At 68.9% G+C, this 112,690-nt stretch carries 109 protein-coding genes, 1 tRNA gene and 1 pseudogene (1 of these 111 cut by a window edge); 68 read left to right on the top strand and 43 right to left on the bottom strand.

The genetic code is table 11. The features are described 5' to 3' along the window. The 3 genes from ACFW0G_RS17540 to ACFW0G_RS17530 all read right to left on the bottom strand — a co-directional run. Positions 1–214: the start of a winged helix-turn-helix transcriptional regulator gene (locus tag ACFW0G_RS17540; protein ID WP_378326339.1), read on the bottom strand. Its footprint begins 245 nt before the window's first position; 214 of the gene's 459 nt are visible here — the first part of the coding sequence; the start codon lies at positions 212–214; the stop codon falls past the left edge of the window. Positions 215–272: 58 nt separating this feature from the next. Further along, the gene (locus tag ACFW0G_RS17535; protein WP_378326338.1) at positions 273–485 is read right to left on the bottom strand and encodes a hypothetical protein; all 213 of its coding nucleotides are present in this window, start codon (positions 483–485) and stop codon (positions 273–275) included. 143 nt (positions 486–628) lie between these two features. Then, a tRNA-Gly gene (locus ACFW0G_RS17530) sits at positions 629–699 on the bottom strand. 131 nt (positions 700–830) lie between these two features. Here ACFW0G_RS17530 and ACFW0G_RS17525 point away from each other — a divergent pair. Both ACFW0G_RS17525 and dcd read left to right on the top strand, forming a co-directional pair. Next, positions 831–2,048 carry an oxygenase MpaB family protein gene (locus ACFW0G_RS17525; protein ID WP_378326337.1) on the top strand — a complete coding sequence of 406 codons (1,218 nt, stop codon included), beginning with the start codon at positions 831–833 and terminating at the stop codon, positions 2,046–2,048. Positions 2,049–2,070: 22 nt separating this feature from the next. After that, positions 2,071–2,652: a dCTP deaminase gene (gene dcd / locus ACFW0G_RS17520; RefSeq protein WP_378326336.1), complete on the top strand. Its 582-nt coding sequence runs from the start codon at positions 2,071–2,073 to the stop codon at positions 2,650–2,652. Here dcd and ACFW0G_RS17515 read toward each other — a convergent pair. After that, positions 2,649–3,842: an FAD-dependent oxidoreductase gene (locus ACFW0G_RS17515; RefSeq protein ID WP_378326335.1), complete on the bottom strand. Its 1,194-nt coding sequence runs from the start codon at positions 3,840–3,842 to the stop codon at positions 2,649–2,651. The genes dcd and ACFW0G_RS17515 overlap by 4 nt on opposite strands. A gap of 73 nt (positions 3,843–3,915) precedes the next feature. On the opposite strand from ACFW0G_RS17515, the gene ACFW0G_RS17510 reads away from it, so the two are divergent. The 6 genes from ACFW0G_RS17510 to ACFW0G_RS17485 all read left to right on the top strand — a co-directional run bounded on the left by ACFW0G_RS17510 (position 3,916) and on the right by ACFW0G_RS17485 (position 15,341). Beyond that, positions 3,916–4,386 carry a MarR family winged helix-turn-helix transcriptional regulator gene (locus ACFW0G_RS17510; protein WP_378326334.1) on the top strand — a complete coding sequence of 157 codons (471 nt, stop codon included), beginning with the start codon at positions 3,916–3,918 and terminating at the stop codon, positions 4,384–4,386. 162 nt (positions 4,387–4,548) lie between these two features. Further along, entirely contained in the window at positions 4,549–11,292 is a 6,744-nt protein-coding gene (locus ACFW0G_RS17505; protein WP_378326333.1) for a hypothetical protein, read from the top strand. Between the two features lie 218 nt (positions 11,293–11,510). Next, a complete protein-coding gene (locus ACFW0G_RS17500) occupies positions 11,511–12,677 on the top strand; it encodes a sensor histidine kinase (RefSeq protein ID WP_378326331.1) in 1,167 nt (388 codons plus the stop codon). After that, complete coding sequence (locus tag ACFW0G_RS17495; RefSeq protein ID WP_378326330.1) at positions 12,670–13,797, top strand: hypothetical protein; 1,128 nt, start codon at positions 12,670–12,672, stop codon at positions 13,795–13,797. Before ACFW0G_RS17500 ends, ACFW0G_RS17495 begins: the two co-directional genes overlap by 8 nt. Continuing rightward, entirely contained in the window at positions 13,773–14,429 is a 657-nt protein-coding gene (locus ACFW0G_RS17490) for a DNA-binding response regulator (RefSeq protein WP_378326329.1), read from the top strand. The genes ACFW0G_RS17495 and ACFW0G_RS17490 overlap by 25 nt, the downstream gene beginning before the upstream one ends. A 204-nt stretch (positions 14,430–14,633) precedes the next feature. After that, positions 14,634–15,341: a CAP domain-containing protein gene (locus tag ACFW0G_RS17485; protein ID WP_378326327.1), complete on the top strand. Its 708-nt coding sequence runs from the start codon at positions 14,634–14,636 to the stop codon at positions 15,339–15,341. Here the strand turns inward: ACFW0G_RS17485 and ACFW0G_RS17480 are convergent. From ACFW0G_RS17480 to ACFW0G_RS17465, 4 genes are all read right to left on the bottom strand, one after another. Further along, positions 15,323–16,336 (bottom strand): cation diffusion facilitator family transporter, encoded by a 1,014-nt coding sequence (locus tag ACFW0G_RS17480; RefSeq protein ID WP_378326326.1) that lies wholly within the window; start codon positions 16,334–16,336, stop codon positions 15,323–15,325. The two genes, ACFW0G_RS17485 and ACFW0G_RS17480, sit on opposite strands and share 19 nt — an antisense overlap. A gap of 28 nt (positions 16,337–16,364) precedes the next feature. After that, positions 16,365–17,075, bottom strand: coding sequence for a DUF742 domain-containing protein (locus ACFW0G_RS17475; RefSeq protein WP_378326325.1), 711 nt, complete (start codon positions 17,073–17,075; stop codon positions 16,365–16,367). Positions 17,076–17,249: 174 nt separating this feature from the next. Then, positions 17,250–18,212 carry a hypothetical protein gene (locus ACFW0G_RS17470; RefSeq protein WP_378326324.1) on the bottom strand — a complete coding sequence of 321 codons (963 nt, stop codon included), beginning with the start codon at positions 18,210–18,212 and terminating at the stop codon, positions 17,250–17,252. A gap of 88 nt (positions 18,213–18,300) precedes the next feature. Further along, complete coding sequence (locus ACFW0G_RS17465; RefSeq protein WP_378326323.1) at positions 18,301–20,517, bottom strand: (Fe-S)-binding protein; 2,217 nt, start codon at positions 20,515–20,517, stop codon at positions 18,301–18,303. 185 nt (positions 20,518–20,702) lie between these two features. Here ACFW0G_RS17465 and ACFW0G_RS17460 point away from each other — a divergent pair, with 185 nt between their 5' ends. Genes ACFW0G_RS17460 through ACFW0G_RS17450 form a run of 3 tightly spaced genes read left to right on the top strand, consistent with a single transcriptional unit; the run spans position 20,703 to position 22,052 of the window. Further along, positions 20,703–21,029 carry a DMT family transporter gene (locus ACFW0G_RS17460; RefSeq protein WP_378326321.1) on the top strand — a complete coding sequence of 109 codons (327 nt, stop codon included), beginning with the start codon at positions 20,703–20,705 and terminating at the stop codon, positions 21,027–21,029. Then, positions 21,026–21,586, top strand: coding sequence for a TetR/AcrR family transcriptional regulator (locus ACFW0G_RS17455; protein ID WP_378326320.1), 561 nt, complete (start codon positions 21,026–21,028; stop codon positions 21,584–21,586). Before ACFW0G_RS17460 ends, ACFW0G_RS17455 begins: the two co-directional genes overlap by 4 nt. Before the next feature lie 40 nt (positions 21,587–21,626). After that, positions 21,627–22,052: a GNAT family N-acetyltransferase gene (locus ACFW0G_RS17450; RefSeq protein WP_378326318.1), complete on the top strand. Its 426-nt coding sequence runs from the start codon at positions 21,627–21,629 to the stop codon at positions 22,050–22,052. Position 22,053: 1 nt separating this feature from the next. Here ACFW0G_RS17450 and ACFW0G_RS17445 read toward each other — a convergent pair whose 3' ends face one another. Continuing rightward, entirely contained in the window at positions 22,054–22,299 is a 246-nt protein-coding gene (locus ACFW0G_RS17445; protein WP_378326316.1) for a hypothetical protein, read from the bottom strand. A 146-nt stretch (positions 22,300–22,445) separates the two neighbouring features. Here ACFW0G_RS17445 and ACFW0G_RS17440 point away from each other — a divergent pair, with 146 nt between their 5' ends. From ACFW0G_RS17440 to ACFW0G_RS17420, 5 genes are all read left to right on the top strand, one after another. Continuing rightward, positions 22,446–22,838, top strand: coding sequence for a GntR family transcriptional regulator (locus ACFW0G_RS17440; protein WP_378326315.1), 393 nt, complete (start codon positions 22,446–22,448; stop codon positions 22,836–22,838). Next, a complete protein-coding gene (locus ACFW0G_RS17435) occupies positions 22,835–23,722 on the top strand; it encodes an ABC transporter ATP-binding protein (protein WP_378326314.1) in 888 nt (295 codons plus the stop codon). Before ACFW0G_RS17440 ends, ACFW0G_RS17435 begins: the two co-directional genes overlap by 4 nt. Continuing rightward, the gene (locus ACFW0G_RS17430; protein ID WP_378326312.1) at positions 23,719–24,708 is read left to right on the top strand and encodes a transporter; all 990 of its coding nucleotides are present in this window, start codon (positions 23,719–23,721) and stop codon (positions 24,706–24,708) included. Before ACFW0G_RS17435 ends, ACFW0G_RS17430 begins: the two co-directional genes overlap by 4 nt. A 16-nt stretch (positions 24,709–24,724) precedes the next feature. Continuing rightward, positions 24,725–25,888 carry an alpha/beta hydrolase family protein gene (locus tag ACFW0G_RS17425; protein ID WP_378326311.1) on the top strand — a complete coding sequence of 388 codons (1,164 nt, stop codon included), beginning with the start codon at positions 24,725–24,727 and terminating at the stop codon, positions 25,886–25,888. Between the two features lie 80 nt (positions 25,889–25,968). Next, positions 25,969–26,739 carry an SDR family oxidoreductase gene (locus ACFW0G_RS17420; RefSeq protein ID WP_378326309.1) on the top strand — a complete coding sequence of 257 codons (771 nt, stop codon included), beginning with the start codon at positions 25,969–25,971 and terminating at the stop codon, positions 26,737–26,739. Positions 26,740–26,828: 89 nt separating this feature from the next. On the opposite strand, the gene ACFW0G_RS17415 is transcribed toward ACFW0G_RS17420, so the two are convergent. After that, positions 26,829–28,205 (bottom strand): purine-cytosine permease family protein, encoded by a 1,377-nt coding sequence (locus tag ACFW0G_RS17415; protein ID WP_378326308.1) that lies wholly within the window; start codon positions 28,203–28,205, stop codon positions 26,829–26,831. Positions 28,206–28,601: 396 nt separating this feature from the next. Between ACFW0G_RS17415 and ACFW0G_RS17410 the strand changes: the two genes are divergently transcribed. Continuing rightward, positions 28,602–29,801: a nitrous oxide reductase family maturation protein NosD gene (locus tag ACFW0G_RS17410; RefSeq protein ID WP_378326307.1), complete on the top strand. Its 1,200-nt coding sequence runs from the start codon at positions 28,602–28,604 to the stop codon at positions 29,799–29,801. Between the two features lies 1 nt (position 29,802). Here ACFW0G_RS17410 and ACFW0G_RS17405 read toward each other — a convergent pair whose 3' ends face one another. Continuing rightward, entirely contained in the window at positions 29,803–30,342 is a 540-nt protein-coding gene (locus ACFW0G_RS17405) for a YbhB/YbcL family Raf kinase inhibitor-like protein (protein WP_378326306.1), read from the bottom strand. A 182-nt stretch (positions 30,343–30,524) separates the two neighbouring features. On the opposite strand from ACFW0G_RS17405, the gene ACFW0G_RS17400 reads away from it, so the two are divergent. From ACFW0G_RS17400 to ACFW0G_RS17370, 7 genes are all read left to right on the top strand, one after another. Beyond that, positions 30,525–31,292: a DUF4097 family beta strand repeat-containing protein gene (locus ACFW0G_RS17400; RefSeq protein WP_378326304.1), complete on the top strand. Its 768-nt coding sequence runs from the start codon at positions 30,525–30,527 to the stop codon at positions 31,290–31,292. Then, the gene (locus ACFW0G_RS17395; protein ID WP_378326303.1) at positions 31,289–31,516 is read left to right on the top strand and encodes a hypothetical protein; all 228 of its coding nucleotides are present in this window, start codon (positions 31,289–31,291) and stop codon (positions 31,514–31,516) included. The genes ACFW0G_RS17400 and ACFW0G_RS17395 overlap by 4 nt, the downstream gene beginning before the upstream one ends. Before the next feature lie 311 nt (positions 31,517–31,827). Further along, complete coding sequence (gene dnaK / locus ACFW0G_RS17390) at positions 31,828–33,711, top strand: molecular chaperone DnaK (RefSeq protein WP_378326302.1); 1,884 nt, start codon at positions 31,828–31,830, stop codon at positions 33,709–33,711. After that, positions 33,708–34,415: a nucleotide exchange factor GrpE gene (grpE, locus tag ACFW0G_RS17385; protein ID WP_378326301.1), complete on the top strand. Its 708-nt coding sequence runs from the start codon at positions 33,708–33,710 to the stop codon at positions 34,413–34,415. Before dnaK ends, grpE begins: the two co-directional genes overlap by 4 nt. Positions 34,416–34,445: 30 nt before the next feature. Continuing rightward, the gene (gene dnaJ / locus ACFW0G_RS17380; RefSeq protein WP_378326300.1) at positions 34,446–35,612 is read left to right on the top strand and encodes a molecular chaperone DnaJ; all 1,167 of its coding nucleotides are present in this window, start codon (positions 34,446–34,448) and stop codon (positions 35,610–35,612) included. A gap of 5 nt (positions 35,613–35,617) precedes the next feature. Further along, positions 35,618–36,046, top strand: a complete 429-nt coding sequence (locus ACFW0G_RS17375) for a heat shock protein transcriptional repressor HspR (protein WP_378326299.1) — start codon at positions 35,618–35,620, stop codon at positions 36,044–36,046. Positions 36,047–36,274: 228 nt separating this feature from the next. Further along, the gene (locus tag ACFW0G_RS17370; RefSeq protein ID WP_378326298.1) at positions 36,275–37,762 is read left to right on the top strand and encodes an MFS transporter; all 1,488 of its coding nucleotides are present in this window, start codon (positions 36,275–36,277) and stop codon (positions 37,760–37,762) included. Positions 37,763–38,076: 314 nt separating this feature from the next. On the opposite strand, the gene ACFW0G_RS17365 is transcribed toward ACFW0G_RS17370, so the two are convergent. The 5 genes from ACFW0G_RS17365 to ACFW0G_RS17345 all read right to left on the bottom strand — a co-directional run bounded on the left by ACFW0G_RS17365 (position 38,077) and on the right by ACFW0G_RS17345 (position 42,914). Then, positions 38,077–38,652, bottom strand: a complete 576-nt coding sequence (locus ACFW0G_RS17365; protein ID WP_378326297.1) for a DUF305 domain-containing protein — start codon at positions 38,650–38,652, stop codon at positions 38,077–38,079. Then, entirely contained in the window at positions 38,637–39,398 is a 762-nt protein-coding gene (locus ACFW0G_RS17360) for a lytic polysaccharide monooxygenase (protein ID WP_378326296.1), read from the bottom strand. Before ACFW0G_RS17360 ends, ACFW0G_RS17365 begins: the two co-directional genes overlap by 16 nt. Before the next feature lie 141 nt (positions 39,399–39,539). Continuing rightward, entirely contained in the window at positions 39,540–40,241 is a 702-nt protein-coding gene (locus ACFW0G_RS17355) for a dienelactone hydrolase family protein (RefSeq protein WP_378326295.1), read from the bottom strand. Between the two features lie 65 nt (positions 40,242–40,306). Beyond that, positions 40,307–41,410, bottom strand: coding sequence for a globin domain-containing protein (locus tag ACFW0G_RS17350; RefSeq protein WP_378326294.1), 1,104 nt, complete (start codon positions 41,408–41,410; stop codon positions 40,307–40,309). A 328-nt stretch (positions 41,411–41,738) separates the two neighbouring features. Further along, entirely contained in the window at positions 41,739–42,914 is a 1,176-nt protein-coding gene (locus ACFW0G_RS17345; RefSeq protein WP_378326292.1) for a globin domain-containing protein, read from the bottom strand. Positions 42,915–43,256: 342 nt separating this feature from the next. Here ACFW0G_RS17345 and ACFW0G_RS17340 point away from each other — a divergent pair, with 342 nt between their 5' ends. The 5 genes from ACFW0G_RS17340 (at position 43,257) to ACFW0G_RS17320 (ending at position 51,122) form a co-directional block, all read left to right on the top strand. Next, on the top strand, positions 43,257–43,763 hold the full coding sequence (locus tag ACFW0G_RS17340; RefSeq protein WP_378326291.1) for a MarR family winged helix-turn-helix transcriptional regulator: 507 nt from the start codon (positions 43,257–43,259) through the stop codon (positions 43,761–43,763). A gap of 32 nt (positions 43,764–43,795) precedes the next feature. Then, positions 43,796–45,883, top strand: a complete 2,088-nt coding sequence (locus ACFW0G_RS17335) for an MFS transporter (RefSeq protein WP_378326381.1) — start codon at positions 43,796–43,798, stop codon at positions 45,881–45,883. 115 nt (positions 45,884–45,998) lie between these two features. Then, complete coding sequence (locus ACFW0G_RS17330) at positions 45,999–47,186, top strand: MFS transporter (RefSeq protein WP_378326290.1); 1,188 nt, start codon at positions 45,999–46,001, stop codon at positions 47,184–47,186. A gap of 115 nt (positions 47,187–47,301) precedes the next feature. Further along, a complete protein-coding gene (gene clpB, locus ACFW0G_RS17325) occupies positions 47,302–49,896 on the top strand; it encodes an ATP-dependent chaperone ClpB (RefSeq protein WP_378326289.1) in 2,595 nt (864 codons plus the stop codon). 419 nt (positions 49,897–50,315) lie between these two features. After that, entirely contained in the window at positions 50,316–51,122 is an 807-nt protein-coding gene (locus tag ACFW0G_RS17320) for a hypothetical protein (RefSeq protein WP_378326288.1), read from the top strand. 40 nt (positions 51,123–51,162) lie between these two features. Here ACFW0G_RS17320 and ACFW0G_RS17315 read toward each other — a convergent pair whose 3' ends face one another. Beyond that, a complete protein-coding gene (locus ACFW0G_RS17315) occupies positions 51,163–52,344 on the bottom strand; it encodes a hypothetical protein (protein ID WP_378326287.1) in 1,182 nt (393 codons plus the stop codon). A gap of 68 nt (positions 52,345–52,412) precedes the next feature. Here ACFW0G_RS17315 and ACFW0G_RS17310 point away from each other — a divergent pair, with 68 nt between their 5' ends. The 4 genes from ACFW0G_RS17310 (at position 52,413) to pyrE (ending at position 57,269) form a co-directional block, all read left to right on the top strand. Next, positions 52,413–53,177 (top strand): SDR family NAD(P)-dependent oxidoreductase, encoded by a 765-nt coding sequence (locus ACFW0G_RS17310; RefSeq protein ID WP_378326286.1) that lies wholly within the window; start codon positions 52,413–52,415, stop codon positions 53,175–53,177. A 76-nt stretch (positions 53,178–53,253) separates the two neighbouring features. Next, the gene (locus ACFW0G_RS17305; protein WP_378326285.1) at positions 53,254–54,009 is read left to right on the top strand and encodes an ABC transporter ATP-binding protein; all 756 of its coding nucleotides are present in this window, start codon (positions 53,254–53,256) and stop codon (positions 54,007–54,009) included. Then, positions 54,009–56,666, top strand: coding sequence for an ABC transporter permease (locus ACFW0G_RS17300; RefSeq protein ID WP_378326284.1), 2,658 nt, complete (start codon positions 54,009–54,011; stop codon positions 56,664–56,666). The genes ACFW0G_RS17305 and ACFW0G_RS17300 overlap by 1 nt, the downstream gene beginning before the upstream one ends. A gap of 39 nt (positions 56,667–56,705) precedes the next feature. Continuing rightward, the gene (gene pyrE / locus ACFW0G_RS17295; protein ID WP_378326283.1) at positions 56,706–57,269 is read left to right on the top strand and encodes an orotate phosphoribosyltransferase; all 564 of its coding nucleotides are present in this window, start codon (positions 56,706–56,708) and stop codon (positions 57,267–57,269) included. Between the two features lie 96 nt (positions 57,270–57,365). Here the strand turns inward: pyrE and ACFW0G_RS17290 are convergent, their stop codons facing one another. Next, the gene (locus ACFW0G_RS17290) at positions 57,366–57,572 is read right to left on the bottom strand and encodes a CsbD family protein (protein WP_378326282.1); all 207 of its coding nucleotides are present in this window, start codon (positions 57,570–57,572) and stop codon (positions 57,366–57,368) included. Between the two features lie 164 nt (positions 57,573–57,736). Here ACFW0G_RS17290 and ACFW0G_RS17285 point away from each other — a divergent pair, with 164 nt between their 5' ends. The 12 genes from ACFW0G_RS17285 to ACFW0G_RS17230 all read left to right on the top strand — a co-directional run bounded on the left by ACFW0G_RS17285 (position 57,737) and on the right by ACFW0G_RS17230 (position 63,817). Continuing rightward, positions 57,737–58,303, top strand: a complete 567-nt coding sequence (locus ACFW0G_RS17285) for an RNA polymerase sigma factor (RefSeq protein ID WP_378326281.1) — start codon at positions 57,737–57,739, stop codon at positions 58,301–58,303. Then, positions 58,294–58,887 (top strand): Asp23/Gls24 family envelope stress response protein, encoded by a 594-nt coding sequence (locus ACFW0G_RS17280; protein WP_378326280.1) that lies wholly within the window; start codon positions 58,294–58,296, stop codon positions 58,885–58,887. The genes ACFW0G_RS17285 and ACFW0G_RS17280 overlap by 10 nt, the downstream gene beginning before the upstream one ends. Next, complete coding sequence (locus tag ACFW0G_RS17275; RefSeq protein WP_378326279.1) at positions 58,884–59,282, top strand: Asp23/Gls24 family envelope stress response protein; 399 nt, start codon at positions 58,884–58,886, stop codon at positions 59,280–59,282. Before ACFW0G_RS17280 ends, ACFW0G_RS17275 begins: the two co-directional genes overlap by 4 nt. Next, entirely contained in the window at positions 59,282–59,617 is a 336-nt protein-coding gene (locus tag ACFW0G_RS17270) for a hypothetical protein (protein WP_378326278.1), read from the top strand. The genes ACFW0G_RS17275 and ACFW0G_RS17270 overlap by 1 nt, the downstream gene beginning before the upstream one ends. 78 nt (positions 59,618–59,695) lie before the next feature. Next, positions 59,696–60,175, top strand: a complete 480-nt coding sequence (locus ACFW0G_RS17265) for an Asp23/Gls24 family envelope stress response protein (RefSeq protein ID WP_378326277.1) — start codon at positions 59,696–59,698, stop codon at positions 60,173–60,175. 81 nt (positions 60,176–60,256) lie between these two features. Next, entirely contained in the window at positions 60,257–60,439 is a 183-nt protein-coding gene (locus tag ACFW0G_RS17260; RefSeq protein ID WP_378326276.1) for a hypothetical protein, read from the top strand. 3 nt (positions 60,440–60,442) lie between these two features. After that, positions 60,443–60,781 carry an Asp23/Gls24 family envelope stress response protein gene (locus tag ACFW0G_RS17255; protein ID WP_378326275.1) on the top strand — a complete coding sequence of 113 codons (339 nt, stop codon included), beginning with the start codon at positions 60,443–60,445 and terminating at the stop codon, positions 60,779–60,781. Further along, a complete protein-coding gene (locus ACFW0G_RS17250; RefSeq protein ID WP_378326274.1) occupies positions 60,778–61,317 on the top strand; it encodes a DUF6286 domain-containing protein in 540 nt (179 codons plus the stop codon). Before ACFW0G_RS17255 ends, ACFW0G_RS17250 begins: the two co-directional genes overlap by 4 nt. Continuing rightward, positions 61,314–61,889, top strand: coding sequence for an alkaline shock response membrane anchor protein AmaP (gene amaP / locus ACFW0G_RS17245; RefSeq protein ID WP_378326273.1), 576 nt, complete (start codon positions 61,314–61,316; stop codon positions 61,887–61,889). The genes ACFW0G_RS17250 and amaP overlap by 4 nt, the downstream gene beginning before the upstream one ends. A 357-nt stretch (positions 61,890–62,246) precedes the next feature. After that, a complete protein-coding gene (locus tag ACFW0G_RS17240) occupies positions 62,247–62,636 on the top strand; it encodes a DUF2784 domain-containing protein (protein ID WP_378326272.1) in 390 nt (129 codons plus the stop codon). 25 nt (positions 62,637–62,661) lie between these two features. After that, positions 62,662–63,321 carry a TrmH family RNA methyltransferase gene (locus ACFW0G_RS17235; protein ID WP_378326271.1) on the top strand — a complete coding sequence of 220 codons (660 nt, stop codon included), beginning with the start codon at positions 62,662–62,664 and terminating at the stop codon, positions 63,319–63,321. 10 nt (positions 63,322–63,331) lie between these two features. After that, entirely contained in the window at positions 63,332–63,817 is a 486-nt protein-coding gene (locus tag ACFW0G_RS17230) for a nuclear transport factor 2 family protein (RefSeq protein ID WP_378326270.1), read from the top strand. Between the two features lie 133 nt (positions 63,818–63,950). On the opposite strand, the gene ACFW0G_RS17225 is transcribed toward ACFW0G_RS17230, so the two are convergent. Then, entirely contained in the window at positions 63,951–64,199 is a 249-nt protein-coding gene (locus tag ACFW0G_RS17225) for a hypothetical protein (RefSeq protein WP_378326269.1), read from the bottom strand. Positions 64,200–64,619: 420 nt separating this feature from the next. Here ACFW0G_RS17225 and ACFW0G_RS17220 point away from each other — a divergent pair, with 420 nt between their 5' ends. Beyond that, positions 64,620–64,871, top strand: a complete 252-nt coding sequence (locus ACFW0G_RS17220; RefSeq protein ID WP_378326268.1) for a hypothetical protein — start codon at positions 64,620–64,622, stop codon at positions 64,869–64,871. 11 nt (positions 64,872–64,882) lie between these two features. On the opposite strand, the gene ACFW0G_RS17215 is transcribed toward ACFW0G_RS17220, so the two are convergent. Continuing rightward, positions 64,883–67,024, bottom strand: a complete 2,142-nt coding sequence (locus ACFW0G_RS17215) for a molybdopterin-dependent oxidoreductase (protein WP_378326267.1) — start codon at positions 67,022–67,024, stop codon at positions 64,883–64,885. A 74-nt stretch (positions 67,025–67,098) separates the two neighbouring features. Between ACFW0G_RS17215 and ACFW0G_RS17210 the strand changes: the two genes are divergently transcribed. The 4 genes from ACFW0G_RS17210 to ACFW0G_RS17195 all read left to right on the top strand — a co-directional run bounded on the left by ACFW0G_RS17210 (position 67,099) and on the right by ACFW0G_RS17195 (position 69,751). Beyond that, the gene (locus ACFW0G_RS17210; protein ID WP_378326266.1) at positions 67,099–68,115 is read left to right on the top strand and encodes a glycoside hydrolase family 76 protein; all 1,017 of its coding nucleotides are present in this window, start codon (positions 67,099–67,101) and stop codon (positions 68,113–68,115) included. 72 nt (positions 68,116–68,187) lie between these two features. Further along, the gene (locus ACFW0G_RS17205) at positions 68,188–68,817 is read left to right on the top strand and encodes an SMI1/KNR4 family protein (protein WP_378326265.1); all 630 of its coding nucleotides are present in this window, start codon (positions 68,188–68,190) and stop codon (positions 68,815–68,817) included. Positions 68,818–68,876: 59 nt separating this feature from the next. Continuing rightward, positions 68,877–69,275, top strand: a complete 399-nt coding sequence (locus tag ACFW0G_RS17200) for a helix-turn-helix domain-containing protein (protein WP_378326264.1) — start codon at positions 68,877–68,879, stop codon at positions 69,273–69,275. Between the two features lie 62 nt (positions 69,276–69,337). After that, the gene (locus tag ACFW0G_RS17195) at positions 69,338–69,751 is read left to right on the top strand and encodes a VOC family protein (protein ID WP_378326263.1); all 414 of its coding nucleotides are present in this window, start codon (positions 69,338–69,340) and stop codon (positions 69,749–69,751) included. 1 nt (position 69,752) lies between these two features. Here the strand turns inward: ACFW0G_RS17195 and ACFW0G_RS17190 are convergent, their stop codons facing one another. The 4 genes from ACFW0G_RS17190 to ACFW0G_RS17175 form a co-directional block, all read right to left on the bottom strand. Further along, positions 69,753–70,280, bottom strand: a complete 528-nt coding sequence (locus tag ACFW0G_RS17190; protein ID WP_378326262.1) for a GNAT family N-acetyltransferase — start codon at positions 70,278–70,280, stop codon at positions 69,753–69,755. Then, a complete protein-coding gene (locus ACFW0G_RS17185; protein ID WP_378326261.1) occupies positions 70,277–71,149 on the bottom strand; it encodes an ADP-ribosylglycohydrolase family protein in 873 nt (290 codons plus the stop codon). The genes ACFW0G_RS17190 and ACFW0G_RS17185 overlap by 4 nt, the downstream gene beginning before the upstream one ends. A gap of 38 nt (positions 71,150–71,187) precedes the next feature. After that, positions 71,188–72,054 carry a LacI family DNA-binding transcriptional regulator gene (locus ACFW0G_RS17180; RefSeq protein WP_378326260.1) on the bottom strand — a complete coding sequence of 289 codons (867 nt, stop codon included), beginning with the start codon at positions 72,052–72,054 and terminating at the stop codon, positions 71,188–71,190. Positions 72,055–72,172: 118 nt separating this feature from the next. Beyond that, positions 72,173–73,207: a LacI family DNA-binding transcriptional regulator gene (locus tag ACFW0G_RS17175; RefSeq protein WP_378326259.1), complete on the bottom strand. Its 1,035-nt coding sequence runs from the start codon at positions 73,205–73,207 to the stop codon at positions 72,173–72,175. Between the two features lie 121 nt (positions 73,208–73,328). Here ACFW0G_RS17175 and ACFW0G_RS17170 point away from each other — a divergent pair, with 121 nt between their 5' ends. The 7 genes from ACFW0G_RS17170 (at position 73,329) to ACFW0G_RS17140 (ending at position 79,156) form a co-directional block, all read left to right on the top strand. Continuing rightward, entirely contained in the window at positions 73,329–74,342 is a 1,014-nt protein-coding gene (locus tag ACFW0G_RS17170) for a substrate-binding domain-containing protein (RefSeq protein WP_378326257.1), read from the top strand. Next, the gene (locus tag ACFW0G_RS17165; protein ID WP_378326256.1) at positions 74,339–75,328 is read left to right on the top strand and encodes an ABC transporter permease; all 990 of its coding nucleotides are present in this window, start codon (positions 74,339–74,341) and stop codon (positions 75,326–75,328) included. Before ACFW0G_RS17170 ends, ACFW0G_RS17165 begins: the two co-directional genes overlap by 4 nt. A gap of 76 nt (positions 75,329–75,404) precedes the next feature. Next, positions 75,405–76,217, top strand: coding sequence for an ATP-binding cassette domain-containing protein (locus tag ACFW0G_RS17160; protein ID WP_378326255.1), 813 nt, complete (start codon positions 75,405–75,407; stop codon positions 76,215–76,217). Further along, the gene (locus ACFW0G_RS17155; RefSeq protein ID WP_378326253.1) at positions 76,217–77,077 is read left to right on the top strand and encodes a PfkB family carbohydrate kinase; all 861 of its coding nucleotides are present in this window, start codon (positions 76,217–76,219) and stop codon (positions 77,075–77,077) included. Before ACFW0G_RS17160 ends, ACFW0G_RS17155 begins: the two co-directional genes overlap by 1 nt. Further along, positions 77,074–77,709, top strand: coding sequence for a nucleoside/nucleotide kinase family protein (locus ACFW0G_RS17150; protein ID WP_378326252.1), 636 nt, complete (start codon positions 77,074–77,076; stop codon positions 77,707–77,709). Before ACFW0G_RS17155 ends, ACFW0G_RS17150 begins: the two co-directional genes overlap by 4 nt. 39 nt (positions 77,710–77,748) lie before the next feature. Beyond that, positions 77,749–78,495 (top strand): SDR family oxidoreductase, encoded by a 747-nt coding sequence (locus ACFW0G_RS17145; protein ID WP_378326251.1) that lies wholly within the window; start codon positions 77,749–77,751, stop codon positions 78,493–78,495. Positions 78,496–78,742: 247 nt separating this feature from the next. After that, positions 78,743–79,156 (top strand): VOC family protein, encoded by a 414-nt coding sequence (locus ACFW0G_RS17140; protein ID WP_378326250.1) that lies wholly within the window; start codon positions 78,743–78,745, stop codon positions 79,154–79,156. A 19-nt stretch (positions 79,157–79,175) separates the two neighbouring features. Here the strand turns inward: ACFW0G_RS17140 and ACFW0G_RS17135 are convergent, their stop codons facing one another. The 4 genes and pseudogenes from ACFW0G_RS17135 to ACFW0G_RS17120 all read right to left on the bottom strand — a co-directional run bounded on the left by ACFW0G_RS17135 (position 79,176) and on the right by ACFW0G_RS17120 (position 83,939). Next, positions 79,176–79,856, bottom strand: coding sequence for a DedA family protein (locus tag ACFW0G_RS17135; protein ID WP_378326249.1), 681 nt, complete (start codon positions 79,854–79,856; stop codon positions 79,176–79,178). A 163-nt stretch (positions 79,857–80,019) separates the two neighbouring features. After that, positions 80,020–80,838, bottom strand: a pseudogene (locus tag ACFW0G_RS17130) (YceI family protein); the annotation flags it as partial. Beyond that, positions 80,835–83,417 (bottom strand): MFS transporter, encoded by a 2,583-nt coding sequence (locus ACFW0G_RS17125; protein ID WP_378326247.1) that lies wholly within the window; start codon positions 83,415–83,417, stop codon positions 80,835–80,837. The pseudogene ACFW0G_RS17130 and the gene ACFW0G_RS17125, both read right to left, overlap by 4 nt. 12 nt (positions 83,418–83,429) lie before the next feature. Continuing rightward, complete coding sequence (locus ACFW0G_RS17120) at positions 83,430–83,939, bottom strand: MarR family winged helix-turn-helix transcriptional regulator (RefSeq protein WP_378326246.1); 510 nt, start codon at positions 83,937–83,939, stop codon at positions 83,430–83,432. 259 nt (positions 83,940–84,198) lie between these two features. Between ACFW0G_RS17120 and ACFW0G_RS17115 the strand changes: the two genes are divergently transcribed. Then, entirely contained in the window at positions 84,199–84,630 is a 432-nt protein-coding gene (locus tag ACFW0G_RS17115) for a DUF6653 family protein (protein ID WP_378326245.1), read from the top strand. An 87-nt stretch (positions 84,631–84,717) separates the two neighbouring features. Beyond that, positions 84,718–85,137, top strand: coding sequence for a PPOX class F420-dependent oxidoreductase (locus ACFW0G_RS17110; protein WP_378326244.1), 420 nt, complete (start codon positions 84,718–84,720; stop codon positions 85,135–85,137). 370 nt (positions 85,138–85,507) lie between these two features. Here ACFW0G_RS17110 and ACFW0G_RS17105 read toward each other — a convergent pair whose 3' ends face one another. Beyond that, complete coding sequence (locus ACFW0G_RS17105; RefSeq protein ID WP_378326243.1) at positions 85,508–86,038, bottom strand: TetR/AcrR family transcriptional regulator; 531 nt, start codon at positions 86,036–86,038, stop codon at positions 85,508–85,510. An 88-nt stretch (positions 86,039–86,126) separates the two neighbouring features. Between ACFW0G_RS17105 and ACFW0G_RS17100 the strand changes: the two genes are divergently transcribed. Continuing rightward, a complete protein-coding gene (locus ACFW0G_RS17100) occupies positions 86,127–87,638 on the top strand; it encodes an MFS transporter (protein WP_378326242.1) in 1,512 nt (503 codons plus the stop codon). 4 nt (positions 87,639–87,642) lie between these two features. After that, positions 87,643–89,034, top strand: coding sequence for an FAD-binding oxidoreductase (locus ACFW0G_RS17095; protein WP_378326241.1), 1,392 nt, complete (start codon positions 87,643–87,645; stop codon positions 89,032–89,034). 210 nt (positions 89,035–89,244) lie between these two features. Here ACFW0G_RS17095 and ACFW0G_RS17090 read toward each other — a convergent pair whose 3' ends face one another. The 4 genes from ACFW0G_RS17090 to ACFW0G_RS17075 all read right to left on the bottom strand — a co-directional run bounded on the left by ACFW0G_RS17090 (position 89,245) and on the right by ACFW0G_RS17075 (position 92,309). Further along, a complete protein-coding gene (locus tag ACFW0G_RS17090) occupies positions 89,245–89,955 on the bottom strand; it encodes a DedA family protein (protein ID WP_378326240.1) in 711 nt (236 codons plus the stop codon). 64 nt (positions 89,956–90,019) lie between these two features. Next, on the bottom strand, positions 90,020–90,457 hold the full coding sequence (locus ACFW0G_RS17085; protein WP_378326239.1) for a hypothetical protein: 438 nt from the start codon (positions 90,455–90,457) through the stop codon (positions 90,020–90,022). Between the two features lie 32 nt (positions 90,458–90,489). After that, complete coding sequence (gene nagA / locus ACFW0G_RS17080) at positions 90,490–91,641, bottom strand: N-acetylglucosamine-6-phosphate deacetylase (protein WP_378326380.1); 1,152 nt, start codon at positions 91,639–91,641, stop codon at positions 90,490–90,492. Positions 91,642–91,733: 92 nt separating this feature from the next. Further along, the gene (locus ACFW0G_RS17075) at positions 91,734–92,309 is read right to left on the bottom strand and encodes a SigE family RNA polymerase sigma factor (protein ID WP_378326238.1); all 576 of its coding nucleotides are present in this window, start codon (positions 92,307–92,309) and stop codon (positions 91,734–91,736) included. Between the two features lie 226 nt (positions 92,310–92,535). On the opposite strand from ACFW0G_RS17075, the gene ACFW0G_RS17070 reads away from it, so the two are divergent. Beyond that, on the top strand, positions 92,536–92,820 hold the full coding sequence (locus ACFW0G_RS17070) for a YciI family protein (RefSeq protein WP_378326237.1): 285 nt from the start codon (positions 92,536–92,538) through the stop codon (positions 92,818–92,820). 22 nt (positions 92,821–92,842) lie between these two features. Here the strand turns inward: ACFW0G_RS17070 and ACFW0G_RS17065 are convergent, their stop codons facing one another. From ACFW0G_RS17065 to ACFW0G_RS17045, 5 genes are all read right to left on the bottom strand, one after another. Further along, on the bottom strand, positions 92,843–93,841 hold the full coding sequence (locus ACFW0G_RS17065) for a PDR/VanB family oxidoreductase (protein WP_378326236.1): 999 nt from the start codon (positions 93,839–93,841) through the stop codon (positions 92,843–92,845). Beyond that, positions 93,838–94,755, bottom strand: a complete 918-nt coding sequence (locus ACFW0G_RS17060) for a metal-dependent hydrolase (protein WP_378326235.1) — start codon at positions 94,753–94,755, stop codon at positions 93,838–93,840. Before ACFW0G_RS17060 ends, ACFW0G_RS17065 begins: the two co-directional genes overlap by 4 nt. Further along, a complete protein-coding gene (locus tag ACFW0G_RS17055; RefSeq protein WP_378326234.1) occupies positions 94,752–96,224 on the bottom strand; it encodes a flavin-containing monooxygenase in 1,473 nt (490 codons plus the stop codon). The genes ACFW0G_RS17060 and ACFW0G_RS17055 overlap by 4 nt, the downstream gene beginning before the upstream one ends. Positions 96,225–96,318: 94 nt before the next feature. Next, complete coding sequence (locus tag ACFW0G_RS17050) at positions 96,319–96,792, bottom strand: pyridoxamine 5'-phosphate oxidase family protein (protein ID WP_378326233.1); 474 nt, start codon at positions 96,790–96,792, stop codon at positions 96,319–96,321. A 71-nt stretch (positions 96,793–96,863) separates the two neighbouring features. Next, positions 96,864–97,778 carry an SDR family oxidoreductase gene (locus tag ACFW0G_RS17045; RefSeq protein ID WP_378326232.1) on the bottom strand — a complete coding sequence of 305 codons (915 nt, stop codon included), beginning with the start codon at positions 97,776–97,778 and terminating at the stop codon, positions 96,864–96,866. A gap of 116 nt (positions 97,779–97,894) precedes the next feature. Between ACFW0G_RS17045 and ACFW0G_RS17040 the strand changes: the two genes are divergently transcribed. The 4 genes from ACFW0G_RS17040 (at position 97,895) to fbaA (ending at position 103,097) form a co-directional block, all read left to right on the top strand. Then, positions 97,895–98,716 carry an LLM class F420-dependent oxidoreductase gene (locus ACFW0G_RS17040; protein ID WP_378326231.1) on the top strand — a complete coding sequence of 274 codons (822 nt, stop codon included), beginning with the start codon at positions 97,895–97,897 and terminating at the stop codon, positions 98,714–98,716. Between the two features lie 137 nt (positions 98,717–98,853). Next, positions 98,854–100,368 carry an AMP-binding protein gene (locus ACFW0G_RS17035; protein WP_378326229.1) on the top strand — a complete coding sequence of 505 codons (1,515 nt, stop codon included), beginning with the start codon at positions 98,854–98,856 and terminating at the stop codon, positions 100,366–100,368. Between the two features lie 113 nt (positions 100,369–100,481). Next, positions 100,482–101,960 carry a class I adenylate-forming enzyme family protein gene (locus ACFW0G_RS17030; RefSeq protein WP_378326228.1) on the top strand — a complete coding sequence of 493 codons (1,479 nt, stop codon included), beginning with the start codon at positions 100,482–100,484 and terminating at the stop codon, positions 101,958–101,960. A gap of 105 nt (positions 101,961–102,065) precedes the next feature. Beyond that, positions 102,066–103,097, top strand: coding sequence for a class II fructose-bisphosphate aldolase (gene fbaA, locus ACFW0G_RS17025; protein ID WP_378326227.1), 1,032 nt, complete (start codon positions 102,066–102,068; stop codon positions 103,095–103,097). A 73-nt stretch (positions 103,098–103,170) separates the two neighbouring features. On the opposite strand, the gene ACFW0G_RS17020 is transcribed toward fbaA, so the two are convergent. Beyond that, a complete protein-coding gene (locus tag ACFW0G_RS17020) occupies positions 103,171–104,349 on the bottom strand; it encodes a hypothetical protein (protein ID WP_378326225.1) in 1,179 nt (392 codons plus the stop codon). A 244-nt stretch (positions 104,350–104,593) separates the two neighbouring features. Between ACFW0G_RS17020 and ACFW0G_RS17015 the strand changes: the two genes are divergently transcribed. After that, a complete protein-coding gene (locus ACFW0G_RS17015) occupies positions 104,594–105,007 on the top strand; it encodes a DUF3151 domain-containing protein (protein WP_378326224.1) in 414 nt (137 codons plus the stop codon). A gap of 141 nt (positions 105,008–105,148) precedes the next feature. On the opposite strand, the gene ACFW0G_RS17010 is transcribed toward ACFW0G_RS17015, so the two are convergent. From ACFW0G_RS17010 to ACFW0G_RS16995, 4 genes are all read right to left on the bottom strand, one after another. Beyond that, positions 105,149–106,321, bottom strand: a complete 1,173-nt coding sequence (locus tag ACFW0G_RS17010; RefSeq protein ID WP_378326379.1) for a GGDEF domain-containing protein — start codon at positions 106,319–106,321, stop codon at positions 105,149–105,151. A gap of 322 nt (positions 106,322–106,643) precedes the next feature. After that, a complete protein-coding gene (locus tag ACFW0G_RS17005; RefSeq protein ID WP_378326223.1) occupies positions 106,644–107,906 on the bottom strand; it encodes an MFS transporter in 1,263 nt (420 codons plus the stop codon). Positions 107,907–108,126: 220 nt separating this feature from the next. Beyond that, on the bottom strand, positions 108,127–109,266 hold the full coding sequence (locus tag ACFW0G_RS17000; protein WP_378326222.1) for an LLM class flavin-dependent oxidoreductase: 1,140 nt from the start codon (positions 109,264–109,266) through the stop codon (positions 108,127–108,129). An 82-nt stretch (positions 109,267–109,348) separates the two neighbouring features. Further along, complete coding sequence (locus tag ACFW0G_RS16995) at positions 109,349–109,651, bottom strand: hypothetical protein (RefSeq protein ID WP_378326221.1); 303 nt, start codon at positions 109,649–109,651, stop codon at positions 109,349–109,351. 194 nt (positions 109,652–109,845) lie between these two features. Between ACFW0G_RS16995 and ACFW0G_RS16990 the strand changes: the two genes are divergently transcribed. Further along, entirely contained in the window at positions 109,846–111,744 is a 1,899-nt protein-coding gene (locus ACFW0G_RS16990; RefSeq protein WP_378326220.1) for an FAD/NAD(P)-binding protein, read from the top strand. Positions 111,745–112,690 lie beyond the last annotated feature (946 nt).

Raw genomic sequence — 112,690 nt, 5'->3', positions numbered from 1 at the left:
GGTACTTCCGCTTGTCCAGTAGTCCCAGTTCGGTGAGATCGCCCAGGCGTGCGGTGAGGATGTTCGCCGAGATCCCCAGTGCGCGCTTGAGTTCGCCGAACCTGCACACGCCGAAGAAGATCTCCCGCAGGATCTGGTAGTTCCAGCGTTCCGAAATCGCGGCGAGAAACGCTTGCCCGTGCTGGAAAGTGACGTGCCCGGTGCGCTCGGCCACGGCGGCTCCTTCTGGTATCGACTGACAACTAGTGTCAGGTTAGTACCAGGTGGTGGAATCAGTTCCTCCCGCGGCGCGCGTAGTAGGTGACCAGCCCGGCGATGCACACCACGGCCACGCCGCCCGCGATCACGCGGCTCGTGGAGTCCAGCCCCACGGCCGTGCCCGCCGCGTTGGCGGCCCCGCTGACCAGTAGCACCAGCCACAGCAACGCGGCGACCGCGCCGCCACCACGACGCCGAACCTGCCGGGAATCGTTGTGATCGCTCATGGTTTGAACCTATGAGCGGTGAGCGCGCGACCCCATCCCCTCGGCTACCGGAGCCGAGGTGGAGCCCACTCCACCGGAGTGCCGGGAAAACGAAAGCCCCAGGTCCACAGTGGACATCCACTGACCTGGGGCTTTCGTATGAGAGCGGATGACGGGAATCGAACCCGCGTATTCAGCTTGGGAAGCTGATGTTCTACCATTGAACTACATCCGCAGTGCGTCGCCAGCATACACAACGCCGCGCTCTCCTTGTCGAGACCCCTGCCTGTCGACCACGCCGACTCTTGACGGCACGGCCGACAAGTGACAACACTTGTTGTCGACATTGAGGCGAGGTGGTCCCGGATGGCTGACAAGCTCCCCGATCCCGAGTTGTTCCGCCAGGGCGGGTTCCGGATCGCCACCCGGCTCTTCATCGACGGTGACATCCGCGGTGACGAGCGGCAGGTCGCCCGGCTCCGGGAGTTCGCGCAGGTTCAGGACCCGTTGGCGGACAACGTCGTCGCGTGGATGGCGCGGCAGCCCAAGGGGGCGGGGCGCGCGCGGTTCGAGCAAGCGCTGCAAGGCGGGATCGAGGCGCTCGACAGTCCGGCCGAGGAGCTCGAGGCGTTCTTCCGGCAGGTCGAGGCGACGCCGTTCTGGGTGGACCAGGAACGTCTTCAGCGGGGCGCCAAGGCGATCACCAGGGCCGGGCTGCTCGGGCTGTTCCCGCTCGGTGACATGTCGTTGATGGGCGGGTATCTCGCGTCGCGGGCCACGAAATCGCTGGTCGGGACCGGGGAGATCCAGAACAAGGCGGCCAGGCGGCTGGTCGAGACCGCGACGTGGTGGCTCGACGTCACCACCCCGGGGGCGCTCGCGCCCGGCGAGCAGGGGTACGCGTCGGCGTTGCGGGTCCGGCTGGTGCACGCACACGTCCGCGCCGCGATGAACCGGCGGCCCGACTGGGACTACGAGGCGTGGGACCGGCCGGTCAACCAGGTCCAGACCGCGGGCACGCTCCTGCTGTTCTCCCTGGTCTACGTCTTCGGCGTGCAGTTGCTCGGGTTGCGTTACTCCGCCCGCGAGCGTGCCGACATCCTGCATCTGTGGCGCTACATCGGCTGGCTGATGGGCGTCGACGAGGAGCTGCTGCCGGCGGACGAAGAGGACGCCTGGCGTCTGCTGTGGCTCCTTGCCACCACCGAGTTCATCCCCGACGAGGACTCGAAACGCCTGGCGAAGGCGCTGACCGAGACGCACCGGGGGTTCGGCGAAGGGTTCGGCGCGCTGGGCAAGGTCGTTTCGCACCTGTCCGTCGCGGTGCACTCGTCGATCAGCAGGCTCGTGCTCGGCAAGGTCAACGCCGACTTCCTGGAACTGCCGAACGACCGGGTCGCGCAGGCCGCCGTGCTCGCGGTGGCCGGGGTCAACTTCGCCGCCGAGACGCTGCGCCGCTTCGTCCCGGGTGCGACGGCGCTGCAGGAGCGGATCGGCGAGGCAGGGCGCCGCGGTTACGCCCGGCGCCTCGGCAGGATCTTCGCCCCGGACACCACCTACGCACAGCACATGCGAGCCGCCTGACTCGCCCCGATAGGCTTCGTGCGTGCTGCTCAGTGACCGTGACCTCCGCAAACAGCTCGACGAAGGCCGTCTCGGCGTCGACCCCTTCGACCCGACCATGGTCCAGCCGTCCAGCATCGACGTCCGGCTCGACCGCTTCTTCCGGGTCTTCGACAACAGCAAGTACACCCACATCGACCCGCAGTTGCAGCAGGACGAGCTGACCTCGCTCGTCGAGAAGGAGGGCGAGGACCCCTTCGTGCTGCACCCCGGCGAGTTCGTGCTCGGCTCGACATTCGAGACCGTCACGCTCGCCGACGACCTCGCCGGCCGCCTCGAGGGCAAGTCCTCCCTCGGCCGTCTCGGCCTCCTGACGCACTCGACAGCGGGCTTCATCGACCCCGGCTTCTCCGGGCACATCACGCTTGAGCTGTCCAACGTCGCGAATCTGCCGATCACCCTGTGGCCCGGCATGAAGATCGGCCAGCTCTGCATCTTCCGGCTGTCCAGCGCGGCGGAAAACCCGTACGGCTCTTCCGCGGCCGGGTCCCGCTACCAGGGGCAGCGGGGTCCGACGCCGAGCCGCGCGTACAAGAACTTCCACCGAGTGGACACCTGGCGTTAAGCCGCGACCGGGGCCTCCCAGTCGATGTGGTGGTTCCACATGAACTCGTTCGGATCCCCGTCCGACGGCGGCTTCCGGAACGCCCGCTTGATGAACAGGTCGCGGATCACCCGGCCGACCGGGCCGACGGCCTTCGCGTCGCCGTTGCGCTTGCCCTGAGCCACCACGGCTTCGACACGCTCGCGACGCAGGCCCTCGTACGCGGCCAGCGCGCGTTCGACGTCCGGGACATCGCGAAGGCACTTCGCCAGCGTGACGGCGTCTTCGATCGCCATCGACGCGCCCTGGCCCGCCGCCGGTGACGTCGCGTGCGCGGCGTCGCCGATGATCACCATCCGGCCCTTCCGCCACACCGGCACGCTCGGGAAGTCGTAGGTGGCCCACGGCTGGTAGATCTCCCGCGTCGCGCGCACGATGCCGACGGCAGGCGTGCGATCCGCGGCGAACAGGCGCAGCAGCTCCGCGCGCCAGCGTTCACCGGTCATCCCGGCCAGCTCCGACTCGGTGGGCTCGGCCTTGCGCGGCACGTTCGCGAACCACCACACCTGGCCGTTCGGGTGCACGACGTGCGAAAAGAACGCGCGCTTCCCGAAGACCATGTTCATCACGCCGGGCTCGTCGTCCAGCGACAGCCCTTCGACGAGCCCGCCCGTGTTGAGCAGCGGCACGTACCGCGGCGACGGCGCACCGGGGTCGATGATCTCGCGCACCCGCGAACGCAGCCCGTCCGCACCGATCAGCAGGTCGCCTTCGGCATGCGTGCGGTCGGCGAACTCCGCGCGGACGCCGTCGGATCGCTGACTCGCCCCGATCAGCCGCTTGCCGTACTCGACCGGGATGCCCCGCCGTGCCGCTTCGTCGCGCAAGGCCACGTAGAGGTCCGAGCGCATTACGGTCTGGCTCACCGTGCCGTCCGGCAGCGCGCCGAACGGGAACTCGGTGAGCCGGGTGCCGTCGCCCAGCCCCATGGACATCCACGGCGTCGCGAAGCCGACTCCGCCGACCAGGTCCTTCAGGCCCAACGGCCGGAGCGCGTCCATGCCGTTCACGGCCAGGGTGAGGAACGCGCCGACTCCCTCCGCGCCCCGGTCGTAGGCCTCGTACAGCACCGGTTCGTGTCCGGTCTCGTGCAGCGCGATCGCGGTGATCGTGCCCGCGATGCCGCCCCCGATGATCAGCACCCGCGCCATGTCCTTCCCCTCATCGAATCTCTTAGGAACTAATTCGTTCTGTCGAACTAAACAGTGAGCTAAACTTGTCGTCGTGTCAAGTGAGCGAGCTGAGCTGGTGGAAGAACTCCTGGTCAGGTCCCGGGAGCTGTCCACGGAGACGGTCATGTTCCACACCGCGATCGCGGAGCTGAACGGGCTCTCCACGGTCGAGAGCAAGATCAGCGACTACCTCGCGCGGCTCGGCCCGATGACGCCGAAGGAGTTGGCCCGTTACTCCGGGCTCGCCCCCGCGTCGGTGACGGCGTTGGTCGACCGGCTGGAGAAGAAGGGCATGGTCTGCCGGAAGCCCCATCCGGACGACCGGCGCAAGGTGCTCATCGAGTTCGACATGGCGGGCGCCGAGGCCGCCGCGCCGCTGTGGGATCACCTGGTGACCTCGGTCCGGAAAGCGTGCGACCGCTACACCGCGGACGAGCTCCGGTTGCTCATCGAGTTCGTCGCTACCGCGGCGGCGATCACCCATGAGTCGACCGGAAAGATCACCGGTCCCCTGACGGGGTGAGATTCATGCTCATCGGTGTCGAAAAGAGGGCGTAATTCACCGGGACGTGCAACGCTCCGAGCGTTGTCCGCTCCTTTTCGGGGGGTTGCGCAGATGTCGTGGTCGGGAAGATCGATCCGGTTCCTCGTCGTGCTGGCGTTACTTTTCGGTAGCACGGCTTTGGTGACCGGGAACCCGGCTTCGGCGGCGGTGGTGAAGCCGTTCGCCATGAACTACAACAAGGCCGTCTACGGCGATTTCCTCTACGCGGGAAACGGCTCTCTGCGGTGCCCGGTTCCGGCGGACGGCGCGCCGACCACGGGGTTCGGCAACACGCCCGCGGCCTGTGCGGCGGGGGCGAACCGTGACAACACCACGGTCAACGACAACTACTTCATGCAGTGGTCCGATGTGGATTTCGACCCCGGGACTTTCGATTCGTCAAGGGCGAGCGTGACGATTCCCCCTGGCGCGAAAGTCGAGTTCGCCCGTTTGAACTGGGCGGGTAACACGGGCGTGTACAACACGTATCCCGGTGTTGTGTCGCCGACGAAAATGTGCCAGGACCGCAACTTCCAAACACCGGCGATCCTGCCGCCAGGAAGCCCGGACCGGCAGCCGGTGCGGTTGACCGTCGGGGGCGGGAGTTCGGCCGACATCAGCCCGGCTTCGTACACCGCCGACCCGCTGAACACGTTCAGCGGTGGTCAGTACTACTCCGCCTACGCCGACGTCACGAGTCGGTTCGCGAACGCGCCGACCGGTTCGCCGCTGGACCTGACGGTCGGCAACGTGTGGGCGCCCAAGGGTTTCGGCTGCATGGGCGGCTGGTCGATCGCGCTGGTGTACTCCTACCCCGAGCGGAACCCGGACTACGCGCCGAGCAAGCGTGAGGTCTTCATCTACGACGGTCACGTCCGGCAGAACAGCACCGACCCGACCACCAACGTCACCATCAGCGGATTCCGGGCCGCGGCCGCGGACGCGCACGTCGGTGTCACCGCTTATGAGGGCGACTGGGGCATCCCGCGCGACACCTTCCTGATCAACGACCAGCCCACCTTCGAGCCCGCGACCGGGGACGCCAGCAACTTCTTCATCTCCAACGCCGACGGCGCGAGCAATCCCGCGGTGAAGAACAACTACAGCGTCGACGCGAAGTCGTTCAACACCTCCGCGATTCCCGCGGGCGCGACCAGCGCGAAACTGGGTTTCAGCACCGGGGGCGACGCCTACCTCGCGCAGAACCTCGCCTTTTCCGTGCCACTGCCCGAACTGCAGATCACCAAGACCGCGTCACCGGAGGTCGTGCACGCCGGTGACCAGGTCACGTTCACGATCGTCGTGCGGAACCCGAGCGGTGCCGCGGCGAGCGGCGTCGCGGTCATCGACGACGCGTTCCCGGCGTGCTCGAAGAACATCGGCACCCTCGCGGGCGGAGCCACGACGAGATACACGTGCACCGCGACCGCACCCGGTGACGACTTCTCCAACACCGCCAGGGTGACCGGCAGAAGCGCGCTCGACGATCCACTCGAAGGCACGTCCACGGTGAACGTCGACGTCATCCACCCGGCGGTCAAGATCACGAAGAAAGCCGACAAACCGGCTTATCGAGCAGGCGACACCGTGACGTTCACCGTGGTGGTCTCGAACACCGGTGACGTCCCGCTGACCTCGGTGACCGTGGCCGACCCGAAGACGTCCTCATGTGCGCGGACTCTGCCGGGCTCGCTCGCGGCCGGCGCGTCGCAGACGTTCACGTGTACCGCGACGGCGCCGATCCCCGACGGGGTCAACACCGCGACCGTCACCGGCACCGACCCGCTGGGCAAGCAGGTGAACGCGAGCGCCGACGCGCCGGCACCGACCATCGCCCCGGCGATCGAGGTGACCAAGTCCGCGAACCCGGCCGTCATCCACGCGGGCGAGCAGGTGACCTGGACGATCACGGTCAAGAACACCGGCGACAGCCCGCTCGACCCGGTGAAGCTGACCGACGACACCACGACGTCCTGTTCCCGCACGTTCGGCGCGCTGGCGCCTGGCGCGTCGCAGACCTATACCTGTACGGCGAATCCGTCGAAGACCACGAAGAACACGGTGACCGCCACCGGTACCGACCGGTCGGGCCAGCCGGTCACCGCGACGGCGTCGGCCACCGTCACGGTGATCAACCCGGCGCTGACGATCCAGAAGGACGCCAGTCCCGCCGTCGTCCGCACGGGTGACCAGATCACGTTCACCATCACGGTGACCAACGCCGGTGACGTCCCGCTGTCGGACGTCGCGGTGACCGACGATCACACGCCGTCGTGTGCGCGGACGTTCGGGATGCTCGCGCCCGGCGCGTCGCAGAAATACACCTGCACCGCGCCCGCCCCGGCGGACGATTTCACCAACACCGCCACCGCGACCGGGAAGGACCAGACCGGCCGCGAACTGAAGGTGACCGACGACGCCAAGGTCGACGTCATTCACCCCGCTGTCGCGATCACGAAGACCGCGGCCCCTGCTCAGGTTCGTGAGGGTGACACGGTGACGTTCACGATCACGGTGACGAACACCGGCGACGTTCCGTTGACTGGTGTCACGGTCGCGGACGACAAGGTCGCAGGCTGCGCGAAGACAGTGGGAACGCTTGCGCCGCAAGGAAAGCAGACGTACTCGTGCACGGTGGTCGCGGGTGCGCAGGGCTTCACGAACACCGCGAAGGTGACCGGTACCGATCCGACGAACCGGCCGGTGGACGCCACCGCTGACGCGACGTTCACGGTGCTGCACCCGGGTCTGTCGATCGCCAAGGACGTCAAGGGCGGGCCGTTCCGCCAGGGCGACACGGTGACGTTCACGATCACGGTGACGAACACCGGCGACGCGCCGCTGACCGGCGTCACGGTGGCCGACGACCTCGCCCCGGCGTGCGCGAAGACGTTCGACCGGATCGAACCGGGTGCGAAGCAGACCTACGAGTGCACCATGAAGGCGCCCTCCGACGACGTGGTGAACGTGGCCAAGGCGACGGGCATGCCGCCGGTCGGGCCGCCGGTCACTTCGACCGACGACGCGAAGGTCGACGTCATCCACCCGGGTATCGCGATCACCAAGGACGCTGCGCCGAAGGTGGTTCGTGCGGGTGACACCGTGACGTTCACGATCACCGTGACGAACACCGGCGACAGCCAGCTGCGGGAGGTGTCGGTCGCCGACCAGATCGCCCCCAGCTGCGGTAAGAGCCTGGGAACCCTTGAGCCGCAAGCAAAGCAGACCTACACGTGCACGATGGTCGCCGGTAAGGACGATTTCACCAACACCGCCACGGCCAATGGCACTGACGTGACGAACCGGCCGGTGACGGCGACGGCGGAGGTGCCGGTGGACGTGATCCACCCGGCGATCGCCATCACGAAGACCGCGTCGCCTGCTCAGGTTCGTGAGGGTGACACGGTGACGTTCACGATCACGGTGACGAACACCGGCGACGTTCCGTTGACTGGTGTCACGGTCGCGGACGAGAAGGTCGCGGGCTGTGCGAAGACGGTGGGAACGCTTGCTCCACAAGGGAAGCAGACCTATACGTGCACGGTGGTCGCGGGTGCGCAGGGCTTCACCAACATCGCGAAGGCGACCGGTACCGACCCGACGAACCGGCCAGTGGACGCTACCGCCGACGCGACGTTCACGGTGCAGCGTCCCGCCGTCACGATCACCAAGGAGGTGAAGGGCGGGCCGTACCGCGAGGGCGACACCGTGTCGTTCCAGATCACCGTGAAGAACACCGGTGACGTCCCGCTGACCGGAGTCAAGGTCGCCGACCCGCTGGTGGCCGACTGCGCGCGGACCTTCGACGGCGCGCTCGCCCCCGGCGCCACCTGGGGCTTCGGCTGCACCGGGAAGGCACCGGCGGACGACTTCACCAACGTGGCGACGGTGACCGGCACACCGCCGGTCGGGCCACCGGTGACGGCGACCGGCGAGGCCAAGGTGGACGTCATCCACCCGGGCATCGCGATCACCAAGGACGCCACGCCGAAGGTGGTCCGCGCGGGTGACACGGTGACGTTCACGATCACGGTGACGAACACCGGCGACAGCCAGCTGCGAGACGTTTTCGTGGCCGACCAGATCGCGCCGGACTGCGCGAAGCGCTTCGGAACCCTTGCGTCCCAAGCGAAACAGACCTACACGTGCACACTGGTGGCCGGTGAGAACGACTTCACCAACACCGCCACCGCCAACGGCACCGACGGGACGAACCGGCCGGTGACAGCCACGGCGGACGCGGCGGTCGACGTCATTCACCCGGCGATCATGATCACCAAGAGCGCGGCACCGACGCAGGTTCGCGAAGGCGACACGGTGACGTTCACCATCGTCGTCAAGAACACCGGCGACGTCCCGCTCGCCGCTGTGTCCGTTGTGGACGATCGGACGCCGTCGTGTGCGCACAACGTCGCCTCGCTCGCGGCAGGCGCGGAAGAGAAGTACACGTGCAGTCTGGTCGCGGGCGCCGACGGGTTCACGAACACGGCGAAGGTGACTGGCACCGACCCGACGAAGCGGCCGGTCACGGCGACCGGTGACGCGACGTTCACCGTGCTGCACCCGGGTCTGTCGATCGCCAAGGACGTCAAGGGCGGCCCGTTCCGCGAGGGCGACACGGTGACGTTCACGATCGTCGTCACCAACACCGGCGACTCGCCGTTGACCGCGGTCAAGGTGACCGACGACCTGGCCCCGGCCTGCGCGAAGACGTTCGACCGGCTGGAGCCGGGTGCGAAGCAGACCTACGAATGCACCATGACCGCGCCCGCGGACGACGTGGTGAACGTGGCCAAGGTGACCGGCACGCCGCCGACGGGGCCGCCGATCACCTCGACCGACGACGCGAAGGTGGACGTCATCCACCCGGCCGTCACGATCACCAAGGAGGCTTCGCCGAAGGTCGTGCGCGCGGGCGACACCGTGACGTTCACGATCGTCGTCAAGAACACCGGGGACGCGCCGCTGACCAAGGTGTCCGTTGTGGACGATCTGGCGCCTTCGTGTGCCAAGACGTTCGACTCACTCGACGTCGGTGTGGTGCAGACCTACCAGTGTTCGATGATCGCGCCGGAGGACGACTTCTCCAACGTCGCGAAGGTGACCGGCACGCCGCCGGTCGGGCCGCCGGTGACCGCGACCGGTACGGCGACGGTGGACGTCGTGTACCCGGCCATCGCGATCATGAAGGACGCCGCGCCGTACCAGGTCCGTGAGGGCGACACGGTGACCTTCACCATCCTGGTCAAGAACATCGGGAACGCGCCGCTGACCGATGTGTCCGTTGTGGACGACAAGACTCCGTCCTGTGCCAGGAACTTCCCGTCGCTGGCGCCCGACGCCGAGCAGAAGTTCACCTGCACCACCGTCGCGGGGGCGCAGGGCTTCACGAACGTCGCCAAGGCGACCGGCACGGATCCGACCAAGCGGACCGTGACCGCGTCCGACGACGCGTCGTTCGTCGTGCAGCATCCCGGCGTGACGATCACCAAGACCGCGAAGGGCGGGCCGTTCCGCACGGGCGATTCGGTGCCGTTCGAGATCGTGGTGACCAACACCGGCGACGTCGAACTGCACAACGTGAAGGTCGGCGACAGCGTCGCGCCCGAATGCGCGCGTACCTTCGATTCCTTGCCGGTGAACGGAATCCAGCGGTATTCGTGCACGATGACCGCGCCGGCCGACGACGTCACCAACGTCGCGAAGGTGACCGGCACGCCGCCGATCGGATCACCGGTCTCGAGTGAGAGCAGTGCTCGCGTCGACGTCATCCATCCCGCGGTGAAGATCACCAAGGACGCCGAGCCGCGGCAGGTGCGGCCGGGTGAGCAGGTCACGTTCAGCCTGTCGGTGACCAACATCGGCGACGTGCCGCTGACCAAGGTGTCCGTTGTGGACGACAAGACCCCGTCGTGTTCGTTCACTGTGGACACTCTCGCGGTCGGCGCGACGGAGACCAGGACGTGTTCGATCTCCGCGCGCCAGGACGTCACGAACGTCGCGACCGTGACCGGGGACGATCCGACCGGGCGGCCGGTGACGGACTCGGCCAAGGCGTCGGTCGACGTCATCGGCCCCGGTCTCACGGTGACCAAGACCGGTCCGGCGAAACCCGTGCTGCCGGGCCAGAAGGTCACCTTCACGGTCGTCGTGAAGAACACCGGCGACGTCACCCTCACCGACGTCACGCTCGACGACAAGGTCGCACCCGGTTGCTCGAAGAACGTGGGGACGCTCAAGCCTGACGAGTCGGCCGCGCCGGTCACCTGCGAGGTGACCATGGGCGAAAACGACATCACCAACACGGTGCGCGCGATCGGTAAGGACCCGACGGGCAAACCGGTGGACTCGACCGCGGACGCCGTGGCGAAGGTGGCCAAGCCGGGCATCGACCTGGTGAAGAAGGCCGACACGTCGGTGCGCGCGGGCGGCACGGCGACGTTCACGCTGACCGTGACCAACACCGGCAACGTCGACCTTGTCGCGCTGGAACTGACCGACCCGACCTACCCGGCCTGCGACCGCTCCTTCGCACGGCTGGCCGTCGGGGAGCGCAAGGAATGGACCTGCACCGCGACCGCGCCGCAGTCCGGCGAGCTGACCAACCTCGCGACCGTGACCGGCAAACCGGACACCGAGCAGCCCGGTGACCCGGTCAAGGACACCGACAGCGTCACGATCAAGGTGATCACCACGCCGCCACCGAACCCGACCGTCCCGCCGAGTCCCGGCACCCCGGTCACGCCGCCGGGGCCGAACCCGCCGCCGTTGCCGAACACCGGCTACGACCCATGGCCCGCCGCCTTCACCGGCATGGGCCTGCTCGCGGGCGGCGTGCTCCTGCTGCTGCTTCGGCCCCTCCGGAACAGGCGCGGACGTTCCTGACCGCTTCGCCCGAGTCCGGCCAGGTGCCCTGAAAACCCCGGACTCGGCAACGCGGCGGCGCCACTTCGCGTTACCGATCCGACCGAAAGAAGGCGGAGACGGACTGCAGCCGATCGGCTTGTAGACACTCATTTCCGCCGTAGCTGCCGTCGGATTGGTAACGAATGGCACAGTATCTTCGTGACCGAGTGGCAGCGACGGACCGTGGAGCGTGCCGGATGACCCAGCCGCGGACGGACGGCCGAGGTTCGTCCTACGGCGCGGCCGAGCTGAGCGAACGCAACCTGAACCTGGCCATCGCGCGGTACGCCGTGTTCGTCCGCTCCGCCGTGGTCGCGGTGTGCGCACTGCTCGGCATCCTCGCGGCTCCGGCCGATCATCGAGCGCTGACCGCGGTGTTCGTCGGCGTCGCCGTCGCGTGGAGTGCCGCGTCCGCGTTCATGGCGCGGCGCGAGATCCCGGTGCTCGTCGTTGCCGTGATCGGGGCGGCGGCGGTGCTCGTCATCGGGCTCAGCCAGCTGTTGATCGGGCCGCAGCCGGTCAACAGCTGGGTGTTCGTCACGGTCTCCATCACCGCCGCGATGAGCCAGTTCGAATGGGGCACCAGGCCTGCCGTCGGTGTCTTCCTCGCCTTGCTCGGCGTCGGCGGTTACGTCGCGGGCATGACGTTGGCCGCGTCCGGGCGATTCGGGGACGCGCTGGGACCGGCGATCCGGATCCTCGTCGAGACCACCCTCGCCAGGATCGGCTACGTCGTGGTCCGGTCAAAGGCACGCACCGCGGGACGCATCATCGAACGGGCGGCGGCTCGTCGTCTCGACGCCTCGGTCGCGGCGGCCCGGCGCGCGAGCGAGCGTGAGTATCTGGCCACTCTGCACGACACGGCCAGCGCGACGTTGCTGATGGTCTCGGTGGGAGCGCATCAGGATCGTCCTGCCTGGCTGCCCGAACGCGCGGAACGGGACCTGGAGGCGCTCGCCACGGTGCCGAGCGCGGGAGCCAGCCGGATCGATCTGGCCGCGTTGCTGGGCACCGTCGGTGACCATCGGGCGGTGCGCGTCGAGACCGCCCTCGGCGACGAACTGGTGCTGCCCGCCGCTCCGGCGATCGGGATCCTGCACGGCGTCCGCGAGGCGGTGGGCAACGTCGAGCGGCACGCCGGAGTCGACAAGGCGACGTTACGCGCCGAGCGTGACGACCGCGGCCGGATCGTCGTCGAACTGCGGGACCGGGGCAGCGGATTCGACGCGGACGGCGTTTCGCCGCACCGGCGCGGAATTTCGGTGTCCATTGTGGAGCGAATGGCGAACACCGGCGGCCGGGCGACGGTCCGGTCCGTACCGGGCGCCGGTACCGCGGTGCGGTGGGTGTGGCCGGATGACTGACCTCGTCGCGCGCCCTGCCCAGCAGATCCAGGAACGGTTGCTCACCGGTGGCCGGATCGGGGCGCTCACCGTCGCGGTGACGGTGCAGTTCGTGCTGTGCCTCCCGCAGCTGCTCGCGAGCCGCGACCGGTTCCTGGCGCTGTGGCCGGAGGTCGTGGCGTTCGGGATGCTGACCGCGGTCGCCGCCGGAGCCGTGTGGTTCCTGGTCCGTGGCAAGGAGATGTCGCTCGTCTTCCGGTGGACGGGCGCGGGCGTTGTGCTGCTGGCGTCCGTACTGGCTTCCGCCGTGGTCCCGCCCGGCGAGTACCTGGGCCCGCCGCACTGGATCTTCGGCATCGTCGGCTGGTACGGCCTGGTGCTGCTGTTCGACCTCCCGGCGCCCGCGCTGGTCGGTTTCCTCGTCGCGCACCAGCTGCTGACCTTCGCCGAACTTGTCGTGGTCGGCCCGCCGGATCACCTGACGCTGGCGCCGATGGCGATCACCGCGGTCTCCGTCGGCGGCTTCCAGCTCGCGGTGGGACTGGCCGCGCAGGTGTTACGGCGCGCGGCGGCCGCGGCGGGTGACGCGGCCGCGGAGGAGGAGCGGATCCGCACGCAGGACCAGATCGCCGAGCACCTGCACCGGGATCACCACGCGCGGTACACCACCTTGCTCAGCACGACGATCCCGCTGCTCGCCGGGCTCGCCCACGGTTCGCTGGATCCGGCGGACGAGGACGTCCGGCGTCGATGCGCCATCGAAGCCGCCCGAATGCGGCGGCTGTTCGCGGAGAGCGACGAGGTGTCCGACAGACTGGTGCACGAACTACTGGCGTGCGTCGACGTGGCCGAACGCAACGGTGTACTGGTGCAGTTCGCCGTCCGCGGCGAGCCCCGGCGGTTACCGAGGGAAGTGCGCCGGGAGCTGCTCGACCCGGTCGCGGCCGCGCTCGCGTCGGCGGTCTCGAGCGCGCGGACGACCGTGACGAGGACGCGGGACCGCGTGCGGGTGAGCGTCGTCAGCGACGCTCCGCGGCCGCCGCAGGCCGGTCGCGAGCCTCGGCACGTCGAGGTCAACACCGTGTTCGACGAGGCCAGGCTGTGGGTGGAGGCGATATGGCGACCGACGTCATCACGGTGACCGTGATCGACGATCACCCGGCCATCCTCGCCGGCGTCGAGCATTGGTACGCCACCGCAGACCCGCCGATCCGCGTGGTCGCCACCGGGAACTCGGTGAAGGCCGCGTGGATCCCGCCGGGCGACTCGGCCGGCGTCGTCGTGTTCGACCTGCAGTTGTCCAGCCACGGGTCGCCGTCCTATGGCGAGCTGCGCCGGCTCGTCGACAGTGGACGGCAGGTCATCGTCTACACCATGCGGGATGACGAGCAGGCCGCGCTGACCTGCCTCGACATCGGGGCGTTCACGTTCCTCACCAAGGCGGAGGGCAAGGAACACCTCGTCGCGGCGACCGTCGCGGCCGCCCAGGACCTGCCCTACACGCCGCCCGCGCTGGCGGGTGCCTTCGGCACGAACAGCCGATCGGACCGGCCGCGGCTGTCGGACCGTGAGGAGTCCGTGCTGGTGGAGTGGTTCCAGAGCGAGTCGAAGGAGCTCGTCGCCGAGAAGCTCGGCATCACCGTCCGGACCGTCAACACCTACCTGGACCGGGTGCGCATCAAGTACGCCAACGTCGGCAGGCAGGCCAGGACCAAGGCCGCGCTGGTCGCCCGCGCGATCCAGGACGGCCTGGTGGAAGTGGACGATCTCTAGCCTTGTGGGTCGAGCGACCGGCACAGCTTCCGGCTCCGCTGCCCTAGTTTGGCGACAAGGGGGTCGGTCGGTACTCGCCGGGGAGGGGCGGGTACCGACCGAAATTTCTTCGCGGCGGCTGCGACTTTTGGGGGCTGTCGCCGTAATCGTTTCGTGATACGTTCCCGTGCCGTGTCCCCCATTAGTGGTAGAAGTCGCGTGCTCATGGTGTCACTGAGTGTTCTCATCGGCGGACTTGCCGCCGGTGGTGGGACGCTGTGGCTGCACCAAGGACAGAACGCGGACACATTGAGTAATTCCACGTTGGCGTTGCGGGTGCCGGACACCCGAGGCGGTCCTCAGGTCCGGGCAGCGGGTCCGCAGGGGACGCCGTCCGGCTCGACGACCTCGGCGCCGGCGACCTCCGGCACACCGGAGACCACGCCGTCGAAGGACGAGAAGCCACCGACGTCCGAGGCACCGGCCTCCAGCGCGAGCCCGGCATCGCAGCCTCCGGCCACGACGCCGAGCACGAGCCAGCCCAAGCCGAAAGCCGCCCCTGCGGGCGGCCCGGCGAGTCAGGTCGTCGACCTGGTCAACGACGAACGCGCCAAGGCAGGCTGCGGACCGGTCTCCGCGGAGTCACACCTGGCGACGGCTGCCCAGGGGCACAGCGACGACATGTCCGCCCGCGACTACTTCTCGCACAACACTCCGGAAGGCGCCACGTTCGACCAGCGCATCCGCGACGCCGGCTACGCCAAGCCCGGCGCGGAGAACATCGCGAAGGGGGCGACCACCGCGGCCAAGGTCATGCAGATGTGGATGAACTCCAGCGGGCACCGCGCGAACATCCTCAACTGCTCGCTGACCCGCCTCGGCGTCGGGGTCGCGACCGACGGCTGGTACTGGACTCAGGACTTCGGGTACTGAGTCCAGTTCGTCTCGCCGTAGCGGGCCAGCACGGTCGCGCGCAGTTCCGGATCCGTCCTCGGCACGGGTTCGATGAACACCTCGGTGACGTCGTTGAACGCTTCGGTCAGCTCACCGGCCATCCGCACGCAGGCGCGTTCGACGTCGGCTGCGCCGAGCGCGTCGTTGAAGTCCACCCGCGCGCACACCAGTACCTGGTCGGTACCCATCAGCATCGTCTGCAGGTCGACGACCGCCTCGATCTCCGGAGCCGCCGCGAGGTGGTCGCGGATGCCGAACACGATCGACGGATCCGCCTGCCTGCCGATGAGCAGACCGCGGTTCGTCCGGCCGAGCAGATAGGCGACACACGCGAGCAGCAGTCCGATCGCGATCGACGCGAGTCCGTCCCACACCGACGAACCGGTGAGCTGGTGCAACCCGAGACCCGCGAACGCCAGCACCAGCCCGATCAACGCGGCGGAGTCCTCGAACAACACGGTCTTCGGTGCCGGATCGTCGATCAGCCGCAGGTAGGTCCACAGTGACCGGTTCTCCGCTCGCGCCTCCTTGCGCACCTGCCGGAGGGATTGCATCCACGACACCGATTCCATCGCGAACGCCAGCGCCAGCACGATGTAGCCGACCAGCGGCCGCGTCTGCTCCGCGCTCTCCCCGAACACGGTCGAGAAACCTTCGTAGAACGCGAACATCGAACCGGAGGCGAAAATCGAGACGGCGGCGAGCAGGGACCAGAAGTACCGTTCCTTGCCGTAGCCGAACGGATGCTTCCGATCGGCGGGGCGCGCGGACCGCTTCAACGCCGTCAGCAACAGGACTTCGGTGAACGTGTCCGCCACCGAGTGAGCCGCCTCGGACAGCATCGCCGCGGAGCCGGTGAGGATTCCCGCCACCAGCTTCATCACCGCGATGGCGAGGTTCACCCCGCCTGCCAGCAACACGGTCAGCGTGCTCTCGCCGCCGGATTCCGCCGGGGCCTCGGATTCCTTGCTCACGTGCGGAAGCGTAATGCGCGCGGGGCTTTTACAACCGGTGAAGCCCGTGAAGCACCCGCTCGAGCAGCGCCAGCGCGGGCTTGCCGCTGTCGTCGGTCGTTTCGTGGATCGTGACGAGCCCGAGATCGGCCATGTCGTCGATCAGGACGCGGACGACGCCGAGCGGGACGCTCAGCGTCGCGGCGACTTCGGCGACCGAACGCGGTTGGTGGCAGACCCGGCGCACCGAACGGAATTCGCCGGGCACCTGCGTGCTGTTCCACCGTGCGCTGGAACAGCTCGAAACGAGCGCCTCGATCGCCAGGTGCCGGCGAGCCTGCGTGCGGCCCCGGGTCAGCACATACGGCCGGACGAGTGTGCGCGGGCCGAACGGGCCCGAATCGGCCAGATCCGCTTCAAGCGCCCAGTCCTCGTCCTGCTGGCGCTGGGTGGGAGGTGCGGCTTCGGGCAGCACCTCGGCTTCGGTGATCACCTCGACCGGTTCGGGAAGTGACGGCTTGTCCGGGCCTTGCTGTTGCGGGCCTTGCTGTTTCGGGACTTCGGTCAGCTTGGCCGCGGCACGCGCCGAAGGGAAGCGGGCACCGGCACGGCCGACGGATGAGCGCGCGGGCAGGGCGGGGCGTTCGGGTGCGGACAGTGGCGAGGCCTTTGTATCCGGAGTGTGGCGGGCCGCCTGTGCGGTGGTCGGAAAACGTGCACCGAAGCGTCCGGCCGATCCCCTTTCCCGGTGCCCACCCATGTCGCTTGTGCCCCCCGTTTTCTCGGTCGCCGAACCCGTCCCGCGGGCGGCGCCGGCTGCAAGGAAACGTCAGGATACGCCCATTGTCCAGTCTCCTGAACGGCATTAACAGGATTGCGCCGAGTGGGTGACGAAAAATTGTGACACGGCGGTAGGGAAACGTTTACTTCGCATTCACTGCACGGGCGTGCGCAATTGTGCGGAGTGCGTGCGAACGGCCGTGCAGGCCAGCAGTGCGAGCGTGGCGGCGACGAGTACCGACTGCTCTGCCGCGCCACCCGTGCCGACCTTGAGGGCAGGGCCGAAACCCAGCCAGCAGTAGGTGATCGCGGCTCCCGCGGCGAGCGGGAACACCGGGGGCCGGAGCCGGAGGACGGCGAACACGGTCAGTGATTCGAGGCCGAGCATGAGCGCGGTCGCGAGCCAGGCCGAACTGAACCATTCTGAATTGCGCATGACCACCTGAAACGCGGAGCTCACGCCGAGTCCTAATGCGAAACCGGCCCATCCGTTAATGCGGGGCGTCCCCTGAATCGGGAAGCGGAAAACACGCAGCGCGACGACGATCAGCGCGAGGGCGATGGCCGCCGACGTCGCCAGCTGGGCCGGATGTGCGAGAAAATGCCGTGCGCCCATGAACAGTGAAACTGTGAACGTCGCGGCCGCGCCGATGGCGAGCAGGACCGTCCACAGTGTGATTCCCAGCGGACGCAGCCAGGGATCGCGGCCGAACAGTGCTTCGGTGATCGCGATCGGCGTCGCCATGCTCCAGACCACGTGGAGGGTCAGCACGTACACCGTCCACGGCCCGGCGATGCCGAGGCCCGGGATGAAGCCCTCGTCCAGCAGATGCGCGTTGGCGTAGTCCGGGTTGAACAGTGACTGGGTCAGCAGTCCTTCTTCGAGGACGGCGTAAGCCAGCGACAGGGTGAGTATCGTCGGCCAGCCGCGCCCGGCGCGTCGCGCGATCTCGCGGATCAGGATCGCGCCCGCGCCGTAGAGCGCGACGAACAGCGCGAACATTCCGATCTGCCGGGGTGTCGGTGGCCCGACCAGATATTGGTCGCCCAGCAGAAATTCTGCCGTGAACGGCGAGAGGAACGCGAGGGTCGCGAGCGCGGTTTTCCTTCGTGGCATGAGAAAAGCTTCGGCCCGGGGACGCGGACGTCCCCGGGCCGAAGCTCACGGAAGCGCTATGACATCTGTCGTGGTCCGAAAGAGAGCTTCAGCTCTCGTCGTCGAGCGAGGGCGCGCCAGGGGCCACGGGGGCCGGGGCGGGCTGGCGCTTGACCGCGGTCAGCAGCAGCTGCGCGACGTCGAGGATTTCGACCTTGTCGGAGGCCTGCCCGTCGCTCTGCCGCGCGGTGAGGCCGTCGTTGAGCATCACCTTGCAGAACGGGCAGCCGGTCGCGATCTTCGACGGCGCGGTGCCGAGCGCCTCGTCGACGCGTTCGACGTTGATCCGCTTGCCGATCTTCTCTTCCATCCACATCCGCGCGCCACCGGCACCACAGCACATCGACCGGTCGCCGTGCCGCGGCATCTCGCGCAGCGTCGCGCCCGTCGCGCCGACGAGCTCACGCGGCGCTTCGTAGACCTTGTTGTGGCGCCCCAGATAACACGGGTCGTGGTAGGTGACGTCCTCCGCGACCGGCGCGACCGGCACCAGCTGCTTCTCGCGCACCAGGCGGTTCAGCAACTGCGTGTGGTGCACGACGTCGAACTGGCCGCCCAGTTCCGGGTACTCGTTCGCGAGGGTGTTGAAGCAGTGCGCACAGGTCACGACGACCTTGCGGGCCTTGCGTTCGCGGCCCTCGAACACCGAGTTCAGCACCTCGACGTTCTGCTGCGCGAGCATCTGGAACAGGAACTCGTTGCCCGCGCGGCGGGCCGGGTCACCGGTGCAGGTCTCCTCGGAGCCGAGCACGGTGTACTTGACGCCCGCGATGTGCAGCAGCTCCGCGACCGCCCGCGTGGTCTTCTTCGCGCGGTCCTCGAACGCGCCGGCGCAGCCGACCCAGAACAGATACTCGGCGTCGCCGAGGTCGCCGTCGAACACCGGGACCTCGAAGTCGAGATCCTCCGTCCACTGCAGACGGTCCTTGGCGTTCTGGCCCCACGGATTGCCCTTGTTCTCCAGGTTCTTGAACATGCCGTTCAGCTCGCTGGGGAACGCGGACTCGATCATGACCTGGTAGCGGCGCATGTCGACGATGTGGTCGACGTGCTCGATGTCCACCGGGCACTGCTCGACGCAGGCACCGCAGGAGGTGCAGGACCACAGGACGTCGGGGTCGATGACGCCGCCGTCATCGCCGACGAGCGCCTTCTGCGACTCGGCGATCGCGAGAACGTCGATGCCCGCGTACATGTTGTCGCCACTGAGGCCCACTTCGTCGCCGGCCATGTCGCGCTTGCCGCCCGCGAGCAGGTAGGGCGCCTTCGCGTAGGCGTGGTCACGCAGCTGGGTGATGACGAGCTTCGGCGACAGCGGCTTCCCGGTGTTCCACGCGGGACACTGCGACTGGCAGCGGCCGCACTCGGTACAGGTCGAGAAGTCGAGCCAGCCCTTCCAGCTGAAGTCCTCGATCTTGCCGACGCCGAAGGTGTCCTCGTCCGGGTCGGCCTCCTCGAGGTCGAGCACCTTGCCCTTGCTCATCATCGGCTTGAGGGCACCCAGCGCGACGCCGCCGTCGGCCTCGCGCTTGAAGTAGATGTTGAAGAACGCGCTGAACCGGTGCCAGGCGATGCCCATGGTCATCGTGCGCGAGATGACGATCAGCCAGATCGTGGCGCTCATCAGCTTGACGAACGCGAACACCGACACCAGGTTCGGGCTCGCGGGCAGCAGCTCGCCGATCGGGTTCGAGACGAACGCGGCCCAGGTCGGCGTCTCGTGCGCGCCGAGCGCGGCCTTCGCGGCGCGGACGCCGATGATGCCGACGCCTTCGATGAGCACGACGGCCTCGATGAAGTAGGCCCATTTGAAGTTCGAGCCCTGGAACCGCGACTGGCGATCGGCGCGGCGCGGGTGGTTGCGCTGGCGCACCACGATCAGCACCAGGATGCCGACGATGGTCCCGACGCCGAGCAGTTCCATGAGCAGCTGGAACGGCGGGAAGTCGTCGAGGATCGGCCAGCCCCAGTGCGGGACGAAGACCTCGCCGTACGCCTCGAACAGCGCGAGCGAGCCGATCAGGAAGCCCCACATGACCAGCCAGTGCCACGGGCCGACGCTGCGGACCTTGTTCATCCGCGTGTGCGCGGCGAACTCCGTGATCATGGTCTTCATGCGCGGCAGGAACGGCCCGTTCCGGGTGGAGTCGGGCTGGCCGAGCCGGATCACTCGCACGAAGCGGGCGATGGTCGCGAAGAACATTCCCCAGGCGACGATGCCGAGCAGGACCGAGAGTCCGCCCAGCGTCAGCTGTACAGCGCCCATCGTCGGGTGCCTTTCGTCCGGTGTGGTGGTGCAGCGCCGCGGTGTCCGGTGATCGCCGCGGTGCCGATGGTGCAGCAGACTAGTGGTGCTTACTGATGAGTAACCGGTGAGTGGCGCCTAAGTCCCACCGATGTGGTGTACGCCTCGCTAGCTATTGAGACGATCGTTCAGGTAGTTTTTGTGATGTGCTTGCGTACCTCCTCCTCGCCTTGGCCATCGGTGCCGAGGTCACCGCGACGATCTCGCTGAAGCTCTCCGAGGGCTTTTCCAAGGTCGGGCCGTCGATTCTGGTCGTGGCCGGGTACGTCGTGGCGTTCGTCGCGTTGTCACAGGTGCTCAAGGCAGGATTGCCGATCGGCGTCGCCTACGCGATCTGGGCCGCGGCGGGGGTGGCACTGGTGGCGGTCATCGGCGTGGTGTTCTTGAAGGAGCCGATCAACGCCGCGATGATCGCCGGGCTCGCGCTGGTGATCGGCGGTGTCGTACTGATCGAAGTCGGGAGCGCGCAGTGAAACTCCAGGTCGACGGACGGAAGGCGCGCGGGGACAAGCGGCGGACGGAGATCATCGAGGCGACGTTGCGGGTGATCGAGCGCGACGGCGTCGCCGGGGTCACGCACCGGACGGTCGCGGCCGAAGCCGGCATCCCGACCGCCTCGACGACGTATCACTTCTCGACCCTCGACGATCTCCTCATCGCGACGCTCATCTCGTGCGCGCGGGATATGGCGACCGAGGTCTACTGGATGATCGACCGCGCCCGGTCGCGCGGCAGCCGCGGCGCGGAAGAGGTCGCCGGGCTGCTCGCCGAGGCGCTCGGGCCGCAGCGCGGGCGGACCATGGCGGAGTACGAGCTGTACCTGCTCGCAGCGCGCAAGCCGGAGCTGCGCCCGGCCGCGCGACGCTGGCTCGACGTGCTGACCTCGATGGTCCGCCACGACAACGAGGTCGCGTTCCGCGTATTTCTCGCGGGTATCGACGGCCTGCTCATCCAGGGCCTGATCGACGACGAGCCGCCGTCGGCCGAAGAGCTGAGGCCGGTCGTGGACTACTTGCTCAAGCCCGCCTAAATAACTGGGCGCCGCGCGGGTGCTGGGTTACGTTGCCGCCATGCGGACAGTGGGTGCTTACGAACTGGACGACGACCCCGCACGGGTCGACCTCGACGTCGTGTGGAAGTTCCTGTCCACCGAGGCGTACTGGGCCCGGTGGCGGACCCGCGCCCAGGTCGAGGCGCAGGTGCGGAACGCGTGGCGGATCGTCGGCGCGTACGAGACGTCGGGCGGGCGCCAGGTCGGCTTCGGCCGCGCGTTCTCCGACGGTGTCGCGATGGCTTACCTAGCCGACGTGTTCGTCGTGCCGGACGCGCGGGGCACCGGTCTCGGCAAGGAGCTGGTCCGGGAGATGGTCGACAACGGTCCCGGCGCGAACTTCCGCTGGATGCTGCACACCTCCGATGCGCACGAGCTGTACCGGCAGTACGGCTTCGGCGAGCACACCGTCGGCCGCTACATGGAACGCGAAGCCGTCCACTGAATCAGATCTCCGGCAGGAACGCCCGGAGCAGGATGATCTCGCCGTCGTCCTCGTAGTCTCCGCCGTCGGTGGTGAAGCAGGGAGCGGCGCCGCCGGGGCCGTCGTTGAGGATGACGACGTCGTATTCCTCCCCGCAGTACGGCACTTCGTGCGCGGAATCGGCCTGCGCGGGGGTGGCCAGGATCGCCGGGGCGGCGGCCGCGGCGGTGAGTGCCGCGAGCAAGCCGATCAGACGACGTGTGTGCACGGAAACCTCCATGGCCGTGATCCTCGTGGCCGCCCGCGCCCGTGCCCGGCGACACACTGCACACGATCGGTTACCTGACGCCATGGGTTGATCCTCAGCCTCCCATTTACCTATAGTGCTAGGTAGATAGATAAATGGAGGAACCGATGATCGAGTTCCATCTGGACACCAGGTCCCGGCTCTCGCCGTACCAGCAGCTGGTCCAGCAGGTGCGGCACGCGCTGCGCCTCGGCCTGCTGAGCGAGGGTGATCAGCTGCCGAAGGTGAAGGACGTCGTCGCGCAGCTGGCCATCAACCCGAACACCGTGCTCAAGGCCTACCGGGAGCTGGAGCACGACGGGCTCGTCGCGGCCCGACCCGGTGTCGGGACGTTCGTGACGGCGACGCTCGCCGGGCCGCCTCCTGCCGTGCTCGGCGGGTTGCGGCAGGACCTGCTGAAGTGGCTGGCCGCGGCCCGGCTGTCCGGCCTCGACGACGAAGGCATCGAGGCGTTGTTCGCGACCACGTTTCGCGCCTCCGTCAGGAGGGACATAGCGTGACCGCGGTACTGGGGGCCAGGAACCTGGGCAAGGAGTACGGCCGGAAACGGGCGCTGACCGGCTGCACGCTGGACATCCCGGCCGGGCACGTCGTCGGGCTGGTCGGCCCGAACGGCGCGGGAAAGTCGACGCTGCTGAATCTCGCGGCGGGGATGCTGACGCCGACGACCGGCAGCATCGAGGTGTGTGGTGGGGTGCCGGGCAGCGGGCAGGCACAGCTGGCCAAAGTCGGCTTCGTCGCGCAGGAAACGCCCGTCTACAGTGGACTGACCGTCGACGGTCATCTGCGCCTCGGCGCCCGGCTCAACCCGGGCTGGGACGACGCGCTGGCTCGCGGCCGGATCGCCCGGCTCGGTCTTGATCCGCGGCAGCGCGCCGGGAAGCTGTCCGGTGGGCAGCGCGCCCAGCTCGCGCTCACCCTGGGCATCGCCAAACGTCCCGAACTGCTGCTGCTCGACGAGCCGGTCGCCGCGCTCGATCCGCTCGCCCGCCGCGAATTCCTGGCCGACCTCATGGAGATCGTCGCCGAGTACGGGGTCAGCGTCGTGTTGTCCTCGCATCTGGTGGCCGACCTCGAACGCGTCTGCGATCGCCTCGTCGTCCTGGTCGGCGGCGAGGTGCGGCTGGAGGGCGACGTCGAGGAAATCCTGGCGACCCATCGTCGGCTGACCGGCCCGCGCCGCGACGTCACCACGTTGCCCGCCGATCAGCACGTCGTCTCCGCGAGCCACACCGACCGGCAGACGACGCTGCTCGTCCGCACCGAGGCACCGATCCTCGATCCTCAGTGGACAGTCGGCGAGCTCGGCATGGAGGACCTCGTGCTCGCCTACCTGAGCGGCACCGAGACCGGCCGTCGTCCGGCGTTGGAGGTGCTCCGATGATCTGGCTGACCTGGCGCCAGTTCCGCGTCCAAGCCGTTGCGGTGTACGGAATTCTGCTCGTCCTCGCCGCGGTTCTCGTGCTCGCTGGACGGCCGTTGCCCGGTTCCCGCGCTCCGCTCGATCCCGGTCATGGCCTGCTCTACCACGGCGGAATCGTCGTGATGTACGCCCTGCCCGCGCTCATCGGCGTGTTCTGGGGCGCGCCACTGGTCGCTCGTGAACTGGAGGCGGGTACCCATCGCCTGGTGTGGAACCAGACCGTCACGCGGTCCCGGTGGCTGGGTGTGAAACTCGCGCTCATCGGGCTGGCCGCCGTGCTCGCGGCCGGGCTGCTCAGCCTCGCGGTCACCTGGTGGGCGGACGCGGTCGACAATGCGGTCACCACCGGCGACAGGGGCGGTTCTTTCGCGGTGCGCCTCTCGCCGGTGATCTTCGGCGTTCGCGGAATCGCGCCCATCGGTTACGCGGTCTTCGCCTTCGTCCTCGGCGTCGCGGTCGGAATCCTGGTGCGCCGGACGGTGCTCGCCATGGCCGTCACACTCGTGGTCTTCGCGGCCGTCCAGCTCGCCGTGCCCTTCGTCGTCCGGCCGCACCTCCTGCCCGCGACCGAGGAGACCGTGACGATCACGGCGTCGAACATCGCGCGGATGGGGCTCAACGACGCGGGTGAGTTCGAACTGCTGACCGTCTCCGGCCCGCAGGGCGCGTGGATGCTGTCCAACGAGACCGTCGACGGCGGCGGGCAAGTGGTGCGGCCGCCGTCGTGGCTCGCGGAGTGCATCCCACCACCAGGTCGTACGTCCCGTCCCGTGCCTGCGAAGGAGTGCCTCGCCAAGCTCGCCGACGACGGTTACCGGCAACGGATCACCTATCAGCCCGCGGCCCGATTCTGGCCGCTTCAACTGATCGAGACGGCGCTCTACCTCGTGCTCGCTGCCGCGCTGTCGGCGCTGTGCCTCCGCTGGTCTCGTACTCGCCTTTCCTGACAGCGAAAGGAAAACCATGAAGAAAATACTTCGCGGGCTGACGGTCGCCGCCGCCTTGCTGCCCCTCGCGATGGGCGTCGCGCCCGCCGCCGTCGCGGAAACCATTCCCGCCTTGCCCGCGCCCACCGGTCGCGCCCCGGTCGGTATGACGTCGCTGTATCTGAAGGACACGTCCCGTCCCGACCCCTGGGCTCCGGGGGTGAACGCGCGAGAGCTGATGGTTTCCCTGTGGTACCCGGCGAGATCGGCGGACGGCGCGCGGGCCCGGTACATGACGCCCGCCGAGTCGGAACTCCTGTTGAAGGACGGCAAGATCACCACCCTGCCGCCGGACATCCTGAGCTGGACGCGGACCAACGCCGTCGCCGACGCCCCGACAGTGGGACGACGGCACAGCCTGCCGCTGATCGTTCTCTCGCCAGGGTTCACCAAACCGCGCAGCACGATGACCGCGCTGGCCGAGGACCTGGCCAGCCACGGCTACGTCGTCGCCGCGATCGACCACACCTACGAGAACGTCGGACAGTCCTTTCCGGACGGTCGCGTCACCACGTGCCTGGCCTGCGGGAATCCCCGGAACGACGAGTTCTGGCGGAAGGTGGTGCGTGGCCGGGCCGCGGACGTCTCGTTCGTGCTCGACGAGCTGACCGGGCCCCGGCCGCAGTGGCGGAATGCGGGCCTGATCGATCCGGCCAGGATCGCGATGGCGGGGCATTCCGTCGGCGGCGCGAGCACCATCCCCGCGATGCTGGCCGACTCGCGGATCCGCGCCGGGATCGACATCGACGGGACGACGCAGGATCCGATCCCGGACACCACCGCGTTGTCGCGGCCGTTCCTGTTCCTGGGCAAGCCGGTGACGTACACGCCGGGCAGCGGGCGCCCCGAGGCGCTCAGCTGGGAGAACGACTGGAAGCACATGACCGGGTGGAAGCGCTGGCTGCTCGTGACCGGCGTCGTCCACCAGTCGTTCACCGACCTCGTGCTGCTGGGCGATCAGCTCGGCGTCGACTTCGGTGCCGAGCAGCCCGGCGCCCGCACGATGGACATCACCCGCGCCTACGCCCGGGCCTTCTTCGACGAGCACCTGCGCGGCCGCCCGCAGCCGCTGCTGGACCGGCCGTCGCCGCGCTATCCGGAGGTGCGCTTCTGCTCGGTGGAGCCCGCCGCCTGCACCTGAGTGTGTCGTGGGGCACGTCGTGTCACATCGGTTCCCGCCGGTCCGTCAGGGCAGCAGAACCGATCCTCGAGGAGGAAGCCATGACGTCGACCATCCTGATCACCGGCGGTACCGGCACACTCGGCCGCCTGGTCGTCCCGCTGCTGCGGGAGGCCGGTCAGCGGGTCCGGGTGCTGAGCCGGACCCGCCGTGCGGCCGAGGACGGCATCGAGTACGTGACCGGTGACCTGGTGAAGGACGAGGGCGTCGAGGCCGCGGTGGCCGGGGCCTCGATCGTGCTGCACCTGGCCGGTGGCCCGAAGGGCGACGACGTGGCGACGCGGAACCTGGCGCGTGCCGCGGCGGCGGCCGGGGTGCGGCACCTGGTCTACATCTCGGTGATCGGCGCGGACCGGGTGCCGCTGGCGTGGATGCGGTCCAAGCTCGCCGCCGAGCGCGCGGTGAGCGAGTCGGGGGTGCCGTGGACGACGGTGCGGGCCGCGCAGTTCCACGACCTGGCGCTCAAGATGGTGGCGGGAATGGCGAAACTGCCGGTGGTCCCGAAGCCGGGCGGGCTGCGGCTCCAGCCGGTCGAGGCACGGGACGTCGCGGAGCGCCTGGTGGAGCTGGCCCTCGGCGAACCGGCCGGTCTGGTGCCCGACCTGGCCGGTCCGCGGGTCTACGGCATGGACGAACTGGTCCGCGGTTATCTGGCGGCGCAGGGGAAGCGTCGGCCGATGCTGCCGGTGCGGATCCCCGGGAAGGTCGGCCGGGCGTACCGGGCGGGCGGCAACCTGACCCTGGAAGGCGCCTCACTGGGGCGGGGTACCTGGGAGGACTTCCTGGCCCGCCGCTCTCTCGCCGCCGCGTGACCCTCCACAAAGGACAAAAATGCCGTTAAGGCCACCTTACGGGCGTCAGACGCCCGTAAGGTGGCCTTAACGGCATGTGGCCCCGTGCGTTACGGGACGGGCACGGCGACGCGGGTGCGGCGGCGCATGATGGTGAGGTACAGGGCGCCGGGGACGATCAGGCCCAGCAGCCACGAGATGTCGGCGCCACCGAGGACGGGCGCCATCGGGCCGACGAAGATGCCTTCGACGTTCGAGAACGGGATCTGTACGGCGATGCCGATGACGTAGGCGATCAGCGCGGGGGCCGACCAGCGACCGTAACGTCCGTTCGGGTCGTAGACGGCTTCGAGGTCGTAGGTTTCCTTGCGCACCAAGTAGAAGTCGACGAGGTTGATCGAGCTCCACGGCGTCAGGAAGTACAGCAGGAAGTCCAGGAACAGCACGAAGTTCCCGAGGAACTCCCCGCGTCCGAGCACCGCGATGACGGCACCGAGTACACCGACGATCGCGATGTAGGCGATGCGTGCGCCCTGGGAAAGGGCGGCGCGGCGGCTGAACGCGGTGAGGGTGGTCGCGACGGTCATGTAGCCGCCGTAGATGTTGAGCACGTTCACGGTGAACTTGCCGAGCGCGATCGCCAGCAGCAGCGGGATCAGCAGCGCCTCGCCGCCGAGGCCGACGACGTACGCGACTTCGTGGCCCTTGAAGGCTTTGCCCGCCACGGCGTAGGCCAGCGCACCGAACGACATCGCCCAGATCGCGCCGAGCACCGTGCCGCCGTAGGTCCACCAGAACGTCGCGCGCACGGATGTCGTCGACGGCAGGTAGCGAGAGGTGTCGGCGACGTACGGGCCGAAGGTCAGCTGCCAGGACGCGGTGAGCGAGAGCGCGAGCAGGAACTTCGGGAAGTCGAGTGTCGGCATGGCGAGGACGGCGCCGAGATCGTGACCACTGACGAGCCGGATGCTCAGATACACGAACACGATCACCGAGAGCGCGGACGCGATCCAGCCGAACCGGTGGATGAGCTTGTAGCCGACGATCGCGATCAGCGCGGACAACGCCGCGTACAGACAGATCGAAACGTCGGTGGGCAGATGGGTGATCTGCGCGACGGCCTGTCCGCCGAGGACGTTGCCGCTCGCGAAGTACCCGAGGTACATCACCACGACGAGCACGAGCGGAAGCACGGCGCCGTACACGCCGAACTGCGCCCGCGACTGGATCATCTGCGGGATGCCCAGCTTCGGCCCCTGCGCGGCGTGCAGCGCCATCGGGATACCGCCGAGCGCGTTCCCCGCGACGACCGCGACGATCGCCCACAGCGGATGCACGCCGACCAGCACGGTGAGCGCGCCGGTGACCGCGGACGTGATCTGCATGTTCGCCGCGAACCACAGCGTGAACAGGCTGCGCGGATGGCCGTGCCGCTCGCTCGCGGGGACGGGATCGATCGAGCGTTGTTCCAGCGCCGCTGCCGCCATGGGACCTCCAGCCGTTCGTGCCTGGAGTCATTAAGGACAGCGAAGGCCGCTGGTCCTAGCCCCTTCCGGCGGATTCTGTCTGGCCGGCCAGACGTTCGCGACCGGCGCTCGTGAGCGGCCGCCGGTCGCGGCTTCGGGCCTGTCACACCTCGCAAACGGGCGGCTTCGGGACGTCATGATCGAGGAGCACCGGCGGCGGGCGGGGCCGTCTTGGGGTGTCGTGCGGCGTGGGGGTGTCCATGACGAAAAGCATGGCATCGGGGTACGACAATCTCGGCGGGCCGGTTCACCAAAAAACGTTTCACTTCCGAAACGCAGGCTTCGTCGTCCCCGATAGGATGATTCCCCGCGTTCCCGCTGTTCATTGTGCGCCTTTTTCCCTAAAGTCTCTCCGCTGTGCGGTCCCTGCTCAGCCTCCTCGTCCTGCTCCTCCTCGGCGTGCTCGCCACGTCCTGCTCGGCTTCGGACGTGCCTGTCGTGCGTCCGGCCACCGCCGCGGTCATCCGCGTCCCGCAGGCCGCGCCCACGATCACCAAAGCCCTTGAGACAGCCCACGAAGGCGATCTCGTGCTCGTCTCGCCGGGCGTGTACCACGAGAGCGTGTACGTGCGCGTACGGGGTGTCGTCCTGCGCGGAGTCGACCGCAACGACGTCGTCATCGACGGCGAAACCAAGCGGGACAACGGAATCGTCATCGCGGCGCCGGGGGTGAGCGTGGAAAACCTGACCGTCCGCGATCACCGGGAGAATGGCGTGCTCGTCACCGGGGTCACCGGGTTCCGCGTCTCGTATGTGACGGCGAGCAATAACGGCAACAACGGAATTGCCGCTTCTCAGGCGCAGCACGGCGTGATCGAGCAGAATTACACGTCCGGAAGTGCTGAATCCGGAATCTTCGTCGGGGCGTGCGAGGCTTGCGAGACCGTCGTCCGCGACAACGTCGCGGAGCACGACGCCACCGGTTTCCAGAGCGCCCGGGCATCGCGGCTTCGGGTCACCGGCAACCGCTTCACCGGAAACCGGGTGGGGCTTCAGTCCACATCGGACACCAAGATCATGATCGCGGGCAATGTGGTGGGCAACGACGCCGAGCGGGCGGGCCCTGCCCGCTACGACGGGGTCTTCGGGCGGGGCATCGTCCTTGCGGGCGGGCGGCACAACGTGGTCACGAACAACCGGGTCACCGGCAACCCAGCGGCCGGGATCGTGCTCGACTCCACCGAGGATCTCGGGCCGGTGGGCAACCGGATCGTCGGCAACCTCCTGAGTGGCAACCGGGTCGACCTCGCCTACACCGCGTCCGGCGGACAGCCGGGTGGCGCGAACTGCCTCGCGGACAACCAGCTGGCGACCACTGTCCCGCGTGACCTCGTGATGCCGTGCCCGGCGGGCGGCAAGGAAGCCGTGGGTGAGCGACTCGACGCGGTCGACGCGCCGCGAGGTCAGGCCGCGCCCCGGCCACCTCGGCAGCCGGGCCTGCCGGACGCGGCGACCGCACCGCCCCGGCCTGCCTTCGGCCTGCCGGAAGCGGTGCGTGCCGGTTCGATCCGGGTGCCAGGGCCCGAACTGCTGGTCGACCGCGTCGGAACGGCCTAGCTCAGCCCTTGTTCTCGTAGATCGGGGTGATCGTGGCTCGTGCGATGCCGTGGCCGAAGAGGTTGAAGCCGAGGAACGCCGGCGTCGCGTCCTCGCCGACCTCCAGCTTCTCGACGTCGACCGCGTGCACGGCGAAGATGTAGCGGTGCGGCCCGTGGCCCGGCGGCGGCGCGGCGCCGAGGAACTGCTTGACGCCACCGTCGCCCTTGAGCGTGACCGCTCCCTCGGGCAGCCCGGACCCGCTCGCGTCGCCCGCGCCGGAGGCCAGCTCGGTGACCGACGCCGGGATGTTGAAGACGGCCCAGTGCCAGAAGCCGCTCGCGGTCGGCGCGTCCGGGTCGTAGCAGGTCACCGCGAAGCTCTTGGTCTCGGCGGGGAAGCCCTCCCAGGACAGGTGCGGCGAACGGTCCTCGCCACCCGCGCCGAAGATGCCGGACAGGTGCGGCGTCGCGAGCGTCTCGCCCTCCGCGACGTCGTTGCTGCGCAGGGTGAACGACGGAAGCTGGGGCAGGAAGTCGTACGGGTTGGCTGACTGCGGCATGGAACCTCCCGATCACGGAAAACCGACGCTGCCAGGCTAGGACCAGTGGTGCCGGGGCGCGGGGCCAGGCTGCGGTTCTCCTCAGGGATGATTGGGGGGCTTCCCGGATGTCGGAGGGTGCTCGCCGCTCCTACCCTCATCGGGACGCGAGTCGTACTGAGGGGAACTGAGGGGACAAGAGCATGGCGCGCCCGCTTCTGGCACTAGGTGGCATCGTTTTGATCGGCGTGGGGGTGGCCGCCGGATTCGGGTTCCTGTGGCCGTCGAAGGCACGAGCCGACGCCGAGGTCACGACGCCGATCACCAAGGTGCGGCTGGACAACGGCTCGGGGGAGGTCAAGATCCACACCGGCAGCGGCCCGGTGCGGATCCACCAGGAGTTCTCCTACCGGTGGAGCAAGCCGTCCGACAGCTACAAGGTGGACGGCGACACGCTCGTGCTCCAAGGCTGCGGGAGGAACTGCTCGGTGGACTACGACGTGATCGTCCCGGCCGGAGTGCCCGTCACCGGCAGGAACGATTCCGGCGGCGTTCGCATCTCGGGGGTGGCGAGCGTCGACGTCACCGTCGATTCCGGACGGGCGGAGGTCACCGATGTCGCGGGCCCGGTCAAGCTGGCCGTCGACTCCGGGGCGACCGAGCTGCGCGACATCGGCCAGGACGTCACCGTGCGGTCGGATTCGGGGTCGGTCACCGGCTCCGGGCTGCGCGGCAAGGTCGACGTCAAGGCCGACAGCGGTCGTGTCGAGTTGAAGATGGCCGCGTCGAACGACGTCAAGGTGCACGCGGACAGTGGGAGCATCGAGGTCGACGTGCCCGGCGGTCCCTACCGCGTTCTCGGGAACACCGACAGCGGGCACCGGGACATCGGGGTGGCGAACGACGCGTCGGCCCCGCACACCCTCGACCTGACCACCGACAGCGGCAGCGTCAAGGTGCGTGCCGCGTGAGGCTCTGGCTCGGGGTGGCCGCGGTGGCGGCCGCCCTGGTGCTGCCGTCCGCCGTGGGGCACGCGCGCGCCGAGTCCGAGCCGATCTGGAGGCCGTGCGCGACGGCGCAGGAGCCGGGCGCCGAATGCGCGTCGCTGCGGGTGCCGATCGACAGCGCGGACCCGGGAGCCGGTATGAAGACCGTCACCGTGAAGCGGGTTCCGACGCCTGGTACGGGCGGTTAGTCCCGTTCGCGTCACTGTGCATACCCGGGTGACCTGATCATGCTTTCGAGTGGCTTTCGGGGCACGCTGCTGGCGAAAAGCCTGGTCAACGGGGTTACGTTCAGTTTTTGGCGATCTCGGGAACAAGAGCCGCGACCTGCCCGTTAGCCTAGTACGAAGGTTGAGCGCATCCGACTCAAGTCTGCTTGACGGGGCGCGCGGAGGCCGGATAGAACTTGACTCGGGGCCGCTCAATGTGGACAGCGGCGGCGCCGAAGCAGCAGGTCACGAACAACAAGCAGTAGAGCTGCGTTACTCAGGAGGATCACACCATGGCGCGAGCGGTCGGCATCGACCTCGGCACGACCAACTCGGTCGTCGCCGTCCTTGAGGGCGGCGAGCCGACGGTCATCGCCAACTCGGAAGGTTCCCGCACCACCCCGTCCATCGTCGCCTTCGCCAAGAACGGTGAAGTGCTGACCGGCCAGCCGGCGAAGAACCAGGCCGTGACGAACGTCGACCGGACCATCCGGTCGGTCAAGCGGCACATCGGTACCGACTGGAAGACCGAGATCGACGGCAAGAACTACACCTCGCAGGAGATCAGCGCGCGCGTGCTGATGAAGCTCAAGCGCGACGCCGAGGCGTACCTGGGCGAGCCCATCACCGACGCGGTCATCACCGTCCCGGCGTACTTCGAGGACGCGCAGCGCCAGGCCACCAAGGAGGCCGGGCAGATCGCGGGCCTGAACGTGCTCCGCATCGTCAACGAGCCGACCGCGGCCGCGCTGGCGTACGGCCTGGACAAGGGCGAGAAGGAACAGACCATCCTGGTCTTCGACCTCGGTGGCGGCACCTTTGACGTCTCGCTGCTGGAGATCGGCGAGGGCGTCGTCGAGGTCCGCGCGACCTCCGGTGACAACCACCTCGGTGGTGACGACTGGGACGAGCGCATCGTCACCTGGCTGGTCGACAAGTTCAAGGCCGCCAACGGCATCGACCTCACCAAGGACAAGATGGCGCTGCAGCGCATCCGTGAGGCTGCGGAGAAGGCGAAGATCGAGCTGTCCAGCTCGAACTCGGCCAGCATCAACCTGCCCTACATCACCGTGGACGCGGACAAGAACCCGCTGTTCCTCGACGAGCAGCTGTCGCGCGCCGAGTTCCAGAAGATCACCTCGGACCTGCTGGAGCGCACCCGTCAGCCGTTCAACAACGTCATCCGTGACGCCGGTATCGCCGTGGGCGACATCGACCACGTCGTGCTCGTCGGTGGTTCCACCCGGATGCCCGCGGTGTCCGACCTGGTCAAGGAGCTGACCGGCGGCCGCGAGCCGAACAAGGGCGTGAACCCGGACGAGGTCGTCGCGGTCGGCGCGGCGCTGCAGGCCGGTGTGCTCAAGGGCGAGGTCAAGGACGTCCTGCTGCTGGACGTGACCCCGCTGTCGCTGGGCATCGAGACCAAGGGCGGCGTGTTCACCAAGCTCATCGAGCGCAACACCACGATCCCGACCAAGCGTTCGGAGATCTTCTCCACCGCGGACGACAACCAGCCGTCGGTGCAGATCCAGGTGTTCCAGGGTGAGCGCGAGATCGCCGCGCACAACAAGAAGCTCGGCATGTTCGAGCTGACCGGGCTGCCCCCGGCCCCGCGTGGCGTGCCGCAGATCGAGGTCACCTTCGACATCGACGCCAACGGCATCGTGCACGTCCTCGCGAAGGACCTCGGCACGAACAAGGAGCAGTCGATGACGATCACCGGCGGCTCCGCGCTGCCGAAGGACGACATCGAGCGCATGGTCAAGGACGCCGAGGCGCACGCCGAGGAGGACAAGAAGCGCCGCGAGGAGGCGGAGACCCGCAACCAGGCGGAGACGCTCGTCTACCAGACCGAGAAGTTCGTCAAGGACAACGAGGACAAGCTGCCCGAGGAGCTCAAGGGCAAGGTCAAGACCGCGATCGACGAGGCCAACGAGGCGCTCAAGGGCACGGACTCGACCAAGATCCGCGAGGCCATCGAGAAGCTGAACGCCGCTTCGCAGGAGCTGGGCACCGCGCTCTACGCCAACGCGAACGCCGACGGCGCGGCCGGTGCCGCGGGCGCTGGTGCCGCCGACGGCGCGGCCGGTGCGTCCGACGCGGGCGCCAAGGCCAAGGCCGATGACGTCGTGGACGCCGAGATCGTCGAGGAAGAGCCGAAGGACACCAAGAAGTGACCCACAGCTACGACGAAACCGAGGGCCGGGGCCCGGACGAACCGGTGGTCGTAAGGGATCGGCGGCGGATCGACCCGCAGTCCGGTCAGGTCCGCCAGCCCGCCCCGGAGAGCGAACAGCCGGTGGAGGAGCCCGTGCGCGAACCCAAGCACGCGGCGGGCCCCTCGCTCGGCGAGTCCACAGTGGACGAAGCCGTCGAGGCCGCGTCCGGCGTCGAGAAGGAGCTGGCCGAGCGCACCGCCGACCTGCAGCGCCTGCAGGCCGAGTACGCGAACTACCGCAAGCGGGTCGACCGCGACCGGGAGGCCGTGGCGCAGTCCGCGAAGGCGTCGGTGGTCGGCGACCTGCTGCCGTTGCTCGACGACCTCGAGCGGGCAGAGCAGCACGGTGATCTCACCGGCGCGTTCAAGGCCGTCGCGGACAAGCTGATCGGCTCGTTGCAGCGGTCCGGCCTCGAATCGTTCGGTGCCGAGGGCGAGCCCTTCGACCCGAGCGTGCACGAGGCGGTGCAGCACAACACCTCGCCCGAGGTGGCGGGCCCGACGGTCACCGTGGTCATGCGCCGCGGGTACCGCTTCGGGGAGCGGGTGCTGCGGGCCGCGCTGGTCGCGGTCACCGACCACGAACCGGGCGCCGCGCCGGTGGACCCGCCGGTCGGCGGCGAGCTGCCGCTGGACGGCCTCGATGAGCAGAACCAGCAGTAAGTCGTCACGTGAGGAAGGAGGAGACGTTCGGTGAGTGCGCGAGAATGGATCGGTAAGGACTTCTACCGCGAGCTGGGCGTCTCCTCCGACGCCACGGCCGACGAGATCAAGAAGTCCTATCGCAAGCTCGCCAAGGAGAACCACCCCGACGCCAACGCGGGCAACGCGGAGGCCGAGCAGAAGTTCAAGGCGGTCTCCGAGGCCTACGGCGTGCTGTCGGATCCGGCCAAGCGCAAGGAGTACGACGAGGCACGGCGTCTCTTCGGCTCCGGCGGCGCGGGCGGGTTCAACTTCCCGGGCGGTGGCTCGGGCGGCTTCGACGTCGGCGACATCTTCGGTCAGGCGGGCGGCCAGCAGGGCGGTTTCGGCGGGCTCGGCGACATCCTCGGCGGGCTGTTCGGCCGTCGCGGCTCGGCGGGCGCCACGGCGAACCGGCCGCAGCGCGGCGCGGACGTCGAGACCGACGTCCGGATCGACTTCGTCGAGGCGGTCAAGGGTGCGACCCTGCCGCTGCGGCTGTCGAGCCCGGCGACGTGTTCGACCTGTGGTGGCCAGGGCGCCAAGCCCGGCACCTCGCCGCGGACCTGCCCGACCTGTCAGGGATCCGGGCTGGTCAGCCGCAGTCAGGGCGCGTTCGCGTTCTCCGAGCCGTGCCGTGACTGCCGTGGCCGCGGGACGATCATCGACGACCCGTGCCCCGAATGCGGCGGCGAAGGCGTCAGCACTCGCACGCGGACGCTGACGGTCCGGATCCCGCCGGGTGTCGACGACAACCAGCGGATCCGGCTGGCCGGTCAGGGCGAGCCCGGCCGTGGCGGGGCGCAGGCGGGCGATCTGTACGTCCGCGTGCACGTCGCGCCGCACGAGCTGTTCGGGCGCAAGGAACTCGACCTGACGCTTTCGGTGCCGGTCGACTTCACCGAGCTCGCGCTCGGCACCACGATCACCGTGCCCACGCTGGAGGGCAAGGTGTCGCTGAAGGTGCCACCGGGCACCGCGAGCGGCCGGGTGCTGCGGGTGCGCGGCAAGGGCATCGCGAAACGGGACGGTTCACAGGGCGACCTTCTGGTCACTCTTCAGGCGGCGGTTCCCGCCAAACTGGACGACGAGGCGCGCGCGGCGCTGGAGACGTACGCCGAGGCGATGGCCGGGCACGATCCCCGGCCGGAGATCACCAAACTGCTCGAAGGCAGGTGAGTGCGATGTTCGGCGGACTGCCCCACGGCGCGGACGAGGACACGCCGGTGTTCGTCATCTCGGTGGCGGCACAGCTTTCCGGCATGCACGCGCAGACCCTGCGGTCGTACGACCGCCAGGGTCTCGTCTCCCCCGGCCGGACCTCCGGTGGTGGTCGGCGCTACTCGATGCGGGACATCGCGCTGCTGCGCGAGGTGCAGCGGCTCTCGCAGGAGGACGGCGTCAACCTCGCGGGCATCAAGCGCATCATCGAACTGGAGAACCAGGTCGACGCGCTCCGCTCCCGGCTCGCCGAACTGACCGAAGAACTCGCGGCCGCCTACGCCGCGGCGGAGCGCAGCGTCGCGGCGGTGCACGCTTCGTACCGGAAGGATCTGGTGCCGTTCCAGCCCCAGACCTCGCTGGTCGTGTGGAAGCCAACGAAACGCCGGTAGATTCCGGCTTTCGGCGCGGATGGGGCGTCCGGTCCTCGTGACCGGGCGTCCCATTCTTTCGTACCCGGTTCACCTCGGCCGAAGTCCGTGATGTCCGCCGCAAGGTCGTGAACGGTCCGCTGAGGATGTTGTAGTATCCGGATATCGGGGTAGAAACGTGCTCCCCGGGAGCACGCGCATACGCGGTATCGAGCGATCCGTCACTCCTTCACCTCGAAGGAGTGCGCAATGCATCCCCCTGTTCATCGACAATCCCGCGCGACGCCGAGTACCCCTCGGTCGCTGGTCGAGGTTTGGCCTGCGCTGGCCGGGCTCTCGGCCGTGTTCCTGTTCGAGATGCTCGACAACTCGGTCCTCAATGTCGCGTTGCCGACCATCGGCCGTCAGCTCTCCGCCTCGACGACCACCCTGCAATGGGTGACCGGGGCGTATTCCGTGGTGTTCGGCGGGCTGATGCTGGCGTTCGGAGCGCTGGCCGACCGCGCCGGCCGCCGCAAGGTCATGCTCGTCGGCCTCGTGCTGCTCGGCGTGGCGAGCCTGGCCACGATGTTCGTCACCGTCGCGTGGCAGCTCATCGCCGTCCGGGTGCTCATGGGTGTCGCGGCCGCGATGACGACGCCGGGGTCACTCGCTCTCGCGTTCCGGCTGTTCACCGATGACAAGCTGCGCGTGCGCGCGACCACGCTGATCTCGACGGTGGGCCTGGTCGGTCTCGCTGTCGGCCCCACCGTCGGCGGTTTCGTGCTCACCTTCGCGCCGTGGCAGGTCCTGCTGCTGGCGAACGCGCCGGTCGCCGCGCTCGCGTTCATCGGCATTCGCGTCGGTATCCCCGCCGATGACCCCGCCGACCTGCACCGTGATCCGATCGACGTCGCGGGCGCTGTCCTGGGTACCGCGACGATCGTCCTCGCGCTTCTCGCCCCCACGTTCTTCGTCGAAGCAGGCGCCGCCTCGGCGCTGCCCTGGGTCGCCACCGCGGCGGCCCTCGTCGTCGGGACCTGCTTCGTCATCCGCGAGAAGACCGCCCGGCACCCCTTGCTCGACCTGAAGCTCGTCGCGCGCCCGCTCGTGTCCAGTGGTCTGGCGCTCAAGGCGGCGGCGGGACTGGCCACGGCCGGGCTCAGTTACCTCGTGACACTGCAGCTTCAGCTCGATCTGGGCTGGACACCCGCCCAAGCGGCCATCGGGATGCTGCCCCAGGTCGTCGTCCTGATCGCCGGGGGTGCGCTCATCAGTCCCCTGATCACCCGCGTCGGGCTCACCAAGGCCGCCTGGCTCAGCGCCGTCGCGGTCGTGTGCGGACTCGCCGTCTACACGGCACTCGGCAGGCTCGGCTACGTCTGGATCGCCGCCGCACTCGTCCTCGTCGCGGCGGGTATGCGCGTGGTCGGTGTCGTGGCGGGCAACAATGTGATGCGTGGCCTGCCGGAGAACCGCACCACCATCGGAGCCGCGCTCATCGATACCGCCAGCGAGGTCACCACCGGGATCGGCATCGCCCTCAGCGGCACCATTCTGGCGGCGATCTTCCCCGGCGCGCTGACGAAGGCCGTTTGGAGCGCCCAGCAGACCGTCGACTTCGGGGACGCGATCACCTACGCGGGTCTCGCGCTCACCCTGTTGTCCGCGACTCTCGTGGGATGGGGCATCGTCCGCGGTCCTCGTGCCGAGAGCGACGTGCCCGCATCGTCCACTCCCGACGCGACAGACGCTTAGAGCGGCCCTTGAGGCGGTCCTGATGTCCTCGATGACGCGTACGACCGCGGCGTCTTCGGGCATCGCCTCCGCACGAACGGACCGTTCGTGCGCCTCGAAGTCCGCGAATGCCACATTGAGGGAATCAGAGTCCCTCAATGTGGCCTCCACGGACACGATTCCCGTGCCGCGCCGTTTCCACGGGAACCGTCCGTTGTGGACAACTAGTGCCCTGCGCTGTCGAAGTCGGGGTTTTGTCGGTGCCGGGCGATAGAATGGTGCAGGGACGTCCCCCAAGGGCGGGTGGGGGGTGCCTTGGTGGTGGGGCAGGGGCGTCAGGTGGTGTAGCCGAGGAGCTGCTTGATCTCGGCGGTGCGGGATTCGACGATGCGGTGGGCCAGATCGCGGGCGGCGGGGTTCTTGCCTGTCGAGGTTTCGGTCTGGGCCATTTCGACGGCGTTGTGCTGGTGCCCGGCGAGGATGTCGAGGAATCGGCGCTCGAAGTCCTTGCCGGGAGCGGACTTCAGCGCGCCGACCAGATCGGGGTCGGTCATCCGCATGCCACCGTGTGCCGCGTGCGCACCCGCGTCGGCCGTGGCGGGCTGGCCCCAGTCACGCAACCAGCCCTTCATGCCCTCGGCCTCGGACCGTTGCGTCGTCTCGATCGCCGCGGCGAGTTCGGCGACCGCCGGGCGCACCGGATGGTCACGCGCCAGCCGGACGATCTCCACGCCCTGCTCGTGATGCGGGATCATCATCTGCAGGAACATCACGTCGGCGGCGTTGAACTCCGGCGCGCTCGACGGCGTGCGTACCGGTGGTGGGGCCGCCGCGCCCCCGGAACATCCGGTGAGCACCAGAAGCGCGACAGCCAAACCCAGGAAGAGCCGGAACCTCACAGTTTCTGCCACAGCGCGGGCGTGCTCGACGGTTCCCAGCCGGGCAGCGCGGTGTGGGCCTGGAGGCATTTGTACGTCGCGCCGTTGTAGGTCACTTCGGCGCCCGGCTGATACGCCGTGCCCGCGGTCCACGTGCCACCGGTGGGTGGCGTCGTGGGCGTCGTGCTCGGCGGTGTCGTCGGAGGGGTGGTCGGGGGTGTCGTCGGCGGAGTGGTGGGCGGAGTCGTCGGGCCGCCACCGCCGATCTGCAGGTCGACGCACGCGTAGAAGGCATTGGCCGTGTCGGCGATGTTCCAGATGGCGAGCAGCTTCTGCCTGCCGGTGAACGAGCCCATGCTCACGGTGTGCTGCACGGTCGCGCCCGGCTGCCTGCCGTGGTCGTCGAACACCGCGAGCCGCGTGCCGCCGATGTAGTACTCCCAGGTGCTGGTCGCGTGCCGCGCGGTCAGGACCCAGTTGAACGACACCGAGTTGCCGACCGACGTCGACGGCCACGGCTTGGATTCGTCGTCGAGTTCGGAGAAACGGCCGACACCGCCGCTGCAGCTGCGCAGGCCCTTCGGCCCTTCGACGCTTTGGGGCTCATAGATGATGTCGCCGCAGTTCGGCACCTTGCCCTGTGCGCACATCGCCTGCCTGCTCGGCGGCGAGGAGACGTAGCCGTGCGCGCTGGCGATGGTCGCCGGCAGGGCCACCACGATGAGCGGGGCGAGTGCGGCACCGGCCGCGGCCGCCCCGAGTTTGTGCTTCCACGTCATATCGGCTCCTCGAACAGCTCTGTTCCAGAGGGCGAAGCGTTTCCGTCTCTTGGCGGAAGACGTGGTCTAGACCATAGAAGTAAACGCATACAGTGGTCAACGAAGAGCCACTGAACGGCCGTTCGCGCAGGTCCGAACGGCTCACTCCGTTCGGACGAGGTGCTCGTCGAAGAACGCGGTCACCCGGCGCCACGCGTCTTCACTGGACGCCTCGTGGTAGCCGAACCCGGCCACCTTGATCAACGCGTTGAGCGGGCCGAGCCGGAACTGGTTCGCGAAGCTGTGCCCGGCTTCGGGATATTCCTTGACGTCGTGGGGAATCCCGGCTTCGGCCAGTTTCACTTCGAGCTTGGCGGCGGCGCCGCGCAGGCTGACGTCCTTCTTGCCGAAACTCGCGACGACCGGGCAGGCGCCGTCCAGGACGGAGAGGTCCTTCGGCAGCATTCCGTAATAGGGTGCCGACGCGTCGAATTCCCGGGTCGCCGCGATCAACGCGAATCCGCCGCCCATGCAGAACCCCACGACACCGACCTTGCCGGTGCAATCCTCCCGCGCGGCGAGCAGTTGACGCGAGGCTTCGATATCGTCGAAAGCGCGTCCTTGCTGCGCGAAAAGATTTTGGAAAACGCCTTTCACGCAGCGGACGAGCCCGCCGCGCGAGTACATGTTCGGGCTCAGCGCGAGATAGCCCTCCGCGGCGAACCGATCGGTGATGTTCCTGGCGTCCTGCGAAAGGCCCGTCACGTCGTGGATGATCACGACGGCCGGATGCGGGCCGTCGCCTTTCGGCTCGGCGAGGTAACCGTCGATGGGGCCGCCCGGTGCGGGGACGCTGATCTCCATGTCGCGACCTTAGGCCGAAACCGCCGGTTTCGCCATACCCACGGTATCCGGAATGCGCGGACACTTCAGTCCAGCGTGAACGGGTCGTAGGAGATCCGCTCCAGCTCGGTGCCCGTCGCCAGCAACTGGGCGATCGTGGCGCGGATCATCGGCGGCGATCCGGACACCAGGATGTCGTGGGTGTTCCACGCACCGCGCTGAGTCACCGCGGTGGCCAGCGATCCCCGATCGCCACCGGGCACCGCGCCCTCTTCGGTCACCGGGGTGATGGTCAGCCACCTCGCCGTCGCGGCCAGCTTGCGCAGATCACCCAGCGCGTAGAGGTCTCCTGGTCTTCGACCGCCGAAGAACAGGTGGACGCGCGGGTTGTGCTTCCAGCAGGACAGATCGTCGAGAATGGACAGCAGCGGCGTGATCCCGGTGCCGCCGCCGATCATCAGCAGCGGTCGCGGCCGGGCGGACGGCTGGACCGACAGCGAGCCCATCGAGGGTCCGATCCGCCACACCTCGCCGGGCCGGGTGTGGTGCACGATCGCGCGGCTCACCCAGCCGCCGGGGACGGCGCGGACGTGGAACGTCAGGATGCCGTCGTTGCGCGGGGCTGTGGCCGGGGAGAGGTAACGCCACAACCGCGGCCGGTGCGGGGTTTCGACGCTCACATAGCCGCCGGGGTGGTACGGCAGCGGCTCGGCGGTCCGCAGCCGTACCAGTGCGACGTCGCGGGTGAGCCTGCGGTGTTCGACCACCGTCGCGGACCACCACGACGGTCCGGCTTCGGCCGCCGCTGCCTCCCGCATGGTCTTCGCGATCAGTCCGTACGCCGTGGTCCATGCGGCCTCGATCTCGGCGGTCCAGCGGTCTTTGAGAAAGCGTTTCAACGCCGCGACGAGTGCGGTCCCGACGGCGTCGTAGTGACGTTCCAGCACGTCGAACTTGCGGTGGTCGCGGCCCAGTTGGCGCAGGAAGGTGACCAGCTCGTCCGGCCGGTCGACCATCTGGACGATGTAGACCAAGGCCCGCAGCAGTCTGTCGCGCTGGACGGTCATGGTGATCGGGAACAGCGCCCGGGTTTCCGGCGCGATCGTGAACAGCACGCCGTAGAAGTACCGCGCGACTTCGTCGGCTTTCGGCTCGACCGCGGCGAAACTGTCGCGGACGAGTCTTGCCATCCGCTGGCTTTCGGCTGCCGGAACCGGTGGCAGAGGTGTTCGGGCATACGTCATCGGCTCAATCATCGGGAACGGGTATCTCCAGTTCTGACAGGCATTCCTGCGATCCAACGCATCGCATCCGCGGTGCCCGCCCCCGAGCTTTCCCGACCCTATGCCCATTCCCCGGAAAAGACGCGGAATTGGCGTACTTCCGCTCGAACGGAGCAATTTCGACACGCCTCGTCAACCCCGAATGTCGCTGAGTGAAAACGATCTTTCGAGGTTTTTTGTTGGCACGACAGGGTTTTCACCGGGTAAGAACCGGCGAATTGCGTGCGGTGCCGGCTCAGTCGATGGTGAACGGGTCGTACTGGATCTGGTCCAGCGCGCTCCCGGCGACGAGCATCCGCGACACGGTCGCGCGGATCATCGCCGGTGACCCCGCGACCAGGATGTCGTGGCCCTCCCACGCGCCGTAGCGGGTGACGGCCTCGGCGAGCGTGCCCTGCTCGCAGCCCGGCGCGTCGTCACCGCGTTCGACCACCGGCGTGATGGTCAGCCACGGATTGGTCGAGGAGAGCGCGCGAAGCTCGTCGAGGTCGTAGAGGGAGTCGCGGGTCGGGCCGCCATAGAACAGTCGCACCTTCGGGTTCTCGCCCCACAGCGCGAGGTGGTCGAGAATGGACCGCAGCGGCGCGACGCCGGTACCGCCCGCGACCATCACGACGGGGCGCCCGCTTTCCCGGTCGATCGCGAGCCTGCCCAGCGGCGGCCCGAGCCGCCAGACGTCCCCGGGCTGCGTGTGGCTGACGATCGTGCGGGAGACCCAGCCGCCGTCGACGGCGCGGACGTGGAACTCGATGCCGCCGTCCTCACGCGGCGCGTTCGCCGGGGACAGGTAGCGCCACAGCCGCGGCCGCTGCGGCACCTCGACGCTCATGTACTGCCCTGGCAGATACGGCACCGGGTGCTCGGGCATGACCCGCACCAGTGCGAGGTCCCAGGTGAGCCGCCGGTGTTCGAGCACGGTGGCCTGCCACGACGCCGGGTTCGCGTCGGCCGCGGCCGCCTCCTGCATCGCGCGCGCGACGATGGTGAACGCCTCGGCCCAGGCGCGCTCGACCTCCGGGGTCCACTCCGGACCGAGATGGTTCTTGAGCGAAGCGAGCAGCGCGGTGCCGACCGCTTCGTAGTGGCGCGGCACGACGCCGAACTTGCGATGGTCCCGGCCGAGCTGCCGCAGGAACGGCACGAGGTCGTCCGGCCGGTCCACCATCTGCACGATGTGCACCAGCGCGCGCACCAGCCTGCCGCGCTGTACCTCCATGTTGATCGGGAAGAAGTCGCGGGTGGCGGGCGCCAGCGTGAAGAGCATCCCGTAGAAGAACTGCGAGATCTCCGGGATGAACGGTTCGGACTTCTCCCAGGTGACCCGGATGAGCCGCACCATGGCGGTGACGGCGGGCGGGGCCTCCCGGGGGGTGGAGGAGCGTGGGAGCGGGCTGACCGAATCGGCTGTCATGGGCAGGTATTCGCTGGTCGGGAGTGCGGGCGAGCAGGGTGGCGACTATTCACGAACTGCCCGAGGGTGAAGACGGCAATTCTCGCCGTACTGGAACGCCAGGGGGCCTCCGGAGGAATCGACCACTACTCCACCTCTTCGATTGAACCGGGCCACACCGATCGCGGTTCGTGGCTCGTCCGCAGAGTAGCCGCCAAGCGGCTCTTTGCCTGCATCGTTGCTCCGGACGGGTGTATCGCCGGGACACGGACGTGGGGCAGCTCACCGGGTCGATAGTTGTGCTACGCAACCTTCTGGAGATATAGTTGTATGGCGCAACCAAGTGAGGGTAGGGAGACTCCGATGGGCAGCACGACCGAGGGTGAGGACGTCCGGCTGGAGCTGGTGCGCGAGCTCAGGGCCGCCGCCCTGATCCAGCACGCCTGGATCATCCAGGCCTGGAAGACTCAGCCCGACCTGCACCCCGCCGCCGTCATGCTCCTCTCGGACCTCGCGAAGTCCGGCGAGGCGCGGCCGTCCGAACTGGCGAAGCGCCGGTTCGTCGACCTCTCGGTGATCAGCAGGCAGGTCGCGCAGCTGCGCGAGGCCGGGCTGATCGACCGGCGTCCCGCCCCCGACGACGGCCGCGCGACGCTCATCAGCGTCTCCGAACGCGGTCACGCGGAGCTGGGGCGCTGGCGGGCCACCTATCTCGAATTCATGAAGAACGCGCTGGACGAGTGGGACGAGGAGCGGATCACCACCCTCACCACCGGCCTGGCGGAGCTGAACGACGCCCTGCGGACGACGCTCGGTGCTCCCGGAGGCTGTTTCGCCGCGGCGGACAAGGAGAAAGTGAGCAAGGAGTGAGCACGATCGATTCGCAGGCCGGTGGGCAGGAGATGTCCCACCGGCAGATCATGAAGGCTTTTTCCGGACTGCTGCTGGCTTTGCTGGTGGCGATGTTGTCGTCGACGATCGTGTCCAACGCGCTGCCGACGATCCTCGCCGACCTGCACGGCACGCAGGGCGAGTACACGTGGGTCGTCACCGCGATGCTGCTCACCTCGACCGCGACGACGCCGATCTGGGGCAAACTCGCCGACCTCTTCAGCAAGAAGCTGCTCTACCAGCTGGCGATCGCGATCTTCACGATCGGTTCGGTCCTCGGCGGCATCGCGCAGTCGATGCCGGAGCTGATCGCCTACCGGGCACTGCAGGGCATCGGGCTCGGCGGCCTCCAGGCGCTGGTCCAGATCGTCATCGCCGCGATGATCCCGCCGCGGGAACGCGGCCGCTACTCCGGTTACATCGGCGCGGTGATCGCCGTCGCGACCGTCGCCGGCCCGCTGGTCGGCGGCCTGATCGTCGACTCGCCGCTCGGCTGGCGCTGGTGTTTCTGGGTCTGCGTGCCGATCGCGGTGATCGCGTTCGTCGTGCTCGGCAGGACGCTGCGGCTGCCGGTGGTCAAGCGCGAGGTCAAGATCGACTGGTTCGGTGCGACCCTGCTCGTCGGCGGCGTCGCCCTGCTGCTGGTGTGGATCTCCTTGGCGGGCAAGAACTTCGCCTGGGTTTCGTGGTCGACGCTGGCCTATGTCGGCGGCGCGGTGCTCGCGCTGGGGCTGGCGGTGTTCGCCGAGACGCGGGCCGCCGAGCCGGTGGTACCGCTGCGGCTCTTCCGGAACCGGACGTTCACCCTCGCCGTGCTGGGTTCGCTCGCGGTCGGCACCGGGATGTTCGGCGCCTCGGTGTTCCTCGGCCAGTACTACCAGCTCGCGCGCGGTTTCACGCCGACGCACGCCGGCCTGATGACCATGCCGATGCTGCTCGGGCTCGCGGTGTCCTCGACGGTCGCGGGCCAGATCATCTCCCGCACCGGCCGGACGAAGCAGTTCATGGTGCCGGGCGCGGTCCTGCTCGTCGCCGGGCTGTTCCTGCTCTCCACGATCGACCACGCCACGAACCTGACGCTCATGGGCGGCTACCTCGCGCTGGTCGGCGTCGGTGTCGGGCTGCTCATGCAGAACCTGGTGCTGGTCGTGCAGAACGGCGTCGGGATGAAGGACATGGGCTCGGCCTCGTCGGTGGTCACGTTCTTCCGCTCGCTCGGCGGGGCGGCCGGGGTGTCCGCGCTCGGTGCGGTGCTCACCTCGCACGTCTCCACGAGCATCGCGGAGTCGCTGGCGAAACTCGGTGTCCCGGCGGGGGCGGCCAAGGGCGGGGGCACGCTCGACATCAAGTCGCTGTCCGGGCCGATGCAGACGATCGTGCACACCGCGTACGGCGACGCGATCGGCAAGGTCTTCCTCATCGCCGGCTGTATCGCGGTGGTCACGCTCGTCGCCGTGCTGCTGATGAAGGAGGTCCCGCTGCGCCGGTCGCTGGACGTCGAGACGGTGGTCGTCGACGAGGTTGTCGAGCGGACACCGCTGGGGACGTCCGTCTCGATTTCGGTTTCGCACCTGCACGGCAGGGTGTTCGGGACGAACGGACGGCCGGTGGAGGGCGTCGTCCTCACTCTCACCGACGCGTCCGGACGGCAGGTCGACCTCGGGCACACCGGTCCCGGCGGCGAGTACCGGCTGACCGCGCCGGGCCCCGGTGATCACGTGCTGCTCGCGACCTCGGACGCGATCCGGCCGCAGGTTTCGACCGTGCGGCTCGACGAGATCCCGCTGCGGCACGACTTCCTGCTGGAACGCACCGGCGGTCTCGGCGGCAGGGTCCGCACCGCGGGCAGGCACGCGGCGGTCGCGGGCGCGGTGGTGACCGTGACGGATGGTCAGGGCACGGTCGTCGACTCCACGCACGCGGGCGGCGACGGCTGGTACGGGATTTCGGGTCTCACGCCGGGGGCGTACACGCTCACGGTGGCCGCGCCGGGGCACCAGCCGCTCGCCGGGGCGTTCACCGTCGGGGCCGGAAGCCGGACCCGATACGACGTCGAACTGGCACCGGTCCCGCGTGTCGGAGCACGCCGCGCGGGCTGAACACGAAAGGGATTCCCGGTAGCACGCGAAGTGCTACCGGGAGTGTCATTTACGCTGGAAAAAGGCGGCTTTCGGACCTGCCTCCGCACCGTTTTCCGGCAGTAGCGTTTGGCGCGTGACAGGTGTCCGGGCGGCGCTGCTGTGCGCGCTGGGTATCGACAATTTCGGCTCGGGACTATTCCTTCCCCTGGCGCTCGTCTACGTGACGCGGGTGGTCGAACTGCCGCTCGCGGTGGCCGGGACGGCCGTCACGGCGGGCACCCTCGCCGGCCTTCTCGTACCGCCGGTCGCCGGGCGGCTCGTCGATCGGATCGGGCCACGCTCGGTGGTCGTCGGCGCTCAGCTCGTCCAGGCCGCGGGGCTGCTGTGCTACCTGCTGGCCGGCGGCTTCGGCATGGTCGTGCTCGCCGCGGTGCTCCTCACGACAGGTCAGCAGCTGTTCTACAGCTCGCTGTACGCGCTGATCGCGCAGGTCGCCGGGGACGTGCCGAAGGACCGGCCGTTCGCAGAGGCCGGGATGGTGCGGGCGGGCGCGTTCGGCCTTGGCGGGGTGGCCGCCGCCGTCCTGCTCACCGGCATCGAGCAGGACGGCTACCGGATCGTGGTCGCCGCCGACGCCGTCAGTTTCGGTGTCGCGGCGCTGATCCTGGCGGTGTTCGTGCGCACGGTGCCGCCGCGGCGCACCCGGCGGCGGATGTCCGCGCGGGTCTGCCGGAACCGGCCCTACCTGGCGTTGATCGTGTTCAGCGGACTGTTCGGGCTGTCGCTGGACTTCTTCCTCGTGGGCACCCCGGTGTTCGTGCTCGAGCAGCTGCGCGGACCGGTCTGGCTGCCCGGCGCCATCCTGGCCCTGCTGACCGTGTTGACCAGCGTCGGCGGGACGTACGCGCTGCGCCTGACCCGCTGCCTGAGCCGGATCGCCGCGATGCGGCTCGGTTCGGCGTTGTTCGCTGCGTGGTGCGTTGTCAGTCTCGGCGTGCTGCTCCTGCCCTCAGGCTGGGAGGTGCCGTACCTGCTGGCGGCGACGCTGGTGTTCGCGGCGGGCGATCTCGTGTTCGGCCCGCGCTCCGGGGCACTGGCCGAGGCCGCGGCGCCACCCGAGGCCAAGGGCCGCTACCTGGCCGCTTTCCAATACGCGTTCACCGTCGCCCAGGTGCTGGCCCCGGCCATCGTCGCGCTCTTCGCCGTCGCCGTGTGGTTACCCTGGGTGCTGGTCGGGATCTGCGCCTGCCTCGCCGTCGCCGGGCTCGGCAGGCTCGGCCCCCGGTTGCCCGCGCACGCCGTACAACCAATTCAGAGTTGAGCGGAACAGACTCAAGTTTCCTGACGTTATACCTGTCGAGAGGCATCGCGATCTGCGGTGACCAGGACTTTTGACCAGACTACGCACGAAGCAGTACCCGAGCACGAGGTGAGGGATGGACGCTTTCAACCCGACCACGAAGACCCAGCAGGCGATTTCCTCCGCGGCGCAGGCGGCCACGATGGCAGGCAACCCGCACGTTGCGGCGGCACACCTGCTCGGCGCCCTGCTGGCGCAGGGTGAGGGGCTCACCGCGCCGCTGCTGACCGCGGTCGGGGCCGACCCGGAGCAGGTGCACAAGGAGCTCGAACCGATCATCGGCGCGTTGCCCTCGGCGACCGGGGCGACGGTGTCGACCCCGCAGTTCGACGCGCCCGCCGTCAAGTCGCTTTCCCGCGCGCAGCAGCTCGCGACCGAACTCGGCGACGAGTACGTCTCGACCGAGCACCTGCTCGTCGGGCTGGCCACCGAGGGTGCGCAGGTCGCCGACCTGCTGCGCCGCCACGGCGCGACGCCGGACGCGCTGCGCGAGGCGTTCGCCAAGGTCCGCGGTTCCGCGCGGATCACCAGCCCGGACCCGGAAGGCACGTTCAAGGCGCTGGAGAAGTACGGCGTCGACCTGACCGCTCGGGCCCGTGCGGGCGAACTCGACCCGGTGATCGGCCGGGACACCGAGATCCGCCGCGTCGTGCAGGTGCTTTCGCGGCGTACCAAGAACAACCCGGTGCTGATCGGCGAGCCGGGCGTCGGCAAGACGGCCATCGTCGAAGGGCTCGCGCAGCGCATCGTCGCCGGTGACGTGCCGGAGTCGTTGCGTGGCAAGCGGGTCGTGGCGCTGGACCTCGGTTCGATGGTCGCCGGCGCGAAGTACCGCGGGGAGTTCGAGGAGCGGCTCAAGGCCGTGCTCAAGGAGATCACCGACTCCGCGGGCGAGGTCATCACGTTCATCGACGAGCTGCACACCATCGTCGGCGCCGGGGCGACCGGCGAGGGTGCGATGGACGCCGGGAACATGATCAAGCCGATGCTCGCACGCGGCGAGCTGCGGATGGTCGGCGCGACCACACTGGACGAATACCGCGAGCACATCGAGAAGGACCCCGCGCTGGAGCGGCGGTTCCAGCAGGTGCTCGTCGGCGAGCCGTCGGTCGAGGACACCATCGGCATCCTGCGTGGCCTCAAGGAGCGGTACGAGGTGCACCACGGTGTCCGGATCACCGACGCCGCGCTGGTGTCGGCCGCGGCGCTGTCCGACCGCTACATCACCGCGCGGTTCCTGCCGGACAAGGCGATCGACCTCGTGGACGAGGCGGCGTCGAAGCTGCGCATGGAGATCGACTCGCGGCCGGTGGAGATCGACGAGGTCGAGCGCGCCGTGCGGCGGATGGAGATCGAGGAGATGGCACTGTCCAAAGAGGACGATGCCGCCTCCCGTGAGCGGCTCGCCGCATTGCGTGCCGAACTGGCCGAGAAGCGCGAAACGCTGACGGCGCTGACCGCGCGCTGGCAGAACGAGAAGGGCTCGATCGAGAAGGTCCGCGAGCTGAAGGAGCAGCTGGAGCAGCTGCGCGGCGAGTCGGAACGGGCCGAGCGCGACGGTGACCTCGGCAAGGCCGCCGAGCTGCGGTACGGCCGGATTCCCGTGCTGGAGAAGGAGTTCGAGGCCGCGACGGCCGCGAGCGAGGTCAGTCAGCAGAACGTCATGCTTAAAGAGGAGGTCGGCGCGGACGATGTCGCCGACGTCGTCAGCGCGTGGACCGGCATCCCGGCCGGACGGCTGCTGGAGGGCGAGACGGGCAAGCTCCTGCGCATGGAAGAGGAGCTGGGCCACCGCGTGATCGGGCAGGAGGAGGCCGTGAAGGCGGTGTCGGACGCGGTACGCCGCGCCCGCGCCGGGGTCGCCGACCCCGACCGGCCGACCGGTTCGTTCCTGTTCCTCGGCCCGACCGGCGTCGGCAAGACCGAGCTGGCGAAGGCGCTGGCGGAGTTCCTGTTCGACGACGAGCGCGCGATGCTGCGGATCGACATGAGCGAGTACGCCGAGAAGCACTCGGTGGCCCGGCTCGTCGGCGCGCCGCCCGGGTACGTCGGCTACGACCAGGGCGGGCAGCTGACCGAGTCCGTCCGCCGCCGTCCGTACTCGGTGGTGCTGCTCGACGAGGTCGAGAAGGCGCACCCGGACGTGTTCGACGTGCTGCTGCAGGTACTCGACGACGGCAGGCTGACCGACGGCCAGGGCCGCACGGTGGACTTCCGCAACACGATCCTCGTGCTGACCTCGAACCTCGGCTCGCAGGCGATCGCCGACGCGTCGCTCGACGAGCGGCAGCGGCGGGATGCCGTGCTTTCGGTGGTGCAGCGGCAGTTCAAGCCGGAGTTCCTGAACCGGCTGGACGACATCGTCGTGTTCCACGCGCTCGGCACCGAGCAGCTGACGTCCATTGTGGACATCCAGATCGCTCGGCTGGCGTCGCGGCTGGCGCAGCGCCGGTTGCACCTGGAAGTCACCGACGGTGCCCGCGAATGGCTGGCGCTCAACGGTTTCGACCCGATCTACGGTGCCCGTCCGCTGCGGCGGCTGGTGCAGTCGGCGATCGGTGACCAGCTGGCCAGGAAGCTGCTCTCGGGCGAGATCCGGGACGGCGACACCGTGCGTGTCGACCTGCCGGACATGGAAGCCTCCGACGCGCTGACCGTCAGCAAGGTCTGACGCGCTCCGTCCGATTGGGCTGTGAAGGACTCCTTGCCGGCGCTGGACGCCGGTAAGGAGTCCTTCACGGATCCCGGCGCGGGTGCTGCACCGGAGGCATGTCGCGAAGGGGCCATTGTGGACGTTGAACGTCCTGAACGGGCCATTCGTGACCTCGGCACAAGCCGGACCGGGCCCAGCGGCGGCAGCGCATGTCCCCAACGGCGCGTTCGGGACGTTCACCCTCCCCTGCGCGTCGTTCTGGACACCAGGCGCTGACAGCGTTGTCACCGCCTCCCGCGAACGTCGCGTTTTCATCCGGATGGAGCAGTGCGTCTGGCGCTCCGGAACGGCGGCGGCGGGCGATTGGCTCGAAAGGGGCGGCGCGACACGGCGCGGGCGATCATCTCTCGCGGGTCGAGGGCGATACCCTGACCTTCGTGGGTATTCCTACGTGGATCTGGTTCGTCATCGCCGCCGTCGCGCTGGTGGCGGGTCTAGGGCTGCTCGCCGCCGACCGGGCGAAGGAGGGCTCCCGCAACCGGGAGCGGATGCGCTGGGCCCAGCTGCGCGGCTGGCAGTTCGTCGAGGAGGACGAGCGGTTGCCGCGGCAGTGGTCCGGCGGTGCGATCGGCTACTTCGGCGCGGACGCCGCGGTCAACGTCGTGGCAGGCTCGACCTTCACCTCCGACGGCCGCCGCCCGGTGTTCATCTTCGACATCGAGTCGGAGGGGCAGATCCCGGCGGTCGTGGTGGCGGTGCGCTGCAACAAGGTCCACCGGATCCCGATCGAGATGTGGCTGTCCAGCGTGCCGTTCCAGCGCGCCGACATGCCCGAGATGCTCGGCCCGATCGGCCAGCGCTACGCGTTCGCCGACGACGCCGAGGGCGCCCGCCAGGTCATCACCCAGGATCTTGTCGACGCCGCGGACCAGCTCGGCGGCGACGTCGGCGTGGCGTGGCTGGAGAACGAGTGGGTGCTCGCCAGCGTCGTGCCGAACGCGGGCCCGTCGCGGCTGGAGCGGCTGCTGCGCGACCTCGGGGAGATCGCCGACATCGTCGACCCGTTCGACGAGGAGGCCTACGACAGCTCCGGCGGCCGTCACTGGCAGCCCGGTGACACCGGCCAGCAGCCTGCCGTGCCCGCGCAGCCGCAGCAGCAGACCCCGGCGCCGGTCCCCCCGGCGGCGACCCGGCAGTTCCAGACCCCCGAACCGCGCTCGCCAGAGGACCGCCCCGGCTCCTGACGGGGCCCGACGATCGGGGCGCTTGCCTCAGCGGAGCGGGCTACAGCGTCAGTGCGGGTGGCGAGAGGTCGACAGGCGGCTGATCGGCGACGCCGGCGCTCAGCGACTGGACCCGTGTCGCGTGCGGCTGGTCCGGCAGGACGCCGCGCACCGACGTCGTCGTCCCGCCCTGCACCCGCATGACGTGTTCGATGCCGAGGTCGCCGCTGATCGAGTCGGTCAGGTCACCGTCGACGCGAGGCGGGGTCTCGTCGGTCGAGGCCCGGTTGGCGAGATTCGCCGCCTGGGTGGAGCCGACGTTGCCCGACACCGACCCGGCGTGACCGCCGAGCACGTGTGCCTGCTCATAGGTGCCGTTGGTGATCCCGGCGAGGCGCTGCGACAGCGTGCCGGACTTCGCGGCGGTGAGCGTGCCGCTGAACTGGCCGCGTCCATGTTGCGCCGACGTCGTGCCGAACGCCGCGACCTCGCCGAAATCGACGGCCTGCCCGGAGGAACGGGCGCCGTCGAGACTGCCGCCGAGGTCGCCGGCGAACCGGCCTTCACCGGAAGGGCCCGTGTCGAGCGTGGCCGAACGGGCGAGGCCGGAGTCGAGCCGCTCGGCGTTTTCTGTCAGCAGATCGGTTCTTTCCGGGAACCAGACGCCATGGCGGCTGGATTCCCCGGCGCCCAACAGACGCCGTTCCTCTTCGTGCGTGCGCGCGGCACCGGCGGTGGAGTCGACCGAAAGGGCGCGCGTTTCCGTCCGGCGCAGCCATTGGTCGTTTCCCGCCGACGCCACCAGTTTCCCGAGCCGCGCCATGTGGACCTGGCTCTGCCGGGCGCCTTGGCTGTCGTCGGTCGTCCGCGACGTGCCGGGCGCGCCGCGGGGGTCGGTGACGGTCGTGTCGCGGTCTTCGTGACTGCCGCCCGCGGCGTGCCGGAGGTCCGAGACGACGCTCGCGGCGCCGACCTGCTTGCGGTACACGTCATGGCGGACGACGTCGACCGAGCCGTGGGACGCCGAAGTCCTGGCGTCGGAGTTCGACGTCAGGTCGCGGGTGATGCTGCTGTCGTGCTGGTGATCCAGCGGGAGCGGCAGGAGATCGAGGGGAAGGGTGGCGGCTTCGGCGGGGGCGATGAGTGCGGTGGTGGCAGGGGCTGCGAACAGGAGAGCGAGTGGTGCGGCACCGGCAGCGACCTTGGGCAGATAGGGCGCTTTCCGCTTGGTGTGCTTACCCATGCGCGGACCATACGACGCCACGCCGATGACCGCACCTTATGGCCTGACCTGGGGGTATGTTCACCCACATGACCACCACCGCCGTGATCACCGGAGCCACCGCGGGCATCGGCGCGCAGTTCGCGCGCACGCTCGCCGCCGAGAAGTACGACCTGGTGCTCGTCGCCCGCGACACCGAGCGCCTCGCCGCGTTCGCCGGAGAAATCACCGAGCGCCACGGCGTCAACGTCGAGGTCCTGCCCGCCGATCTGTCCGAAGTGGACGGACGGGCGAAGGTCGAGGAGCGGCTGACGAGGCCGGTCGACCTGCTCGTCAACAATGCGGGATTCGGGCTCAACGGGGATTTCTGGACCATTCCGCCGGACGCGCTGCAACGCCAGCTCGACGTCAACGTCACCGCCGTGCTCAGGCTGACCAGGGCCGTGCTGCCCGGGATGATCGAGCGCGGTCGCGGAGATGTGATCAACGTCAGCAGTGTCGCGGGGTTCTTCAGTGGCCGCGGCTCGACGTACACCGCGAGCAAGAACTGGGTCACGTCCTTCACCGAGGGCATCGCGGCGTCGTTGCCGCCCGGGGTACGGATGATCGCGTTGTGCCCCGGCTTCACGAACACCGAGTTCCACGAGCGTGCCGGGATCGACAAGCCGGGGCCGAAAGCCTTCTGGCTCGACGTCGAGCAGGTCGTCACGGAGGCACTCGCCGATCTGCGCCGTGGCAAGGTGATTTCGGTGCCGAGCCTGCAGTACAAGGCCCTCGTCGCGATCGGCGGGCTGCTCCCGCGCGCGGTGCTGCGCCGGGTCAGCGGCGGCTTCGGCGGCAAGGGACGCACCTGAGGTAGGGCCGTCCCTACCTCGCGAAGGCGCGCTGGCACCAGGGTCAAACCCCACCGCGCTGTCTAGCGTTTCCGCCATGAGAACTGGGTGGAACGGGACGGGCGACGCGGTGCGGCTGGAGGCCGTCCGCAAGGACTACGGAAACGGCGTCGTCGCGCTCGGCGGGGTCAGCCTCGCCTTCCCGCGTGGTGAATTCACCGCGGTCATGGGGCCGTCGGGATCGGGCAAGAGCACGTTCCTGCACTGCGCCGCCGGGCTCGACCGGCCGACCTCCGGCACGGTCACGCTCGACGGCCAGGACCTCGGCGGGCTCGGCGAGACGCGGCTGACGAAGCTGCGCCGCGACCGCGTCGGGTTCATCTTCCAGGCGTTCAACCTGCTCCCGGCGCTCACGGTCGAGCAGAATGTCGTGCTGCCGCAACAACTCGCGGGCCGCCGCCCGGATCGCAGGCTGGTGAGCCACATTCTGGAGCGCGTCGGCCTCGCCGGACGGCGCCGCCATCTGCCCGGCCAGCTTTCCGGTGGTCAGCAGCAGCGGGTCGCCATCGCCCGCGCGCTCGTCACCGATCCGGCGGTGGTGTTCGCCGACGAGCCGACCGGCGCGCTCGACACTCGCACGGCCGCGGAAGTCCTCGCACTGCTGAGGGAATCCGTTCGGGCCAGCGGCCAGACGGTGATCATGGTGACGCACGACCCGGTCGCCGCGTCCTATGCCGATCGCGTGATTTTCCTTGCGGACGGCCGGATCGCCGGTGAACTGCCGAGGCCGACCGCGGACGCCGTCGCCGAGCGCATGACGCACCTGGGTGCCTGGGCGGCGGTGGGTGCCTGATGCTGCGGCTCGCACTTCGCACGCTCCGCCTGCGCAAGGGTGGTTTCCTCGCGACGTTCGTCGCGGTGTTCTTCGGCGCGGTGCTGGTTTCCGCGTGTGCCGGGCTGATGGAGACCGGGATCCGCTCGGAGGCGCAGCCGCAACGTCTCGCGGGCGCGCCGATCGTCATCGGCGGGCAGCAGAGCATCGACATCGCCCGTGAGGACCCCGCCGAATACGACGCCACCAAAGGCAAGGACCTGAAGACCCGGACGGGCACGCTGCCCGAGCGCGTCCGGCTCGATGCCGGGCTCGTCGACCGAGTCCGATCCGTTCCCGGCGTGACCGATGCGGTCGCCGAGGTTTCCTTTCCCGTCACGCTCCCCAAGGCGGCCGATGTCCTTGGCCACGCTTGGAATTCCGCCACGCTCACGCCGTACGCGCTGACTTCCGGCACCGCGCCCGCACCCGGCGAGGTCGTCCTCGACGCCGGTCTGGCGCGCAACGCGGGACTGTCCATTGGGGACCGTATCGACGTCGCCGCGCACGGCAGTGCGAGCGGGTACCGGGTCGCCGGGATAGCCGCGGCGCCGCGTGCGATGACGCAGTCCGCGTTGTTCTTCGCGTCTTCCGACGCCGAACGGCTTTCCGGACATCCCGGCCGTGTCGACGCGATCGGCGTGTTCGCGACCCGGGACGTCGATGCCGTGGCAGCGCGCGTCAACAACGTCGTCCGGAACGCGAACGCGGTGGTGCTGACCGGCGTCGACCGCGGGCAGATCGAGTTCCCCGAGGCGAACGCGAGCGGCGAGAAGCTGATCGTGCTCTCCGCGGTTACCGGCGGATTGTCGGTGACGGTCGCTATCTTCGTCGTCGCGAGCACGTTGGCGCTGTCCACCCAGCAGCGGCAGCGTGAACTCGCCCTGCTGCGTGCCATCGGTACGACACCGCGTCAGCTGCGGCGGATGGTGCTCGGCGAGGCGCTGGTCGTCGGGCTGCTGGCCACCGCGCTCGCCGCGGTGCTCGGCCCGCTCGTCGGCGGGCAGTTGTTCGAGCAGCTCGTGGCGAACGACGTCGTGCCGTCGGTGGTGGCGTTCCACCAGGGCTGGCTGCCCGCCGTCGTCGCGTCGGGCGCGGCGCTGCTGTCCGTGGTGCTCGCGTCGGTCGTCGCCGGGTATCGGGCGGGCCGGATCCGCCCGACCGAGGCGCTCGCCGAGTCCGCCGTGACTGTGCCGATCGTTACTAATCCGACCACAGTCACGGCCGAACGGCTTCGTAAGAACGGTTACGTGCGGCGCGGGGGGCGGCCTACTTTTGGCCGGATTAGTAACGCCCGCTGGGTCACGCCGACGCGCGTCATCCTCGGTGCGTTGTGCTTCGCGGGTGGCACCGCGCTGGCGATCGTCACCGTGGCCGTGATGAGCGGTCCGGTCGCGGCGAGCACGGCCGGTCCGGCGGTGATGTTGTGGGCGATCGGGGTCGCGACGATCAGCCCCGGCGTCACGAAGGTGACGGCCGCGCTGCTGCACGCGCCGGTGAAGCTGCTCAGCGGTATCAACGGCTGGATGGCGCTGCGCAACACCCGCGTCGGCGCGCTGCGCGTGTCCGGCGCGGTCACCCCGATCATGCTCGCGGTCGGCATCGCCACCGGGAACATCTACCTGCAGACCACGCAGGAAGCGGTGTCGAACCAGGCGTTCACCGAGGATCTGCGTGCCGACGCCGTCGTCAGCGGTCCCGGCGGCGTCGCGCCGGAGTTGGTGCGGCGTGTCCAGGATGTTCCTGGTGTGGCGGGCGCTTCGGAGTACGTGACGAGTTCGGTGTACGTCGAGAAGCCGTACGAATCCGGGCAGAACGACGAGGGCTGGCCGGTCGTCGGTCTGACCGCGAAGGGCGCCGCGCAGACCACCGCGACGCAGGTGACCGCGGGCGGTCTCGACGCGTTGTCGGGCAACACCGTCGCGGTGCCCGCGAAGCTCGCCGCGGACCTCGGCCGGGGCGTCGGCGACAGCATGACGTTGCGGCTGGGCGACGGCGCCCGCGCCGACGTCCGGATCGTGGCCCTGCTGACGCAGCGGCCGGGCTTCGAGAACTTCGTGCTGCCCGCGGAACTGGTCGCCCCGCACACGACCGCGGGCCTCGCGCCGCAGCTGCTCGTCCGCGCCGCCCCCGGTGTCGACACGGCCACACTGACCACGCGGGTGCGAGAGGCGACCACGGGTTTTCCGGTGCGGGTCGGCGACCGCGACGCGCTGATCGCCGCGCACACGAAGGGCAACGAGGTCGGCGCGTGGGTCAACTACCTGCTCGTCGGGATGATCATGGCCTACACCGTGATCTCCGTCGTGAACACGCTCGTGATGGCGACCATGCGGCGGCGCCGGGAGTTCGGCCTGCAGCGGCTGTCCGGGTTCACCCGGGCGCAGGTGCTGCGCATGGCGGGCATCGAGGGCGGGCTGACCGCGTTCATCGGGATCGTGCTCGGGACCGTCGTCGCGGCCGGGTCGATCGTGCCGTTCTGCCTGGTGGCGAGTGATTCGCTGCTGCCGTCCGGTCCGGTGTCGATCTACCTCGTGGTGATCGGGCTGGCCGCCGCGCTGGTGCTCGCCGCGACGTTCGTCCCGGCCTGGTTCGCCACGCGCGGCCGGCCGGCCGAGGCCACGGCCATCGGTGAGTGACGGCGGGGCCACGCTCCGGCGTGTGTAAGACTCTCGGCCGTGGCGATTCCCGCGTTGGACAAGGCAGCGAAACTCGAACTGGCCAGACTGGTCACCGAACTGGCCGTAGTGCACGGAAAGGTGACCCTGGCGTCCGGCAAGGAAGCCGACTACTACGTCGATCTGCGGCGGGCGACCCTGCACCACGCCGCCGCCCCGCTGATCGGCAAGCTGCTGCGGCAGCTCACCGCCGACTGGGACTTCGTCGCGGCGGGCGGGCTGACGCTGGGCGCCGACCCGGTCGCGCTGGCGATGCTGCATTCGGCCGCGAACGACGACGTCGTGCTCGACGCGTTCGTCGTCCGCAAGGCCGTCAAGGAGCACGGCATGCAGCGCCGCGTCGAGGGCGTCGAGGTTCGCGGCCAGCGCGTGCTGGCCGTCGAGGACACCTCCACGACCGGCGGCAGCGTGCTCACCGCCGTCGAGGCGCTGCGCGAGGCGGGCGCGACGGTCGTCGGCGTGGCGACCGTCGTCGACCGGGACACCGGCGCGCGGGAGGCCGTCGAGAAGGAAGGCCTCGAATACCGCTACGTCCTCGGCAAGGACGACCTCGGCCTGAACTGAGCGAGCTGAAGGACGCCTTCGGTGCACTCAATGCACCGAAGGCGTCCTTCACTGCGCGGGATGCACTGAAGGCGTCCTTCAGCACACCCGGCCCGCCTACTTGCGGAAGGTGTCCTTCACCTTCTCCGCCGCGTCGCCGACGGCGTCCTTGACCTTCTCGGCGGCGTCCTTCAGCCCGGCCTTCGCCTGGTCCGTCTTGCCCTCGGCCTGCAACTGCTCGTCCCCGGTGACGTTCCCCGCGGCCTCCTTGGCCTTCCCGCCGAGGTCGTCCGCCTTGTTGCTGATCTTGTCGCCCCACGACATCAGGCACCTCCGGTGTTCCTCGGTCGCATCCCTCGCGGACGCGCTCACCGGTACGACACCGTCACCCAGTGGAACGGCACGGATTCGCCGGGGTGGCGATGATCACCCACAATCCACCCGTGACGTTCTCCGCTCCCGGGTGTCCTCCTTCCCGAGGAGGTGCCGTGACCACGACCAGTGCGGAGCCCGGCACGCCGCTCGACGACGCGACCCTGGTCGGCCGCGCCCGTGACGGCGACGTCCGGGCGTACGAGCAGCTCGTGCTGCGTTACCAGGGTCCGATGTTCAAGCTCGCGTCGCGGATGCTCGCGGATCGCGCCGACGCCGAGGACGTCGTCCAGGACGTCTTCCTCACGGCGTGGCGCAGGCTCGCGCAGCTCAACGACGACGCGGCGTTCGTCGGCTGGCTCTACCGGACCACGACCAACCGCTGTCTCAACGTGATCAGGGCGCGCCGTCCGCGCGCCGACGTCGACCTGGACACGGCCGAGTCGCCGCGGGCGGAGACCCGGCCCGAGCACGCCGCCCAGGTGTCGAGCCAGCTGGCGGCGCTCAACGAGGCCCTGCAGCGGCTCACTCCGCCCCAGCGGGCGTGCTGGCTGCTGCGCGAGGTGCACGGCCGGTCGTACGACGAGATCGCCGAGATCGTCGGCGCGAACGCGGTGGCGGTCCGCGGTCGGATAGCGCGGGCGCGAGCCCAGTTGGCCGAGGTGATGAAGCCATGGCGGTGAACAACACGACCGAGGAGTACGAACTGCCGTGCGGCCGGGAGCTGGAGCGGGTCTGGGAGCGCATGGACGTCGTCGGCGCCGGTCTCGCCGACGAGCACGAGCTGTCCTGCCCGCACTGCCGCGTCGCTCGCGAAAGCCTGCTGGCGCTGCGCGAGGCGACGCAGGAGCTGGTGGCCGAGCCGGAAGCCACACCGCCCGACCTGGTCGGCCGGATCATGTCCGCCGTCCGCGCCGAGGTCCGGCGCGGCCAGATGCTGAGCCTGCCGTCGACGGAGCTGGGCCCGGTCGAGGTGAGTGAACAGGCCGTCGCGGTCGTGCTGCGGTACGCCGCGGACTCCGTCGGCGGCGTCCGGGCCCGCCGGTGCCGGGTCCGCGCTGTCGGTGAAGGGCCGCACGGCGAAAGCGTCGTGGAGGTCGAACTCACCCTCGCGGTGAGCCTGCGGAACGCGGCGGGTGGCGAGGCGTTGTCGCAAGTGCGGGACCGGGTCACCGCCGCGGCGGCGGCGAGGGTCGGCCTGGTACTGGCGAAACTCGATCTGGTGATGGTCGACGTGTACGAGGAAACCGCGGGGGACGATCGATGACCGTGTCCGACCTGACCGACCTGCCCCGGCCGGGAGCGGAGTTCGTGATCGCCGATCCGGTGATCGCGAGCGTCGCCGCGCGGGCCGCGGTCGAGACGCCCGGCGTGGTGCGGCTCGAACCCGGACTGCGTGGGCTGGTCACCGCGTGGACGCGGGCCGCCCGGCAACGCTGGAAGGGCCTCGATCCGGCCCCTTCCGACGGCGTTCGCGTGCGCCGCGCCGACGACGGGACGCTGAGCGTGTCCGTCGACCTCGTCACCTCGGCGGTCGACCAGGCCGCCGCGGTCGCACAGGCCGTGCAGCGCGGCGTCGTCCGGGTGGTGGCCGAGCAGACCGGCCTGACGGTCGGCGAAGTGTCCGTGTCCATTTTGGACATCGAGCCGGAGCAGTGGTGATGTCGGCGGACGAAGTCACCGAGAAACTCGTCGGCGCGGTCAAGGCGATTCCCGGTCTTCGCCCGGCGACGCCCATCGCGGAGGAAGCCACCACGTGGCTGCCGTGGGACTGGGACGGGTTCGCCGTCGAGCTGAGCGCCGAACTCGTGGAGATCCGGCTGATCGCCACCCGGCTGCCGCTGCCGCCGTTGCTGGCCAGGGCGACCGAGGCGGTGCGTCCGCTGCTCGCGGGAACGGAATGGGAGAAGGCGACGCTGCGGCTCGTCGTGACCGACATCGACGGCGCCGCGTTTTCCGGAGGACAAAGCGATCCAGGTCACACGATCGGGCAGTGACGAACACTCCGCGATCGTGTCGATACAGGTGAAGGGGACACAAACCCTTGTGCCCCACCAGAACGCAGGGAGGACGGCATGACCAACACGGCTACCGGCAAGACCGCTGAGGGCACCTCCGCCAGGAACTCGACCGGCACCCTGGTCACCACCAAGGAAGACGGGCTGGTCACCAAGCAGGGCACCACGTCGATCGCCGACGTCGTCGTGCAGAAGATCGCCGGCCTCGCCACGCGTGAGGTGTCCGGCGTGCACGACGTCGGTGGCGGCGCCGCCCGTGCGTTCGGCGCGATCCGCGACCGGATCCCCGGCGCGTCGGCCAGCGTCGGACAGGGCGTCTCGGTCGAGGTCGGCGAGAAGCAGGCCGCGGTCGATCTGCAGATCGTCGTCGAGTACGGCGTGAGCATCGCGGATCTCGCGCGTTCGGTGCGGCGCAACGTGATCACCGCGATCGAGCAGATGACCGGGCTGGAGGTCGTCGAGGTCAACATCAACGTCAACGACGTCTACATCCCGGGCGACGACGACGAAGAACCCGTCAGCGATCGGGTGAAGTGACATGAGCGACGCTTGCGAGCGAATCATGGATGTCATGCGCCAAAAAGAATTCAACACTGTCTCGCGGAGCGAGGCGATCGCATGAGTGCGACGTCGATCGGCTTGTTCACCGGGCTGGCGCTCGGGTTCGCCGCCGCGTTCGGCGGATTCGGCGCCTTCGTCATCGTGCTGGTGCTCGGCGCATTGGGTCTGCTGGTCGGGCGCTGGCTCGACGGCAAGCTCGATCTGTCCTCGCTCGTCGGGTCCGTCCGGGATCGGAGGTAGGCCATGACCGCCGCCGCTGTGCCCGCGGACGTCGCTCCGGAGGACCGCGGACGCACCACACTGGCCGACCGCGCCGTCCGCCGCATCGCCGCGCGGGCGGCGGGCGAGGTCGACGGTGTCGGCGAGGACGTTCAGGTCAGTGCCAGGATCGACGCGGAATCGGCCACTTTGGACGTTCGGCTGCCGGTGCGCTATCCGGCGCCGATCGCCAGGACCACCGAAGAGGCCCGTGCGCACGTGTCGGCCCGGACCGCCGAACTGACCGGACTGACCGTGCGCCGCGTCGACATCACGGTGCCCGCGTTGCCGAACGAACCCGTGACGAGGAGGAGGGTGCAGTGATCCGCCGTCCGCGGCGCGGGCTGCCCGCGTCACTGCTCGCACTGGTACTGCTCGCCGCGTGCGTGCTGATCGTCGTCGCGCTGGTGCAGCGGCTGATCGGCGAGCGGCCGTTCCTGTCCTACGACGCGATCGCCGACCGCGTGCACGCCACGACCTGGAACACACTGCCCGTGCTCGTCGGGGGCGGGGCAGCCGTGCTGATCGGGCTCGTGCTGCTGGTGCTGGCCGTGGTGCCGGGCCGGCCGACCGTCGTGCCGCTGACCGAGGAGGCCGGATTCGACTCCGGCATAACCCGCCGGGGCGTGTTCGTCGCCTTGCGGAACGCCGCGAACTCGGTGGACGGCGTCGCCGCTGCCCGGATCCGCTTGGGGCGTAAGAAGGTCGTGGCCCACGTGCGGACCAATCGCGACAACACCGAAGGGCTCGCCGACGCCGTCCGCGTGACGCTCGCCCGCCGGATCGAGGAGATCGGGCCCGAAAAACCGCCCGAGGTCCGGGTGCGGGTCCGGGCCGTGACCACGCGAGGTGTCCGATGAGCCGTGTCAATCGCCCTGCCGGGCTGAACCGGACGTTGCTCGCGCTGACCGGGCTCGTGCTGCTCGCGGGCGGCGGGTTCGCCGTCGCGACGTACTTCGGCTGGCTGCGGGTGCTCGATCCCGCATCGCCGCTGGTCCCGGGCACCGCGGCGCCGCCGGCCTGGGCGTTCTGGGTGACGGTCGCCGTCGCGGTCGTCGTCGGGCTGCTGTGCCTGCGGTGGCTGGCCGCGCAGGCGTTCCGGACGCCGAAGTCCGTCGGCTGGCGGCTGGAGGAAAACCCCGAGGACGGGACCACCACGATGGACTCGTCGGCCGCCAACGCTCCGGTCGCCACCGACATCGAGGGGTACGACGGCGTGAAGTCGGCGTCGGCGTGGGTGTCCGGGTCGCGGGACGAGCCCGAGCTGTACCTGCTGGTCACCGCCGAACAGGACGCCGACATCGCCGCGCTGCGGCACCGGATCGCGGCGCACGCCGTCGCCCGGCTGCGGCAGGCACTGGAGGTGGAGACGCTCCCGGTGCGCCTCGAACTCCGCTTCACCACGAAGACCACCAGCGCCAGGGCGCTCTGAACCGTTCGCCCGTGGCGGACGAGGCTTGTCCCGGCGTGCCCCGGGCGTACCGTCGAACGCGTGGAAATCCCGGAACCAGGCAAGCCGCCCGAGCCGCCCGAGCGTCCCGGCCACCAGCCGTCGCATCCGCGCCGGAAGCCACCGCCCGGCTATCCGCACGAGGAGCCGACGCCCTATCCGGGTCTGCGCCCCGAAGGGTTCCCGGAGTTCCCACCCGGAGTGACGCCGCCATCACCCGGAGAGTGAACAGGTTGCGTCAGTAGGTCGAATATCACAGCTCCGAGATCCTTTTGTCGGCTTTCTCCTGTGAGGTGAGAGTAAAGTCGCTGGTAGAGGGATATGGGGAAGGGGGCGGTGATGGCGCGAGTTCTGGCCGACTTGACCGTGTTCGTGCATATTCTGGCCCTGCTGTTCATCGGCCTGGGCGGCTTTCTCGCCTGGCGCTGGCCCAAGGTCGTCTTCGTCCACGTCTTCTTCGCCATCTGGGGTGTCCTGGTCAACGTGACACCGATTCCCTGCCCGCTCACCGCGCTGGAGAACTACTTCCGGCACGAGCAGGGCCTCGGTGACCTGCCCGGCGGCTTCAACGCCTACTACCTGTACGACACGGTGATCCCGCGCGCGGCGCTGCCGGTGGTCGTCGTCCTCGCGCTCGCGCTGGTGATCTTCTCCTACGCCGTCGCCTACCAGCGGTGGCGTCATCGCGACCACCACGGGGCACCGGCGCATTCGGTCGTCCACCACTGAGCGACAATCGTCGCGTGAAGGCGCGATGACAGGGCAGGTACCCGAGGCCGGTCCCACCGAATGGGTGAGCCGGGAGGAGGTCGGTGTCGGACCGTGGCCGGGTGAGTGGCCCGCCGGCGACCGGTACGACCCCGAGCTGCTCGCGAACGGCGACCGCCGCAACGTCGTCGACGCCTACCGCTACTGGCGGCGCGAGGCCATCGTGTCCGATGTGGACAGCCGACGGCATCCGTTCCACGTCGCCATCGAGAACTTCCAGCACGATCACAACATCGGCACCGTGGTCCGGACGGCGAACGCCTTCGCCGCGGCCGAGGTACACATCGTCGGCCGCCGCCGCTGGAACCGGCGCGGCGCCATGGTGACCGACCGCTACCAGCACCTGCGTCACCACGAGGACGTCGAGGGCCTGGTGACCTTCGCCGCGGAGTCCGGCCTCGAGATCGTCGCCGTCGACAACACCCCGGGCGCGCAGCAGCTCGAAACCGCGAAGCTGCCGCGCGCCTGCGTGCTGTTGTTCGGTCAGGAAGGGCCGGGGCTGTCCTCCGAGGCTCAGTCCGCGGCGTCGTTGGTGGTGTCGATCGCCCAGTTCGGGACCACTCGCTCGATCAACGCCGGGGTCGCCGCCGGGATTGTGATGCACGCCTGGGTCCGGGAGCACGCCGATCTGTCGGCTTCCTGGTGATAATGCGGAGATGGATCATACTGCGCCGCTCGTTACTAATCCGACCACAGTCACGGCGGAAACAGGTATCTCCGAGCAGGTCGGTTGCGGCCCGTGTCCGCCTACTTTTGGCCGGATTAGTAACTGGGCACGGAAGTTCGTCGACGGCTGGGTGACCGCGTGGAACGCCCACGACCTCGACGCCCTGATGACGCACTTCGCGGATGACGTGACGTTCCGCTCGCCGGTGGCGGCCCAGCTGCTCGGCGGCGATGGCGTCATCCGCGGCAAGGAAGCCCTGCGCGCCTACTGGGCGGAGGGCCTGCGGCGCATCCCCGACCTGCGGTTCGAGGTCCTGGGCAGCTACGTCGGCGTGGACAGCCTGGTCATCAACTACCGCAACCAGAAGGGCGGCCTCGTCAACGAGGTGCTGCTCTTCGACGGCCCGCTCGTGGCCGAGGGATACGGCACCTACCTCGGCACCGACACGAATCCGGCGGGCGCGACCCAGTCCTGAAGCGGAAAGCGTCCGGTGCTCCCCCGGAATTGAACGCCGGGGGAGCAACCGGGAAGGCCGCCGCGATGAGATCGTTCGCGGAGAATACGTCAGCAGATTTCCGACCGCCTCAGCGCGAAACCAGCGATGGAACTTACTTCGTCTTGATGTCCGAGACCACGTACCACTTGCCGTCCTTGCCGGTGTCGCAATTCCGGCCCTGCTCACCCTTGATCGGCGGCAGCGCCCGCAAGGCATGGACGCACGCGTCGAAGTCGGGGTACGGCCCCGCAACCGGCACCTCCACGGCGGACGCACTACCCGCACCCAGCAGCGAAATGCCGATGGCGGCCGCACCAATCACCAACGCGGCCCTGAACTTGCTCGTCTTCACCGTTTTCATCGTGGCTCTCCCTTGTCTGGAATCCTGCTGACAACTGTCTGGATGAGCACCTCCCGGCCCGTCCACGCAAGATCATTACCCGCGTCGGTTCGCACCGAATCGCCGTTGCCTGTTCGACTAACGGGAGTTGACCGAATAGGCCACCCCATCGAGTGAGTCGAGCTTCTTGACCAGCGAAAGGAATGCGGCGGTGACAGGTCAGGGTGGGAGCCTCGACCGTCGGCCAGTGAGAAAAGGCCCAACTCTCCGAGTACAAGGGGCAATGCTGACACATCGAACGCGCACAACGATGGCGGCCAGTAGCTCGGTGGCGCTTTGCTGGTCCTCGTCAGGCCCAGAGCGTGGAGATTTCGGTTCACCCGAGCGGGAATCCTGCCACTGGTTCCCACCGGAAGTGTCAGCAAAACCTATGGAGGAACTATGAAGTCGCTGCGTGCTCGTGTCGGCGCCGGTCTCGCAGTCGGGGCCGCCGTTGCCGTCCTTCCGCTGACCGCGGGCGCCGCCTTCGCCGACGATGGCCCGTTGGTGGTCGCCGCCGGCGGATACAAAACCGAGGCAGCCTGCAACCACGACGGAGACCTCGATATCGCCAACGGCACGGCCACCTACCGGGTGTGCGTCTACAGCACGACAACGAAGACCTTTACGCTTTTCGAGAAGCTCAAGCGCTGACTCAGGCGGGATCAGGCCGGGGCGACTTCGACCGGGATTCCGTTCAGCACGGCCGTTCCCGAGAGCGTGTCGATCAGCTGCTCATCGGCGACAAGGTTCGAGTTGACGCCGGGATGTGCCCGCGCGACCCGCGTCCGCACGCCGTCGACGTCGTGTCCCCAACCGTGCGGGATGCTCACGACGCCCTGGCGCACCTCGTCGGTCACTTCGACCGGTGCCTCGAGCTTCCCCGCCCGTGACGTCACCGACGCGAGGCCGCCGTCGGTCAGTCCGAGCCGGGTCGCGTCGGCCGGGTGCACCTGCACGGTGCACCGGTTGGTTCCGCGGACCAGCGGCGCGAGGTTGTGCATCCACGAGTTGTTCGAGCTGAGCTGCCGCCGCCCGATCAGCACCAGACCCTCCGCCGGAGAGCCGGTGAGCGACGCTCGCAACCGCGCGACGTCCGCGGTGATCACCGGCGGCGCCAGTTCGATCCGGCCGCTTTCGGTGCTCAGGACGGCCGGGATCCGCGGCTTGAGCGGGCCGAGGTCGACGCCGTGCGGTGCCGCTTCGAGGTCCGCCAGCGTCAGGTCGTACGGTCCGGCGCGCAGCATCAGGTCGACCAGCCGCTCCGGCCCGACCCGGTTCGCCGCGAGGCCCACATCGACGCCGTTGCGCCGCGCGGCCTCGGCGGCCACGAAGTCGTCCAGCGCCGCGATGTCGGCGTTCGGGCCCTGACCGGTGACGATCCCGGTCAGCCGGAGCGCGGTCTGCCACTCCTGGGGCACGTCCGTGGGCAGCGTCGCCGGGGTCCAGTTCGCCACGTTGCGCACAGCGAGCTGGTAGAGCGCGAGATCGTAGTGCGGACGCTCCAAAGGGGACGGTCCCGGCAGGATGACGTCGGCCTGGCGCGAGGTCTCGTTGAGGTAGATGTCCAGCGACACCATGAAGTCCAGCTGCCCCAGCGCCTGGGACAGGCGTCCCGCGTTCGGCGTGCTGACGCACGGGTTCCCGCTGATCGTGATCAGCGCGCGGACCTGGCCCTCGCCCGGCGTCTCGATCTCGTCGGCGAGCGTGGCGACCGGCAGTTCGCCGAACACCTCGGGATAGCCGCGCACCCGGCTCGCCCAGCGGCCGGTGGTGAACGCCCGTGACCGGCCGCTCGGCCCGGCCGCGGCCAGCGGGAACATCGCGCCGCCCGCGCGGTCGAGGTTGCCGGTGAGCACGTTCAGCACGTCCACCAGCCAGCTCGCGACCGTCCCGAACACCTGTGTCGTGGTCCCGATCCGGCCGTACACGGCGGCGCTCTCGGCGTCCGCGAGGTCGAGCGCCATCCGCCGGATCGCGTCGGCGGCAATGCCGGTGTGTGGCGCAACGGCCTCGGGCGTGAACGGACGGGCCAACTCGCGGACCTCGTCGACCCCGGCCACGTGCTCTTCGAGGCGGCCGAGCGTGACGCGATTTTCCGCGAACAGGACGTTGACCAGCGCGAACAGCAGCAGCGCGTCGGTCCCGGGCACGATCGGGTGATGGTCGTCGGCGAGCGTCGCGGTCCGCGTCCGGCGCGGGTCGACGACAACGATCCTGCCGCCGCGTCGCTGGATCGCCCGGAGTTTGCCGCGCGTGTCCGGCGCGGTCATCAGGCTGCCGTTCGACACCAGCGGGTTCGCACCGAGCATCAGCAGGTGCCGGGTGCGGTCGAGGTCGGGCACCGGGATGGCGAGCGGATCGCCGAAGAGGTAGCCGGACGAGAAGTGCTTCGGGAGCTGGTCGACCGAGGTCGCGCTGTAGAAGTTCTTGGTACCCAACGCTTTGTAGAGCACCCGGCCGTAGAGGATCAGCGCGAGGTTGTGGGCGCCGGGGTTGCCCGCGTACACCGCGACGGCGTCGCGGCCGTACTGCTCGATCAGCGGTGGCAGCCGCCGGCCGATCTCCTCGAACGCCTCGTCCCAGCTGACCTCGACGAACTCGCCGTCGCGCTTGACCAGCGGTTTCGTCAACCGATCGGGATCGTGGTGCAGTGCGCCGAGCGAGGCACCCTTCGGACAGATGTAGCCCTTCGAGAAGACGCCCGCGGCGTCGCCCTGGACACGGGTGACCTGCCCGGAGCCGAGCGTCACCTCCAGGCCGCAGGTCGCTTCGCACAGTGGGCAGGTCACATAGGCCGTGGTCATGGGCACCTCGCGGTCCGATGGCTGGACACCGAACATACCGAGCGGTATGTCGCACGGCAAGGAAGGATGTCCTCATGTATGCGGAGCGGGCCGCCGCGGCCGAACGGGCGGTACACGAGCGACACCTCCGCCGGGTGTGGGCCCTGCCGGGCACCGTGCTCGGCCGCAGCGGCTGGCCGCCGGATCCGGGGCAGCGCCTGCACTGGCACTGGAACTACTGGTGGCAGGCGCATCTGCTGGACTCGCTCGTCGACGCGCAGTTGCGTGCGCCGTCGGCCGAGCGCGCGAAACGGATCGAGCGGTTCGCGAAGTCGGTGCTAGTGCGTAACTTCGGCCGCTGGATCAACGACTACTACGACGACATCGCCTGGCTCGGCCTTGCACTGCAACGGGTTCGCGCACTGGGGATCGACGGCTTCGATGGCGCGATCGACGCCATCGGTACGCGGCTGCACGAGGGGTGGACCGACGAGGCGGGCGGTGGGATCTGGTGGCGCCGCGGTGACCGCTTCAAGAACGCCCCCGCGAACGGCCCCGCCGCGATCTTCCACGCCCGTGGTGGCGAAACCGAGTACGCCGCATCGCTGACGAACTGGATGACCAGCACTCTCGTCGACCCGGAGACCGGTCTGGTCTGGGACGGTCTCCGGCTCGACACCGGCGAGCTGGAGAAGAACATTTACACGTACTGCCAAGGGGTCTACCTCGGCGCCTGTGTTGAATTGTCCGAAGTGGACAAGGCGGCGCGGACGGTGCGTGCCGTTGCCGGGCACTGTGCGCCCGGCGGTGTGCTGCGTGGCCAGAACGGCGGCGACGGCGGCTTGTTCGGCGCGATCCTCGCGCGCTACCTCGCGCTCGCGGCGCGGCGTTTGCCGGACACCGAGATCGCCGCGACCGCTCGTGAACTCGTCCTCATCTCGGCGGAGGCGTGCTGGTCCGGCGCCGTCGAAGCGCCCGGCGGTCCGCTGTTCAGTGCCGATTGGTCCCGCTCCGCGCCTTCGCTTCCCCTTCCGCCCGAGGCTCCCGAACGAGATCTTTCGGTGCAGGTCGGCGCCTGGATGCTGCTGGAAGCCGCTGCTTCCCTGGAGTGAGAGAACCTGGGCCAGGAATGTTGTCCAAAGGGGTCAAGAAGCTTGACGCGTGGAATGCCTCCTGTGAGCGTCGTGACCATCTACGCATCGCAGAAGGAGTTTCGCGTGAACGTTCCGCCGCCACCCTTGGCTCCCGCCGAATGGCGTGAATTTCTGCGGAGTTACAGCTCCGAGTTCCTGGAATCCCCGTTTCTGCGTGAGATGGCGGAGGAGGGGCGAGACGACCTTTTCGCCAGCGAAACCGAGCGGGCCAACCGGTGGCTGGGCTACGAACCGGCGACCGAAGACGCGATCGCCGCCGCCGAGCGGAGGCTGGGAATCCGGCTTCCGCCGAGCTACCGGAATTTTCTCCTGGTCAGCAACGGCTGGCATACGATCTCCTACGCGGTGGACCTGCTTGATCTCACTGAGATCGGGTGGTTCGCGGACCTGGAACCCAGGCTTATGGAAGCCTGGTCGGACTCCGGAGCCTACGACGACTGGATCGAAGTACTCAAGCGCTCTGTCTTGATTTCGAACGACGACGGGGGCAGTGGTCACTACCTGTTCCTGCACGCCGACAGCGTCGCGGACAATGGTGAGTGGACCGCGTACGAATGGTGGCCCGGCGACGGGGATGATCCTGAACCCCATGCCGACTTCGCGACAATGGTGACAAGCCTGTGGGAAGACGAGAAGCGGTATCGCGCCGCCGACAGGTAATGGCAGCGCTCCGGAATGGGGTAACCAGGACGGAGAGCCGCCGCTACACTGTATGAAGGATGAGTAAGGTCGTCGAGGAAATGAACCGGCGCATGCTGCGCGCCCGCGACGCGATGGACCGCGCGTTCGCCGAGCCGCTGGACGTCGCCGCGCTGGCCCGGCTCACCCACCTCTCGCCTTCACACTTCACCCGAACCTTCCGCGCGACGTTCGGCGAAACCCCGCACCGCTACCTGCAACGCCGTCGCGTCGAGCGCGCGATGGCGTTGCTGCGCCGGACCGATCGCAGTGTCACCGAGATCTGCGTCGACGTCGGATTCGGCAGCCTCGGCACGTTCAGCCGCACGTTCCACGACATCGTCGGCGAATCCCCGACGGCCTACCGGGCCCGCGGCGCTGCCCCGGCGGCGCCGGTGCCGACGTGCTTCGCGATGGCCTGGACGCGGCCGCGCGGCTGACTCGCCGGGCACAGTCGTTTTGGATAAGCCATCGGCGGCGAGGGCTGATTAACCTTCGCGGCATGATGAACGCGATCACGCTCTCCTCGCTCTTCGTGCTCGACCAGGACGAGGCGCTCGACTTCTACGTCGGCAAACTCGGCTTCGAGGTGCACACCGACGTCGACCTCGGCTTCATGCGCTGGCTCACCATCTGCGTGCCGGGGACACCGGCCCGCGAGATCCTGCTGGAGCGGCCGGGGCCGCCCGCGCACGACGAGGCGACCGCCGAACGCATCCGGGAGCTGGTCACCAAGGGCGCGACCGGTGGCTGGCTCGGCTTCACCACCGACGACATCCACAAGACGCACGCCGAACTCGTCGAGAAGGGCGTGGAGATCACGCAGGAGCCGGCGGTGCAGTCCTATGGCACGGACATGGCCATCCGTGACCCGTTCGGCAACGCGCTCCGCATCCGCGAAGCACCGGCGGCCTGAGTCACCAGACGTCGCCGTCCCGCCAGTCGCAGGCCAGCGGCGCGTCCGGATCGAGGTCGGCGCTCACCGGCAGCACGAACACGCCGCCGTCGTCCTCCTCGGTCCGGACAAGGCCCGCCGGGCCGAACACCGAGGTCGGCCCGCGCCACAGTTCCCAGCCGCGCGCTCCGTAGAAGTCCAGCGCGTCCGACGACGAAGACAGCGCGCCGACCTCGTAGCCGCCCCGGATCAGACGCTCCACAGTGGACATCAGCGCCGCGCCGTGACCCCGCCCGCGCCGATCCGCCCGGACCGCGACGGCCTCGACGTACCCGGTACGCAACGCGCGTCCTTGGTGCAGCAACCGGCGCTGCACCACCGAGGCGTGCCCGATCAGCTCGCCGCCCTCCCAGAGCAGGGCGTGCATGCCGCCGAGCCCGTGTTCCCAGTCCTCGTCGGTGAAATCGCCGTCGAACGAGGCATCGAGCAAGGCGCGGGCGGCGATCTGGGTGGCGGCGTCGAGGTCGGCGGTGTGGGCGAGACTGATCATGCTCCCAGTCTGCCGGAATTTCCGGGAAGCCAGGCGGGCAAGGGTTCGCACGCGGCGAGCCACTCGCCCGGAATCGGGGCGCTCCCGGCGCCGAGTACCCCGCCGACGATCGCGCCGACCGTGTCGACGTCCTCCGCGAGCCGCGCGACTGTCCACAGTGCATCGACGTAACTCGGGGCGGTACAAGCGATCCACAGCGCAAGTGGCACGGTGTCGTGGGCGGCGACCTCGCGCCCGATGCCGAGTTCGTCCGCCGCGTCCCGTGGATCGGCGTGGACGAGCTTCAGCGCCTTGCCCAGCCGTGTGCGGACTTCGCCGGGGGGTACCAGTGGGACGACCTGCTCCAGGACAGCGGGACCTCGGAGTCCCGAGGCGGTCAGCGCCGCGGCGGCCGCGACGGCGCCCGCGACACCGTCGAGATGCGAGTGGGTGACCACCGCCGAAAGCTCGGCCTGACGCAGCACCTGCGGCAGGTCGTGGCAGAACCACGCACCCAGCGGGGCGACCCGCATCGCCGCGCCGTTGCCCCAGGAGCCCTTGCCGCCGAACGCCGCGGCGGTCAGCTGCTGCCACGGCTGACCGGCGCGGATCTGGTTGAGCAGGCGCGAAACGCCCGAGCCGTAACCGCGGTCGGCGTCGTAGCGGGCGGCGAAGTCCGCGGCGAGTGCGTTCCGGTCGACGTGGCCGTGGCGGGCCAGGACGCTGACCAGCGAACACGCCATCAAGGTGTCGTCGGTCCACTGCCACGGCGCGGCAGGCAGCCGGCGTTCCAGGATGCTCGGGTGGTCGCCGGGCATCAGGATCTGCGCACCGAAGGCATCCCCCACCGCGAGCCCGGTCAGACTGGCGTACGCCAGGTCGGCACTCATGCCGACCACCCTAGCGGCCCAGTGGGGCGCAAACGCTTTCAGCAGCCGCAGGACGCGCGATGCTCGAACCGCGGCGCCAGCCGGACCGCCTCGGGACGGCGTTCCGGATCGGTGAGCCGCGACAGCAGCAGCTGCACGGCCTTGCGGCCGATTTCCGCGATCGGCTGCGCCATGGTCGTCACGCCGGGGGTCACCTGCCGTGCCCAGTCCATGTCGCCGTAGCCGACGACGGCGAGTTCCGAGCCGATGTGGATGCCGCGCCGATGTGCCTCGTACTGCACCCCGATCAACATCGATTCGCTCGCCACGACCAGCGCCGTCGGCGACGGCCACGCGTCGAGCAGTTTCGCCGTGGCCCGCGCGGCGCCGCCGGGCGTCGACTGTCCACATGCGACCAGTGACGACGTCCAGCGCAGTCCCGAGCGGCCGAGCCCGAGCCGGTAGCCGAGCGCGCGTTCCTCGCTCGTGGTCAGGCCTTCGTCCCCGGAGATCAGGCCGATCTTGCGGTGCCGCCGCTGCGCGAGATGCCGGACCAGCGCGGACACCGCCTGGATGTTCTCCGAGCCCACCTGGTCGACGTCGTTGCGGCCGGCGATCCGGTCCACCAGCACGGTGGGCACGCCCATCCGCACGAGTCCGTTGATCACCGCGTCGTCCCCGGCCGCCGGGACCAGCAGGACGCCGTCGACCCGGTCGGCACGCAGCGCGCGGATGACCGCGGCCTCCTCGCTGACGCTGTCGCCGGTGTCCGCGAGCATGACCTCGCACCCCGCCTGCGCGGCGGCGACCCTGATCGAGCGCAGCAACTCACCCGAGTAGGGGCTCGCGTGCATCCCCATCGCGACACCGAAACGGTGGGTTACCGGAGGCTCCCAGAGCGGGAGTTCCGGCGAAAGTGCGGTCATGTCCTCTGGCCCTCACATGTGTTCAGGTGAAGGTAGTCGCCAGGGGCCGCGACACGCGTGACACCGCTCGTAAACGTCTCAGAGAATCACCGGTGTGAGTGACCCGGCGGTGTGCTCGTCACGGAGTGGATACGCCCGGGCAGCCGCAGGACTCGCGGTGCCGCAGCGTCGGCGGGAGCCGCACGGTCTGTGCCTTCCGCGTCGGGTCGTTGATCCTGCCGAGCAGCAGCCGCACCGCCTGCCGCCCGATGTCTTCGATCGGCTGCGCCATCGTCGTCAGCGGCGGATCGACCAGATCGGCCCATTCGACGTCGTCGTAGCCGACCACCGGAAGATCGCGCCCGATCCGCAGCCCGCGTCGGCGTGCTTCGTGCAGTACGCCGACCATCATGCTGTCGTTCGCCACGACCAGGGCCGTCGGCGGCTCGGGCAGCGCGAGCAAGGTGTTCAGCGCGAGCGCGCCGCCCGCCCGCGAGGACTGCCCGCACACCACCAGTTCCGGCGCCCAGGTCAACCCCGACCGGCCGAGGCCGAGCCGATAGCCGAGGGTCCGCTCCTCGCTCGTGCTCAACCCGGGCGCACCGCTGATCATGCCGATCCGCCGGTGCCCGAGCGTCGCCAGATGCGCGGTCAGCGCCGACGTCGACTGGATGTTCTCGACGCCGACCTGATCGACGTCGCCGCGCGTGGCGAGCCGGTCGATCAGCACGGTCGGCACGTCGAGCGAGACGAGTTCGCCGATCACCGAGCCGTCGCCGGGTGCCGGGGTGATCAACAGCCCGTCGACGCGGCGCGAACGCAGTGTGCGTACGGTTTCGCGCTCGGTGTCGACGGTGTCGTGCGTGTCGGCGAGCAGCACGGTGTACCCGGCAGCCGCGGCCTCGCGCTCGATGGCCTGCATGAGCATCGCGAAGTACGGGTTCGCCAGCAGGGAGATCGCGATCCCGATCGACCGCGTACCGCCGGTGACCAGCGATCGCGCGATCGCGTCGCCGGTGTAGCCGGTCGTCTCGATCGCCCGCAGCACCGCGGCTTTGGTCTCCTCGGCGACCGCGCGGGTGCCGTTCACCACGTGCGATACCGTCGTGATCGAGACGCCCGCCAGCTCGGCGATGTCGCGCTGGGTCGGCCGTGACGACTTCGGCTGCGGCATGTCCACCCTTCGGAATTGCAGATCACTCGCAAGCGTTTGCGCAAACGCTTGCGCCCTGGCAGTGAGTCTGTCTACCTTCCCGTCCATCGGCAAGCCTCGATGATGAAGGTGAGCAAAAAACATGAGACAGCGCAGTCTCGTCGCAGCGGCGCTGGCCCTCCTCGCTGTAACCGCCACCGGCTGCACCGTCGAACGCCACTGGGGTGGCGGTTCGCAGGCGGGCGGGGGCGGGAAGGCCAAGGTCGGCCTGGTCACCAAGACCGACACCAACCCCTACTTCGTCGAGCTCCGCGCCGCCGCGAAGGCCGCCGCGGACGCGAACGGCGCCGGCTTCAGCGCGCTCGCGGGCCAGTTCGACGGCGACAACGACGGCCAGGTCCGCGCCATCGAGAACCTGATGCAGCAGGGCGCGAACACGATCCTCATCACGCCGAGTTCGTCCACCGGCGTGCTCGACGCGATCGACAGGGCCCGCAAGTCCGGCATCCTCGTGATCGCGTTGGATACCGCGACCGAACCGGCGAGCGCCGTCGACGCCACCTTCGCCACCGACAACTTCGAGGCGGGCCGCCAGCAGGGCGCCTACGTCAAGGCCGCGCTCGGCGGTCAGGCGCCGAAGTTCTTCATGGTCGACGGAACCGCGGGCAGCACCGTGGACACGCAGCGGCACGGCGGTTTTCTCAAGGGCATCGGGCTGACCGACGCCTCGCCCGAGATCAAGGGCAAGGTCGCGGCGAACGGTGACCAGAGCATGGCGCAGCAGGGCGTGGAGAACCTGTTGCAGCGCACCACCGACATCAACTCGGTGTACACGATGAACGAGCCGATGGGCCGCGGCACCTACGCCGCGTTGCAGGCTCGCGGGCTCGTCAGCAAGGTCGTCATGGGCTCGATCGACGGCGGCTGCGAGGGCGTCCACAACGTCAAGGACGGCCAGTACGCCGCGACCGTCATGCAGTTCCCGAAGAAGATGGCCGAACAGGGCGTGCTCGCGGCCGTCGAATACGCCAAGACCGGCAAGAAGCCGAGCGGGTTCATCAACACCGGATCCGTGGTGATCACCGACAAGCCCGTGCCCGGGGTGGACAGCAAGGACACCGCCTGGGGCCTGCAGAACTGCTGGGGGGCCAAATGACCACGGCTACCGCACGCGCACAGGACCGCGCGAGCATCGGTGAGTTCTTCCTCCGCGCGCCCGCCGTCGGACCGGCGCTGGCACTCGTCGTCGCGGTCGTGGTGTTCTCGGTGTCCACCGACACCTTCCTCGACCTCGACAACCTTTCCCTTGTGGTGCAACAGTCCCTGGTCGTCGGGACGCTCGCGCTCGGTCAGACGCTGATCATCCTGACCGCCGGGATCGACCTCGCCAACGCCGCGGCAATGGTGCTCGGCACGCTGATCATGGCGAAGCTCGCGGGCGGCGGAGCAGCCGGGATCTGGGCGCTGCTGCTGGGCATCGTCGCGACGGTGGTGATCGGGACGGTCACCGGTTCGCTGGTCACCCGGATCAAGCTGCCGCCGTTCATCGTCACGCTCGGCCTGCTGACCGTGCTGACCGCCGCGGCGAAGCTGTTCGCCGGCGGGCAGGCGGTGCCGGTGACCGACGGCCTGCTGAAGTGGCTCGGCACCCGCCGGTACCTCTTCGGCGGCATCCCGATCACCTACGGCATGACGCTCGCGCTGCTGATGTACCTCGGACTCTGGTACGCGCTCACGAAAACCTCGTGGGGCAAGCACGTCTACGCCGTCGGCAACGCGCCGGAATCCGCGCGGCTGTCCGGGATCAAGGTCAAGCGGACGATCCTCTCGGTGTACGTCGTGGCCGGGGTGATCTTCGGGATCGCGGCGTGGCAGGCGCTCGGCCGGGTGCCGAACGCCGACCCGAACGCGTTCCAGCTCGGCAACCTCGACTCCATCACGGCGGTTGTCCTTGGTGGCGCAAGCCTTTTCGGTGGCCGCGGTTCGGTGCTGGGCACGATGATGGGCGCGCTCGTCGTCGCGGTGCTGCGGTCCGGGCTGACGCAGCTCGGTGTCGACGCGCTCTATCAGGACGTCGCCACCGGCGCGTTGCTGATCGCCGCCGTGGCTGTCGATCGTTTCGCGAGGAGGCAGCAGTCATGAGCGAAGCTTGCGAGCGAATCATGGATATCATGCGCCAAAAGGAATCGAACACTGTCTCGCGAAGCGAGGCGATCGCATGAGTCCTGAGGCCACACTGTCCGCACGCGGACTGGTCAAGCGTTACGGCCGGGTCACCGCGATCGACGGCGCCGACTTCGACCTCTACCCCGGCGAGGTGCTCGCCGTGGTCGGCGACAACGGCGCCGGGAAGTCCAGTCTCATCAAAGCCCTTTCGGGTGCGGTGATTCCGGACGCCGGAGAGATCAAAGTGGACGGAAAGACCGTCCACTTCAAGTCCCCTTTGGACGCCCGGCACTACGGGATCGAGACGGTGTACCAGGATCTCGCCGTCGCGCCCGCGCTGGACATCGCGTCGAACATGTTCCTCGGCAGGGAAAAACGCCGCGGCGGCGTGTTCGGCGGGCTGTTCCGCAAGCTCGACACGACGACGATGCGGGCCGAGGCGCAGCGCGTGCTCGACGAGCTGGGCATCAACGTCAAGTCCATCACGCAACCGGTGGAGACGTTGTCCGGTGGGCAACGGCAGGGTGTCGCGGTGGCCCGCGCGGCCGCGTTCGGCACCAAGGCCGTGATCATGGACGAGCCGACCGCCGCGCTCGGCGTCGCCGAATCCGGCAAGGTGCTCGCGCTGATCGACCGGATCCGTGAGCGTGGCCTGCCGGTCGTGCTGATCAGCCACAACATGCCGCACGTCTTCGAGATCGCCGACCGCATCCACGTGCACCGGCTCGGCAAGCGCGTCGCGGTGGTCTCGCCGAAGACGCACACGATGAACCAGGTCGTCGGCCTGCTCACCGGTGCGCTGAAGATCGGCGAGAGCGGCGAGGTCGAGGAAGTCGCGTCGGCCGTCCACGCGGGACTCGACTGATGACGCGAGTGCTGCTGGCGGGACTGTGCACTGTGGACGTTGTGCAGCGAGTCGCCGAAATCCCGTCACCGGGCGAAAAGGTGCAGTCGCTCGCGGTGGCCGTCGCGGCCGGGGGGCCCGCGACGAACGCCGCGGTGACTGTCGCCGCGCTCGGTGGCGAGGCGACGTTGCTGACCGTCCTCGGTGGACACCCGCTGGCAGCACTCGCGCGGGCGGACCTCGACGCGCACGGTGTACAGGTCGTCGACCTCGCGCCGGAAAGCGCCGCACCACCCGCGGTCAGCGCCGTCACGGTCCGCGACCACGACGGCGAGCGGACCGTGGTGTCCCGCAACGCCGCCGATCCGTCGGCGGAGTTTTCCTTGCCCAGCCTGGATTTCCTGCCACCTCCGGACGCGGTGCTCGTCGATGGTCACCATCCGGAACTGGCGCTGGAAGTGGCGAAATGGGCGCGCGGGCACGGCGTTCCGGTGGTGCTCGACGCGGGCAGCTGGAAACCGGTGCTCGACGAACTCCTGCCACTGGTGGACATCGCCGCGTGCTCGGCGCACTTCCGCGCCCCGGAACCCGGGCTGCACGAGCGCGGCGTCGCCACGGTGATCACCACCGCGGGTCCGGAGCCGGTGCGCTGGTCGGCGGGCGGGGAATCCGGCGAGGTGTCCGTTCCGGCGGTGACCGCACGGGACACACTGGGCGCGGGCGACGTCTGGCACGGCGCGCTGGCCTACGCGGTCGCGCGCGGCGGGGACGTGGGCGGCCGGATCGAGTTCGCCAACGAGGTGGCCGCCGAACGGGTGCGGCAGGTGGGACCGAGGTCGTGGACGGCCGAGGTCGCGAAGATGGGAGAGGGACAACGATGACGGGGATGGACGACCTGCTGGCCAGGGCCGAGCGGATGGCGCAGCCGGGCAAGCGCTGCGTGCTGGGCATCGTCGGGGCGCCCGCGTCCGGCAAGACGACACTGGCGTGGACGATCGCGAACGCGCTGGGCACGCGCGCGGCGGTTGTTGGGATGGACGGCTTCCACCTCGCCCAGGTCGAGCTGCAGCGGCTCGGCCGGACCGAGCGCAAGGGCGCGCCCGACACGTTCGACGCCGCCGGGTACGTGCACCTCATCCGTCGTCTCGCCGAAGGCCGCGAGACCGTGTACGCGCCGGAGTTCCGGCGAGAGATCGAGGAGCCGATCGCCGGGGCCGTCGCGGTGCCACCCGGTGTGCAACTGGTGATCACCGAGGGCAACTACCTGCTGCTACAGGACGATCCGTGGAGCGGCGTCGAACCGCTACTGACCGAATCGTGGTTCCTCGCGCCGGACGAGCCTGAGCGGATCGAGCGGCTCGTGTCGCGGCACCGCCGCTATGGCCGTTCGCTGGTCGAGGCGCGCGCCAGGGCGCTCGGTTCGGACCAGCGCAACGCCGACCTCATCGCGCAGACCCGTGATCGTGCCGATCTCGTGCTGGAGAACCTCCCGCTGGTCAACTTCGCGCTGTAACAAGGTTGTGCCCGTGCCGTGTCCTGGTTGGATGACTCCATGACTGGGGTTCTCATCGTGACCGGTGGCAGCCGGGGCATCGGCGCGGCCGTCTGCCTGCTCGCCGCCGAACAGGGCTACGACGTGGTGGTCGACTACTCGGGCGACGCGGCGTCCGCCGAGAAGGTGGCCGCGCGGGTGCGTGAGCTGGGCAGGAAAGCGCTTGCCGTACGCGCGGACGTCACCGATGAGGAGGACGTCCGCGCGTTGTTCGACGCCGCGGCGCGGCTGGGACCGCTGGCCGGGCTGGTCAACAACGCCGGTATCACCGGGAACACCCCCGGCCGCGTCGACGAGCAGGACGTCGCGACTGTGCGGCGGGTGTTCGACGTCAATGTGACCGGGGTGTTCCTGTGCGCGCGCGAGGCGGTGCGGCGGCTGTCGATTCGTCACGGCGGAGGTGGCGGCGCGATCGTGAACATCAGCTCGACGGCGGCCCGCACCGGTTCGGCCGGCGAGTGGGTGCACTACGCGGCGTCGAAGGCGGCGGTCGACACGTTCACCTTCGGGCTGGCACAGGAGGTCGCGGGCGAAGGCGTGCGGGTCAACGCGGTCGCGCCCGGCCTGGTGCGGACCGGCCTGCACGAGGCGGCGGGGATGCCCGACCGCATCGAGCGGTTCGTCCCGGCAATCCCGATGGGCCGCGCCGGGCATCCCGGGGAGATCGCCGAAGCGGTGTTGTGGCTGCTCTCGCCCGGTGCGTCGTTCACCGCGGGGGCCGTGCTGGAGGTCGGCGGCGCCCGCTGATCAAGTCCATCTGGTGAGACCGTCGGCGACGGTGAGATCACGATTCGTGGGGGAACTCGGTGAACCCGGGTTTGGCCGCGCGTTCGCTGTGCGAGGCTGATGGGGCCTCGGCGGAACAAGATCTCCTTCTAGCACGGGCCGGGGGGACGGTGTGTCACGGGGTCCGTGACCTCCGTGATCGTGCGAACGCTTTGATATGCCACGGAGTGCGCCGCCGGGGGATGTGCGAAAGGACGGCCACGAAGTCATGCCCAAGCTCACGTCTGTGCACCATCTGGCGCTCACCGTGACCGATGTGGACCGCAGCGTGCCCTGGTACGTGCGGGTGCTCGACCTCGAGGAACACACGCGTCGCGAGGATCCGGAAACCGGGCTGCGCAAGGTGGTTCTGCGCTCGCCGGGGGACGAGTTCGCGGTGATGCTCGTCCAGCACGCCGACACCGGGAGACGTCTTTTCGACGAATGCCACACTGGTCTGGACCATGTCGCGTTCAAGGTCTCGTCGGTCGCGGAACTGGCCGAATGGGAAGCACGTCTCGCCGAATTCGGTGTGCAGTACACGCCAGCCGCCCCGTCGCGGACCCTCGAAGGCGCGATGGTGATCGTCTTCCGTGACCCGGACGGGATTCAACTCGAAGTGTGGGCCGACCCCGCCCTCTGACGGCTCTGACGCGCTGGGCTCAGGCGCGGGCGTTCGAGTCGTCGTTCGCGGTGACCTCGACAGGGCGGCGCATTTCGCGCCGGTACCGCAGGAAGCCGTAGCCCGTGCCGAGCACGAAGAACGCGATGCTGGCCCACAGCGCCGCGGTCTTGAGCCAGGGCAGGGCGTCGAGCAGCCCGGCGCCGTAGTAGCCGAGCAGCACGAGCGTCGGTACCCAGAGCAGGCCGCCGAGCGCGGTGGCGAACATGAACCGGCGCGGATCCATCCGCGCGGTGCCCGCGATGAGCGGGGCGAGCGTGCGGATCCACGGGATCCAGCGCGCGGCGACGATCGCGAAGAAGCCACGCCGGTCGAGGAACCGTTGCGCGCGCTCGAGGTTCTCCCGGTTGAGTACCTTGCCGCCGCGTCGCGCGATCAGCTTGGTCCCGGTGCCTCGGCCGATGTAGTAGCCGACCTGGTTGCCGAAGACGGCGACGATCAGCGCCGCACCGGACAGCAGCCACGCGTTGGCGTCGGAGCCGTGCTGGGCGAGCACCACCCCGGCGCCGAAGAGCAGCGAGTCTCCGGGCAGGAAAAGGCCGATGATCAGTGCGCATTCGACGAAGACGAAGCTCAGCACGATCACCCACACGAGCAGCGGGCCGGCCGTGTCGAGCCAGCCGACACCCATGCCCGCGGCCTCGATGCTCACCACGCTCACCTCCTGAGCCTACGTGGCGAAGGTTGCGGACCAGGGTGCCACGTGCGAAAAGCCGGAAAAAGTGCTGGTCAAGAAGCTGTAAAGGCTCCTTGACAGCGGTCGGCGCCGTGAAGGAGTACTTGAACGCGCCCGCCCCGCACCCCCCGGGAGTGGAGGAAAAAAAAAAAAGCGGCCGCGCCACGCCCTGGACGGCCTCGATGTCCAGCTCGACCTTCACCGTCGTTCCGATCGCCGCGACCCCGGCCCGCACCATGGCGTTGTAGTTGATCGCGAACTCGTTGCGGTGCAGTTGCGTTTCCGCGTGGAACGCCGCGCGCACCCCGCCCCACGGATCCGGCCCGTAGCCGCCGTAGGTCAGGTCCAGCTCGACCTGCCGCTTTTCCCCGTGCAGCGTCAGCTCACCCGACAACGTCCACGAGTCGGCACCGCGCTGGCGCAGCCCGGTGCTCGCGAACGTGATCACCGGGTACTTGTCGACGTCGAGGAACTCCGCCGAACGCAGGTGATCGTCGCGCATCTTGATCCCCGTGTCGATGCTCGACGCCCCGATCTCGGCGTACACCGAGGAGCGCTCCGCCGGACGTCCGACGTCGATCCGGCCGCTCACCTCCGGGAACCGCGCCTTGATGCTCGCGATGCCCAGATGCCGCGCGGTCACCACGACCGACGAGTGCATCGGGTCGATCGTCCACGGCCCGGCCGGCGGCAGCTCGACCGCGTCCGCGAGCGGGGCCAGCACGACGTCGCCGAGCGACGCCGAGCCGTTCGAGCCGACCAGCGCGGTCCGGGCGACCGGCCCGTACCCGGCCGCCGTGACGACGACGGTGTACCCGCCAGGGGGCAGCGACTCGACCGCTACCGCCCCCTTCGTGTCCGTCTCCTCCCGCGCGACCTGACGGCCTGCCGGGTCGGTCACGGTCAGCACCGCGTGTTCCACCGCCCAGCCCTCGGCCGTGCGGATCGACGCTCGCAGCCCGCTCACGACCGGTCGACCAGCTCGTCGAGTGCCTGGTCGTAGCTGAGCCGGACGTCGTGGGCCGCTTCGCCGTCCGACAGCTCGACCCGGCTCGTGGCGGGCGGGTAACCGCTCGCCACCACCGTGTAGGCACCAGCGGGCAGATCACTCACCACGTAGTGACCCTCGGCGTCCGTTCGCGCCACCGCCGCGACGTTGCCGCTCTCGTCGAGCACGGTGATCCGCGCGTCCGGCACGATGCGGTCGCCGTCGGTCCGCGCGATGCCGGTGAGCAGCACGGCCCCGGTCAGCTCGACGTCGTGACGCAGCACCCCGCTGTCCGGCACGGTCAGCGTCACCGCCACCGGCCGGTAGTGCGGACCGGCCGCGACCAGCGTGTACCGCCCCGCCCCGACGCCGGCGAACGAGTAGAGCCCGTCCTCGCCGGTGATCGACGCGCCGTTGACCTCGCCGCGTTCGTCGGTCAGCGTCACGGTCGCGTTCGCCAGCGGCGTGCCGCGACCGGCCGCCCGGACCACGCCGGTCAGCTCGCCCGAGCCGGTCAGCGTGACGTCCAGCTTGGCAGGGCCGCCGCTGACGACGACGCTCGAGGCCTGCGGCTGGTGCCCGTTCGCCGCGACGATCAGCACGTACGTGCCGGGACCGGTGGTCGGGACCGAGTAGCTGCCGTCGGCGTTCCCGGTCGCCCGCGCGACCTGGTGGCCGCGCTGGTCGATCAGGGTCAGCGCGGCACCGCTGACGTTGGTGCCGTCCTGCCGCCGGACGTGCCCGGTGATCGGCGGACCACCGGCGCCCACGGGCAGGTCGGAGCCTGCGGACGCCGAAATCGGCATCGGCAGCGCTCCCGACACGGCCTTGTAGTCACCCTTGCCGTTGCCGTTCAGCGCGTGCTTTCCGGCGCCGACCAGCGCGGGTTCCCTCGGCGTCTCGGCGACCGGGGCGACCGGCTCGACGATCTCGGTCGGCTCGTCGTCCATCTCCAGCAGCGCTTCGCCGCCTTCCACGGCGGCAGCCGCCGCCGAAGGACCGCCGACCAGCGGGATCTCCTTCATGAACAGCAGCACCAGCGTGGCGAGCAGGGCCACGCCACCGGCGACGTAGAACACCGTGGTGATCGAGTCGGTGAACCCGATCAGCACCGGGGTCCGGATGTCCGGCGGCAGGTTCTGGATGCCGCTCGTGTTGCTCTGCAGGTCGGCGAGGTTCCCGCCGCCCCCGGCGGGCATGCGCCCGCCGAACGCCTTGGTGATGTTGCCCGGCAGGACGTTGAACAGAATCGTCAGGAACACCGCGACACCCGCGGTACCACCGATCTGCCGGAAGAACGTCGCCGCCGCGGTCGACACGCCCATGTCGCTGCGCGGGCCCGCGTTCTGCACCGCGATGATCAGCGTCTGCATGCACTGACCGAGGCCGAGGCCGATGATCGCCGCGGCGACCAGCGGGTGCCAGAGCGCCGAGTCGTACTTGACCTGCGCGAAGAGGAACGCGCCCCCGGCGATCAGGATCGTGCCGACGATCGGGAAGACCTTGTAGCGTCCGGTCGAGCCGGTGATCTTGCCGGACACCACCGAGCTGAACATGATGCCCGCCATCAGCGGCAGCATCAGCAGCCCGGACTCGGTCGGCGTGTAGCCCTGCACGACCTGCATGAACTGCGGGATCATGGTGATCGCGCCGAACATCGCCACACCGACGATGACACCGCCGATGATCGCCACGGTGAACGTCGAGTTCTTGAACAGCCGAAGCGGGATCAGCGCGGCGTCCTTCATCAGCTTCTCCACCACGATGAAGGCGATGACGCCGACACCGCCGATGACGTAGCAGAGGATCGCCTTCTGGTCGCCCCAGCCCCACTTCTGGCCCTGCTCGGCCACGATCAGGAACGGCACGACGGCGACGACCAGCGTCAGCGCGCCCCACCAGTCGATCTTGTGGTCGTGGCGCTGGTGCGGCACGTTCAGGACCTTGGCGACGACGAACAGCGCGATGACGCCGATCGGCACGTTGATCAGGAAGACCCAGCGCCAGCCGTGCAGGCCCGCGAGGTTGTCGATGCCCGCGAAGAAACCGCCAAGCACCGGGCCGAGCACGGTCGACAGGCCGAACACGGCCAGGATGTAGCCCTGGTACTTCGCCCGCTCACGCGGCGGCACGATGTCACCGAGGATGGTCATCGCCAGCGACATCAGACCACCGGCGCCGAGCCCCTGCACCGCGCGGAACGCGGCCAGCTCGTACATCGACGTCGAGAACGTCGACGCCGCGGAGCCGACCACGAAGATGCCGATCGCGGCCAGGTAGAACGGCTTGCGGCCGTAGATGTCGGACAGCTTGCCGTAGATCGGCGTGACGATCGTCGAGGTGATCAGGTACGCCGTGGTCGCCCACGCCTGCAGATCGAAGCCGTGCAGGTCGTTGGCGATCTTGACGATCGAGGTACCCACGATCGTCTGGTCGAGCGCGGCGAGGAACATGCCGCACATCAGGCCGCTCAGGATCGTGACGATCTGGCGGTGAGTCAGTCTTGGCGCTTCGTCGTGTGACGCGCTTTGTGGTGGTTTCTCAGTGGTCGCTGTCATGCTTCGGGCCCCCTAGCCCTGTGTCGCCGGGTCGGAGTCGGCGATGTGTGGAAGGCTCTTTTCGATCCCCGAGTTGAGCCGGTTGAACAGTTTGTTGAGGCTCTGGCGGTCCTCTTCGGGCCAATCCCCGAGTACCTCGGCAAGCCACTGGTTACGCTGCTTGCGGTTCTCTTCGAACACCCGCAGTCCCTCCGCGGTCGGCGCGAGCAGGCAGGCCCTGCCGTCCTCCGGATCCGCCTGCCGCTCGACGAGACCGTGCTGGACCAGTGAGCTGCTCTGCCTGCTGACCGTCGAAATCTCGGCGTGCATCATCTCGGCGAGCTTGCTGGTCCGCTGGGGGCCTTCGTGGATGAGCGTGAAGAGGATCGCGTAGGCGGCTCGCTCGATCCCGTCCGGTCCCTGCTTCGACACCTGGGACTTCGCCTTGTTGATCAATCGGACGAGGCGCACGAGCTCATGACCGAGCTGATCGGCGACGTCCAGCTCGGACTTGGGCCTGGTGGTGCCGTTGTTCATTGGCATGGTGTCTTCCCCGCGGTCCCGGCCGTTGATTGGCCCCTGCAACTAGTTGCCTAGAGCAAGAGTGTGCCTAGACGGACGAAACCGCAAGCGGTTATGACTGCGGTGTGTCACAAGCCACTTTAGTTGCCACATGCAAGCAGATTATTCGTGTCCGATCGTCCTATTCATCCCTTGTGGAAAACCTGGACCCGGGTTGTGCGCGTAGGCTCGCTCGTGATTCGTCCGGGTGAATTGGGGGCTCGTGGTGAAGGTGTCTCAGGTGCGGCGCTGGGTGTTCCGCAGGCATTCCAACCCGTGGAGCGCGTGGACTCGCTGGCTGACCACCCCGCTGGTGCTCGTCCCGATCTGGAACCGTGACTGGCGGCAAGGCGCGGTGGTTGCCGCGTGGCTGGCCGCGAACCCCGTCGTCTTCCCGGAGCCGCGCGACGACAGGGCGTTCGCCACGCGCGCGATGCTCGGCGAAGAACTGTGGGTCGTCCGGCGCCCGCGTGACGCTGCGATGGCGAGCAACGCGGCGGGGATGGCGCTCGGCGTGCTCGCCGTGGTGGCGGCGCGGCGACGCCGGCTGGGGCTCACCGTTGTCGCGACCGTCGCGGAGATGGCTCTGCTGATGTTCTACTGGCGCCAGATGGCTGCTTACTACGACGAAAACCACGGTACGGGGAACAACGACGCCGCCGAAGTGGCTTGATGCCGGTATGAGCGAAGCTTGCGAGCGAATCATGGATGTCATGCGCCAAAAGGGATTGGACACTGTCTCGCGGAGCGAGGCGATCGCATGAGCGATGCGCTTTACGACTTCCTCGGCTCTGCCAAGCGCGGGGTGCTGGCCACGATCAAACGCGACGGTCGTCCCCAGCTGTCCACGGTCACGCACCACTACGACCCCGAGACCAGGACCATCCAGGTCTCGATCACCGAGCCCCGCGCCAAGACGAAGAACCTGCGCCGCGATCCCCGTGCCACCTATCACGTGAGCAGCGAGGACGGCTGGAGCTTCGCCGTCGCGGAGGCCACCGCCGAGCTCACGCCGCCCGCCGCGGCCAAGGACGACGCGACCGTCGAGGGGCTCATTGCCCTGTACCGCGAGGTCGCGGGCGAGCACCCCGACTGGGACGAGTACCGCGAGGCCATGGTCGCCGACCAGCGTGTACTGCTGACACTGCGCGTCACGCACGTTTACGGCCAGGTGCGCTGACGTCGCGAAAGCGTCGTTCGGGGCATGCTCAGCGTCCCGGGACGAGGGGCCGAGGGGATGCCTTTGGCGCGCGAGCTGGATCTCCCTCAGGACGCATCAGCCCAGGTCGGCAATGTCTCAGCGGTGTCGCGAACGACGCGTTGAGGACGTTCACTGTCTCGAACGGAGCGTTCGAGACATCGCGATTGCCGCGACCGGCGCAGCGGGCCGCGACCAGGTCGGTCCGTTCGCGACGTTCGATGGTGCCCGGTAGTCGGTCGGCGTGGCCGGTGCTGAAGGACGCAGTGCTGCCGGACGCACTGAAGGCGTCCTTCAGTCGTCCCGGATCCGCCGTTCGCGGGACCGGCTCGGCCCTCGCGGCGGGAACCGGTCAGATCTGCGCTTCGATCCGGCTGATGATGGCGTCGACCTGGCCGAGGATCGGGCTCTCCTTGCCCTCCATCGCGGCCCGCAGCCACAGGCCGTCGCCGACCAGCACCACGAGTTCGGCCGTCAGCGGATCGTCCACCTCGGCCACCATGACCTCGCGGACGGCCGCCGAGCAGCGTCGCAGGGTCTCGCTCACCCGTGGCTCGGTGGACAGCAGCAGGATGGCGGCCGTCATCGTCCGGTTCAGTGGCACGTTCTCGGCCACGTCCGTGATGGTCGAACGCAGGTAGTAGCGCACCACTCCCTCCGGCGCCTGTCGCGCCAGTTCGAGATCCTCCTCGTTGAGCCTGGCCAGCCGTTCCAGTAGCCCGTCGACCAGCGCGTCCTTCGAGCCGAAGTGGTACAGCAGGCCACCCTTCGAAACGCCGGCCTGTGCCGCGACCCCCTCCAGTGTGGCGACTCCGGGGCCTTGGTCGATCACCACTTGTTCGTAGGCGTCGAGGATGCGTTCACGGGCGGAGGGCTTCGGCATGCGTTTGACTATACCGTCCGGACGGTATAGTGTCGAGACACCTGCGAAACTGCACCGTCTGGACGGTGCAAGAAAGGATGAGTGCGCCATGCCGTCGCTGGAGCGAGGGCGCAAGCGTTGGTGGGCGCTGGCGGTGCTGGCCCTCCCGACACTGCTGATCAGCGTGGACATGACGGTCCTCGGCTTCGCGCTGCCGTACCTGAGCGAGGACCTCGCGCCGAGTGGTGCCGAACAGCTGTGGATCGTCGACATCTACTCGTTCGTGCTCGCCGGGCTGCTCGTGTTCATGGGCACCCTCGGTGACCGCGTCGGGCGGCGGAAGCTGCTGCTCACAGGTGCTGTCGCGTTCGGTGTCGCCTCGGTGCTCGCCGCGTTCTCGACGTCCCCGCTGATGCTCATCCTGGCCCGCGCGCTGCTCGGTGTCGGTGGCGCGACCCTGATGCCCTCGACGTTGTCGCTGCTGCGGGGGATCTTCACTGATGACCGGGAGCGCCGGATCGCGATCGCGGTGTGGAGTTCCGCGTTCTCCGGCGGGATGGCGCTCGGCCCGGTCGTCGGTGGCTGGCTGCTCGGCCACTTCTGGTGGGGCTCGGTCTTCCTGATCAACGTGCCGGTGATGGTGCTGCTGCTGATCGCGGGCCCGTTCCTGCTGCCGGAAGCCCGTGACCCGAACCCGGGCAGGTTCGACCCGCTCTCCGCTGTCCTGTCGCTGGCGACGGTGCTGCCGGTGGTCTACGGCATCAAGGTCCTCGCGACTGAGGGCTTCTCGGTCGTCGCGGTGCTGGGCATCCTCGTCGGTGCCGGGTTCGGCGTGGTGTTCGTGCGTCGTCAGCGGGCTCTCGAATCGCCGATGATCGACCTCGCGCTGTTCGCGAACCCGCGGTTCACCGGATCCGTGGTGACGAACCTGCTCGCCGTGTTCGCGCTGTCCGGCCTGCTGTTCCTGGTGCCGCAGTACCTGCAGCTCGTGCTCGGCAAGTCGCCGCTGGAGGCGGCGCTCTGGGTGCTGCCGTCGAGTGCGGCCAGCGTCCTCGGCGCGATGGCCGCGGTGTGGTTCGCCAAGCGGTTCCGGGTGCCGGTGCTGGTCTCCGGCGGTCTGGTCGTCGCCGCGATCGGCTGCGTCGTGCTCGCCGCGGCCGGGGTGGAGTCCGGTCTGGCGGCGGTGGTGATCGGGTTCGTCGTGGTCGGCGGTGGTGTCGCCTTGGCCGACACCCTGACGAACGACATGATCATCAGCGCGGCCCCGGCGGAGCGCGCCGGTGCGGCGTCGGCGATCTCCGAGATGGGCTTCGAGCTCGGTGGTGCGCTCGGCACGGCGATCCTCGGCAGCGTCGCGACGGCGGTGTATCGCGGCGGGCTGCCGGCGGGTACGCCGGAGGCCGCGCGCGAGACGCTCGGTGGTGCGGTCGCGACGGCTCAGCAACTCCCCGCCGACCAGGCAGGCGCGTTGCTGGGGGCCGCCAAGGAGGCGTTCGTGAACGGGCTGAACATCACCGCGCTGGCTGCCACGGCCGTGTTGGTCTATACGGGTGTTCAAGCCTTGATTCTGCTAAATCGGAAAAGTAATTCCGCTGTGCGGACAGAATCGGGCTTACGATGAGGGTATGAGCAACGACGCCCTCATCGCCCGGCTCCGTGACCAGGTCGGCAAGGACGCGGTCCTCACCGACGTCGACGTCCTTGCCTCCTACTCGCGGGACATGATGCCGCTCGCCCCCTCCGGCAAGCCCGTAGCGGTGGTCCTCCCCGCGGACGTCGAGGGTGTGCAGGCGACCGTCCGGGCCTGCGCCGAGGCGAAAGTGCCGATCGTGCCGCGCGGCGCCGGAAGCGGGCTTTCCGGCGCCGCGAACGCGATCGACGGCTGTGTCGTGCTGGTGCTGACGAAGCTGGACAAGATCGTCGAGATCGACGCGGGCAACCGGCTCGCGGTCGTGCAGCCGGGCGTGGTGAACCTGGATCTGCGTAACGCGGTCCAGGAGCACGGGCTGTTCTATCCACCCGACCCGTCGAGCTACGACTGGTGCACGATCGGCGGCAACCTGTCCACCAACGCGGGCGGGCTGTGCTGCGTGAAGTACGGCGTGACCACGGACTCCGTGCTGGGGTTGGAGGTCGTGCTGGCGGACGGCTCGCTGCTCAGGACCGGCAGGCGCACGGTGAAGGGGGTTGCGGGCTACGACCTGGCGCGGCTGTTCGTCGGCAGCGAGGGCACGCTCGGCGTGATCACCCAGGCGACCGTCGCGCTCAAACCGCTCCCGCAGGCACCCGCGACACTCGTCGCCGGGTTCAGTACCACCGAGGCCGCGGGCGAGGCCGTCGCGCGGGTGGTACGGGAGGGGCTGGTCCCGTCGCTGCTGGAGATCATGGACGCCTCGTCGATCAAGGCGTCCGAGACGTACCTGAACACCGACCTCGGTGCCGGGTCGAACTGCCGGGCGCTGCTGCTCGCCCAGTCCGACGCCGGTGGCGAGGTGGCGCGCCGCGAGCTGGCCGTGCTGGAGCAGATCTGCAACGACTGCGGCGCCGATCTCGCGTACGCCACCGAAGACCTCGAAGAGGGCAAGATGCTGCTTCAGGCACGTCGCGTGGTGCTGACCGCGTTGGAGACGTACGGGGTGTGGCTGACCGATGACGTCTGCGTCCCTCGCACGCGGATCGCGGAGCTGATCAGCGGCTGCGAGCGGATCAGCGAGGAGGTCGGGCTGCGGATCGCCGTCGTCGGGCACGCCGGCGACGGGAACATGCACCCCACGATCGTCTACCAGCCCGACGATCCGGACGAGTTCGCCCGCGCGCACAAGGCGTTCGACGCGATCCTCGACGTGGGGCTGTCGCTGGGCGGCACGGTGACCGGCGAGCACGGCATCGGCAAGATCAAGCGCGACTGGCTCGCCAGGGAGATCGGGCCGGTGGGCTTACGCGTGCATCGGCAGATCAAACAGGCCCTGGACCCGGACAACCTCTTCAACCCGGGCTCGATGTTCTCCCTGGCCTGACGCGCAGGCGGGACTCGGGCGCGAGTGAGGTTTCTCAGCGAGAGAGTTCCTCAGGCGGGGTCGGCTGCTGAGGGGTGCCCTGGGTGCGACGAGGGCGCCCCTGGGTGCGTCGAGTGCACGTTCCAGCCGTCACGCGAACCTCACGAGTAACACGCGCCCCACAGGTCACGCACACGGAGGTCGTGAAGGACCGCAGCGTGAAATCGCGGATCAGTCGCGGATGCGCGGGATCTGCTGCGTGATCTCGGGGTCCGCCGCGGCGGCCGCGGCGGCGCCCTTCTTCTCGCGGCGGGCCTTGAGGTATTCGAGAACGATCGGGACCACCGACACGAGCACGATCACGATGAAGATCGCGTCGACGTTGTTGGCGATGAAGGGGATACCGCCGAGCAGCGAACCGAGCACGGTGATGCCCGCGGCCCACAGGATGCCGCCGATGACCGTGTAGGTGAAGTAGCGCTTCGGGTCCATCTTGCCGATCCCGGCGATCCAGGTGATGAACGTCCGCACGAACGGGACGAACCGCGCCAGCACGACGGCCTTCGGGCCGTGCTTCTCCAGGAACGCGTGGGTCTTGTCCACGTACTCCTGCTTGAAGATCCGGGAATCCGGCCGGTTGAACAGCTTCGGCCCCACGAAGTGCCCGATGTAGTAGCCGACGACGTTGCCCAGCAGCGCCGCCACCGTCACCAGGACGCACACCAGCCACAGCGGCGCGTCGAGGGTGCCGTTCGCGATGAACAGGCCCGCGGTGAACAGCAGCGAGTCACCGGGCAACACCGGGAAGATGCTGCTCTCGATGAAGATGATCAGGCAGAGCACGGCGATCACCGGCGTCGCCAGCCCGTGCAGGAGGTGCTGCGGGTCCAGCCACGACGGCAGGAGGGACATGGTCGTCACTGTGCTCTGGGCGAGAATCACACCGAAAACGGTACAGGGTGACCCTGAGTGCTTTCACAGGGAGGAACCGCAGGTAAGAGCCGCGTCAAACGAGCGTCAGCAGGCCGATCACCGAACCGGCCGCCAGCCCCAGCAGCAGCGCCAGGAGCAGGATCCAGTGCACCGGCAGCGGCGCGCCCGCCGCGGCCTGCGGCGCGCGGACCGTTTCGGCCTCGGGCACGGGGGCGGGAATCGGCTGTGCGGGGCCCGGCTGGATGGGGCCCGACTGCGTTGGTTCAGGCGCGTCGCCCAGCTCCAGCGCCGCGCGTTCCAGGGACTCCGCGCCCGCGCCGGACAACAGCCCGTAGCGGGGCGGTAACTCCCCTTCGGTGGAATAAGGCGCGATGAACGCGGCCGACCCTGTCACGGAGCTTTGCTCGGTGCTCTGCTCGGCGACGGGCGTGTGGTCGACCTGCGGCGCGAACACCGCCTGGGCACGCAGGGCGTCGGCCAGCAGCCGCTCCGGGTCCTTCGGCTCGGTCATCCTGCGCGTCTCCCAGGGTCGGGCACGGGTCCTTACGTACTCAAGGTAGCCCGGCCGACCTCCGCGACCCACTCGCCCCGGCGCAGCACCTTAAGCGGACGCAGGTCGTCGTCCAGCACGACGACGTCGGCGGCGAACCCGGTCCGCAGCGAGCCGGTCCGGTTCGCGATGCCGAGCAGCTCGGCGGGCCGTTCGGAGGTCGCGCGGACGGCGTCGAGGATGTGCAGCTTCGCACCGAGCACCAGGTTCCGGAAGGCGTTGTCCATGGTGAGCGTGCTGCCCGCCAGCGAACCGTTGTCGGCGAGCGTGGCGACGCCGTCGTGGACGTCGACCTCCAGCCTGCCGAGGGTGTAGCGGCCGTCGGCGGCGTCGGTGGCCGACATCGCGTCCGTGATCAGCACGGTCCGGTCGCGCCCGGCGTGGGTGGCCGCGAGGTGGACCACGGTCGGGTGCAGGTGCACGAGGTCGCAGATCAGCTCGATGGTGATGCGCTCGTCGTCGAGCAGGACCCCGACCGGGCCGGGCTCGCGGTGGTGCAGCGGGCGCATGCCGTTGAACAGGTGTGTCGCGACCGTGGCCCCGGCCTCGATGGCGGGCAGCAGCTGCTCCTCGACGCCGTCGGTGTGCCCGATCGCGGCGATCACCCCGGACTCGGCGAGCTGGCGGACGGCCTTGATGCCGCCGTGCAGCTCGGGCGCCAGCGTCACCATCCGGATCGCGCCCTGACCGGCCCGCAGCAGCTTGTCCACGGTCCTGGTGTCCGGCTCCAGCAGCGCCATCGGGTCGTGCGCACCGCAGCGGGCCTTCGAGATGAACGGCCCCTCCAGGTGAATCCCGGCGACGTCGCCCTGCTCGACCAGCTCACGCAGCACGGCGATCTGCTCGCGCAGGATGTCGACGTGGTCGGAGACCAGGCTGGCGAGCATGGTCGTCGTCCCGTGCCGCCGGTGTGCCTGCACGGCGGTGTGCACCTCGTCCGGGGTGAGGGTGCTGAAGGACGCACCGCCCCCACCGTGACAGTGCGTGTCAATGAAGCCGGGGACGACCAGCGCCCCGGCGACGTCGACGGCGGGGCCCTCCGGCGGGGTCCCGGAACCCACACCGGCGATCCGCCCGTCGGAGACGGCCAGCCAGCCGTCGTCGAGTACACGGTCCGGGGCGGCAACGCGGCCGCCCGTGATCACGAAATCTCCGGCGCCTCTCACGCGCCCCAGCATATATTGGTCTGGACCAAGCATGGTGCCGCAACTCAGTGATCGGTGTGGTCCAACCGGGCTCAGTGTGGGGCCTGCATCGCCTTTTGCAGTGCTTCCAGCGCCCGGCTGGCGGTCGATTTAACCGTACCTTTGGAAATCCCGGCGGCTTCGGAGATCTCGGCTTCGCTTAGACCACCGTAGTAGCGCAGCACCAGCACCTCGCGCTGGCGGGGCGGCAGCTTCGACAGCGCGCTGACGACGGCCTGGTGCTCGCTCGAGAGCATCGCCAGGCTTTCGGCCGAGCGCGCGTTCACCGCGTGTGGCGGAACGTATTCGCGTGCGGTTTTCCTGCGCCGCAACACACTTCGTGACCCGTTGACCACCGCGGTGCGCAGGTAGCCGACGGCGGCCGCCGCGTCCCGCAACCGGCCCCAGTTGCGGTGGAGCCCGGTGAAGGCCTCCTGGACGACGTCTTCGGCGGTCGCCGGTTCGTCCACGAGCAGGATCGCGAGGCGGACCAGCCGCATCCGATGCTGGCGGTAGAGGTCTTCGAGAGTCAGCGGCGCGGCCGGCTGCGGCGGTGGCGCCGGCCCGTCCAGGACGCGCAGATGGCCGAGGGTCGCCTCGACACTGCGTTCCGCATTGCCTTCGAGCATGAACCCCTGCCTGTCTCGACCCCGACCATGCCGTGCTTCCGGCACCTTCTCTGGCACGCCGTGCTGGCTCGGCGTGCCGCTGCGGTTTCACAGCGTTCGCACAGCTCCCGGCGCAGGACCAGCCTATCGGGTCGGCCCGGCGGTGCCACCGATCGGATGCTGAGATTGCCCTCCCGTCCCCCGGTAACGTCACCAGCGTCACTGCCGCCCGCCCCGGGAGATCCTCATGGCCTGGTACCTCGTCGAGATCCGCTACGTGCAGGAGAAGCTGGCGGAGGTGCGGCCGCGACACCGCGAGTTCCTGCAGGGACTCGCCAAGCAGGGCCGGGTCGCGGTCGCCGGCCCGCTCGGCGACGGCACCGGCGGCATCACGCTCTACCAGGCCGACGACGAGACATCCCTCACCGAGCTGATCAACCAGGACCCGTATCACCTCGAAGGGGTGGTGGCCGAGCGCACGGTGCGTGAGTTCAAGCCGGTCATCGGCGCCTGGTTGCCCGAAGAGTCCTGAAAGTCTGGAAAATCGGGCAGGGTTACAGCTCCAGCGCGGCGTCGCCGCGATCGACGCAGATCCGTACCGAGCCGCCGCCGACGGCGGGCACCGCGCAGGTCCCGCAGAAGCCCTGGCGACACGAATAGGGCACATCGGGCATAACGTCCCGTACGACGTCCAGTGTGGACCGATCCGCGGGCACGTCCAATACCAGGCCGGACCGTCGAAGCTCGACTTGGAACGGCTTTCCGCCCACGATCGGCGGCGTCGAGAACCGCTCGAAGTACACCGCTGAGGCGCCGGTCATCGCCAGATCCACCCGGACGCCGGTGATCATCGGCACCGGCCCGCAGCAGTACACCGACGCCCCGTCCGGCATCCCTTCGAGCAGTTCCGCGCCCGACGCCGGGATGCCGTACTCGGTGTCCGGCCGGATCCGGACGCGCTCCTCGCCGTAGGAGGCCAGCTCGTCGAGGAAGGGCATCGACGCGCGGGAACGTCCTGTGTAGACAAGCCGCCAGTCGGCGCCGAGCGCGTCGGCCCGGCGCACCATCGGGAGGATCGGCGTGATCCCGATCCCGCCCGCGACGAACAGATAGTGCGGCGCGGTCACGAACGGGAAGGCGTTCCGCGGCCCGCGAACGGTCACTTTCGCGCCCGCGCGCAGCGTATGCACCTCGGACGACGCGGTGCCGATCCGCCGCACCGCGATCCGGTAGGTCGTGCGGTCGTCGGGGTCTCCGCACAGCGAGTACTGCCGCATCGCGCCGGACGGCAGCACGAGGTCGATGTGCGCGCCCGGCCGCCACGCGGGTAGCAGGCCACCGGAAGGCGGGACCAGCCGCAGGCTCACGACCTCGTCGGCCTCGGCACGCACGGCGTCGACCCGAAGCGTCAGGTTCCGGTCGACGGCGCGGACCGGGGTGCGGCGGCGTCCGCTGAACTCGCTGAGCCGCCGGTACACCGCGGCCGCACCGGCCAAAAGGGACAGTGCGCGGTCGGTGCCCGGTCCGCCGTAGAGCCGCTGCGGGAGGCTCACTTCGGCGCGTCGGCCGCCTGCGCGGCCGGCGAACTCGCCAGGTAGGCCACGGCCTGTTCGGTGTTGCCCGTTTCGGTCGGGTGGTAGCTCCGGCGGAAGTACGGCCGGATCTCCCGCAGCAGCTGCCTTCCGGTGGGCAGCAGGCCCTTCTTGGCCGCCTTGCGGTAGGCGCGGAAACTCGCCTTGCCCGGCGACGTCGGGTCATTGCGCATCAGGAACCTGGTGCCCCGCACGAAAATCCACGCCAGCGCCGGGGTCACCACGGCCATGCTTCGCACCCGCCGAGTGTAGCGCTGGTCGAGATGACGGAAGAGGTCGTAGGCGACGGAGCGGTGCTCGACCTCTTCGGCGCCGTGCCAGCGCAGCAGGTCCAGCATCGTCGGGTCCGCGCCCGCCTCGTCCAGCGCTTTCGCGTCCAGGACCCACTGGCCGAGGAACGCGGTGTAGTGCTCGATCGCGGCGATGACGCCGAGCCGTTCGACAAGCCATTCCTCGGCGGCCTTGCCGGTCAGGTCCCGATCGCCGAGCAGCTTGCGGAACAGCCATTCCATCTGCGCGATATACGGCCGCACATGCAGTCCGGCGGCTTCGAGGTGCTCCGCCGCGCCGTCGTGGGCCTCGGCGTGCATCGCCTCCTGGCCGATGAAGCCGAGGACGTCCTCCTTGAGCCGTTCGTCGCGGATCAGCGGCACGGCCTGCTTGAACACCTCGACGAACCAGCGCTCGCCCTCGGGCAGCGCGATGTGCAGCACGTTGATCGTGTGGGTCGCCTGCGGCTCGCCGGGAATCCAGTGCATCGGCAGCGACGCCCAGTCGAACTTGACGTCGCGCGCGTGCAGGACGATCTGCTCGTGGTCCTCCGCCGACGTATTTCCTCCCGCGGAGGCGGCATTGGACGCTGCCGCGGTGGTCACCGGGCCCGTCCGGAAAGCTCGTAGTCGCTCGGGTCGACCTTGCGGGTCTCCAGCCAGTAGCGCCAGGTGAACCCGGGCCAGATCGTGCGGTTGACACCCTTCGCGTCGAGGTACCAGCTCTTGCAGCCGCCCTGTGTCCAGACGCCCTTGACCAGCTTGTCCTGGATCTCGGCCTGGAACTGGTCCTGCACGCTGGGCCGGACGTTCAGCGCCGCGGCGTCCCGCGAGTCGGCGAGCTTGATCGCGTCGACGACGTACCGGGACTGCGATTCGATCATGAACACCACGGAGTTGTGTCCCAGCGCGGTGTTCGGGCCGAGCAGGAAGAACAGGTTCGGGAAGCCGGAGACCGTGATGCCCTTGTGGGTCTCCAGTCCGTTGGTGGCCCACGTCTTGGCGAGGCTGCGGCCCTCGACACCGGTGATGTCGAGGTATTCCAGCGCGTCGGTGACGTGGAAGCCGGTGCCGTAGATGATCGCGTCGACCTCGTGCTCGACACCGGCGCCGTCGACGACGCTGTGTGCCTTGACCTCGCGCACCCCGCTCGTCACGACGTCCACATTGGACCGGTTGAGCGCCGGGTAGTAGTCGTTGGAGATCAGGACTCGCTTGCAGCCCATGGTGTAGTCCGGGGTGACCTTGCGGCGCAGCGCGCGATCCTTGACGCCCTTGGCGATGTGCCGCCGCGCGATCAGCTCGCCCGCCTTCATGATCGCGGGATGGCCGTTGAAGCCGATCGCCCGCGCTTCGAGCAGCCAGTAGAGCGCGTTGCGGTACGCGCGTTGCGTGCCCGGCACGCGGCGGAACAGCGTCTGTGCCCAGCCGGGCATCGCGTGGTCGGGCTTGGGCATGATCCACGGCGGCGTCCGCTGGAACAGCGTCAGCTCCGCGACATCCGGCGCGATCCGGGGCACGAACTGGATGGCGCTCGCGCCGGTACCGACGACGGCGACCTTCTTGCCCTTCAGGTCGTACTCGTGGTTCCACTGCGCGGAGTGCCACTTCTGGCCCTTGAACTTCTCGATCCCCGGCAGCTTCGGGATCTGCGGGATGTGCAGACCGCCGACGCCGGAGACCAGGAACTGCGCGGAGAACTCCTGACCGGTCTTGGTCTCCACGGCCCAGCGGCGCTCGCCGTCGTCCCAGTGCGCCCCGGTGATCTCGATGCCGAAGCGGATCTTCTCGCGCAGCCGGTACTTGTCCGCGACGCCCTTGAGGTAGTCGAAGATCTCCGGCTGCGGCGAGAACGACCGCGACCAGTCGGGGTTCTGCTCGTACGAGAAGGAGTACATGTGCGACTGCACGTCGCAGGCGCAGCCCGGGTACGAGTTGTCGCGCCAGGTACCACCCACCTCGTCGGCCTTCTCCAGGATCACGTAGTCCCGGATACCGGCTTTTTCGAGCTGGATCGCCTGGCCGAGCCCGGAAAACCCGGTGCCAACGATCACGACCTTGAAGCGTTCGGTCATCTGACGGCCTCCGCTGCGCTGGGGTGCTCCGTCTATGACGTTACCTCAAGTAACAGTTACTTCCAAGTACTCCCTACTCGTCAGTACCTACAAATCAGTAGGCGCCTCCGAGCTTCGTGTGGTCCCAGCTCGCGGTCTTGGTCGGTCGCAGGATCAGGCCGATTCGCTTCGGGGCCTGGCCGCCGATGAACGTCGACAGCTCGTCGGGGACAGGGTCGCCGGGCTTCGCGCCGGCGTAACGCTGCATGAGCGCGATACCCATCTGAGTGACCTCGGCGGTGTCCTCGACGATCTCGACGTCGGCCTCGAACGAGACTCCGCGCAGCCGTTCGTACGACTCGCCGTCCTCGAGGAGCACGGTCGCCTGTAGCAGGCGGTAGAGGTTCTTCGCCTTCTGTGACGTGCGATAGGTCCAGGTCGCGACGCCGTTTTCGTGCGGGTAGTACCACAGCGGCGCCAGGTGCGGGCGGCCGTTGGGGCCGACGCTGGCGACGTTGATGACCTTCTGTTCGGCGAGGTAGTCGCGGACCTCGTCCTCGGTCATCCTGATCTGATCGCGACGCGACACGGACACCTCCGGGGCTCACGGGACTGTTGTCAGGTGGTCAACTGTGCCCCGAGGGTGGCCTGCTGTCGAGATCAAGACCGTTTCGTCGCCGCTCGGCCGCCGTGTCCGGTGACGGACGCTTCGTACGCTCCGCGTGCCTTGACGTCTTCCAGCGCGGCCTTGTCCGCGGCCGGGACGCGGCTGCGTGAGCCGATCTCGATGATCGGCGGCAGGAAGGCGCGGAGCAGCTTGAGCCCGCCGACCCAGCGCGGCACATGGATCGTCCTGGCGCGCCGGAGGATGCCCGCTTCGAGGTTGTCGAGCGCGACGTTCAGCGGATACGTCTTGCCGATCAGGCCGGGCATGCTCCCGCGGAGCTTGCCGAACACCGGATGCGCATCGGCGCTTTCGACGAGGTCGGTGCGGATCCATGTCGGATGCGCGACGCCGACCTTGATGCCGAGATGCGCGACCTCGGCGCGGAGGCTGTTCGAGAACGCCTCGACGCCGGCTTTCGCGGCGGCGTAGTTCGCCATGCCCGGCGCGTGGGTGATCGCGGCCAGTGAGGAGATCGCGAGCAGGTAGCCGCGACGTTCGATGACGTGCGGCAGCGTGACGCGGAAGGTGCGCCAGACGCCGAGCAGGTCGACCTCGATGACCTTCTCGAACGCGGCCGGGTCCACCGAGCGCACGAAACCCGCGGTCGCGATCCCGGCGTTGGCGATGACGACGTCGATCCCGCCGAAGTGCTCGACGACCCCGGCGGTGGCCTTCTCCAGCGCGGCCCAGTCGGTGACGTCGGCTTCCCACGCGTGCGCGTTGGGCCCGATCCGGTCGGCGACCTTCTGCTGTTCGGCGGCTTCGAGCCCGACGAGCGCGACCTTCGCCCCGTGCGCGGCGAGCCGTTCCGCGAGTCCGGCGCCGATGCCGCGGGCGGCCCCGGTGATCAGGACGACCTTGCCTTCGACCTTTTTCGGGCCGTTGAGCAGCGAAAAGGGATTGGCCACGATGCCTCCTCGGTTCCTGTGGCGGCACCGTACCTCAACCTACCCCGAGTAAGCTACTAGAAAGTAAGTTAGCCGACCCGGGCAGAAAACCGGCTTCTCCGGTGTTGGGCAGGGGCATGGGTATCGAACTGGGCAGGATCGGCATCTGGCGGCACGAGCAGGGGCTCACCCCCGAACTCGCCGTCGAACTGGAGAAACTGGGCTACGGCGCCATCTGGGTCGGTGGATCGCCCTCGGGTGACCTCGAACTGGTCGAGAAGGTTCTCGACGCGACCAACCGGATCGCACTGGCGACCGGCATCGTCAACATCTGGAAGGACGACGCCGCGACGGTCGCCGCGTCCTACCGGCGGATCGCCGCCAAGCACCCGGACCGCTTCCTGCTCGGCATCGGCGCGGGACACCGTGAGCACACGCAGGAGTTCACCAAGCCCTACGCGGCGCTGGTCGACTACCTCGACGCGCTGGACAAGGGCGGCGTCCCGGTCGAGGCGCGGGCGCTCGCGGCGCTCGGCCCGAAGGTCGTCAAGCTGTCCGGGGAGCGCAGCGCGGGCGCGCACCCGTATCTGACGACGCCGGAACACACCCGGCAGGCGCGCGAAATCCTCGGCGAAGGTCCGCTGCTGGCGCCGGAACACAAGGTCGTGCTGGAGACCGATCCGGCCAAGGGTCGCGAAATCGGGCGCGCGACCGTGAAGTTCTACCTCGGCCTCGCCAACTACACCGCCAATCTGCGCAAGCTCGGTTTCACCGACGAGGACCTCGCCGGTGACGGCAGCGACCGGCTGGTCGACGCGCTCGCCCTGCACGGCGACGCCGAGACGATCGCCGCGGGGATCCGCGCGCACCTCGACGCGGGTGCCGACCACGTGACGGTCCAGGTGCTCGGCGAGGACCCGCTGCCGGGCTACCGCGCGCTCGCCGAAGTCCTGCTCTGACGTTCCGTGAATGCCACATCGGGGGACTCTGATTCCCTCGATGTGGCATTCACGGACCTTGACAGGGAAACGGTTTGGCGACGGGGTACGGGGCCGGAGCAGACTGGTGGGCAGGACCAGACTGGGAGGCTGCGATCTTGCCCACCGACAACTACGTCGAACCGATCCTCGCCGCGCTCGCCACCGATCCGGACTGCGTGGTCAGCCGCCAGGACGGCGGCGAAACCTTCACCCGTGGTGAATTCGCCGCACTGATCTACCGCTTCGCCCGCGTCTTCGCCGAGCACGGTGTCCGTCCGGGCGCCACCGTCACGCTGTTGTCGCCGAACCGCGCCGAAGTCCTTGCCGCGCGCTATGCCGCCGGGCTGCTCGGCGCCCGTGTCGTTTCGCTCTACGAGGGCATGGCCGTGGCGACCCAGGCCGCCATTGTGTCCGATGTGGACACCGATCTGCTCGTGGTCGATCCCGCGTTGTCCGCCAACGCGATCGAAATCCTTGCTACCGCGCCGGTCAAAGCGGTGCTCGGCTTTGGGCCGGGGTCGCCGGGCGCGGATTTGCTCGCACTCGCCGAGGCCGCGGCCCCGAGTCCGCTGGAGCCGTACCCGGTCTCCCCGGACGACATCTTCAGCATCCGCCACACCGGCGGGACCACGGGACACCCCAAGGGAATCCTGCTGCCGTTCCGGTCCCCGCTGGCACTGGTCGACTTCGCGAGGTCGGTGTCGCCCGAGTCCGGCAAGGTCCAGCTGGTCTTCACGCCGCTCGGGCACATAGCGGGCTCCATCGTCGACGCCGTCCTTGTCAGCGGCGGTGAACTCGTGCTGCGGCAAGGGTTCGACGCGGCCGCCGTGCTGGCGGCGGTCGAGCGGTACCGCGTCACGGATCTCCTCGTGCTGCCACCGCACCTCTACGCACTGATGGACCACCCGGCGGCCGACAAGCACGACCTGTCCAGTCTCCGGCAGATCGGCTACGGCGGATGCCCGGCTTCCCCCGCTCGGCTCGCCGAAGCCGTCGACAGGTTCGGCCCGGTCCTCCTGCAGGTGTACGGCGCCACCGAGGCCGGGGGCATCGCCTTCCTCAGCCCCGAGGAACACGCCCGCCCCGAACTGCTCGCCACCGTGGGAAAACCGCATCCGGCCGCCACGATCGCGATCCGCGATCCGGAAGGCCGCGATCTGCCGACCGGCGAGCCCGGCGAGATCTGCGTCCGGTCACCGCTGGGCGGGCTCGGGTACTGGCGTGATCCCGAGGCCACCGCGCGGGTGTGGCGGGACGGCTGGGTGCACACCGGGGACGCGGGCTTCTTCGACGAGGAGGGCTATCTGCACCTGTCCGGGCGGCTCAGGGACATCATCATCGTGGTGGGCGGGCACGTGTACCCGTTGGAACTGGAGGAAATCCTCCTCGGTCACCCGGCGGTCGGCGCGGTGGCGGTGTACGGCGTCGCCGACGCGGACCGGACGGAACGGGTCCACGCGGCGATCGTGCCCAAACCGGGGCAAACCGCCGAACTCGGCGAGCTGCGCGAGTTCGTCACCGAGCGGCTGGGAGCGATGTACGCGCCCCACGAGGTCCACCTGGTCGACGAGATTCCGCTCACCGACGCGGGAAAGCCCGACCTGAAACTCCTGCGCTCGAAAGCGGGATAACGTCCATTCCGGCGGCCTTGGCGGAATTTTCCGTCGGATGACAGCGAATTCCTTGAGTTCAAGTTTACTTGAGGGTTCACCCTGGTTCGTGATCTTGAACCAGGGAGGAACCCATGACCGGTAACTACGTCGCCTCGATCCTCGCCGCGCTCGCCGTCGAGCCGGACACCGTGGCGTGTGTCCAGCCCGACGGCACCGAGGTGCGCCGGGGTGACCTGGCCGCGCTCGTCCACCGGATGGCCCGCGGGCTGGCCGGGCACGGTGTCGGACCGGGCTCGACCGTGACGACGCTGTCCGCCAACCGGGTCGAAATGCTCGCCGCGCGGTACGCCGTCAGCCTGATCGGTGCCCGCGTCGTCAACCTGTACGAGGGGATCGCGCCGGCGATCCAGACCGCCATTGTGTCCGATGTGGACACTGACGTGCTGCTGGTCGACCCCGATCTCGCCGTCCGCGCCAAGGAACTCGGCGAGCACCCGGCGATGGAGCTCACGTTCGACGACCTGCTCGCCTCGGCCACCGACACGACGCCGATGGCACCGCATCCGGTCGGCGAGGAGGACGTGTTCTGCATCCGGCACACCGGCGGCACCACCGGGCACCCCAAGGGGATTCCGTGGAGTTTCCGCACCCACGCCGGAATCGTCGAGTTCATGAGCACCTACATCAGCCCGGACACGGTCCAGCTCGTCTGCGCCACGCTCGCGCACATCGCCGGGCAGAGCGCCGACGCGATCCTCCTCGCCGGCGGCCGGCTCGTGCTGCTGGCGCGCTTCGACGCGGGCAAGGTCTTCGAAGCGGTCGAGCGGTACCGGGCCACCGACCTGATCGTGCTGCCACCGCTGCTCTACGCGCTGATGGATCACCCGGCGGTCGACCAGCACGACCTGTCCAGCCTTCGGCAGATCAACTACGGCGGATGCCCCGCCTCGCCGGAGCGGATCAGGGCCGCGATGAAGCGGTTCGGGCCGGTGCTGGCCCAGGCCTACGGGACCAACGAAGCAGGCGGCATCGCGCTGTTGAGCCCGGAGGAACACCAGCGGCCCGAGCTGCTCGAGACCGCGGGACGGCCCCTGCCCGGCATCGAGGTGGCGATCCGGGACGAAGAGGACCGGGATCTCCCGGCAGGCGAGCGCGGCGAGGTGTGTGTGAAGTCCGCGTCGAGTGCCACGCACTACTGGCGTAATCCCGAGCTGAGCGCCCAGGTGTTCCGCGACGGCTGGGTGCACACCGGCGACGTCGGCTTCCTCGACGACGAGGGCTATCTGCATCTGAGCGGGCGGATCAAGGACATGATCATCGTGGTCGGCGGGCACGCGTATCCCGCCGAACTCGAAGAGGTGCTGTTCGGGCATCCGGCCGTCGCGCAGGTCGCGGTGTACGGCGTGCCCGACGAGGACCGGATGGAGCGCATCCACGTCGCGGTGTCGCCGGCGCCCGGCCGGACGCTCACGATCGAGGAAGTCCGCGAGTTCGTCACCGAGCGCTTGGGGGCGATGTACGCGCCGCACGCGCTGCATCTGGTCGACGAGATTCCGCTCACCGACGTCGGCAAGCCCGACCTGAAGCTGCTGCGGGCCGCTGCGGGATGATGTGGGCGAGGCCATGGGACCGGTGTGCCGTGCCGGTCCACCTCGTACGATGCGCCCGAAAGCCCAAGCGCCCTTTCGAGGAGGGCCTTTCCGAGGAGGAGAACGATGCCCATCGCCACCCCCGAGGTCTACGCGGAGATGCTCGACCGGGCCAAGGCGAACGAGTTCGCCTACCCGGCCATCAACGTGACCTCGTCGGAAACCTTGAACGCCGCGATCCGCGGGTTCGCCGAGGCGGAGAGCGACGGCATCATCCAGTTCTCCACCGGCGGCGCCGAGTTCGCGTCCGGCCAGAAGGTCAAGGACATGGTCACCGGCTCGGTCGCGCTGGCCGAGTTCGCGCAGGTCGTCGCCGCCAAGTACGACGTCAACGTCGCCCTGCACACCGACCACTGCCCGAAGGACAAGCTGGACGGCTTCGTCCGGCCGCTGATCGAGATCTCGGCGGAGCGGGTCAAGAACGGTCAGCACCCGCTGTTCCAGTCGCACATGTGGGACGGTTCGGCGATCGATCTCGACGAGAACCTGGAGATCGCTCAGGAACTGCTCGCCAAGGCGGCCGCTGCGAACATCATCCTCGAGGTCGAGATCGGCGTCGTCGGCGGTGAAGAGGACGGCGTCGCGCACGACATCAACGAGAAGCTGTACACCGCCGAGGGTGACTTCCTGAAGACGATCGACGCGCTCGGCTCCGGCGAGAATGGCCGCTACCTGCTGGCCGCGACCTTCGGCAACGTGCACGGCGTGTACAAGCCGGGCAACGTCAAGCTGCGCCCGGACGTGCTCAAGGGCGGTCAGGAAGCGGCCGCCAAGAAGCTGGGCCTCGCGGCCGGGTCGAAGCCGTTCGAGTTGGTGTTCCACGGCGGGTCCGGTTCGCTGCCGGAGGAGATCCGCGAGGCCGTGTCGTACGGCGTGGTGAAGATGAACGTCGACACCGACACGCAGTACGCGTTCACCCGCCCGATCGCGGACCACTTCTTCAAGAACTACGACGGCGTGCTGAAGATCGACGGCGAGGTCGGCAACAAGAAGGTCTACGACCCGCGCAGCTACCTCAAGGCCGCGGAGGCCGGGATGGCCGCCCGCGTCGTCGAGGCCGCCCAGTCGCTCGGCTCGGCGGGCAACAAGCTGAGCTGAAGGGGACTTTCCTCGCGTTAGACGAGCTGAAGGGGACTTTCCTCGCATCGCATGCGACGAAAGTCCCCTTCAGCTATTTGCGGAGCCGGAGTGCGGGCAGCCTGGTCGCGGCGGCCCACAGCGCGAAGACGCCGACGAGCGCGACCCCGGCCGTCCAGTACGCGAGCGGCGGTGCGGATTCGGTGTGCGCGTCGCCGAGGATCCACGGCCGGAACTGCGCCTGGAGCCACAGCGCGCCATAGCCGAACGCGGTGACCAGCAGGGCCCCGATCCCGGCGGTGAGCAGCGCGTGCTCCCGGCCGATCCGGTAGGCGACGTCGATCGCGAGGCCGACCGCGAGCAGGTAGAACGGCACGGTCGACACCGGGAAGCCCATCCCGAGCAGAAGCGGCCACATCACCGCGCGGTAGGCCACGTACGCGGCCGCGACCGTCGTCGCCGCCCAGCGGGTCCCGACGGTCTTGCGAGCGAGCGCGAGGATCAGCGCCATCACGCCGATGCCCCACAGCGGGTAGACCCACTCCGGGATCGGCATCGTGAAGTGCAGGACCGCCGTCCGGTCGACGGGGTGCCCGATCTGGTTCGCGGCGAAGTCCAGCAGCGTCGGCTCCGCCTCCGGCGTCCCGCGTTCCCAGGCCCGCAGCCCGAGGATGCCGTACTCCTGCTGGCCGTTCGGGAAGAACGTGTTCTCCAGGAAGAACGCCCACAGCGCGAGCAGTACCCCGGTGCGGAACCTGCCGGGCTTCGACAGCTTCAGCCAGCCGTCGAGCACGCCGGCCTGCATGATGCCGGTGCCCAGGTAGAGCATCATGTGCGACGGGCTCCACGCGGTCAGGTCGAGGCCGTTGACGCGGTGGTTGATGACGTCGAGCGGCGCGGCGACCAGGAACACGACGAGCCCGATCTGCATCAGCCGCAGCGAGCGTTTGTCGCAGCCCATGCCGGTGTAGCTGTGGATCGCCACCAGTACCAGGACGATCACGGTGCCGACGGTGTTGATCAGGTGCGGCGGGGCGAGATCGTCCCGCAGCCACATGAAGTGCCACGACATGTCCCACGACGAGCCCAGCAGCTTGAAGGCGAACGCGACCAGCCACATCCCGTAGCAGAAGCGCAGCACCCAGTCCGGTGTCGGCGTGCCCGGTGCGCCGCGGTGCCAGTGTCGCTGGAAGAACAGCTTCGTCTTCCCGACCGGGCCGCGGGGAACGACGTCCGGCCCGAGGGCCCCGGTGACGTCTCCTGCCTTTGTCATGCGGGCCATCATCCCTGCTCATCCGGACGTCCGGGCGAAAACGTGGCAGATACCGCGAAAACCAGGGTTCACCCGTAGGGGTGGCGGATTTGCCTCGGACCCGCCGGGGACGGCATGGTGTCCGGCCATGATGCCCAAACGTGTTGTCGCCGCGGTGGTCATCGCCGCGCTCGTGCTCGCCGGTGGCGGCGTGCTCGGGAGTCTCTTCTTCTAGGCCGGTGAGGGTCTGGGCAGAATGGCGGGTATGACGCACGCCAACCTGCTCGGCCCCGAGCCGACGCTGCTGCCCGAGCACACCGCCGCACAGGCCGCGCTGGCCGCCGGGACCGATCCGGCGACCGTCGCCGCGGAGCACCCGTACTTCAGCGAGGCGTGGGCCGCGCTGGCCGAGAAGGCCCTGGACGCGGACGACGCCGTCGCCGCGTACGCCTACGCTCGCACCGGCTACCACCGCGGTCTCGACCAGCTGCGCCGCGCCGGCTGGAAGGGCTTCGGCCCGGTGCCGTGGTCGCACCGCCCCAACCAGGGCTTCCTGCGCGCGCTGGCGGCGCTGGCCCGCGCCGCGGGCAAGATCGGCGAATCCGAGGAGTACGACCGCTGCCGCCAGTTCCTCACCGACTCCGACCCGGCCGCCGCCGAAGCCACCGGCCTCGCCTGACGCACCCCCGAATGCCGTTAAGGCCACCTTATGGGCTCCATCCATGCCCCCGCCGCCCTCAACGGACGCGCTGCGCGCGACTGGACTGGATTCAACGCCCGTAAGGTGGCCTTAACGGCATGGGCCTCGGGGAGTTTGGGCCTAAGCCACCGCGGCGAGTGCGGGTGAGGCGACCGAACCGACCACGCGATTGCGTCCGCCATGTTTGGCGGCGTAAACAGCCGCGTCGGCGGACGCCATCACCTCCTCCACACTGGACCCGTCGAGCGGATACGACGCGACGCCGATCGACGCCGTCTGGCGTTGGATCGCCACCGCTTCGCCCTCGTTGGTCCTGGTGTCGATGACGAGTTCGCTGACCCGTTGCCGGATCCGCTCGGCCGTCACGATGGCGTCCTCTTTGGACGTCGCGGGCAGGAGCGCGACGAACTCCTCGCCGCCGAAGCGGCCGACGAGGTCGTGCGCCCTGGTCTCGGCCTTCACCACCGCGGCGACCGCCTTGAGAACGTCGTCACCCGCGAGGTGGCCGTAGGTGTCGTTGATGCGCTTGAAGTGATCGAGGTCGATCATGAGCGCGCCGAAACCGCCCCCTTCGCGTTCGGCGCGGGAGATTTCCCGCTGCGCGCCGTCCTGCCAGGTCGTGGCGTTGAGCAGTTGCGTCTTCTGGTCCGTGGTCGCCAGTTCCTCCAGCCGCTTGACCAGCACGGAACGCTGCAGCACGTACAGCGGCAGGATCACCAGCACCGAGAGCAGCGGCTCGTTCTGCAGCACCATCACCAGCAGGCCGCCGACGCACAAAGTGGACAGTTCGAGCAGGTTGTCGTCCATCCCGCCGAGGCACGATTCGGCCGTCGCGGACTCGGGCTCGGCGAGGTAGAGGCCGAGACCGGTGAGCGCGGTGTTGACGACGAAGAAGGCGAGCGCCGCGGCGCAAACAATCGTGACTCCGTTGGTGGCGGGCAGAAAATCCCCCACGAGCCCAGCCGTACATCCGGAGAGGATCATTGTCGTCGCGTTGGCCGCGACGCGGTGCGGCTGCGCGGGGCGGATGCCCTGCCAGCTACGCAGTGCCATGTAGACGTACAGGACGACGCCGAGCGCGGCGACGAGGTGGACGGGCAGCAGCAGGCCGCCGGGGAGCAGCCACACCGACGTCATGTTGACGTGGGGGCCATTGCTCAGGATGCGGCGCTGGCGCTCGATGCGACGGGTGACTTCGGACTGTGTCACCGCGAGCGCGGCCAGCAGGGAGAAGAGTCCGACGTGCTTCCACGTGACCGGGATCACCAGGGTGCTGACCGTCGTCCAGATCAGTGTCACGGCCAGTGCGCTCAGCGTCGCAACGATCCAGCGGCGCGGCCGTGACCACAGCGCCCACTCGGCAACACCAGAAATCACTCGTTGTCCAGTGTGTTCCCCCGATGTGACCATTTTTCCCCCAACCCCTTGCGCGGGTGTCCGGTTACAAAACACTCACGCACAGTTTCAGCCCGTTCGCCGCCTGTCCACAAGGGCTTTGAGTGTGTACTTTTTCCCTGACGCCGGAGTGAAGGGTGGCCAGCGATGCGCGGCAAAGACCAGTGACCGCAAGCGCACCGCAGAGGTCGCGCAGGTAGAGCCTCACGCGCGGAGCACGTTAGGCGTGTTCGGCGCGTGCGGCTTCTTCATCGATCCAGCGGCTCGGCTCCGCGAGCACGGCCCGCTGCCACACGAGTGCCAACGGCACCGTCAGCACGACTCCGACGACCCCGAAGATGCCGACGGTCGTCTGGGCGCTGACCTGATCCGCGAGGATACCGCCGATCAGCGGGCTGATACCCATCATCGTGGTCAGCCCGGTGTTGGACAGGCCCATCGCCTGCGCCCGGTGCTCGTCCGGCACCGCGAGCGTCAAGGAGGCCGTGGCCTGCAGTAACGCCACCGTGCCGAAGCCGCCGGACACGATGAACAGCACGATCGACACGACCGGCCCCGGTTGCAGGAAACAGAGCAACAGCGGAACAGCGGTGAGCGCGGACAGCGGTCCGATGAGCTTCGGCCGCACCCGCGCGGGCACCCACCGGGTGTAGACGAAGGTGAAGATGACGCTGCCGATCGGGTCGGCCGCCAGCAGCAGGCCGATCACCTGCGGGCCGCCGCCCGACGCCGAAACGTAGGGCGCCGCGATCCCCTCGTAGACCGGGAGCAGTCCCATCAGCCAGGTGAAGATCACCAGCGTGCGCAGCGCGGAGTTGGCGAACGCGATCCGGCCGCCCGCGCCGAGGCTCGCGAAGAACGACTTGCGTTTCTCCTTGTTCGGCGCCGCGGCCGGTCGCGCGTGGACGCCGAACCGGACGAACGTCGCCGAAAGGACGAAGGTCACCGCGTCGAGCACCAGGGCCAGCCGCGGGTCGAGCGCGGTGAGCAACGCGCCGCCGCCGGCGAAGCCGAGCAACTGTGCCGATTGGACGGTCATGCTGCGGATGCCCATGCCGACCACGAACCGGTCGCCTTCGAGCACCTGCGGCAGCAGCGCCAGCTGGGACGCCTTGAACGGCGGGTTCAGCAGGGAAACCGCGCCGACCAGCACGCACATCACCCAGAACGGCAGTCCCGGGATCGCGACCAGCAGGATCAGCCCGGCCCGCATCAGGTCGACGGCGACCATCACGCTGCGGCGCGGGAAGCGGTCGGCGAGGCCGGTGAGGAACACGCCGCCGAGCAGGGAAGGCGCGTACGTCAGCGCGTATGTCAGGCCGGTGAGCGTCGCGGAATTCGTGCCGGTGAACACCAGGATCGACAGCGCCACCCTGGCGAGCTGGTCGCCCGCGATCGACAACAGCTCGCCGAACCACAGCGCTCGGAATTCGGGAACGCCGAATACCTCGCGAAATGTGACCCGGGCCGACGGTGGTGCCATGCGTTCTTCTCCCCGGCTTCGTGTGCAGACCGTACTGCACCGGTGACCAGGTGGAGACCTGCGGGGGCTAGTCGTCACCGCCTAGTCACGATAAGTGAGTTGCCGGGGTCAGTGTCTCGTGCGGCGTTGGTGAATCTCTAGGTTCTTTCGCCGGTATCTCGCCTGCTACCGAAGTTTTTCGATCGCAGACGTTCGGTAATCGTGATCAAGCGCCCCTTGATCAGCCGTCGACGGCGAGCGCGTCCGGAGCCGGTGTGCCGGTGGCCGTCCGTTCGGCGTCACGCTTCGCGACTTCCTCGCGGACGATCGGGATGACGTGGCGGCCGAAGTCGATCGTGTCGCCGAGCATGTCGTAGCCGCGGGCGGACAGGATGTCGACACCGAGGTCGTAGTAGTCCAGCAAGGCCTGCGCGACCGTCTCCGGCGTCCCGACCAGTGCGTTCGAGTTCCCCGCGCCGCCGGTCGCGGCCGAGGTCGGCGTCCAGAGCGCGCGGTCGAACCGCTCACCGCGTTCGGCGATCTCGAGCAGCCGCTGGGAACCGGTGTTCTCCGGATCGGTCAGCCGGTGACGACGGGTCAGTGGCTGACCGCCCGCGGTGCGTTCCTTGATGGCGCCGACTGTGCGATACGCCTTCTCCCATGCGAGTTCCTCGGTAGGCGCGATGATCGGACGAAACGCGACCTGGATGCGCGGGACTTCGGTGCGGCCCGCTGCCTTCGCGGCCTCGGCGACGGCTTCGATCTGCTCCGCCGTCTGCGCGAGCGGCTCGCCCCACAGGCAGTAGATGTCGGCCTCCGCGCCACCGGCGGCGTACGCGGCAGGCGACGATCCGCCGAACGACACGTTCGGCCTCGGCTGCTGTACTGGGCGGATGTCGCTGACGAAGTCGGCGAAGCGGTAGTACTCGCCTTCGTGGTCGAATGGCTCCGGCGAAGTCCACGCGCGCTTGACGATCTGGATGTACTCGCGGGTGCGGTCGTAGCGCTGGTCCTTGGTCAGGTAGTCGCCCTCGCGTTGCTGCTCGTGGTCGTTGCCACCGGTGATGAAGTGCACGGTCAGGCGACCGCCGGAAATCTGGTCGAGGCTGGCGAACGTCTTCGCCGCGAAGGTCGGATAGGACACGTTCGGCCGATGCGCCAGCAGGATCTGCAGGGTGTCGAGCTTCGTCGCGACGTACGCCGCCGCCTGCGCGGGGTCCGGTGAACCGGAGCCGTACGCGAACAACACCCGATCCCAGCCGAAATCCTCGTGCGCGCGGGCCAACCGCAATGTGTACTCCTTGTCGAAGACGCCGCCGGATCGCGCGTGCGTTTCCGAACCGTCGTGCGTTCCCCCGATGCCCAGGAATTCGACCGGCATGCCGCCACCCCATTTCGTCGTCCCTTTCCACGGCTACGCCCTCGGCGTACGGAACGGCAACGACGTCCGGCTGCTGGGAAGATCAGGAACAGCGCCGGAGCCGGCGATAGCGCTCGATGACCTCGACGGAGTCCCGGACCTGCTCGAACGACGGTGCCGCGGCGCGGTTGAAGACCACGGTCAGCGAGCGCTTCTCGATCACCACGAACTCGGCGTCGATCCCGGCTTCCGTCGCGGCCGCGTCGACGATTTCGCGCCAGCGCGGGGGATCGATCCGATCGCCTGCCCATTCGTGGCAGAAGATCGCCCACCGGCCGTGGCGCAGTGTGTCGACCACATCCTTGGCCGTCGGTGCCTTGTCCGGCCTGCGGACGTCATCGGACACCTCTGCCGCCTCCCCGTCCGCGCGCGGAAGACGGCGTGCCGGAACTCTGCTGCGCGATCATCGACGATCCTTTCCGTGCCGGACAGATAGCAGGGATTCGGCGCCGTGCGCACGGTGGTTTGCGGGATCTTTCCGCCGGTGTCCGCACTGTGGGAACTTCCCGCCGCGGCACCGGCCCGGCGTAACTTCGGGGCGTGGCCGAAGATCCGCCGTTCACACTCGCCGTCGTGGGCGCCGGACCGCGTGGGGTCGGCGTCCTCGAAAGGCTTGCCGCGAACGCTCCGGAGCTGCTCTCCGGGCGGCTCGTCGTGCATCTGATCGACCCGTTCCCGCCCGGACCGGGCCGGGTCTGGCGTTATGCGCAGTCCCCGCTGCTGCGCATGAATTCGATGGCCGAGGACGTCACGGTGTTCACCGACGACTCGGTGCGGATCGACGGGCCGATCCTGCCGGGCCCCTCCCTCATCGAATGGGCGCGTCAGGTGCGTGACGGCACGCTCGACGCGCAGGTGCCCGTCGGCGTGCGGTCCGAGCTGGACTCGCTGGCGGGCACGGAATTCCCGACCCGGCGGCTGCAAAGTGCTTACCTGGACTGGTTTTACCGGAAGGTGCTCGCGGAACTGCCCGACGGCGTCGAGGTCGTCGAGCATCGTGCGCACGCGGTCCGGGTCGAGGACGGGGATCCGCAGCGGGTGTGGCTCGACGGTGTCGACGAGCCCGTGATCGCCGACGCGGTGATGTTCACCGTGGGCCACATCGACGCGGAACCCGACGGACGGGAGAGTGAACTCGCCGATTTCGCCGTCCAGCACGGCCTGGCTTACTACCCGGCCGGGTACACCGCCGACGTCGACTACGGGGCCGTCCCAGCCGGGGAACCGGTGCTGGTGCGGGGATTCGGGCTCGCCTTCGTGGATCTCATGTTGCTGCTGACCGAGGGGCGCGGCGGCCGGTTCGAGAAACTGACGTGCGGCGGGCTGCGCTATCACCCGAGCGGCGCCGAGCCGGTGCTGTACGTCGGCTCGCGCCGCGGTGTGCCCTATCACGCGAAAATCGGCTACCGGCTGCGGGGGAAGCCCTTGCAGCTACCCAAGTTTTTCGATGCCTACGCGATAGAAAAGCTGTGCGAGGTACCTGGGCCTCTGCACTTCCGCCGCGACGTGTGGCCGGTGATCGCGAAGGAGATCGCCTGGGGGTACTACAGCGAACTGTTCACCGGGCATCCGGACCGGGTCCAGCTCGACTTCGCCGTGTTCGCTGACGCTTTCGCCGATACACCATGGGATTCCGCGGAAATGACGTCGTTGATCGACCGCGCCGTTCCCGCCGAGCAGGACCGGCTCGATCTGTCCGCTTTGGACCGTCCGCTGACCGGCCTGTGGACCGGTTCCGCCGAGGAGTTCGGCAAGGAACTGCGGGAGTACGTCGAGGCGGATCTTTCCCGGCGCGCCGACAGTGAGTTCAGTGCCGACCTCGGCGCGTTCATGGCCTTGCTTTCGGTGTACGGCCAGCTTCCCGGTCTGGTGGGCACCGGTCGTCTCGACGCGGCTTCGCAACTGTCCGATCTGGACGGATGGTTCCACGGGTTCTTCTCGTACTTCGCCAGTGGGCCACCGCCACGACGGCTGGAGGAACTGCTGGCACTGCAAGATGCCGGAGTGGTTTCCTTCGTGGGCGCGGAAATGCGGGTGCGCGCGGACACCTCTCGCGGTCTGTTCGCCGCCTCCGGCGTGAGCTTTCCCGGCGAGGTCACGGCACGGACGCTGATCGAAGCACGGCTGCCGAACGCCAGTGTCGGGCGCGCGTCGGACGTATTGCTACAGCAGCTGCGCGATTCCGGGGAACTCGTCGAGGAGTCCATTGTGGATTCGACGACCGGTGACCGGCTGTCGTCAGGGCGAATCCACACTCGGGTGAGCGACTCGCGGATGCTGGACGGTGCGGGCGAGGCACGGCCACATCGCTTCGCTGTCGGCCCGCACACGAGCGCGCGTTCGGCCGCGGCGTTCACGCGGCCACGGACCAACGCGGCGTCCTTCCGCCAGAACGACGCGGTGGCGCGGGAGATTCTGCGGCTGACCGGCGAGCGTTGACGCGCTCGCTGTGGGCCGGTGCCGGGCCTGCGGTGTGACTGCGCCAAGGGCGTCCCTGGGTGCGTTGGATGTGACAAGGGCGTCCCTCGGTGCGGTGGACGCACCCAGGGCGTCCCTCGGCCTCGCCGCGTCCAGTGCCCGGTTCGGCGCGATGTCCCGGACGCGTCGTTGGCGACGATGAACGTCTCGAACGGAGCGTTCGCGACAGACGATGCCGCCACTAGGCGCCCCACCGTCACCACCAGCCACAAGCGCACCACTCACCTCACAGGCCACACCCTGCCAGTGCGCCGAACGCCCTGAAGGGGAGCCTTCACAGCACTCAGTGCTCCCAAGGACCCTTTCACGGCGACACTATCCACAAAGGACACATCCGGTGGTTCGCAATGTCATTCATGCGGGCCATCCGAACACCGATGGAGTCAGGTGCGGTGGCTCGGACGAAGCGTCGTCCGGGACACCGTCACAGCGCCCCGCCACGGATTTCCGCGCAGGTCGGCCGAGTCGCGAACGGCACATCGCCGACGTTCAACGCCGGGGCCGCGCCGTTCGCGACTCGTGCCGTTGCCGGGGTTCCCGTGTCCGCAACGCGTCGTTGAGGACGGTCAACGTCCCCAACGGAGCTTTCCGGACATGGAGGCGCCCAGCGCCAAGCACGTCTCAGCGAGACATTTCGCCCATACTGAGAAGTCTCACCGCGGATCGTTGCTGGTGAACGCCTTGGCCGCCGAGTTGTGAACAGGCTTGTCCACAGGCACCCCCGGATGTGGACAACTCGGCGCCATTCCCCGCTGTGCACCGGTTTTGTCGTACCCCGGCGATAGACTGTTGCAGGGACGCCCCCCAAGGGCGGGCAGGGTTCCGGCAAAGTCGTTGTGGGGTTAGGGGTGGATGCCGAGCAGGGTGAGTGGTCGGTTGATGTCTCGGGTCATGTGGCGTAGCCCTT

Source organism: Amycolatopsis sp. NPDC058986, from assembly GCF_042741125.1.
Lineage (GTDB): Bacteria > Actinomycetota > Actinomycetes > Mycobacteriales > Pseudonocardiaceae > Amycolatopsis.
This window is presented reverse-complemented; position numbering and strand designations above follow the sequence as displayed.

Bases quoted from the DNA above. Each gene is read 5' to 3' on its own strand.
- ACFW0G_RS17315 (WP_378326287.1), bottom strand. From the start codon at position 52,344: ATGGGTAAGCACACCAAGCGGAAAGCGCCCTATCTGCCCAAGGTCGCT.
- ACFW0G_RS17255 (WP_378326275.1), top strand. From the start codon at position 60,443: ATGACCGCCGCCGCTGTGCCCGCGGACGTCGCTCCGGAGGACCGCGGA.
- ACFW0G_RS17415 (WP_378326308.1), bottom strand. From the start codon at position 28,205: ATGGCGGCAGCGGCGCTGGAACAACGCTCGATCGATCCCGTCCCCGCG.
- ACFW0G_RS17265 (WP_378326277.1), top strand. From the start codon at position 59,696: ATGACCAACACGGCTACCGGCAAGACCGCTGAGGGCACCTCCGCCAGG.
- ACFW0G_RS17405 (WP_378326306.1), bottom strand. From the start codon at position 30,342: ATGCCGCAGTCAGCCAACCCGTACGACTTCCTGCCCCAGCTTCCGTCG.
- ACFW0G_RS17185 (WP_378326261.1), bottom strand. From the start codon at position 71,149: ATGAGTGCCGACCTGGCGTACGCCAGTCTGACCGGGCTCGCGGTGGGG.
- ACFW0G_RS17160 (WP_378326255.1), top strand. From the start codon at position 75,405: ATGAGTCCTGAGGCCACACTGTCCGCACGCGGACTGGTCAAGCGTTAC.
- ACFW0G_RS17085 (WP_378326239.1), bottom strand. From the start codon at position 90,457: ATGACCGAGCCGAAGGACCCGGAGCGGCTGCTGGCCGACGCCCTGCGT.
- ACFW0G_RS17000 (WP_378326222.1), bottom strand. From the start codon at position 109,266: ATGCCGGTCGAATTCCTGGGCATCGGGGGAACGCACGACGGTTCGGAA.
- ACFW0G_RS17340 (WP_378326291.1), top strand. From the start codon at position 43,257: ATGGGCAGCACGACCGAGGGTGAGGACGTCCGGCTGGAGCTGGTGCGC.
- ACFW0G_RS17105 (WP_378326243.1), bottom strand. From the start codon at position 86,038: ATGCCGAAGCCCTCCGCCCGTGAACGCATCCTCGACGCCTACGAACAA.
- ACFW0G_RS17495 (WP_378326330.1), top strand. From the start codon at position 12,670: ATGACTGACCTCGTCGCGCGCCCTGCCCAGCAGATCCAGGAACGGTTG.
- ACFW0G_RS17525 (WP_378326337.1), top strand. From the start codon at position 831: ATGGCTGACAAGCTCCCCGATCCCGAGTTGTTCCGCCAGGGCGGGTTC.
- ACFW0G_RS17040 (WP_378326231.1), top strand. From the start codon at position 97,895: ATGGGTATCGAACTGGGCAGGATCGGCATCTGGCGGCACGAGCAGGGG.
- ACFW0G_RS17305 (WP_378326285.1), top strand. From the start codon at position 53,254: ATGAGAACTGGGTGGAACGGGACGGGCGACGCGGTGCGGCTGGAGGCC.
- ACFW0G_RS17500 (WP_378326331.1), top strand. From the start codon at position 11,511: ATGACCCAGCCGCGGACGGACGGCCGAGGTTCGTCCTACGGCGCGGCC.
- ACFW0G_RS17110 (WP_378326244.1), top strand. From the start codon at position 84,718: ATGAGCGATGCGCTTTACGACTTCCTCGGCTCTGCCAAGCGCGGGGTG.
- ACFW0G_RS17015 (WP_378326224.1), top strand. From the start codon at position 104,594: ATGACGCACGCCAACCTGCTCGGCCCCGAGCCGACGCTGCTGCCCGAG.
- ACFW0G_RS17200 (WP_378326264.1), top strand. From the start codon at position 68,877: ATGAGTAAGGTCGTCGAGGAAATGAACCGGCGCATGCTGCGCGCCCGC.
- ACFW0G_RS17270 (WP_378326278.1), top strand. From the start codon at position 59,282: ATGTCGGCGGACGAAGTCACCGAGAAACTCGTCGGCGCGGTCAAGGCG.
- ACFW0G_RS17280 (WP_378326280.1), top strand. From the start codon at position 58,294: ATGGCGGTGAACAACACGACCGAGGAGTACGAACTGCCGTGCGGCCGG.
- ACFW0G_RS17210 (WP_378326266.1), top strand. From the start codon at position 67,099: ATGTATGCGGAGCGGGCCGCCGCGGCCGAACGGGCGGTACACGAGCGA.
- amaP (WP_378326273.1), top strand. From the start codon at position 61,314: ATGAGCCGTGTCAATCGCCCTGCCGGGCTGAACCGGACGTTGCTCGCG.
- ACFW0G_RS17420 (WP_378326309.1), top strand. From the start codon at position 25,969: ATGACGTCGACCATCCTGATCACCGGCGGTACCGGCACACTCGGCCGC.
- ACFW0G_RS17535 (WP_378326338.1), bottom strand. From the start codon at position 485: ATGAGCGATCACAACGATTCCCGGCAGGTTCGGCGTCGTGGTGGCGGC.
- ACFW0G_RS17370 (WP_378326298.1), top strand. From the start codon at position 36,275: ATGCATCCCCCTGTTCATCGACAATCCCGCGCGACGCCGAGTACCCCT.
- ACFW0G_RS17430 (WP_378326312.1), top strand. From the start codon at position 23,719: ATGATCTGGCTGACCTGGCGCCAGTTCCGCGTCCAAGCCGTTGCGGTG.
- ACFW0G_RS17190 (WP_378326262.1), bottom strand. From the start codon at position 70,280: ATGATCAGTCTCGCCCACACCGCCGACCTCGACGCCGCCACCCAGATC.
- ACFW0G_RS17055 (WP_378326234.1), bottom strand. From the start codon at position 96,224: ATGACCGAACGCTTCAAGGTCGTGATCGTTGGCACCGGGTTTTCCGGG.
- ACFW0G_RS17485 (WP_378326327.1), top strand. From the start codon at position 14,634: ATGGTGTCACTGAGTGTTCTCATCGGCGGACTTGCCGCCGGTGGTGGG.
- ACFW0G_RS17225 (WP_378326269.1), bottom strand. From the start codon at position 64,199: ATGAAAACGGTGAAGACGAGCAAGTTCAGGGCCGCGTTGGTGATTGGT.
- ACFW0G_RS17095 (WP_378326241.1), top strand. From the start codon at position 87,643: ATGAGCAACGACGCCCTCATCGCCCGGCTCCGTGACCAGGTCGGCAAG.
- ACFW0G_RS17175 (WP_378326259.1), bottom strand. From the start codon at position 73,207: ATGCCGCAGCCGAAGTCGTCACGGCCGACCCAGCGCGACATCGCCGAG.
- ACFW0G_RS17070 (WP_378326237.1), top strand. From the start codon at position 92,536: ATGGCCTGGTACCTCGTCGAGATCCGCTACGTGCAGGAGAAGCTGGCG.
- ACFW0G_RS17355 (WP_378326295.1), bottom strand. From the start codon at position 40,241: ATGGAGATCAGCGTCCCCGCACCGGGCGGCCCCATCGACGGTTACCTC.
- ACFW0G_RS17120 (WP_378326246.1), bottom strand. From the start codon at position 83,939: ATGCCAATGAACAACGGCACCACCAGGCCCAAGTCCGAGCTGGACGTC.
- ACFW0G_RS17470 (WP_378326324.1), bottom strand. From the start codon at position 18,212: ATGCCACGAAGGAAAACCGCGCTCGCGACCCTCGCGTTCCTCTCGCCG.
- ACFW0G_RS17100 (WP_378326242.1), top strand. From the start codon at position 86,127: ATGCCGTCGCTGGAGCGAGGGCGCAAGCGTTGGTGGGCGCTGGCGGTG.
- ACFW0G_RS17425 (WP_378326311.1), top strand. From the start codon at position 24,725: ATGAAGAAAATACTTCGCGGGCTGACGGTCGCCGCCGCCTTGCTGCCC.
- ACFW0G_RS17335 (WP_378326381.1), top strand. From the start codon at position 43,796: ATGTCCCACCGGCAGATCATGAAGGCTTTTTCCGGACTGCTGCTGGCT.
- ACFW0G_RS17230 (WP_378326270.1), top strand. From the start codon at position 63,332: ATGGATCATACTGCGCCGCTCGTTACTAATCCGACCACAGTCACGGCG.
- ACFW0G_RS17215 (WP_378326267.1), bottom strand. From the start codon at position 67,024: ATGACCACGGCCTATGTGACCTGCCCACTGTGCGAAGCGACCTGCGGC.
- ACFW0G_RS17020 (WP_378326225.1), bottom strand. From the start codon at position 104,349: ATGACAAAGGCAGGAGACGTCACCGGGGCCCTCGGGCCGGACGTCGTT.
- ACFW0G_RS17400 (WP_378326304.1), top strand. From the start codon at position 30,525: ATGGCGCGCCCGCTTCTGGCACTAGGTGGCATCGTTTTGATCGGCGTG.
- ACFW0G_RS17360 (WP_378326296.1), bottom strand. From the start codon at position 39,398: ATGACGTGGAAGCACAAACTCGGGGCGGCCGCGGCCGGTGCCGCACTC.
- ACFW0G_RS17150 (WP_378326252.1), top strand. From the start codon at position 77,074: ATGACGGGGATGGACGACCTGCTGGCCAGGGCCGAGCGGATGGCGCAG.
- ACFW0G_RS17220 (WP_378326268.1), top strand. From the start codon at position 64,620: ATGAAGTCGCTGCGTGCTCGTGTCGGCGCCGGTCTCGCAGTCGGGGCC.
- ACFW0G_RS17075 (WP_378326238.1), bottom strand. From the start codon at position 92,309: ATGCTCGAAGGCAATGCGGAACGCAGTGTCGAGGCGACCCTCGGCCAT.
- ACFW0G_RS17165 (WP_378326256.1), top strand. From the start codon at position 74,339: ATGACCACGGCTACCGCACGCGCACAGGACCGCGCGAGCATCGGTGAG.
- ACFW0G_RS17350 (WP_378326294.1), bottom strand. From the start codon at position 41,410: ATGGCAAGACTCGTCCGCGACAGTTTCGCCGCGGTCGAGCCGAAAGCC.
- ACFW0G_RS17240 (WP_378326272.1), top strand. From the start codon at position 62,247: ATGGCGCGAGTTCTGGCCGACTTGACCGTGTTCGTGCATATTCTGGCC.
- ACFW0G_RS17345 (WP_378326292.1), bottom strand. From the start codon at position 42,914: ATGACAGCCGATTCGGTCAGCCCGCTCCCACGCTCCTCCACCCCCCGG.
- ACFW0G_RS17005 (WP_378326223.1), bottom strand. From the start codon at position 107,906: ATGGCACCACCGTCGGCCCGGGTCACATTTCGCGAGGTATTCGGCGTT.
- dnaK (WP_378326302.1), top strand. From the start codon at position 31,828: ATGGCGCGAGCGGTCGGCATCGACCTCGGCACGACCAACTCGGTCGTC.
- ACFW0G_RS17440 (WP_378326315.1), top strand. From the start codon at position 22,446: ATGATCGAGTTCCATCTGGACACCAGGTCCCGGCTCTCGCCGTACCAG.
- ACFW0G_RS17170 (WP_378326257.1), top strand. From the start codon at position 73,329: ATGAGACAGCGCAGTCTCGTCGCAGCGGCGCTGGCCCTCCTCGCTGTA.
- ACFW0G_RS17290 (WP_378326282.1), bottom strand. From the start codon at position 57,572: ATGTCGTGGGGCGACAAGATCAGCAACAAGGCGGACGACCTCGGCGGG.
- ACFW0G_RS17180 (WP_378326260.1), bottom strand. From the start codon at position 72,054: ATGACCGCACTTTCGCCGGAACTCCCGCTCTGGGAGCCTCCGGTAACC.
- ACFW0G_RS17515 (WP_378326335.1), bottom strand. From the start codon at position 3,842: ATGGCGCGGGTGCTGATCATCGGGGGCGGCATCGCGGGCACGATCACC.
- ACFW0G_RS17145 (WP_378326251.1), top strand. From the start codon at position 77,749: ATGACTGGGGTTCTCATCGTGACCGGTGGCAGCCGGGGCATCGGCGCG.
- ACFW0G_RS17300 (WP_378326284.1), top strand. From the start codon at position 54,009: ATGCTGCGGCTCGCACTTCGCACGCTCCGCCTGCGCAAGGGTGGTTTC.
- ACFW0G_RS17260 (WP_378326276.1), top strand. From the start codon at position 60,257: ATGAGTGCGACGTCGATCGGCTTGTTCACCGGGCTGGCGCTCGGGTTC.
- ACFW0G_RS17140 (WP_378326250.1), top strand. From the start codon at position 78,743: ATGCCCAAGCTCACGTCTGTGCACCATCTGGCGCTCACCGTGACCGAT.
- ACFW0G_RS17375 (WP_378326299.1), top strand. From the start codon at position 35,618: ATGTTCGGCGGACTGCCCCACGGCGCGGACGAGGACACGCCGGTGTTC.
- ACFW0G_RS17155 (WP_378326253.1), top strand. From the start codon at position 76,217: ATGACGCGAGTGCTGCTGGCGGGACTGTGCACTGTGGACGTTGTGCAG.
- ACFW0G_RS17030 (WP_378326228.1), top strand. From the start codon at position 100,482: ATGACCGGTAACTACGTCGCCTCGATCCTCGCCGCGCTCGCCGTCGAG.
- clpB (WP_378326289.1), top strand. From the start codon at position 47,302: ATGGACGCTTTCAACCCGACCACGAAGACCCAGCAGGCGATTTCCTCC.
- ACFW0G_RS17310 (WP_378326286.1), top strand. From the start codon at position 52,413: ATGACCACCACCGCCGTGATCACCGGAGCCACCGCGGGCATCGGCGCG.
- ACFW0G_RS17475 (WP_378326325.1), bottom strand. From the start codon at position 17,075: ATGGGTGGGCACCGGGAAAGGGGATCGGCCGGACGCTTCGGTGCACGT.
- ACFW0G_RS17490 (WP_378326329.1), top strand. From the start codon at position 13,773: ATGGCGACCGACGTCATCACGGTGACCGTGATCGACGATCACCCGGCC.
- ACFW0G_RS17465 (WP_378326323.1), bottom strand. From the start codon at position 20,517: ATGGGCGCTGTACAGCTGACGCTGGGCGGACTCTCGGTCCTGCTCGGC.
- ACFW0G_RS17450 (WP_378326318.1), top strand. From the start codon at position 21,627: ATGCGGACAGTGGGTGCTTACGAACTGGACGACGACCCCGCACGGGTC.
- fbaA (WP_378326227.1), top strand. From the start codon at position 102,066: ATGCCCATCGCCACCCCCGAGGTCTACGCGGAGATGCTCGACCGGGCC.
- ACFW0G_RS17125 (WP_378326247.1), bottom strand. From the start codon at position 83,417: ATGACAGCGACCACTGAGAAACCACCACAAAGCGCGTCACACGACGAA.
- ACFW0G_RS17235 (WP_378326271.1), top strand. From the start codon at position 62,662: ATGACAGGGCAGGTACCCGAGGCCGGTCCCACCGAATGGGTGAGCCGG.
- ACFW0G_RS17195 (WP_378326263.1), top strand. From the start codon at position 69,338: ATGATGAACGCGATCACGCTCTCCTCGCTCTTCGTGCTCGACCAGGAC.
- ACFW0G_RS17275 (WP_378326279.1), top strand. From the start codon at position 58,884: ATGACCGTGTCCGACCTGACCGACCTGCCCCGGCCGGGAGCGGAGTTC.